General features: G+C 71.0%; 108 protein-coding genes, 1 pseudogene and 2 riboswitches (2 of these 111 cut by a window edge). Of the genes and pseudogenes, 64 read left to right on the forward strand and 45 right to left on the reverse strand.

Annotated elements, in window-relative coordinates:
- Positions 1-370, forward strand: the 3' portion of a protein-coding gene (locus ACWD5F_RS35335; RefSeq protein WP_451260399.1) for a TetR/AcrR family transcriptional regulator. It extends 296 nt beyond the left edge of the window; 370 of the gene's 666 nt are visible here — the last part of the coding sequence; its start codon lies off the left edge, out of view; it ends in the stop codon at positions 368-370.
- 220 nt (positions 371-590) lie between these two features.
- Positions 591-1040 carry a MarR family winged helix-turn-helix transcriptional regulator gene (locus ACWD5F_RS35340; protein ID WP_451260400.1) on the forward strand — a complete coding sequence of 150 codons (450 nt, stop codon included), beginning with the start codon at positions 591-593 and terminating at the stop codon, positions 1038-1040.
- Positions 1041-1062: 22 nt separating this feature from the next.
- Here the strand turns inward: ACWD5F_RS35340 and ACWD5F_RS35345 are convergent, their stop codons facing one another.
- The 3 genes from ACWD5F_RS35345 to ACWD5F_RS35355 form a co-directional block, all read right to left on the reverse strand.
- Positions 1063-1659: a cysteine hydrolase family protein gene (locus ACWD5F_RS35345; RefSeq protein WP_451260401.1), complete on the reverse strand. Its 597-nt coding sequence runs from the start codon at positions 1657-1659 to the stop codon at positions 1063-1065.
- A 58-nt stretch (positions 1660-1717) separates the two neighbouring features.
- Positions 1718-3142, reverse strand: coding sequence for an MFS transporter (locus tag ACWD5F_RS35350; protein ID WP_451260402.1), 1425 nt, complete (start codon positions 3140-3142; stop codon positions 1718-1720).
- Between the two features lie 171 nt (positions 3143-3313).
- Positions 3314-3973, reverse strand: coding sequence for a TetR/AcrR family transcriptional regulator (locus ACWD5F_RS35355; protein WP_451260403.1), 660 nt, complete (start codon positions 3971-3973; stop codon positions 3314-3316).
- 122 nt (positions 3974-4095) lie between these two features.
- On the opposite strand from ACWD5F_RS35355, the gene ACWD5F_RS35360 reads away from it, so the two are divergent.
- The 3 genes from ACWD5F_RS35360 (at position 4096) to ACWD5F_RS35370 (ending at position 8720) form a co-directional block, all read left to right on the forward strand.
- Positions 4096-5151 (forward strand): medium chain dehydrogenase/reductase family protein, encoded by a 1056-nt coding sequence (locus ACWD5F_RS35360; protein ID WP_451260404.1) that lies wholly within the window; start codon positions 4096-4098, stop codon positions 5149-5151.
- Positions 5152-5327: 176 nt separating this feature from the next.
- Complete coding sequence (locus ACWD5F_RS35365) at positions 5328-6368, forward strand: LacI family DNA-binding transcriptional regulator (RefSeq protein ID WP_451260405.1); 1041 nt, start codon at positions 5328-5330, stop codon at positions 6366-6368.
- A gap of 150 nt (positions 6369-6518) precedes the next feature.
- Complete coding sequence (locus ACWD5F_RS35370; RefSeq protein WP_451260406.1) at positions 6519-8720, forward strand: RICIN domain-containing protein; 2202 nt, start codon at positions 6519-6521, stop codon at positions 8718-8720.
- Between the two features lie 84 nt (positions 8721-8804).
- On the opposite strand, the gene ACWD5F_RS35375 is transcribed toward ACWD5F_RS35370, so the two are convergent.
- From ACWD5F_RS35375 to ACWD5F_RS35390, 4 genes are all read right to left on the reverse strand, one after another.
- A complete protein-coding gene (locus ACWD5F_RS35375) occupies positions 8805-11159 on the reverse strand; it encodes a glycoside hydrolase family 3 N-terminal domain-containing protein (RefSeq protein ID WP_451260407.1) in 2355 nt (784 codons plus the stop codon).
- 89 nt (positions 11160-11248) lie between these two features.
- On the reverse strand, positions 11249-12172 hold the full coding sequence (locus ACWD5F_RS35380; protein WP_451260408.1) for a carbohydrate ABC transporter permease: 924 nt from the start codon (positions 12170-12172) through the stop codon (positions 11249-11251).
- Positions 12169-13020, reverse strand: coding sequence for a carbohydrate ABC transporter permease (locus tag ACWD5F_RS35385; protein ID WP_451260679.1), 852 nt, complete (start codon positions 13018-13020; stop codon positions 12169-12171). Before ACWD5F_RS35385 ends, ACWD5F_RS35380 begins: the two co-directional genes overlap by 4 nt.
- 92 nt (positions 13021-13112) lie before the next feature.
- A complete protein-coding gene (locus ACWD5F_RS35390; RefSeq protein ID WP_451260409.1) occupies positions 13113-14348 on the reverse strand; it encodes an extracellular solute-binding protein in 1236 nt (411 codons plus the stop codon).
- Positions 14349-14740: 392 nt separating this feature from the next.
- Between ACWD5F_RS35390 and ACWD5F_RS35395 the strand changes: the two genes are divergently transcribed.
- The 6 genes from ACWD5F_RS35395 (at position 14741) to ACWD5F_RS35420 (ending at position 20172) form a co-directional block, all read left to right on the forward strand.
- Complete coding sequence (locus ACWD5F_RS35395) at positions 14741-16084, forward strand: aminomethyl transferase family protein (RefSeq protein WP_451260410.1); 1344 nt, start codon at positions 14741-14743, stop codon at positions 16082-16084.
- A 29-nt stretch (positions 16085-16113) separates the two neighbouring features.
- Positions 16114-16986, forward strand: a complete 873-nt coding sequence (locus tag ACWD5F_RS35400) for a methylenetetrahydrofolate reductase (RefSeq protein ID WP_451260411.1) — start codon at positions 16114-16116, stop codon at positions 16984-16986.
- Complete coding sequence (gene purU / locus ACWD5F_RS35405) at positions 16983-17888, forward strand: formyltetrahydrofolate deformylase (RefSeq protein ID WP_451260412.1); 906 nt, start codon at positions 16983-16985, stop codon at positions 17886-17888. Before ACWD5F_RS35400 ends, purU begins: the two co-directional genes overlap by 4 nt.
- Positions 17889-17934: 46 nt before the next feature.
- On the forward strand, positions 17935-18861 hold the full coding sequence (locus ACWD5F_RS35410) for a LacI family DNA-binding transcriptional regulator (protein WP_451260413.1): 927 nt from the start codon (positions 17935-17937) through the stop codon (positions 18859-18861).
- A gap of 134 nt (positions 18862-18995) precedes the next feature.
- A riboswitch (cobalamin riboswitch) is annotated at positions 18996-19140 on the forward strand.
- 35 nt (positions 19141-19175) lie between these two features.
- Positions 19176-19397 (forward strand): CbtB domain-containing protein, encoded by a 222-nt coding sequence (locus tag ACWD5F_RS35415; protein WP_401711315.1) that lies wholly within the window; start codon positions 19176-19178, stop codon positions 19395-19397.
- Between the two features lie 22 nt (positions 19398-19419).
- Entirely contained in the window at positions 19420-20172 is a 753-nt protein-coding gene (locus tag ACWD5F_RS35420; RefSeq protein WP_451260414.1) for a CbtA family protein, read from the forward strand.
- 88 nt (positions 20173-20260) lie between these two features.
- Here the strand turns inward: ACWD5F_RS35420 and ACWD5F_RS35425 are convergent, their stop codons facing one another.
- The 3 genes from ACWD5F_RS35425 to helR form a co-directional block, all read right to left on the reverse strand.
- The gene (locus ACWD5F_RS35425) at positions 20261-20869 is read right to left on the reverse strand and encodes a histidine phosphatase family protein (RefSeq protein ID WP_451260415.1); all 609 of its coding nucleotides are present in this window, start codon (positions 20867-20869) and stop codon (positions 20261-20263) included.
- 128 nt (positions 20870-20997) lie between these two features.
- The gene (metE, locus tag ACWD5F_RS35430) at positions 20998-23316 is read right to left on the reverse strand and encodes a 5-methyltetrahydropteroyltriglutamate--homocysteine S-methyltransferase (protein WP_451260416.1); all 2319 of its coding nucleotides are present in this window, start codon (positions 23314-23316) and stop codon (positions 20998-21000) included.
- 172 nt (positions 23317-23488) lie between these two features.
- Positions 23489-23712: riboswitch (cobalamin riboswitch) on the reverse strand.
- A 96-nt stretch (positions 23713-23808) separates the two neighbouring features.
- Positions 23809-25974 carry an RNA polymerase recycling motor ATPase HelR gene (gene helR / locus ACWD5F_RS35435; RefSeq protein WP_451260417.1) on the reverse strand — a complete coding sequence of 722 codons (2166 nt, stop codon included), beginning with the start codon at positions 25972-25974 and terminating at the stop codon, positions 23809-23811.
- A gap of 236 nt (positions 25975-26210) precedes the next feature.
- On the opposite strand from helR, the gene ACWD5F_RS35440 reads away from it, so the two are divergent.
- Entirely contained in the window at positions 26211-27287 is a 1077-nt protein-coding gene (locus ACWD5F_RS35440) for an enoyl-CoA hydratase/isomerase family protein (RefSeq protein WP_451260680.1), read from the forward strand.
- A gap of 51 nt (positions 27288-27338) precedes the next feature.
- On the opposite strand, the gene ACWD5F_RS35445 is transcribed toward ACWD5F_RS35440, so the two are convergent.
- Positions 27339-28001, reverse strand: a complete 663-nt coding sequence (locus tag ACWD5F_RS35445) for a universal stress protein (protein ID WP_451260418.1) — start codon at positions 27999-28001, stop codon at positions 27339-27341.
- Between the two features lie 116 nt (positions 28002-28117).
- Positions 28118-28603 (reverse strand): winged helix-turn-helix transcriptional regulator, encoded by a 486-nt coding sequence (locus ACWD5F_RS35450; RefSeq protein ID WP_451260419.1) that lies wholly within the window; start codon positions 28601-28603, stop codon positions 28118-28120.
- A 92-nt stretch (positions 28604-28695) separates the two neighbouring features.
- On the opposite strand from ACWD5F_RS35450, the gene ACWD5F_RS35455 reads away from it, so the two are divergent.
- Positions 28696-29208 carry a PaaI family thioesterase gene (locus ACWD5F_RS35455; protein ID WP_451260420.1) on the forward strand — a complete coding sequence of 171 codons (513 nt, stop codon included), beginning with the start codon at positions 28696-28698 and terminating at the stop codon, positions 29206-29208.
- 68 nt (positions 29209-29276) lie between these two features.
- Here ACWD5F_RS35455 and ACWD5F_RS35460 read toward each other — a convergent pair whose 3' ends face one another.
- The 3 genes from ACWD5F_RS35460 to ACWD5F_RS35470 form a co-directional block, all read right to left on the reverse strand.
- Positions 29277-29756, reverse strand: a complete 480-nt coding sequence (locus ACWD5F_RS35460) for a VOC family protein (RefSeq protein ID WP_401711299.1) — start codon at positions 29754-29756, stop codon at positions 29277-29279.
- 58 nt (positions 29757-29814) lie between these two features.
- Complete coding sequence (locus ACWD5F_RS35465) at positions 29815-30681, reverse strand: helix-turn-helix domain-containing protein (protein ID WP_451260421.1); 867 nt, start codon at positions 30679-30681, stop codon at positions 29815-29817.
- Positions 30682-30776: 95 nt separating this feature from the next.
- A complete protein-coding gene (locus tag ACWD5F_RS35470) occupies positions 30777-31568 on the reverse strand; it encodes an SAM-dependent methyltransferase (protein WP_451260422.1) in 792 nt (263 codons plus the stop codon).
- A 193-nt stretch (positions 31569-31761) separates the two neighbouring features.
- Here ACWD5F_RS35470 and ACWD5F_RS35475 point away from each other — a divergent pair, with 193 nt between their 5' ends.
- Positions 31762-32400, forward strand: a complete 639-nt coding sequence (locus tag ACWD5F_RS35475; protein ID WP_451260423.1) for a TetR/AcrR family transcriptional regulator — start codon at positions 31762-31764, stop codon at positions 32398-32400.
- Between the two features lie 129 nt (positions 32401-32529).
- Here ACWD5F_RS35475 and ACWD5F_RS35480 read toward each other — a convergent pair whose 3' ends face one another.
- On the reverse strand, positions 32530-33273 hold the full coding sequence (locus ACWD5F_RS35480; protein WP_451260424.1) for an LmeA family phospholipid-binding protein: 744 nt from the start codon (positions 33271-33273) through the stop codon (positions 32530-32532).
- 176 nt (positions 33274-33449) lie between these two features.
- Here ACWD5F_RS35480 and ACWD5F_RS35485 point away from each other — a divergent pair, with 176 nt between their 5' ends.
- From ACWD5F_RS35485 to ACWD5F_RS35495, 3 genes are all read left to right on the forward strand, one after another.
- Positions 33450-35087 (forward strand): MFS transporter, encoded by a 1638-nt coding sequence (locus ACWD5F_RS35485; protein WP_451260425.1) that lies wholly within the window; start codon positions 33450-33452, stop codon positions 35085-35087.
- Positions 35088-35159: 72 nt separating this feature from the next.
- Entirely contained in the window at positions 35160-35723 is a 564-nt protein-coding gene (locus tag ACWD5F_RS35490) for an NUDIX domain-containing protein (protein ID WP_451260426.1), read from the forward strand.
- A gap of 64 nt (positions 35724-35787) precedes the next feature.
- Positions 35788-36579, forward strand: coding sequence for a fructosamine kinase family protein (locus tag ACWD5F_RS35495; protein WP_451260681.1), 792 nt, complete (start codon positions 35788-35790; stop codon positions 36577-36579).
- Positions 36580-36762: 183 nt separating this feature from the next.
- Here the strand turns inward: ACWD5F_RS35495 and ACWD5F_RS35500 are convergent, their stop codons facing one another.
- Entirely contained in the window at positions 36763-38934 is a 2172-nt protein-coding gene (locus ACWD5F_RS35500) for a hypothetical protein (protein WP_451260427.1), read from the reverse strand.
- 163 nt (positions 38935-39097) lie between these two features.
- Between ACWD5F_RS35500 and ACWD5F_RS35505 the strand changes: the two genes are divergently transcribed.
- Both ACWD5F_RS35505 and ACWD5F_RS35510 read left to right on the forward strand, forming a co-directional pair.
- Entirely contained in the window at positions 39098-39973 is an 876-nt protein-coding gene (locus tag ACWD5F_RS35505; protein WP_451260428.1) for an SGNH/GDSL hydrolase family protein, read from the forward strand.
- Positions 39974-40013: 40 nt separating this feature from the next.
- Positions 40014-40592, forward strand: coding sequence for a PadR family transcriptional regulator (locus tag ACWD5F_RS35510; RefSeq protein WP_451260429.1), 579 nt, complete (start codon positions 40014-40016; stop codon positions 40590-40592).
- Here the strand turns inward: ACWD5F_RS35510 and mftR are convergent.
- Positions 40589-41218, reverse strand: a complete 630-nt coding sequence (mftR, locus tag ACWD5F_RS35515; protein ID WP_451260430.1) for a mycofactocin system transcriptional regulator — start codon at positions 41216-41218, stop codon at positions 40589-40591. The genes ACWD5F_RS35510 and mftR overlap by 4 nt on opposite strands.
- A gap of 82 nt (positions 41219-41300) precedes the next feature.
- On the opposite strand from mftR, the gene mftA reads away from it, so the two are divergent.
- The 8 genes from mftA (at position 41301) to ACWD5F_RS35555 (ending at position 48624) form a co-directional block, all read left to right on the forward strand.
- Positions 41301-41435 carry a mycofactocin precursor MftA gene (gene mftA, locus ACWD5F_RS35520; protein WP_451260431.1) on the forward strand — a complete coding sequence of 45 codons (135 nt, stop codon included), beginning with the start codon at positions 41301-41303 and terminating at the stop codon, positions 41433-41435.
- A complete protein-coding gene (gene mftB, locus ACWD5F_RS35525; protein ID WP_451260432.1) occupies positions 41420-41755 on the forward strand; it encodes a mycofactocin biosynthesis chaperone MftB in 336 nt (111 codons plus the stop codon). Before mftA ends, mftB begins: the two co-directional genes overlap by 16 nt.
- Complete coding sequence (gene mftC, locus ACWD5F_RS35530) at positions 41752-43044, forward strand: mycofactocin radical SAM maturase (protein ID WP_451260433.1); 1293 nt, start codon at positions 41752-41754, stop codon at positions 43042-43044. The genes mftB and mftC overlap by 4 nt, the downstream gene beginning before the upstream one ends.
- A 35-nt stretch (positions 43045-43079) precedes the next feature.
- On the forward strand, positions 43080-44264 hold the full coding sequence (mftD, locus tag ACWD5F_RS35535; RefSeq protein ID WP_451260434.1) for a pre-mycofactocin synthase MftD: 1185 nt from the start codon (positions 43080-43082) through the stop codon (positions 44262-44264).
- Positions 44261-44938 (forward strand): mycofactocin biosynthesis peptidyl-dipeptidase MftE, encoded by a 678-nt coding sequence (gene mftE / locus ACWD5F_RS35540; RefSeq protein ID WP_451260435.1) that lies wholly within the window; start codon positions 44261-44263, stop codon positions 44936-44938. Before mftD ends, mftE begins: the two co-directional genes overlap by 4 nt.
- Before the next feature lie 49 nt (positions 44939-44987).
- Positions 44988-45782 carry a mycofactocin-coupled SDR family oxidoreductase gene (locus ACWD5F_RS35545; protein WP_451260436.1) on the forward strand — a complete coding sequence of 265 codons (795 nt, stop codon included), beginning with the start codon at positions 44988-44990 and terminating at the stop codon, positions 45780-45782.
- A gap of 110 nt (positions 45783-45892) precedes the next feature.
- Complete coding sequence (gene mftF, locus ACWD5F_RS35550) at positions 45893-47302, forward strand: mycofactocin biosynthesis glycosyltransferase MftF (protein WP_451260437.1); 1410 nt, start codon at positions 45893-45895, stop codon at positions 47300-47302.
- On the forward strand, positions 47299-48624 hold the full coding sequence (locus tag ACWD5F_RS35555; protein ID WP_451260438.1) for a CoA transferase: 1326 nt from the start codon (positions 47299-47301) through the stop codon (positions 48622-48624). Before mftF ends, ACWD5F_RS35555 begins: the two co-directional genes overlap by 4 nt.
- Here ACWD5F_RS35555 and ACWD5F_RS35560 read toward each other — a convergent pair.
- Together ACWD5F_RS35560 and ACWD5F_RS35565 are read right to left on the reverse strand one after the other, a co-directional pair.
- Positions 48617-50089, reverse strand: coding sequence for an amidohydrolase family protein (locus tag ACWD5F_RS35560; protein WP_451260439.1), 1473 nt, complete (start codon positions 50087-50089; stop codon positions 48617-48619). The genes ACWD5F_RS35555 and ACWD5F_RS35560 overlap by 8 nt on opposite strands.
- Entirely contained in the window at positions 50079-51131 is a 1053-nt protein-coding gene (locus ACWD5F_RS35565) for an enoyl-CoA hydratase/isomerase family protein (protein WP_451260440.1), read from the reverse strand. The genes ACWD5F_RS35560 and ACWD5F_RS35565 overlap by 11 nt, the downstream gene beginning before the upstream one ends.
- Before the next feature lie 92 nt (positions 51132-51223).
- Between ACWD5F_RS35565 and ACWD5F_RS35570 the strand changes: the two genes are divergently transcribed.
- The 4 genes from ACWD5F_RS35570 to ACWD5F_RS35585 all read left to right on the forward strand — a co-directional run bounded on the left by ACWD5F_RS35570 (position 51224) and on the right by ACWD5F_RS35585 (position 55266).
- Positions 51224-52804 carry a methylmalonyl-CoA mutase family protein gene (locus ACWD5F_RS35570; RefSeq protein WP_451260441.1) on the forward strand — a complete coding sequence of 527 codons (1581 nt, stop codon included), beginning with the start codon at positions 51224-51226 and terminating at the stop codon, positions 52802-52804.
- Between the two features lie 70 nt (positions 52805-52874).
- Complete coding sequence (locus tag ACWD5F_RS35575) at positions 52875-53264, forward strand: cobalamin B12-binding domain-containing protein (RefSeq protein WP_401711240.1); 390 nt, start codon at positions 52875-52877, stop codon at positions 53262-53264.
- 14 nt (positions 53265-53278) lie between these two features.
- Positions 53279-54235, forward strand: coding sequence for a TIGR03564 family F420-dependent LLM class oxidoreductase (locus ACWD5F_RS35580; protein WP_451260442.1), 957 nt, complete (start codon positions 53279-53281; stop codon positions 54233-54235).
- Positions 54232-55266, forward strand: a complete 1035-nt coding sequence (locus ACWD5F_RS35585) for a CaiB/BaiF CoA transferase family protein (RefSeq protein ID WP_451260443.1) — start codon at positions 54232-54234, stop codon at positions 55264-55266. Before ACWD5F_RS35580 ends, ACWD5F_RS35585 begins: the two co-directional genes overlap by 4 nt.
- Positions 55267-55287: 21 nt before the next feature.
- Here ACWD5F_RS35585 and ACWD5F_RS35590 read toward each other — a convergent pair whose 3' ends face one another.
- On the reverse strand, positions 55288-56304 hold the full coding sequence (locus ACWD5F_RS35590; protein ID WP_451260444.1) for a 2Fe-2S iron-sulfur cluster-binding protein: 1017 nt from the start codon (positions 56302-56304) through the stop codon (positions 55288-55290).
- Positions 56305-56401: 97 nt separating this feature from the next.
- Here ACWD5F_RS35590 and ACWD5F_RS35595 point away from each other — a divergent pair, with 97 nt between their 5' ends.
- The 4 genes from ACWD5F_RS35595 to ACWD5F_RS35610 are packed head-to-tail and all read left to right on the forward strand — an operon-like array spanning position 56402 to position 60676.
- Positions 56402-57943: a class I adenylate-forming enzyme family protein gene (locus ACWD5F_RS35595; protein ID WP_451260445.1), complete on the forward strand. Its 1542-nt coding sequence runs from the start codon at positions 56402-56404 to the stop codon at positions 57941-57943.
- Positions 57921-58814: an acyl-CoA dehydrogenase family protein gene (locus ACWD5F_RS35600; RefSeq protein ID WP_451260446.1), complete on the forward strand. Its 894-nt coding sequence runs from the start codon at positions 57921-57923 to the stop codon at positions 58812-58814. The genes ACWD5F_RS35595 and ACWD5F_RS35600 overlap by 23 nt, the downstream gene beginning before the upstream one ends.
- The gene (locus tag ACWD5F_RS35605; protein WP_451260447.1) at positions 58801-59889 is read left to right on the forward strand and encodes an acyl-CoA dehydrogenase family protein; all 1089 of its coding nucleotides are present in this window, start codon (positions 58801-58803) and stop codon (positions 59887-59889) included. Before ACWD5F_RS35600 ends, ACWD5F_RS35605 begins: the two co-directional genes overlap by 14 nt.
- A gap of 1 nt (position 59890) precedes the next feature.
- On the forward strand, positions 59891-60676 hold the full coding sequence (locus ACWD5F_RS35610) for an enoyl-CoA hydratase/isomerase family protein (RefSeq protein ID WP_451260448.1): 786 nt from the start codon (positions 59891-59893) through the stop codon (positions 60674-60676).
- Between the two features lie 60 nt (positions 60677-60736).
- On the opposite strand, the gene ACWD5F_RS35615 is transcribed toward ACWD5F_RS35610, so the two are convergent.
- Positions 60737-61504, reverse strand: coding sequence for an SDR family NAD(P)-dependent oxidoreductase (locus tag ACWD5F_RS35615; protein WP_451260449.1), 768 nt, complete (start codon positions 61502-61504; stop codon positions 60737-60739).
- A 100-nt stretch (positions 61505-61604) separates the two neighbouring features.
- On the opposite strand from ACWD5F_RS35615, the gene ACWD5F_RS35620 reads away from it, so the two are divergent.
- Complete coding sequence (locus tag ACWD5F_RS35620; protein ID WP_451260450.1) at positions 61605-62759, forward strand: thiolase family protein; 1155 nt, start codon at positions 61605-61607, stop codon at positions 62757-62759.
- 77 nt (positions 62760-62836) lie between these two features.
- Here ACWD5F_RS35620 and ACWD5F_RS35625 read toward each other — a convergent pair whose 3' ends face one another.
- The 3 genes from ACWD5F_RS35625 to ACWD5F_RS35635 form a co-directional block, all read right to left on the reverse strand.
- On the reverse strand, positions 62837-63868 hold the full coding sequence (locus tag ACWD5F_RS35625; RefSeq protein WP_451260451.1) for an NAD(P)H-dependent amine dehydrogenase family protein: 1032 nt from the start codon (positions 63866-63868) through the stop codon (positions 62837-62839).
- Positions 63865-64704 carry an acyl-CoA thioesterase gene (locus tag ACWD5F_RS35630; protein ID WP_451260452.1) on the reverse strand — a complete coding sequence of 280 codons (840 nt, stop codon included), beginning with the start codon at positions 64702-64704 and terminating at the stop codon, positions 63865-63867. The genes ACWD5F_RS35625 and ACWD5F_RS35630 overlap by 4 nt, the downstream gene beginning before the upstream one ends.
- Positions 64705-64800: 96 nt before the next feature.
- Positions 64801-65472, reverse strand: a complete 672-nt coding sequence (locus tag ACWD5F_RS35635; RefSeq protein ID WP_401711206.1) for a TetR/AcrR family transcriptional regulator — start codon at positions 65470-65472, stop codon at positions 64801-64803.
- Positions 65473-65595: 123 nt separating this feature from the next.
- Here ACWD5F_RS35635 and ACWD5F_RS35640 point away from each other — a divergent pair, with 123 nt between their 5' ends.
- The 3 genes from ACWD5F_RS35640 to ACWD5F_RS35650 are packed head-to-tail and all read left to right on the forward strand — an operon-like array spanning position 65596 to position 68545.
- Positions 65596-66594: an acyl-CoA dehydrogenase family protein gene (locus ACWD5F_RS35640; RefSeq protein ID WP_451260453.1), complete on the forward strand. Its 999-nt coding sequence runs from the start codon at positions 65596-65598 to the stop codon at positions 66592-66594.
- Positions 66578-67753: an acyl-CoA dehydrogenase family protein gene (locus tag ACWD5F_RS35645; protein WP_451260454.1), complete on the forward strand. Its 1176-nt coding sequence runs from the start codon at positions 66578-66580 to the stop codon at positions 67751-67753. The genes ACWD5F_RS35640 and ACWD5F_RS35645 overlap by 17 nt, the downstream gene beginning before the upstream one ends.
- 9 nt (positions 67754-67762) lie before the next feature.
- Positions 67763-68545: an enoyl-CoA hydratase gene (locus tag ACWD5F_RS35650; protein ID WP_451260455.1), complete on the forward strand. Its 783-nt coding sequence runs from the start codon at positions 67763-67765 to the stop codon at positions 68543-68545.
- Between the two features lie 38 nt (positions 68546-68583).
- Here ACWD5F_RS35650 and ACWD5F_RS35655 read toward each other — a convergent pair whose 3' ends face one another.
- Positions 68584-69423 (reverse strand): helix-turn-helix transcriptional regulator, encoded by an 840-nt coding sequence (locus ACWD5F_RS35655; protein WP_451260456.1) that lies wholly within the window; start codon positions 69421-69423, stop codon positions 68584-68586.
- Positions 69424-69526: 103 nt separating this feature from the next.
- On the opposite strand from ACWD5F_RS35655, the gene ACWD5F_RS35660 reads away from it, so the two are divergent.
- A complete protein-coding gene (locus ACWD5F_RS35660) occupies positions 69527-70234 on the forward strand; it encodes an SDR family NAD(P)-dependent oxidoreductase (RefSeq protein ID WP_451260457.1) in 708 nt (235 codons plus the stop codon).
- Positions 70235-70271: 37 nt separating this feature from the next.
- Here the strand turns inward: ACWD5F_RS35660 and ACWD5F_RS35665 are convergent, their stop codons facing one another.
- The 5 genes from ACWD5F_RS35665 to ACWD5F_RS35685 all read right to left on the reverse strand — a co-directional run bounded on the left by ACWD5F_RS35665 (position 70272) and on the right by ACWD5F_RS35685 (position 73776).
- Positions 70272-71057, reverse strand: a complete 786-nt coding sequence (locus ACWD5F_RS35665) for an acyl-CoA dehydrogenase family protein (protein WP_451260458.1) — start codon at positions 71055-71057, stop codon at positions 70272-70274.
- 2 nt (positions 71058-71059) lie between these two features.
- A complete protein-coding gene (locus ACWD5F_RS35670) occupies positions 71060-72163 on the reverse strand; it encodes an acyl-CoA dehydrogenase family protein (RefSeq protein ID WP_451260459.1) in 1104 nt (367 codons plus the stop codon).
- Positions 72160-72633 (reverse strand): nuclear transport factor 2 family protein, encoded by a 474-nt coding sequence (locus ACWD5F_RS35675; protein WP_451260460.1) that lies wholly within the window; start codon positions 72631-72633, stop codon positions 72160-72162. The genes ACWD5F_RS35670 and ACWD5F_RS35675 overlap by 4 nt, the downstream gene beginning before the upstream one ends.
- Positions 72623-73195 (reverse strand): carboxymuconolactone decarboxylase family protein, encoded by a 573-nt coding sequence (locus ACWD5F_RS35680; protein WP_451260461.1) that lies wholly within the window; start codon positions 73193-73195, stop codon positions 72623-72625. Before ACWD5F_RS35680 ends, ACWD5F_RS35675 begins: the two co-directional genes overlap by 11 nt.
- 116 nt (positions 73196-73311) lie before the next feature.
- Positions 73312-73776 (reverse strand): pyridoxamine 5'-phosphate oxidase family protein, encoded by a 465-nt coding sequence (locus ACWD5F_RS35685; RefSeq protein WP_451260462.1) that lies wholly within the window; start codon positions 73774-73776, stop codon positions 73312-73314.
- A gap of 160 nt (positions 73777-73936) precedes the next feature.
- Here ACWD5F_RS35685 and ACWD5F_RS35690 point away from each other — a divergent pair, with 160 nt between their 5' ends.
- The 14 genes from ACWD5F_RS35690 (at position 73937) to ACWD5F_RS35755 (ending at position 88851) form a co-directional block, all read left to right on the forward strand.
- Positions 73937-75391, forward strand: coding sequence for an aldehyde dehydrogenase family protein (locus ACWD5F_RS35690; protein WP_451260463.1), 1455 nt, complete (start codon positions 73937-73939; stop codon positions 75389-75391).
- A gap of 102 nt (positions 75392-75493) precedes the next feature.
- Positions 75494-76882, forward strand: coding sequence for an ABC transporter substrate-binding protein (locus ACWD5F_RS35695; RefSeq protein ID WP_451260464.1), 1389 nt, complete (start codon positions 75494-75496; stop codon positions 76880-76882).
- Positions 76883-76891: 9 nt separating this feature from the next.
- Positions 76892-79003, forward strand: a complete 2112-nt coding sequence (locus ACWD5F_RS35700; RefSeq protein WP_451260465.1) for a branched-chain amino acid ABC transporter permease — start codon at positions 76892-76894, stop codon at positions 79001-79003.
- On the forward strand, positions 78984-79694 hold the full coding sequence (locus ACWD5F_RS35705) for an ABC transporter ATP-binding protein (RefSeq protein ID WP_451260466.1): 711 nt from the start codon (positions 78984-78986) through the stop codon (positions 79692-79694). The genes ACWD5F_RS35700 and ACWD5F_RS35705 overlap by 20 nt, the downstream gene beginning before the upstream one ends.
- Positions 79691-80398: an ABC transporter ATP-binding protein gene (locus tag ACWD5F_RS35710; protein WP_450352849.1), complete on the forward strand. Its 708-nt coding sequence runs from the start codon at positions 79691-79693 to the stop codon at positions 80396-80398. Before ACWD5F_RS35705 ends, ACWD5F_RS35710 begins: the two co-directional genes overlap by 4 nt.
- Entirely contained in the window at positions 80395-80841 is a 447-nt protein-coding gene (locus ACWD5F_RS35715) for a hypothetical protein (protein ID WP_451260467.1), read from the forward strand. Before ACWD5F_RS35710 ends, ACWD5F_RS35715 begins: the two co-directional genes overlap by 4 nt.
- On the forward strand, positions 80807-81124 hold the full coding sequence (locus ACWD5F_RS35720; protein ID WP_451260468.1) for a hypothetical protein: 318 nt from the start codon (positions 80807-80809) through the stop codon (positions 81122-81124). The genes ACWD5F_RS35715 and ACWD5F_RS35720 overlap by 35 nt, the downstream gene beginning before the upstream one ends.
- Before the next feature lie 45 nt (positions 81125-81169).
- Positions 81170-82465: an amidohydrolase family protein gene (locus ACWD5F_RS35725; protein ID WP_451260469.1), complete on the forward strand. Its 1296-nt coding sequence runs from the start codon at positions 81170-81172 to the stop codon at positions 82463-82465.
- Positions 82465-83232 carry an SDR family NAD(P)-dependent oxidoreductase gene (locus ACWD5F_RS35730; protein WP_451260470.1) on the forward strand — a complete coding sequence of 256 codons (768 nt, stop codon included), beginning with the start codon at positions 82465-82467 and terminating at the stop codon, positions 83230-83232. Before ACWD5F_RS35725 ends, ACWD5F_RS35730 begins: the two co-directional genes overlap by 1 nt.
- A complete protein-coding gene (locus ACWD5F_RS35735; RefSeq protein ID WP_451260471.1) occupies positions 83232-84410 on the forward strand; it encodes a CaiB/BaiF CoA transferase family protein in 1179 nt (392 codons plus the stop codon). The genes ACWD5F_RS35730 and ACWD5F_RS35735 overlap by 1 nt, the downstream gene beginning before the upstream one ends.
- The gene (locus ACWD5F_RS35740) at positions 84407-85231 is read left to right on the forward strand and encodes an enoyl-CoA hydratase/isomerase family protein (RefSeq protein ID WP_451260472.1); all 825 of its coding nucleotides are present in this window, start codon (positions 84407-84409) and stop codon (positions 85229-85231) included. Before ACWD5F_RS35735 ends, ACWD5F_RS35740 begins: the two co-directional genes overlap by 4 nt.
- Entirely contained in the window at positions 85216-86349 is a 1134-nt protein-coding gene (locus ACWD5F_RS35745; protein ID WP_451260473.1) for a thiolase family protein, read from the forward strand. Before ACWD5F_RS35740 ends, ACWD5F_RS35745 begins: the two co-directional genes overlap by 16 nt.
- 31 nt (positions 86350-86380) lie before the next feature.
- A complete protein-coding gene (locus ACWD5F_RS35750) occupies positions 86381-87529 on the forward strand; it encodes an acyl-CoA dehydrogenase family protein (protein ID WP_451260474.1) in 1149 nt (382 codons plus the stop codon).
- A 113-nt stretch (positions 87530-87642) separates the two neighbouring features.
- A complete protein-coding gene (locus ACWD5F_RS35755) occupies positions 87643-88851 on the forward strand; it encodes a cysteine desulfurase-like protein (RefSeq protein ID WP_451260475.1) in 1209 nt (402 codons plus the stop codon).
- On the opposite strand, the gene ACWD5F_RS35760 is transcribed toward ACWD5F_RS35755, so the two are convergent.
- Both ACWD5F_RS35760 and ACWD5F_RS35765 read right to left on the reverse strand, forming a co-directional pair.
- Positions 88839-89858, reverse strand: a complete 1020-nt coding sequence (locus ACWD5F_RS35760) for a phosphotransferase family protein (protein WP_451260476.1) — start codon at positions 89856-89858, stop codon at positions 88839-88841. The genes ACWD5F_RS35755 and ACWD5F_RS35760 overlap by 13 nt on opposite strands.
- The gene (locus ACWD5F_RS35765; protein WP_451260477.1) at positions 89855-91156 is read right to left on the reverse strand and encodes an acyl-CoA dehydrogenase family protein; all 1302 of its coding nucleotides are present in this window, start codon (positions 91154-91156) and stop codon (positions 89855-89857) included. The genes ACWD5F_RS35760 and ACWD5F_RS35765 overlap by 4 nt, the downstream gene beginning before the upstream one ends.
- Positions 91157-91259: 103 nt before the next feature.
- On the opposite strand from ACWD5F_RS35765, the gene ACWD5F_RS35770 reads away from it, so the two are divergent.
- Genes ACWD5F_RS35770 through ACWD5F_RS35780 form a run of 3 tightly spaced genes read left to right on the forward strand, consistent with a single transcriptional unit; the run spans position 91260 to position 93207 of the window.
- Positions 91260-91880 (forward strand): TetR/AcrR family transcriptional regulator, encoded by a 621-nt coding sequence (locus ACWD5F_RS35770; protein ID WP_451260478.1) that lies wholly within the window; start codon positions 91260-91262, stop codon positions 91878-91880.
- Positions 91877-92380, forward strand: coding sequence for a VOC family protein (locus tag ACWD5F_RS35775; RefSeq protein WP_451260479.1), 504 nt, complete (start codon positions 91877-91879; stop codon positions 92378-92380). The genes ACWD5F_RS35770 and ACWD5F_RS35775 overlap by 4 nt, the downstream gene beginning before the upstream one ends.
- On the forward strand, positions 92377-93207 hold the full coding sequence (locus ACWD5F_RS35780; RefSeq protein ID WP_451260480.1) for an SDR family oxidoreductase: 831 nt from the start codon (positions 92377-92379) through the stop codon (positions 93205-93207). The genes ACWD5F_RS35775 and ACWD5F_RS35780 overlap by 4 nt, the downstream gene beginning before the upstream one ends.
- An 80-nt stretch (positions 93208-93287) precedes the next feature.
- Here ACWD5F_RS35780 and ACWD5F_RS35785 read toward each other — a convergent pair.
- The 3 genes and pseudogenes from ACWD5F_RS35785 to ACWD5F_RS35795 all read right to left on the reverse strand — a co-directional run.
- Positions 93288-93599 (reverse strand): annotated as a pseudogene (locus ACWD5F_RS35785) (DUF1330 domain-containing protein); the annotation flags it as partial.
- Between the two features lie 11 nt (positions 93600-93610).
- A complete protein-coding gene (locus ACWD5F_RS35790; RefSeq protein ID WP_401711117.1) occupies positions 93611-93799 on the reverse strand; it encodes a ferredoxin in 189 nt (62 codons plus the stop codon).
- Complete coding sequence (locus tag ACWD5F_RS35795) at positions 93796-95139, reverse strand: cytochrome P450 (RefSeq protein ID WP_451260481.1); 1344 nt, start codon at positions 95137-95139, stop codon at positions 93796-93798. The genes ACWD5F_RS35790 and ACWD5F_RS35795 overlap by 4 nt, the downstream gene beginning before the upstream one ends.
- Before the next feature lie 71 nt (positions 95140-95210).
- Between ACWD5F_RS35795 and ACWD5F_RS35800 the strand changes: the two genes are divergently transcribed.
- The 5 genes from ACWD5F_RS35800 (at position 95211) to ACWD5F_RS35820 (ending at position 99565) form a co-directional block, all read left to right on the forward strand.
- The gene (locus ACWD5F_RS35800) at positions 95211-95606 is read left to right on the forward strand and encodes a carboxymuconolactone decarboxylase family protein (protein WP_451260482.1); all 396 of its coding nucleotides are present in this window, start codon (positions 95211-95213) and stop codon (positions 95604-95606) included.
- Positions 95603-96499, forward strand: a complete 897-nt coding sequence (locus ACWD5F_RS35805) for an NAD(P)-dependent oxidoreductase (protein ID WP_451260483.1) — start codon at positions 95603-95605, stop codon at positions 96497-96499. The genes ACWD5F_RS35800 and ACWD5F_RS35805 overlap by 4 nt, the downstream gene beginning before the upstream one ends.
- Before the next feature lie 135 nt (positions 96500-96634).
- Positions 96635-97921: an aromatic ring-hydroxylating oxygenase subunit alpha gene (locus tag ACWD5F_RS35810; RefSeq protein WP_451260484.1), complete on the forward strand. Its 1287-nt coding sequence runs from the start codon at positions 96635-96637 to the stop codon at positions 97919-97921.
- Between the two features lie 17 nt (positions 97922-97938).
- A complete protein-coding gene (locus tag ACWD5F_RS35815) occupies positions 97939-98268 on the forward strand; it encodes a hypothetical protein (protein ID WP_451260485.1) in 330 nt (109 codons plus the stop codon).
- A 37-nt stretch (positions 98269-98305) separates the two neighbouring features.
- The gene (locus tag ACWD5F_RS35820) at positions 98306-99565 is read left to right on the forward strand and encodes an amidohydrolase family protein (protein ID WP_451260486.1); all 1260 of its coding nucleotides are present in this window, start codon (positions 98306-98308) and stop codon (positions 99563-99565) included.
- A gap of 96 nt (positions 99566-99661) precedes the next feature.
- Here the strand turns inward: ACWD5F_RS35820 and ACWD5F_RS35825 are convergent, their stop codons facing one another.
- Entirely contained in the window at positions 99662-100426 is a 765-nt protein-coding gene (locus tag ACWD5F_RS35825; RefSeq protein ID WP_451260487.1) for an SDR family NAD(P)-dependent oxidoreductase, read from the reverse strand.
- Between the two features lie 5 nt (positions 100427-100431).
- Entirely contained in the window at positions 100432-101940 is a 1509-nt protein-coding gene (locus tag ACWD5F_RS35830) for a class I adenylate-forming enzyme family protein (RefSeq protein WP_451260488.1), read from the reverse strand.
- Between the two features lie 103 nt (positions 101941-102043).
- Here ACWD5F_RS35830 and ACWD5F_RS35835 point away from each other — a divergent pair, with 103 nt between their 5' ends.
- Entirely contained in the window at positions 102044-103210 is a 1167-nt protein-coding gene (locus ACWD5F_RS35835) for an acyl-CoA dehydrogenase family protein (protein WP_451260489.1), read from the forward strand.
- 78 nt (positions 103211-103288) lie between these two features.
- Here ACWD5F_RS35835 and ACWD5F_RS35840 read toward each other — a convergent pair whose 3' ends face one another.
- The 7 genes from ACWD5F_RS35840 to ACWD5F_RS35870 form a co-directional block, all read right to left on the reverse strand.
- Positions 103289-104035 (reverse strand): GntR family transcriptional regulator, encoded by a 747-nt coding sequence (locus tag ACWD5F_RS35840; RefSeq protein WP_451260490.1) that lies wholly within the window; start codon positions 104033-104035, stop codon positions 103289-103291.
- Positions 104028-105194, reverse strand: coding sequence for an acyl-CoA dehydrogenase family protein (locus ACWD5F_RS35845; RefSeq protein ID WP_451260491.1), 1167 nt, complete (start codon positions 105192-105194; stop codon positions 104028-104030). Before ACWD5F_RS35845 ends, ACWD5F_RS35840 begins: the two co-directional genes overlap by 8 nt.
- Before the next feature lie 25 nt (positions 105195-105219).
- Complete coding sequence (locus ACWD5F_RS35850) at positions 105220-106404, reverse strand: CaiB/BaiF CoA transferase family protein (RefSeq protein ID WP_451260492.1); 1185 nt, start codon at positions 106402-106404, stop codon at positions 105220-105222.
- Between the two features lie 189 nt (positions 106405-106593).
- Positions 106594-106863, reverse strand: a complete 270-nt coding sequence (locus tag ACWD5F_RS35855; protein WP_451260493.1) for a hypothetical protein — start codon at positions 106861-106863, stop codon at positions 106594-106596.
- A gap of 52 nt (positions 106864-106915) precedes the next feature.
- A complete protein-coding gene (locus ACWD5F_RS35860) occupies positions 106916-108367 on the reverse strand; it encodes a FadD3 family acyl-CoA ligase (protein ID WP_451260494.1) in 1452 nt (483 codons plus the stop codon).
- 14 nt (positions 108368-108381) lie between these two features.
- A complete protein-coding gene (locus ACWD5F_RS35865; RefSeq protein ID WP_401711074.1) occupies positions 108382-109560 on the reverse strand; it encodes an amidohydrolase family protein in 1179 nt (392 codons plus the stop codon).
- Between the two features lie 38 nt (positions 109561-109598).
- Positions 109599-111134 carry an AMP-binding protein gene (locus tag ACWD5F_RS35870; protein ID WP_451260495.1) on the reverse strand — a complete coding sequence of 512 codons (1536 nt, stop codon included), beginning with the start codon at positions 111132-111134 and terminating at the stop codon, positions 109599-109601.
- 104 nt (positions 111135-111238) lie between these two features.
- On the opposite strand from ACWD5F_RS35870, the gene ACWD5F_RS35875 reads away from it, so the two are divergent.
- Positions 111239-111677, forward strand: partial view of an enoyl-CoA hydratase/isomerase family protein gene (locus tag ACWD5F_RS35875; RefSeq protein WP_451260496.1) — the 5' portion only. 281 nt of this gene lie beyond the right edge of the window; the window shows 439 of its 720 coding nt (coding positions 1-439); the start codon lies at positions 111239-111241; its stop codon lies beyond the right edge, outside the window.

A 111677-nucleotide genomic window follows, 5' to 3' on the forward strand; every position in this document is an offset into this window, starting at 1 on the left:
AGGCGTGTACGCGGCCCGCGAGTTGTTGCGCATGGCCGTCACCGAGGTGGCCGATCACGTCGAGCGCTTCGCCGAGGTGTACCGGCACACCCTCGCCGACCCGGCGGACAGCGGGGTGTACGAGGCACTCGTGCGCCACTTCAGCGACTATGCGCTGGCGTTCATGGCCCGGGGCCCCCACCCGGGGCTGCCCGAGGCCAACCGCCAGGTCATCGCGCAGTTCATGGCCCACGGCTTCGCCGGCGCCATCAGGGCGTGGCTCGACGACCCGGCGGTCACCAAGGAGGACCTGGTCGAGGCGTCCGTGGCATGCGCTCCCGCCTGGTGGACGGTCGACGTCGATGCGGAGGACGCGTCCGATCGACCGTAGGGCCGGCGCCAGCGCAAGCGCGGACGCGGATGCGTGATGTGGCCTGCTGTGCAGTCGGACGACTGATGACGCGACGTTCCTGCTCGACGAGGCTGGCTCCTCGACCGGACCGCTTGACGACGCAAATATCTCCTCAAGGCGAGCGGCTGTCTCTGGGGGTGGCAGCCTCCTCGAAGTGGGCGGCAAGGCAGGTGGCCTGCGTACTGGATAAAATCGGCGCATGACCAGTGATCCGAAGCCCGAGGCCGAGGCCGCCGCCGAGCTGATGAAGGCGATGACCCGGCTGCGTGCGCGGTTGCGCACCGAGTCGGCGCCGGACGACATGCAGTGGACCTGGTCGCAACTGACCACGCTGGCCCGCATCGTCGAGGACGGCTCGGTCACGGCCAGCGAACTGGCGCAGGCCGAGCACGTTCGCCGGCAGTCGATGGCCGAGACACTCGCCGCACTGCGTACCGGCGGCCTGATCACCACGGCCAAGGACCCCGGCGACGGCCGCAAGACGCTCATCGAGGCGACCCCCGAGGGACGGGCGCTGATCGCCACGATCCCGGCCGCCCGGGTGAGTTGGCTCGGTGGAGCCATCGAGGCGCACCTGCGGGCGGACGAGCGCGAGACCCTGCTGAAGGCCGCGGCCATCATGAACCGGATCGCGGACAGCGGGAGTTGACGGTCGCGGGGGAACGGTGGGATCACACCGCCTTGGTCAGCGCCCCGAGTTCCTCGGTGTCGATGACGTACGCCTGGTTCGGGAAGACCTTGTCGGTCAGGACGCGGTGGACCTCGGGGTCGGGGTCGCCGGTCGCGTCCTTGAGGACGTAGAGCTGGAAGTCGTCGTCCGCGGCCTGCCGAAGGGTCGTCAACACCACTCCGCCGGTGGACAGTCCGGCCAGGACGAGCGTGTCGATGCCCCGCTCGCGCAGGGTGGCCCGCAGGTCGGGGGTGCCGGCGAAGGCGCTGATACGTATCTTGCGCACGGTGATGTCCTGCTCGCGCACGTCGAACGAGTCGTGCAGCGCGGCCTCGGGGCTGCCGTCGGCGAGGAAGTCGATCTGGGCGACGGCGGTGAAGGACTTGTTGCGCGCCGGGACAAGGGCGAAGTCCTGGTCGGTGAAGGCGACCCGGACATGGGCGACTTGGACGTCGTTCGACCGGGCCCACGACAGGGCCGCGTGGGCGCGGGAGAGGGCCTGCTCCCCGTCGGGGACCGCGGCCAGGATGGCCGGCTGGAAGTCCATGAGGAGCAGGGCGGTACGGGCGGGGTCGAGGTGCGGGGCGACGGTGGTCATTGCCTGAACTGTCCGTTCGTATAGGGGAGTTGGAGGGATCCGGAGATCGGGGGGGGCGTCAGTGGGCGGACCGGCGGTCGGTGGTCCTCAGGTGCCGGTCGAGGACCGTCATGGCGAGGACGACGACGGCGATGCCGACCAGCGCCCAGGAGATGTGCCGGAGGCCGGTGTCGTCGACGTGGGTGCGGAAGGCGGTGCCGGTGATGGCCGCCGACGCGATGGAGCCGATGTAGCCGAAGGTGCGCAGCAGTCCCGACGCGGTGCCTACGCTCCTGGCGGGCGCTTCCTTGTACAGGACCGCCTGGTTGGCCACGGTGCTGGCCCCGGAGGTGAGCCCGAACAGGGCCGTGATCGCGATCACCGCGATCACCGGCGAGCCGCTGTCCAGGAACAGGGTGGCGACGGCTCCCGCGAGCAGGAGCAGCGCCGACGCGATCAGCGGTGCCCGGACACCGGTGCGGCGCGAGGCGACCCGGGCGGAGACCGCCGACAGGGCGCCCATGGGGATGAGAATCAGCCCCGCCTGGTAGGCGGAGAGTCCGCGGGCGGCTTCGAGCCACTGGGTGAGCCCGTAGAGGATCACGTAAGTGCCCAGGAGCGTAAGGCCGTTGCGCAGATAGGTGCGGGTGAGCGCGAGGTTCGAGGCGAGCAGCCGGACGTCCAGGAAGGGGTTGGCGGCGCGCAGTTCCCAGGCGACGAGGGCGGCGGCGATCACGACGGAGACGCCCAGGGCCGGCCAGTCGGGGTCCGGCAGCGAGGACAGGAACACCAGCAACGCGGTGAGCGTCCCGCCGAAGGCCACGATGCCCGGCAGATCGATGCGGGAGGCGAGGGCGCGCGGTGAACGGCCGCGCACGCGGTCGGGGTCCTTCGGGATCCAGACCGCCGCCATCACGAAGGCCGCGACCGCGAAGGGGACGTTGACCCAGAAGGCCGTCTGCCAGCCCAGCCAGCCGACGAGCAGTCCGCCGATCGCGGGGCCGATGGCGAGGGTGGCCGCGCCGGCGATGGCCAGGCCGCCCAGGACACTGCCGGGTGGCTCCTGCAACCCCGTCGCCTGGGCCCGGCGGCGGATCAGCAGCATCGCGGACGGATATCCGGCGGAGGTGCCCGCGCCGATGAGGACGCGGGCCGTGACCAGGACCGACATGTCACGGGCGGCCGCGCCGAGAACGCCTCCCGCGAGGACGAGGAAGATGCCGACGAAGAAGACCCGCCGGGGCCCGAACTCCTCGGCCAGCCGCCCGGCCGCGGGCTGCGCTATCGCGCTCGTCAGATAGAGGCTGGAGATCAGGATCGCCGTGCCGCCGACGGACGTGTGCATCGCGGCCGCGATGGCCACCAGGGCGGGCGCGATCACCGAGCTGTTGATCGGGTTGAGCACGGCGCCCATGTAGAGCGGGGTCACGAACGTCGGCCCGAAGGCCCTCTCCGACGGAGTCCCCTCCTGTCGTACGGAGGGTGCCTTTTCGGTGACTCCCAAGGCGCTGCTCCTCTCTTCCCGCTCGCGCTGTCCGGTGGCAGTCGCGGGAGCGGTCGACAGAATTACGCAGGCTGCCTGACAAACTATAGCAGGCAGCCTGCCTACCTCGTCGGTCGTGACGCAGGGAAGGTGGCGCGATGAAGGGGAGGGGGTGGCGGGGCTCGGTGGTGCTCAGGGCGCGGTCAGTGCCTCCAGTTCGCTCGCGAACAGCAGCTCCGGGTCGAACCCCATCCCGTTGAAATGGCCGGCGAGTTCGAGCGAGAGGAGCCCGTGCAACCGGGTCCAGACGGTCAGCGCCCGGTGCAGCGTCTCGGGCGGGGCCGAGTGGCCCCGGGCCCAGTGCCGGTGGTCCCGCAGGTGCTCGGCGAACGGCGTTCCGGGGTGCTCGGACGCCGGCGGTACGGGGATCTCGGCGCACGCGTCGAGCAGGACCGTCATGATCTCCGCGCTGATCGCAGTGGTGGCGTCGGGGGCGTGGTAGCCCGGGATCGGTGTGCCGTAGAGCAGGAAGTACCGATGCGGGTCCGCCAGGGCCCAACCGCGCATGGCGTGGGCCAGTCCGGTCAGGTCGGCGCCGGAATCGGCGGACGTGTGCAGGGTGTCGGCGAGGCTGCGGTACGCGTCCTTGATCAGCTCGGTGATCAGCTCGTCGCGGTTGGCGAAGTACCGGTAGAGCGCCGGTCCGCTCATCCCCATCCGCTTGGCGATCGCGTTGAGCGACAGGCCGGAGGCGCCCGCCGTGGCGTTCTGCTCCCAGGCGTGGTCCTTGACCTCCGCCCGGATCTGGGCGCGATAGCGCTCGCGCGGGGTCTCCGTCCTCGTGCTCGCCACGGCCGCCTCCGTCCATGCCCCTGAGGGCACCCTGTGCGATTTAGTTAGAGGCTATCACGTTGGCTATTGACTCTTCCTTGCGATCGTTATAGCTTCTAACTCAAGCGACAGGCGCTAGCGACATGGAGGTCATCATGAACACCGAAGGACGCGAAGGACTCGTCGAGGTCGTCCTGCCGGGCAAGGTGGAGCCGGAGGGGCTGGAGATCCGCTCCGGCGGAACCGTCCCTACCGCGGGACCGGGGCAGGTCGTGATCCGCATGCAGGCGACCGGCGTCTCCTTCGCCGAGCAGCAGATGCGCCGCGGCCGGTACTACGACCAGCCCGCCTTCCCCTTCGTCCCCGGCTACGACCTCGTGGGCACGGTGATCGCGGCCGGCGAGGGCGTCGGACCCGAGCTGATCGGCACCCGGGTGGCCGCGCTCCTCAAGGTCGGCGGCTGGGCCAGCCACGTGGTCGTCGACGCGGCGGACACCGTGGAGGTCCCCGCCGGGATCGGCGCGGCGGAGGCCGAGACCGTGGTCCTGAACGGCATCACCGCCTGGCAGATGCTCCACCGCAAGGCACGCGTGCGTGCGGGCCAGACCGTCGTGGTGCTCGGCGCCAACGGCGGCGTCGGCTCCGTCCTGGTCCAACTCGCCCGCGCCGCCGGCGTGAAGGTCATCGGCACCGCGTCCGTACGCCACCACGACGCCCTGCGCGAGCAGGGAGTGGTCCCGGTCGACTACCGCGCCGGTGACGTCGCCGCGCACATCCGCGCCCTCGCCCCCTACGGAGTGGCCGCCGTCTTCGACCACGTCGGCGGCCACGGCATCGTCGACTCCTGGCGTCTGCTCGCCCCCGGCGGCACGCTCGTCTCCTACGGCAGCGCCGCCACCAGGGACGACCAGGGCTCCAAGCAGTGGCCCGTGTTCAAGCTGCTCGGCCGCGTCTGGCTGTGGAACGCGCTGCCCAACGGCCGGCACGCCTACTTCTACAACGTCTGGGCGGGCCGGGCCCTGGGCAGGAACGCGTTCCGGAACCGGCTGCGCGCCGACCTCACCCAGGTCTTCGCGGCCCTGGAGCGCGGCGAGGTCACCGCCCGCATCGCCGCCGAACTCCCGCTCGCCCGCACCGCCGAGGCCATGCGGCTCGCCGAGTCCGGGACCGTCGCCGGCAAGATCGTACTGACCCCGTGACGCCGTCGGTCCCGGTCGCCCCTCTCCCGCACGGGTGCGTGTCCGATGTCTTGCCAGCGCTCGTGGACGCGCTGGATGATCAGGAGCGCTGCCGCAGGAGAGGTCCGCGACCGGACCCCGGGCGCCGTGCCCGCAGCGCATCGACGTCGGCGAGTCGCAGGTGGGGCAGGCATCGGGTGACCACTCAGGGCAAGACACACCTCGATGCCCAGTACGGCCTGCTGACGAGCATCGCCACCGAGGCGGGCGTGTCGCTGAGCACCGTGTCGAAGGTCGTCCACCGGCGCCGTGACGTCGGGGCGGCCACACGGGCCCGGGTCGAGGAGCTGCTCGCGCGGTCCGGATACGTCCGCCCCTGGGAACGGGAGACCGACGGGCCGCGGCAGATCATCGCCGTGTTCCGCGACCTCTCCGGCCCGTACACCCTGGAGGTCGTCCGCGGCATCGTGGACGCGGCCGGCGAACTCGGCATCGACGTGGTGACCGGGACGACCAGCCGGCGCTCCATCTCCCAGTGGCTGGAGGAGTGCGTGGCGCTGGGCGCGGCCGGGCTCATCATCGTGATCTCGATGCTCGCCGACGAGGACCAGCGCCGCATCGTCGACCAGCAACTGCCCGTCGTACTGATCGATCCGCTCAGCGCGCCGTCCGGCGACATCCCCAGCATCGGCGTGACGAACTGGAGCGGCGCCCGCGAGGCCGTCCAGCATCTGCTGGAGCTCGGGCACACCCGCATCGGCATGGTCGCGGGCCGCTCGCACTCCCTGGCCGGCGCGGCCCGCGTGCACGGCTACCGGGCCGCGCTGGAGGAAGCCGGGATCGCCTACGACCCCGGGATCGTCCGCTCCACCGACTTCGACTACGCCGAGGCGCTCGTCGCCGGGCTCCAGATCCTCCGGACCGACGATCCGCCGACGGCCGTGTTCGCGGCGAGCGACGCCCAGGCGCTCGGCGTCCTGGAGGCCGCACGCCAGCAGGGGCTCGCCGTGCCGGCGGACCTGTCGGTCATGTCCTTCGACGACACCCTGGTCGCGGCCATGGCCTCGCCGCCGCTGAGCGCGGTGCGCCAGCCCTTCGAGGAGTTGGGGCACGAGGCGACCCGGGTGCTCATGCAGTTCGCCGAGGGCCGCCCACCCGCGTCGCCGCGCATCGAGTTGGCGACGGAACTGGTGCTGCGCACCTCGACGTCCGCCCCGCGCGCCGTCAATACCGCGTAACTCACCACCTGGCGAAACACTTTCGCAATGCTCCGGTGACATCACCGTCAGGCGTACGAATACTGGCTTCCTGCTCCGCACCCTCATTCCCTTTTCAGCGCTGAGTGGTGCGCGATTCCCCCCGAGTCGCCTCGGGCGAAAGGAATGCCGATGTCCAGAGGATTGACAAGACCGTTGGCGCGCAAGGTGCTCGCCGCCGTGACCGCCGCCGGTATCGGTGTGGCCCTCGCCATCGGCTCGGCGGGAAACGCGACCGCCTATCAGCCGAGCCCGGCGAATCTGTATACGGCGACCAACCCCGCCGCGTGCAACAAGAATCCGTGCGTTCTGTACCCGAAGTCGGCCCAATTGGCGGACGGCCGGATCGTCGCCACCTTCGAGAACAGCCAGACCGCCCCGGTCGGCCAGACACTGCCCATCTACAAGAGCGACGACGACGGCACGACCTGGTCCAAGCTGAGCGACGTCAAGGCCCCGGCCTATCTCTCCGGCGACTCGCAGTACGCGAAGTACACGAGCAACTGGACCAACCCGTATCTCTACGTGCTCCCGCAGAACGTCGGAAACCTCAGCGCCGGCACCCTGCTGCTCGCGAGCATCGTCTCGGGCGACGACTACTACTACCAGGAACAGAAGGCCGCCAACTCCAGCTGGACACCGACCGGCGACGGCGACCGCAAAGACATAGCGCTGGCCCTGTATTCGAGTGTGGATGACGGGGTTAGCTGGAACTTCCAGAACATCATCGCCGCCGGCGGCTGGCAGGGCGGCAGCGCGGGCAGCATCGGCCGGGTCTCGACCGCCAACACCTACGCCCAGGTCGACCCCATCTGGGAACCGCACCTGCTCGCCCACAACGGACAGCTCATCGCCTACTACTCCGACGAGGACGACTACACCGGCTACAACACCACCACCGGCGCCCCGACCCTCGACCCGGCCAACGACACCGCGACCGACTCCGGCGGCCAGGTCCTCCTCCACCGCACCTGGAACGGTTCCGGCTCAACCGCCTGGAGTTCCCCGGTGGTTGACGTCCCCGGCAACACGGTGAGCATGGGCGGCGGCAAGACCGAGATCGGCGGCGGCCGTCCGGGCATGACGACCATCGCCCCGACCACCGACGGCAAGTGGCTGCTGACGTACGAGTACTGGGGCGGCGGTACGAACATCCGCTACCGGATCTCGGACGACCCGACGAAGTTCTTCGCCGCCACCGACGCCGCGATCACCTCGCTGCCCGTGCCCTCGGGCGGGGCCGCCCTCTCCACCGGCGGCAGCCCGGTCCTGCTCCCGATGCCGGACGGACGGATCGTCTACAACGCCTCCGGCAGCGGCGACGTCTGGGTGAACGAGTCCGGGCTGTCCACCGGCACGTGGAAGGAGTACAAGACGTCGATCGCCGCCGGGTACAGCCGCATGCTCCAGTACGTCGACGGCACCGGCCGCGTCCTCGTCCTCCAGGCGTCCTGGAGCGGCAGCAGCGTCGGACCGGTGAAGTACGCCGAGGTCGACCTCGGCCGCTCCGACGGCGCCTACTACCGCCTGGTCAACCGGCTCACCGGCCAGGTCCTCAGCACCGCCTCCGGCAGGACCCAGGACGCGAACCTCACCGGGAACACCCCTGACCTCGTCCTGGCCGCCGACTCCGCGGCCACCACCCAGCGTTGGCACCTGACCGCCAAGGGCGGCAACGTCACCCTGCTCAACAAGGCGGGGGGCCGCTCGGTCGCCATCTGGACCGGCACCGCGACGGCCGGGCAGAAGCTCGCCCAGTGGGTCGACGACGGAGCCACCGACAAGCAGTGGACCCAGGTCGCGTCGTCCACGAGCGGCTACTACAAGCTCCGCTCGGTCCTCAACACCGGCCTCTACATGACCGGTTCGACGTCCGGCGGCTCGGTCACCGTGGCGGCGGCGACGACCGACGGCTCCCAGGACTGGCAGTTGGTCCAGGACCCGCTCCCCACCGCCTCGACCTTCACCCTCAAGGGCGCCAACTCCGGCCGCTGCCTCGACGTCCCGAACGGCGCGACGGGCGTCCAGGTCCAGATCTACGACTGCTCCGGCAACGCCAACCAGACCATCACGCAGACCACGGCCGGTGAACTCCGCGTCAACGGCAACTGCCTGGCCGCGAACGGTGACGGCACCACCGCCGGCACCACGCTCATCCTCTGGGCCTGCAACGGCAGGTCCAGCCAGAAGTGGGCGTTCCGCGTGGACGGCACCATCGTCAACCGCTCCAACGGCCTGGTCATCGACGTCACCAACTGGGGGACGGCCAACGGCTCGAAGGTCGCGCTGTGGACCGGTCTTGGTGCCGCGAACCAGCAGTGGACCCGCAGCTAGCCCGAGAGCGGAAGCGGCGCCACCGACAGAAGCGGCGCCACCGTCGGACACGGTGGCGCCGCTCTTCATGGGTGTCCCTGTCGCCTACTCCCGCTCGACACTCACCGGCACCGCGTGCCGCCGCAGCACCGTCGCGTCCCGCTCCTCGCCGACGAGTCGGACCGTCTCCCGCACCGGCGTGTCCAGACTGGAGGAGCCGACCTGGAGCAGGATCTCGCCGGGCTCGACGATCCGCCGCCCCGCCAGACCGGTGAACGCCAGCCGGTCGGTGTGCACGTGGAAGCGGACCGTCGCCCGCTCACCGGGTTCGAGGGCCACCTTGGCGAAGCCGAGCAGGGACCGCACCGGCCGGGTCACCTGGGCGACCGGGTCGATCGCGTACAGCTGCACGGTCTCGGCACCCGTGACCGCCCCCGTGTTCCACACCCGCGCTCCGACCGTGAACTCGCCGTCCACCGGGACCGGTTCACGGTCCACGCCGAGCCCGTCGATCTCGAAGGTCGTGTACGACAGGCCGTGCCCGAAGGGGAACGCCGGGGTCGGATCGAGGTTGGACAGCCAGCTCTGCCGGTCGCCGAGCGGCGGATGGAGGTAGGTGTAGGGCTGACCCCCGGGCGCGGTCGGGATCTGCACGGGCAGCTTGCCGCTGAAGTTCGCCTTCCCGGACAGGAGCCGGGCCACCGCACGGCCGCCCTCCTCGCCGGGCAGGAAGACCTGCACCATGGCCGCCGCGGCGGACGCGAACCGGCCCACCGCGTAGGGCCGGCCACTGCTGACGACCAGGACGACCGGCCGCCCGGTCGCCAACACCGCCTCGACCAGCTCCTCCTGCACGCCCGGCAGCCGTAGATCCTCCACGTCACAGCCCTCGCCCGAGGTGCCGATCCCGAACATGCCCGCCTTGTCACCGACGACCAGCACGGTGACGTCGGCCCCGGCGGCCGCCTCCACCGCGGCCGCGATCCCGGAACGGTCCGTCTCGCGGATCGGACAGCCCGGCTCGAACTCCCACTCCACAGCGGGCAGTTCGGCCGCCAGGGCATGGCGCAGGGAGACCGCCTCGACACCGTTGCCGAGGTCGTCGCGTTCGGCGAGGACATGGTTGGGGAAGCTGTAGCAGCCGAACATGGTGCGTACGTCGTCGGCGCACGGGCCGATCAGCGCGATGCGGCCGGTGGCCGGGAGGGGCAGGGTCCCGTCGTTCGACAGCAGGACGGCACTCGACTGGGCCACGGCGTGCGCGAGTTGGCGGCTCGTCGGCTTGTCGAGGTCCAGTTCACCCGCGATCAGAGCAGGCGGGCGCGGGTCCCAGTCGGCGTCGAGCAGTCCGAGTTCGGCCTTCTGTCGCAGCACTCGCCGCACTGCCCGGTCGACCGACTCCTCGTCCACCAGGCCCTGTTCCACCGCGCGCACGAGCGCGGTGCCGAAGCCTCGCTGGTCGGGCAGTTCGACGTCCAGCCCGGCGCGCAGGGCGAGCGCGCCGGCGTCCGCCAGATCGGCGGCGACCCGGTGGTCGTTGACCAGGAAGGGCAGGGACCAGTAGTCGGAGACGACGGTTCCCTCGAAACCCCATGCGTCGCGCAGGACTTCGGTCAGCAGCCAGTGGCTCGCGGCCGGCGCCTCGCCGTCGATCTCGGCGTACGAGTTCATCACCGACCGCACGCCCGCGGCGACGAGCCGCTCGAAGGGCGGCAGGACGACGTCGAAGAGTTCACGGCGGCCGATCCCGACGGGCGCGTGGTTGCGGCCGCCCGTCGACGCGGAGTACCCGGCGAAGTGCTTGAGGGTGGCATACACCCCGGCGCCCTGTAGACCCGTGACATACGCCTCGGCCAACTCGCCGACCAGGTACGGGTCTTCGCCGAAGGTCTCCTCGCAGCGGCCCCAGCGGTAGTCGCGGATGACGTCGACGACGGGGGACAGGCCCTGGTGCACGCCCGCCTCGGCCATGTCGGAGCCGATGGCCTCGCCCACCCTGCGGATCAGCGCGGGGTCGAAGGTGGCCGCCATGCCGAGCGAGGTGGGGTAGATGGTGGCGCCGTAGGCGGTGAAGCCGGTCAGGCACTCGTCGTGGGCCATGGCCGGGATGCCGAATCTGCTCTGCGCCACCACCTGCCGCTGGTGCTCGGCCAGCAGGCGGGCGTGCTCCAACGCGGGCCGGGGCAGGGTGCCGTAGGGGCGGGTGAGCTGGCCCAGGCCGTGCCGGGCGGTCTCGTCGAGGTCGCCGACGCGGCCGAAGTGGTTGCTGCCCGGGGCCACTTCGGGACCGTCGGCCTCGATGTCCTCCCAGGTGCTGCTCAACTGTGCGACCTTCTCGGCCGGGGTGAGCCGGGCGAGCAGTGCCTCGACGCGGTCCGCGGTGGGCAGGGCGGGGTCGGTCCAGGGGCGGTCGTCCTCCCGGTGGGGGAGGCCGCTGTGGTCGGGCATGGTGGTCGTCATTCACGACTCCTCGGTGTTGCGCGGGCACGCCGACGGGGCCGGGCGCGGGGCCCGGCCGTCGTGCGGAGCGAACTGCCCGGTGGTGGGGGCTACTTGGAGAAACCGGCGGTGAGACCGGCGACGAGCTGGCGGCGGGCGAGTACGAAGACCACCAGCATCGGCAGGGTGGAGAGCACCACCGCGGCCATCGTGGCCGGGATGTTGATGCCGAACTGCCCCTTGTAGAGCGTCAGCGCCAGCGGAAGCACCGCCTTGTCGCCGCTCTGGGTGAGGATCAGCGGGAAGAGGAACCCGTTCCACACCTGGAGGCCGTCGTACACGGCGACCGTCACCAGCGCCGGGCGGGCCAGCGGCGCCGCCAGCGACCACAGCATCCGCCAGTCGCTCGCCCCGTCCACGACCATCGCCTCGAACAGCGAACGCGGTACGTCCCGCAGGAAGCTCACCATGATCATCACGGTGATCGGCAGCGCGAACGCCACCGAGGGCAGCACGATCGCGAACAGGCTGTCGTACAACTGCAGACGGATGATCAGCAGGTACACGGGGATGATCACCGCCTGCAGCGGGATGGCCAGGCCGAGCAGGAACAGCCGGAAGGTGACACGGGACCAGCGGCTGTCGCCGTGCCGGACGATCGCGAACGAGGCCATCAGCGCGGCGACGACGGTGAGCGCGACCGTGGCCACGGTCACGACGACGCTGTTGAGCAGATAGGTCGTGAAGTCGCCGGCCAGCACGGACCGGTAGTTCGCCAGCGTCGGCTGCCCGGGCGGCGCCAGCGGACTCGCGGAGGTGAAGTCCGTACGGCCGCGCAGGCTGGTCACGACCAGCCAGTAGATCGGTACGACGACCAGCGCGGTCCACAGGAGCGTGGCACCGCCGCTCACCAGGCGACGCACGACGGCGACGGGCGAGCGCGGCCGGGCGGTCACCGGCGGTGGCGCCGCCGGGCGTCGGACGGCGGCGTCGCGGCCGACGCGCGCACGGGTCTTGGTCACGGTGGTGCTCACATGCCCTCCTGCTGACTGTCCATCTTCGTGAAGCCCGACAGGCGGGTGGTGAGCAGCGAGAGCCCCAGACCCGTCACCACCAGAAGCGTGGCGACGGCGCTGGCCCGGCCCATGTCGTGCGCCTGGAAGCCGGTGATGTACATGGCCAGCGGCAGCACCCGGGTGGCGGTGCCGGGGCCGCCCGTGCCGCCGGACAGCACGAAGATCAGGTCGAAGTAGGTCAGGGAGCCGACGAGCATGAGCGTGCTGGAGGTGACGAAGGTGTACTTCAGCTGCGGCAGTGTGATGCGCAGGAAGCGGACCCGGGGCCCGGCCCCGTCGATGGCCGCGGCCTCGTACAGCGAGACGGGGATCTGGCGCAGCCCGGCCTGGTAGAGCAGCGCGTGGAACGGCACGAACTGCCAGGCGATCACGAAGATCACCGTGTACAGGGCGAGGTCGGGCGAGCCGAGGAACGGCTCGGCCAGCCAGTGCAGTCCGGGGGTGGCGCCGATGCCGAAGGTCGGGTCGAGCAGCGCCTGCCAGGTCAGGCCGATCGCCACGGCGGACAGCAGCAACGGCAGGAACCACAGCACGGCGAACAGCGACCGCAGCCGGCCCGGCGGCGCCTGGAAGACACCGAGCGCCAGCGCGACGGGCGTCTGGACCAGCCAGCTGATCACCATCACCTTGACGGTGAGCCACACCGCCTGCCAGGTGGCGCCGTCGGTGAGCACGGCACTCCAGTTGGCTCCGCCGGCCCAGCCGATCGAACCCAGCCCGTCCCAGTCGGCGAGGCTCAGACCCAGCACGCCGACCAGCGGGACGAGACCGAAGAGGCCGAAGATCACCAGTGCCGGGGCGGCCATCAGGGCACCGCTCCAGCGGCGCCCCACCCGGGCCCTGCCCGACCGCGCCCTCTCGGGCGCGACCGGACCGGGCGTACGGACAACGGCTGTCATCACTGCGCCGCCTTGCTCATGTCCTCGCCGAACTGCTCGGGCTTGATCTCCCGCAGGAACGACTTGTCGACGTTGGTCAGCAGCGCGTCGGACTGGTCCGACGGCAGGGCCTGGTCCCAGGACAACTGGAAGCTCGGTGACTTCTGCACCAGGTCGTACACGAACCGCAGCCACTTCTTGTCGGCCGAAGTGGTCGCGGCCAGCTTCGACTCGAGGCCGTTGACCGGCGGCACGCTGCCCGCCGCCAGGTAGGCGTCGACCTGGGAGTCGTCGAGGACGTAGTCCTTGAGGTAGTCGAGCGCCTCCGACTTGTGCTTGCTCGCCGCGTTCAGGGACAGGAAGTTGGAGGGGTTGCCGACGATGCCGGCCGGGTCGCCCTTGCCGTCGGGCACGGTCGGGAACGTGGTGAAGCCGAGGTCGTTCTTCGCGAAGTCCGGCGCGGCCTTGACGAAGTTGGCGTACTCCCAGGTGCCCATCACCTCCATGGCCGCCTTGCCCGAGTAGACGAGCGCGGTGGAGGCCCCCTGGTCGTAGTTGACGGACGAGGCGTTGGCACCGAAGGCACCCGCCTCGGCCAGGTCCTGGAGGTACTGGTTGGCCTTGGTGACCGACGCGTCCTGCCACGCCGAGGCATCACCGCCGGCGATCTTCGAGAACACCCCGGAGCCACCGGTCCGGTCGAGCAGGTACTCCGTGTACATCAGCGTCGGCCACTTGGAGTTGGCCGCGAGGGACATCGGGATGACGTTCTTGGCCTTCAGCTTCTTCACGGCCGCGAGCAGGTCGTCGTACGTCTTCGGGGGCTGGACGCCCGCGTCGGCGAGCACCTTCTTGTTGTAGTAGAGGACCACCGGCGCCAGGCCGTTGGCGGGCACGCCGTAGACCTTGCCGTCGAAGGTGGCGCTCTGCATCACGCTCGGCGTGAACCGGTCCGTCTCGACCTGGGACGCGGACAGGGCGTCGACCTTGCCCGCCTTGACGTAGTCGTTCAGGGCGCCGCCGCCCCAGCTGAAGAAGATGTCCGGTGCCTGGTTCGCGCCGAAGGCCACGCGCAGCTTCTGCTTGTAGTCGTCGTTGGCGAACAGCCGCAGCGTGATCTTCCCGTCCGGGTGCTTCTTGTTGTAGGCGTCGACCGACTCCTTGAGGATCGTCTGGTCGTTGAGCGCCCACATCGTCAGGCCCTTCGAGGACGACGTCGTGGACGGCCCCGACGTCCCGCAGGAGGCGATGGCCACGGCGGCCGACACGGTGGTCAGGGATACGACTATGCGCCGAGCTCTCGATCTCGAAGTCCCGTGCATGCTCTGCCTCTTTCTCTCGCAATGCCATGGGGTGCGCAAGGCAGATACGGAAAGCAGCGCGAAAGGCTTTCGTGCGCACCGCCGCAGCGGCCTGCCTGCTGGACCGGGACACTGACATGCGCGTCACCTCCGGGACAAGGAGGAGAAAAGCCCCGGTTACGAAAGACTTTCGAGGGTGAGCGAAGCGAACGACCATGCTCGGCGCGCCGAGCGCACGCAATGCTTGCGCGTCCGGAGCCACCCGCCCGCAGGGTCGGTCCTGTTAGCTTTCACTAGAACGATTTAGCTGCCCTCACCGGGACGGACAGCGACACGAAGGAGCCGCCATGGCAACCCCCTCCCTCCAGGACGGCATCGACTCGGCCGGCTCGCCGGTCAGGCTGCTGTGGCGACCGGGCGCCGAGCCGTGGACCCCCGAGGTCGTCGCGCGCGAGTACGCGGGCTGGCGGCAGGAGCAGAACGCCTGGCACGAGGGCGTGGCCCTGCTCGACCTCTCGCACCACATGTACGACCTGACGATCGAAGGCCCCGACGCCACCCGGGTGTTGGCCGATCACGGCGTCAACAACTTCGCCAGGTTCGCGATCGGACAGGCCAAGCAGTACGTGCCGGTCACCCGACAAGGCCACATCGTCACCGACGGGATCCTCGCCCGGGAGGCCGAGAACCGGTACCTGCTCAGCGGCATCCCCGCCGCCCAGCACTGGGTGCAGTACCACGCGGAAAAGGGCGGCTACGACGTCGGTTTCGCCACCGACCCCTCCTCCGCCTTCCGGCCCGGCGGGGGTGACCCGAAGCTGTTCCGCTACCAGATCCAGGGGCCGCTGGCCGTGGAGCTGGCCGAGCGGGCCTTCGGCGGCCCACTGCCGGAGACGAAGTTCTTCCACTCCAGCCCGGTCGTCCTCGACGGGCGCCCGCTGCGCGCCCTGCGGCACGGCATGGCGGGCCAGGCCGGCTTCGAGTTCATCGGCCCCTGGGAGCACGCGGCCCACGTGCACGAGAGGTTCCTGAAGGTCGGCGAACCGCTCGGCCTGATCCAGGTCGGCGCCCTCGCGTACACGACCCCCAGCGTCGAGAGCGGCTGGATACCGTCCCCGGTGCCCGCCATCTACACCGACCCCGAACTGCTGGAATACCGCAGGCAACTGCCTTTGTTCGGAATCGAGGGCAAGCGCCCGCTGAACGGCAGTTACTTCTCGGAGGACATCGAGGACTACTACGTGTCGCCGTACGAACTCGGCTACGGCAAGATGATCTCCTTCCGGCACGACTTCGTGGGCCGGGACGCCCTGGAGAAGGCCAAGGACGAGGTGCGGCGCACCAAGGTCACCCTCGTCCTCGACCCCGCCGACGTGCGCGCGGCGATCGGCGAGGGCCAGGACTCCGGGTTCGTGCTCTCGTACGCACGCCACCGGGTGGAGTCCGCCGACGGTCTGGTCGGCGTCACCATGCAGAGCGCGTCGATCGACCCCGTGGGCGCGGTCCTCGCCCAGACCCTGATCGACGCCGAGCACGCCGTGCCCGGCACCGAGGTGAGCGTGGTCTGGGGCGAGCACCCCGGTCCCGGCACCGATCCCGAGGCCGACCTCGGCTTCCCCCGCATCCGTGCCACCGTGCGGCCGTCGCCGTTCGACGAGCACGCGCGCACCCTCTACCGCCGCGACCGCTGACGCGGGCCCAGAGAGCGAGACCCACGACGATGAACCCCGCGAGCACGACAGGAACAGCGGTCGGCACCGCGCTGCTCGAGGACTTCTCCCTGGAGATGACCGGCAAGGACGTCCCCGGACTGGAAGAGGCCCGCGACCGCATCCCCCAGGGCACCCGCATCAACATCACCTTCCTCGGCAACGAGGACCTCCCGATGCGTCTGGACGCGGCCCGGGCGGTCAAGCGGCTCGGCTTCGTCCCCGTACCGCACATATCCGCCCGCCGCCTCGGCTCCCGCGGCGACTTCGAGCGGTTCCTCGCGGGCCTGCGCGCCGACGGCACGTCCGACAACGTGTTCCTCGTCGGCGGCGATCCGGCACACCCCGAGGGCCCCTACGCGGACTCGCTGTCCCTCATCGACACAGGACTGCTGGGGGAGTACGGCGTGCGGCACGTGGGCATCACCGGATACCCCGAGGGCCATCCGTCGATCGACGACCTGACGCTGTGGTCCGCGCTGCGGAACAAGCACGAGGCCCTCGCCGCACACCCCCTGGACGGCGAGATCATCACGCAGTTCGGCTTCGACGTCGACCCGGTGCTCGCCTGGGTGGAGGAGGTCCGCAGCCGAGGCATCGACCTCCCGATCAGGATCGGCGTCCCCGGACCCGCCGGAGCGCGCCGACTCCTGTCCTACGCGGCCCGTTTCGGCGTGGGCACCAGCGCCTCCGTCGTCAAGAAGTACGGGTTCTCCCTGACCAACCTCATGGGCACCGCCGGCCCCGACCGCTTCCTGCGCGACCTCGCCGCGGCCCACGACCCCGCCCGGCACGGCGAGTTGAAGATCCACTTCTATACGTTCGGCGGGATCGCGGCCACCTCCGACTGGGCCGCCCGCTTCCGGAAGGACAGCACGGCATGACCCTCACGCAGGACGCCCCGGCCCGCGCCGGCACGGCGGAAAACCCCGCGCAGCAGGCCTCGTTGATCGTGCAGGGCGCGGACGCCACCGGCATCGTCGCGGCCGTGACGTCGGTCCTCAGCGGGCACGGCGCCAACATCGTCGCCCTCGACCAGTACTCCGACAACCCGCAGGGCGGCGCCTTCTTCCAGCGCACGGTGTTCGGCCTCGACGGCCTCCGGGCCGCGCTGCCCGCCCTGCGGACGGACCTCGACGAACACCTCGTGGAACGGTTCGGTCTGACGTACACGCTGCGCGACCTGTCGGTCCCCAAGCGGGTCGCGATCTTCGCGTCGAAGTCCGACCACTGCCTGCTCGACCTGCTCTGGCGCCATCGGCAGGGCCAACTGCCCCTCACCGTCTCGATGGTGATCTCCAACCACCCCGATGTGGCCGAGGAGGTACGCGCCTTCGGCATCCCGTTCTTCCACGTGCCCTCCCAGGGGCCGGACAAGTCCGCCGCCGAGACGGAACACCTGCGGCTGCTCAAGGGCAACGTCGACTTCGTCGTCCTCGCCCGCTACATGCAGATCCTCAGCGGCGACCTCATCGAACGGCTCGGCGTCCCGATCATCAACATCCACCACTCCTTCCTGCCCGCCTTCATCGGCGCCGGGCCCTACGCCAAGGCCAAGGAACGCGGCGTGAAGCTCGTCGGCGCCACCGCCCACTACGTGACCGAGGACCTCGACGAGGGCCCGATCATCGAGCAGGACGTCGTCCGCGTCACCCACGCCCACACCGCCACGGACCTGACCCGCCGGGGCGCCGACGTGGAACGCGCGGTCCTCTCCCGGGCGGTGCTGTGGCACGCCGAGGACCGGGTCGTCAGGAACGGCAACCACACCATCGTGTTCGCCTAGGCTGAGTGCCGGCGCTTAATCGTTCCAGAGGCGGGAGTGTGCCGGCATGGGCCGTTCCGGCCGGGTGACGCTGAGCGACGTGGCCGAGGCGTCCGGAGTCTCCCGGGCGACCGTGAGCTTCGTACTGAACGACGACCCCCGGCAGACCATCTCCGGGGCGACCAGACAACGGGTCCTGGCCGCCGCGCACAAGTTGGGGTACGTCCCGCACGGCATCGCCCGGGCACTGCGCGAGGGGTCCTCGCGCATCGTCGTCCTCAATGTCGACGAGGGTCTGGAGGGCAACTTCTCCCGGAGCTATGTCCGGGGCCTGGACGAGGAGTTGGCGGCCCACGACCACGTCCTGCTCGTGCGGCACGGGCACACCGCGCCCGAGGCCACGCAGAAGATCCTCGACACCGTCGTGCCGCGGGCCGTGCTGCGACTCGGCGAGGTCTACATGCGCGAGCACGGTCCCATCGAGGAGGACTGGGAGAACGGGTTCGCCGCCAACGCCGCCCTGCAGATCGGCCATCTCGCCGAGCGGGGGCACACCCGGATCACCATGGCCATGCCCGACCACGACTTCCCGCTCACCGAGGCCCGCCTCGGGTTCGCCCGCGAGGCCGCCCGGCGCCTGGGCCTGCCACCCCTGGAGCGCCTCGTCGTCCCCCGCCCGCGAGAAGCCGGCGCGGTCGCCGTCGGGGCGTTCCGCGCGGCCCATCCGGACGTGACCGCCGTGGCCGCCTTCGACGACGACATCGCGCTGCGTACCCTGACCGCCCTGCGCGACCTCGGACTTCGGGTGCCCGAGGAGATGGCCGTGATCGGCTTCGACGAGACCGAGCACGGCTCCCTGACCACGCCCGCGCTCACCACCGTCCACATCGACGCCGAAGCCCTCGGCCGGCTCGCCGCCCGGGCCGCCCTCGGCATCGACTCGGAGGGCCTGACGCCGGTGCGGGGCCGGATCGTGGTCCGCGCCTCGGTGTGACCGGCGCGCGGGACCGCCGGGCGTACGGCGCCCGAACCGGCGTATCCACGCGGTGATTTGACGGCCCAGGCCGATGATCCTCGTCACTCGGCGGGCGAGACCGGCATCACCCCAGGTAGCGCGGTATTGGCCATGTTCGCGACACACGGTACGGTCACTCTGATATCGACGACACCAAAACGGAAGCCGGTGGGAGTCCGGCACGGTCGCGCCACTGTGTGCCACCCCTTTAACGGAGGGGGGCGAGTCAGACCCGTAGCCGTCGTCCTGTGCACCACCGAGATGGGACGCGAACTCCCAGAGGAGGCCCTGCCATGGCGCAGCATGTCGCTCAGCCGACAGCCACCACCCCCGTTCTCCCCGCCAAGCTGCCGATCGGCGCGATCGTCCCCTGGGCGGTCTTCTTCGGCATCCTGATGCTGGTCCTGCTGTACTTCGTCGGCGCCGAACAGGGCGCCACCTCCCTCGTGTCCGGTTCGGACGTCCACGAGTGGGTGCACGACGCCCGTCACCTGCTCGGCTTCCCCTGCCACTGACCCGAGGGAAACCAGCACTCACATGAACTCCGCAACGGTGCGAAACCTTCTTGTGCGGGGCATGCTCGCCGGCCTCGCCGCCGGCGTGCTCGCCCTCGTCGTCGCCTACTTCCTGGGTGAACCGAACGTCGACAAGGCGATCGCCTTCGAGGACGCGCACGCCCACGAGCACGAGATGGAGATCGTCTCCCGCTCCCTGCAGTCCACCGCCGGCCTGGCCACCGGTGTCCTGATCTACGGCGTCGCGTTCGGCGGCATCGCCGCCCTCGGATTCTGCTTCGCGCTCGGCCGCGTCGGCCGGTTCAGCCCGCGCGCGACCGCGCTGCTGCTCTCCGGCTGCGCGCTGCTGGCCGTCTACGTCGTGCCGTTCCTGAAGTACCCGGCCAACCCGCCGGCGGTCGGCGACCCCGACACCATCGGCAAGCGGACCACCCTGTACTTCCTGATGATGGTGCTCAGCGTGCTCCTCGCGGTCGCCGCGACCATCCTCGGCAAGCGGCTCGCACCGAGTCTGGGCACCTGGTACGCGACCGTCGTCGCGCTCGCCGCGTTCGCTGTGGTGATCGGGCTGGCGTACGCGTTCCTGCCGGTCATCAACGAGGTCCCCGCGGACTTCCCGGCCACCGTGCTGTGGCGCTTCAGGCTCTCCGCGCTGGCCATGCAGATCACCCTGTGGGGCGGATTCGGCCTGGCCTTCGGCGAGTTGGCCGAACGGCTGCTGAACCCGAAGCCCGCCCGGGTCCCGGCGCCTACGGCGGTGCCCGCAGCCCACTGACACGACCGACCTGACGAGAGGGCCCCGCGGAACCGTCCGGGGCCCTCTCGCGTTCTTCCGTCAGTCACGCCGGCACCGGGACGCGGCCTCATGAACCGCCGGCCGACGGGACTTGAGCCGCCTCGGCGGTATCCAGCGGCTGTCCGATCCGCACGTTCCAGCGGCCGGCCCGCCCACTGAGCGCGGTGGCGGTCAGCGGCAGCACGTCCAGCCGCCAGAAGGCCGCCGCGGGCGCGCCCAACGCGTGCACCACCACGGCCCGTACGACGTCCGGTTCGACCACGGCGAGCGTACGGCCGTCCGTGGCGAGGGACGCCTCCAGCCACCGTGCCACCCGCGCGCACAACTCCTCGACGGACTCCCCGCCGTGCGGAGCGGACGCCGGGTCCGCCAGCCACCGAGCCACCGCCTCGGGCTCACCGGCGCCGACCTCGGCGAGGGTGAGCCCTCGCCAACGCCCCACGTCCAACCCCGCCAACTCCGCCGCTTCCTCGGACCCGTCGAGGCCCAGCGCGGTCGCCGTCTGACGGCAGCGCGCACTGGGGCCTACGACGACCCGCGCACCCGAGGGCAGGGTTCCGGCCGCGGCACGGGCCCGCGCCTCTCCGCTGGCCTCGATCGAACCCCCGTCGTCGAAGCGCGCCTGGCGCAATGAGGTGCTCATCGCGGGCGAGATGAAGGTGACACGGCTGGTCACGGGCGGCTCCTCCTGATGCGGTTCACGGTGTACGGGTCCGGTGTACGGGTCTCCATTGGACACGGCCCGTACGCGCGCCGACCGGGGAGGGCTCTCCAACTGCCCTCCCCGGTCGACGGATCCCGGCATCAGGCCCCGGACAGTTCCTCACGGACCGTGCGGGCGGCGGCGACCAGGTTCTCCAACGAGGCCCGGGTCTCGGGCCAACCGCGGGTCTTCAGGCCGCAGTCGGGGTTGACCCACAGCCGCTCGACGGGGATGGCCTTGAGCCCGGTGCGGAGCAGGTCGGCGGCCTCCTCCGTGCTCGGGACGCGCGGCGAGTGGATGTCGTACACGCCAGGTCCCGCCTCGCGCGGATAGCCGTGGGCGGCGAGTTCGCGCGCTACCTGCATGTGCGAGCGGGCGGCCTCCAGGCTGATGACGTCCGCGTCGAGATCGTCGATGGCCTGGACGATGTCCCCGAACTCGGCGTAGCACATGTGCGTGTGGATCTGCGTGTCCGGCCGCACCCCGCCCGTGCTGAGCCGGAACGCCTCGGTCGCCCACGCCAGATACGCGGCACGATCGGCGGTGCGCAGCGGGAGCGTCTCGCGCAGCGCGGGCTCGTCTACCTGGATCACCGAAGTTCCGGCCGTCTCAAGGTCGTCGACCTCCTTGCGCAGGGCGAGGGCGACCTGCCGGGCGGTGTCGCCGAGCGGCTGGTCGTCCCGGACGAAGGACCAGGCGAGCATGGTGACAGGGCCGGTGAGCATGCCCTTGACCGGGCGCGAGGTGAGGGACTGGGCGTACGTCGTCCAGCGCACGGTCATCGGCTCGGGGCGGGAGATGTCGCCGGCCAGGATCGGCGGCCGGACGTAACGGGTGCCGTAGGACTGCACCCAGCCGTGCTGCGTGGCCAGATACCCCGTCAGCTGCTCGGCGAAGTACTGGACCATGTCGTTGCGTTCGGCCTCGCCGTGCACCAGGACGTCCAGACCGGTCTTCTCCTGGAAGGAGATCACCTCCTGGATCTCGGCCCTGATGCGCTCCTCGTAGCCGGCCGTGTCGATCCGGCCCGCCCGCAAGTCGGCGCGGGCGGTGCGCAGTTCACCGGTCTGCGGGAAGGAGCCGATCGTGGTGGTCGGCAGCAGCGGCAGCCCGAGGTGGGCACGCTGGGCCGCGGCGCGCTCGGCGTACGGCTGCGAACGGCGGGCGTCGGCGTCCGTGACGGCGGCGGCGCGGGCCCGTACCGCCGGATCGTGTGTGATCGGCGAGCCCGCACGCGAGGCCAGGTTGGCACGGTTGACGGCGAGTTCGGCGGCGATCGTGTCGGTGCCCTGGGCGAGGCCCTTGGCGAGGGTGACGATCTCGGCCGTCTTCTGCTTCGCGAACGCGAGCCAGCGCAGGATCTGCGGCTCGATGTCGCGCTCCCGGGCGGAGTCGAGCGGTACGTGGAGCAGCGAGCAGGAGGCCGACACGTCGACCCGGTCGGCGAGGCCGAGCAGGGTGCCGAGGGTGGAGAGGGACGCCGACAGGTCGTTGCCCCAGATGTTGCGGCCGTTGACCACACCGGCGACCAGTCGCTTGCCGGGCAGCCCGCCCACGGCGGCCAGCGCGTCGAGGTTGGCCGCGGCGGCCTCGGTGAAGTCCAGGGCGAGCCCCTCGACCGGCGCCTTGGCCAGCACCGGCAGCGCGTCGCCGAGCCGGTCGAAGTACGAGGCGACCAGGAGCTTCGGCCGGTCGGTTTGGCCACCGAGGTCACGGTAGGCGCGCGTGGCGGCGTTCAGCTCGGCCGGGGTGCGGTCCTGGACCAGGGCGGGCTCGTCCAGCTGCACCCAGTCGGCGCCCGCCGCCCGCAGGTCGGCGAGGACCTCGGCGTACACCGGCAGCAGTCGGTCGAGCAGGGTGAGCGGGTCGAAGTCGGCCGGTACGCCCGGGGCGGGCTTGGCCAGCAGGAGGTACGTGATCGGGCCGACCAGCACCGGACGGGCGGTCAGCCCGAGGGTCAGCGCCTCCGCCAACTCCGCGACCTGCTTGGTCGAGTCGGCGGCGAAGACCGTGTCCGGGCCCAACTCGGGCACCAGATAGTGGTAGTTGGTGTCGAACCACTTCGTCATCTCCAGCGGCGCCACGTCCTGGGTGCCGCGCGCCATGGCGAAGTACCCGTCCAGGGCGTCCGCTTCGACGGCCGCGCGGTGACGGGCGGGGACGGCGCCGACCATGACGGTGGTGTCGAGGACGTGGTCGTAGTACGAGAAGTCGCCGGTCGGCACCTCGTCGACGCCGGCCTTCGCCAGCTCCCGCCAGTTGGTGCCACGCAGCTCTGCGGCCGTGGCGCGCAGGGCGTCGGCGGTGACGCGGCCCTTCCAGTAGCCCTCGATGGCCTTCTTCAGTTCCCGGTCCGGGCCCTGGCGGGGGTAGCCGTACACGGTGGCCCGCGCTGCCGCGGCTGCGGTCTTGGTGGTCACGGAGATCTCCTTCGCGAGATGGATCCCTGAGATCCCGGCGACGGGACGCGAGCGCGAAGGGTGACGAAACCGGGCGGGCCCGACCCCGTGCGGCAGTGGAACTGCGCGGTCGTCCGCCTGGTATGTACGCCGACCCGCCCACGAGGTCACCGGGATGTCCGCGCACGATTCGGCCGTACGCGGGCAGTTGGCAGGTCTTCGGACTCGCGGGCACGTCCTCCGGTCTCCCGGCGGACTCCTACTGGCCGTCGCTTCCCAAGCCCTCCGTGGGCCCAGTGCGTATGACGGCGGTCGTTCCCGCTAACCGCTGCGGGGCAGTCCCGGATTCCCACCGGGTTCCCTCTTGCGACGCATCCCGCCTGGCGGACGGGGCGAACCAGCTGCACGGGCCAGCCTACGGGGTGGCGCGGCGGACCGAAGCGCCGCGTCCACCGTCCGGAGGGTGATCCGGCCCACCCGGGACCGGATCAGCCCTGGTCGTGGGCGGGGTTGTCAGCTGGTGAGGACGACGAGTTGCTGGGTCGCCCGGGTCATCGCCACATAGTGGTCGACCGCTCCTTCGATGCCCTCGCCGAACTTCTCGGGGTCGACGAGGACGACCAGGTCGAACTCGAGCCCCTTCGACAACTCGGGAGTCAGTGAGCGGACGCGGGACGTCGCCCGGAACGTGGGATCGCCGATGACGCAGGCGATCCCGTCGTCGTGTGCCGCGAGCCAGGTGTCGAGGACCGAGGGCAGATCCGAGGCGGAGCCGTGGACGACGGGGATACCGCTGCTGCGGATGGAGGTCGGCACGTTGGCGTCCGGGAGCGCGGCCCGGATGACCGGCTCGGCCTCCGCCATGACCTCTTCCGGCGTGCGGTAGTTGATGCTCAGCGAGGCCACGTCGATCCGGTTGAGCCCGACGCGTTCGAGCCGTTCCTGCCACGACTCCGTGAACCCGTGCCGGGCCTGGGCGCGGTCGCCGACGATGGTGAAGCTCCGGGACGGACACCGCAGCAGCAGCATCTGCCACTGCGCGTCGGTCAGTTCCTGCGCCTCGTCCACGACGACGTGCGCGAACGGTCCGGCCAGCAGGTCCGGGTCGACGGTGGTCAGTTCGGCCTCGTCGACCAGGCTGACCTGGGCGTCCTCCCCGCGCAGCATCTTCACCAGGCCGATGCCCTCGTCACCGTCGTCGCCCGAGGTGGACACCGCTTCGATCAGGTTGTCGACGACCTGGGTCATGCGCTCGCGCTGCGCGGCGAGGACGGCCTTGTGCCGACGCTCGCGCCGCGCCGCCTCCGGGTCGCCGAGCCGCTGCCGTGCCGCGTCCAGGAAGGGGAGGTCGGACACCGTCCAGGCCTGGGCCTCCGCGCGCTGCAGCTTCTGCACGTCGTCGCGGTCCAGCCAGGGAGCGCACATCCGCAGATAGGCGGGGACCGTCCACAGATCGCCGACCAGGTCGTCCGCTTCGAGCAGCGGCCACGCGCGGTTGAAGGCGGTCAGCAGCGCTCGGTTCTGCAGCAGCGACTTGCGCAGCAGGGTGGTCGGGGCGTCGCCCTCGTGCTTCTCCATCAGGAGGGTGAGCAGCTCCTCCCAGACCTGCTCGCGCGCCTCGTTGTGCGGGGTGCCGGGTTCCGCCGCGTCGAACGCCACGGCCCAGTCGTCGGCGCTCAGCGGGATGTCCGACCAGTGGGTGGTGACCGTCATCCCCTTGGCGGGCGGCTCCTCGTAGAACCTGACGGCCCTCTCGATCGCCTTCACCAGGTCCGCGGACGACTTGAGGGCGGCCACCTCCGGGTCGCTCTCCTCCTTCGCGGCCGCTCCCTCGGCGACGAGGTCCCGCAGGATGCAGGTCTGCACGCCCTCCTCGCCGAGGCTGGGCAGGACGTCGGAGACGTAGTCCAGGTAGGGCCGGTGCGGACCCACGAACAGGACGCCGCCCCTGCGGTGCCCGAGACGGGGGTCGGAGTAGAGGAGGTAGGCGGACCGGTGCAGGGCGACGACGGTCTTGCCCGTACCCGGACCGCCGTCCACGACGAGCGTGCCGCGGGATCCCGCGCGGATGATCGCGTCCTGGTCGGCCTGGATGGTGCCGAGCACGTCCCGCATCCGCGCCGACCGGTTGCTGCCGAGACTGGCGATGAACGCGGACTGGTCGTCGAGAGCGGCATGCCCGGCGAATCCGTCCGCGGTGAACACCTCGTCCCAGTAGTCGCCGATCCGGCCCTCCGTCCAGCGATACCTGCGGCGGCTCGCCAGACCCATCGGGTTGGCGTGGGTGGCGCCGAAGAACGGCTCGGCCGCGGGGGAGCGCCAGTCGAGCAGCAGCCGACGGCCCGTGCTGTCCGTGAGGCCGAGGCGTCCGACGTACACGGGCTCGGAGCCGTCCGCGAGGACCATGTGCCCCAGGCACAGATCCAGGCCGAAGCGGCGCAGGGTGCGCAGGCGGGCGGTCACCTGGTGGACCTCGGTGTCCCGGTCCATGGCCTCCCGGCCGAGGCCGCCGGGTGCCTTGCGCGCGGTGTCGAGGCGCTCGGTCAGCTCCGCGATCGACTCCTCCAGGCACTCCGCGATGGCCACGAAATGCTTCTCGTCGCCGGAGATCAGGGCCGGGTCGGCTTTCGCGGAGAGGCGGTCGGGAAGGTCGAACGCGCTGGTGGTGAGGGGGTTCACGTCGTTGGCTCCGAGGCTCCGAATGCGGGGTGTGGCTGGGCGTCGGCTCGACGGGCCCATGCGGTTCACGCGGCTATGGGCACCTTTTGGCCCAGGTCGGTGATTGTGCGCCACGAAGGGGGCCTTGCCGCAAGGCCCCCCGTGCGCTATAGCTTGTTAGTGGCAGGGAGTGCTGGGACCTCCCTGCCTTTGTGTTGTCCGTCTCCGCGTACGGTGTCCAGAAGATCGTCCGTGACCTGCGGGTCCAGCGGCTTCTGGAAGGAACCAAGGAGACCATGCGCGAATCCGTGCTGTTGACCACCGCCGGCCGGGCCGCCCACATCACCCTCAACCGCCCGAGGGCCATCAACGCCCTGGATCACGCGATGGTCCGCCGCATCGACGAGGCCCTGACCACCTGGGAGTCCGACCCCTCCGTCGAGACCGTCGTCATCACGGGTGCGGGCGAGCGAGGCCTGTGCGCGGGCGGTGACATCCGGGTCGTCCACGACGACGCCCGCGACGGCGACGGTACCGCGTCGGCCGCCTTCTGGCGGGACGAGTACCACCTGAACGCCCGTATCGCGCGTTACCCGAAGCCGTACGTCGCTGTCATGGACGGCATCGTGATGGGCGGCGGGGTCGGTGTCTCAGCACACGGGAGTGTCCGCGTCGTCACCGAGCGCTCACGGGTGGCCATGCCGGAGACGGGCATCGGGTTCGTGCCGGACGTGGGCGGCACGTATCTCCTCTCCCGTGTCCCGGGAGAGCTGGGCACCCACTTGGCCTTGACGGGCGCGCAAGTCGGGGCAGGGGACGCCCTGTTGTGCGGGCTGGCGGATCATTACCTGCCCTCCGACTCACTCCCGGGCTTCGTCGGGGATCTCGCCGACCTGCCCGTCCGTGAAGCGCTGGACCGGCATGTACTTCCGTCCCCGGAAGGGGAGTTGGCGGGTCGCCGGGAGTGGATCGACTCCTGCTACGCCGCCGACACGGTGGAGGAGATCATCGACCGGCTCCTCGCGCACGGCGACCCGGCCGCGAAGGAGACGGCGGAGACCCTGCTCACCAAGTCGCCCACCGCCCTCAAGGTCACCCTCGCCGCCATGCGCCGAGCCCGGCGACTCGACTCCCTGGAGCGGGTGTTGGACCAGGAGTACCGCGTCTCCTGCGCGGCCCTCACCGCCCCCGACCTGGTGGAGGGCATCAGGGCCCAGGTCATCGACAAGGACCGCAACCCGCACTGGTCCCCGGCCACCCTCGCCGAGGTGAGCGACGCCGACGTGGAGCGCTTCTTCGAGGCGCTGGGCGACCGGGAACTGGGGCTGGCCTAGCCGCGTACCGGACGCGTCCCGGGGAGGCACAGGCGGCCTGGACCGCACCGGCTACCGGCGGACCACCGCGACCGGGCACATCGTGTCGCGCAGCAGCGCCCTGATCACGTCCCCCCACTCGCCGCCCGCCCCCACCACGACCAGCGCCGCGTTCGTCGAGTGGTGGAGCATGGCTTCGGCGGGCGGAAACAGGACGACGTCCTCGAGTACGGGAACGTCCGGGTACTTGCTCCGCCAGGGGCGCAACGCGTCGGTCAGGAGCTGGACTTCGTGGTCCTCCCACGTGGCGCGGTCCTGTTCCGGAACGGCGAACGGGAACTCGGCCGCGCTCGGGGGGAGTTGCCAGGCGTGGACGGCATGCAGGCGCGTGCCGCGCAGCCGTGCGCTGTCGAAGGCGAAGTCGATCGCCGCGCTCGCGGGGTCGTGGGCGTCGATCCCGAGGACGACGCCCGACGGGCGGCCGAAGGTCTGGCCGTCGTCCTCCGGTACCAGGACCACCGGAGTGATCGAAGTGCGGACGCTCGCCGGAAGAGGCGATTGCGAGACTGCCCGGGGCATGCCGAGCACGACCAACTTGGCCTCGGCCGGGTCCGGTTGGGGATCGTGCAGCACGCACAGGGGCAGGCCGCGCAGCAGTGCCTCACGGCTGGCCCATTCGACCGCGTCCCGGCTGCCCGTCGATCGGTCGGTACGCGCGACGATCACTTGCTCCATGGCCGTTCGCCTCTCTGGCACAGACTGGCGCACAAGGGGGATGTCGCATCCCCTGTGCACCAGCCTGCCTCGCCTTCCTCCTCGCGGACAGAGGCCGAACGGTCAACGTCCGTGTCTCACTCCGACCCGACCGAGCTCCGATACGGTCGCGCGCCGGACCCCGGCCGCGCGGTCACGTCCCTCGGCGTGAGCGGGACATGCTCGTCGGCGCACTCGACGACGACGCGTACCGGCCCCCCGCAGTCGGTGTGCCGCATGTCCAGGACGGGACCCGCGGGGTCCGGGTCGTAGGTGTCGCCCCACTGGCGCAGGGCGACCAGGACCGGCCAGAGGTCCCAGCCCTTGCGGGTCAGCCGGTACTCGTTGCGGGCCCGGCTGCCCGGCTCCTGATAGGGGACGGTCCGCAGGATCCCGGCTGCGGTGAGCTTGCGCAGCCGGTCGCTGAGGACCGCCTCCGACAACCCCATGTGCCGCCGGAACTCCTCGAACCTGCGGACGCCGATCGCCGCGTCGCGCAGCACGAGCAGCGTCCATTTCTCGCCGACCAGGTCGAGCGTGCGCTGGACGGGACAGTTCTCGGTACTGACGTCGAGCCACTCCATTCCGCCATCGTAGATGCCTGGCTTCGACATTGACAGTCAGCTGACGATCCCGCTAGCTTCGAATGACGAAGTCAGCTGGGAGGCGGCACGACATGGGACGTACACGTACGTACGAGTGGGAGGACCCCGCGATCACGGCGGCGGCGGTCGGGCACGGTTCCGGCCTGGACCTCCTGCGTGCCGTGCAGGAGGGCCGGCTGCCGGCGCCGCCCGTCTCGGCGACGCTGGACTTCACGCTCGACGAGGTGGCCGAGGGCCGGGCCGTGTTCTCGCTGCTGCCGGGGGAGGAGCACTACAATCCCATCGGCAGCGTGCACGGCGGTGTCTACGCCACCCTCCTCGACTCCGCCGCGGGCTGTGCCGTGCAGTCCACGCTCCCCGTCGGCATGGGGTACACCTCGCTGGATCTGACCGTGAAGTTCCTGCGCCGGATCACCGTGGACACGGGCCGGGTGCGGGCCGTCGGCACGATCGTCAACCGGGGGCGCCAGACCGCGCTGGCCGAGGCGACCCTGCTCGATGCCAAGGACCGCCTGCTGGCTCACGCGACCAGCAGCTGCCTGCTGTTCCCGGTGCCGGTCGGGGAGGCCCGCGGCGGGGCGTGACGTGACGGGCTGATTCGGCTGTACGTTCCGGTGCGGCCGTACGTCTCACTTCACCCGCACGTTCCGCTTCAGCGCGGCTCGCCGCGATACGTGCCGAAGTACCAACGGTTGCCCTCGGGGTCGCGTGCGGCGAAGTCGCGGGAGCCGTAGTCGGTGACCTGGAGTTCCGTGGTGATCTCGGCGCCGGCCGCCTTTGCCCGGGCATGGACGGCGTCCGGGTCGGCGGTGACGACGTAGGCGCTGAACGCGCCCGGCGGAGTAGGGCAGTTGGCGGGATCCTGGTCCTCGCGGACCGAACCCAGCATGATGCCGCCGCCCTCGGGCCAGGCGAGTTCGGCGTGCTGGACCAGGTCGCCGTCGCCGTGGACCACGGTCTCCTCGAAGCCGAAGGCGTCGACCAGGAAGCGGATCAGCGCGCGGGCGTCCTGGGCACGCAGACTCGGCCAGACCTGCGGGGCGGGCGGCTGCTTGCCGGAATCGGGGCCGGTCGAAGTGGTGGGCGTGCGTGCGGAGTTGGGCGTGTGTGCGGTATCGGGAGTGCCGGGCATGGTGAGCCGCCTTTCGCTGCGACGCCGTGAGGCGCGGATCCGTGGAACACCCCCAGCGTCACGCGGGCGGATGGTGCCCGGATTGGATGTTTCGGAACTCCTGCGCCAACCAGACGCTCGGCGAGCAGGAGGCCAGCGCCGCGAACTCGCGGTCGAGGTGCGACTGGTCCGCGTACCCGCAGTCGGCGGCCAGCCCCGCGAGGTCGGTGCGGCCGGGGCGGTCGGCCAGTCGGCGTCGGGCCCGGTCGAAGCGGATGACCCGGGCGGCCGCCTTGGGCGTGAGGCCGATCTCGGCGCGGAAGCGGGTGCGCAGATGGCGGTCGCTGTAGCCGGTCTCGGCGGCCAGCTCGTCGACGCGCAGCCGGCCGCCGGTGGACAGGAGCAGCCGCCAGGCGCCGGCGACTGTCGAGGTGCGGGCGAGCGGATCGCTCTCGTGGTGGAACAGTCGACTCAGCAGCCAGCCGTCCACCACACGGAAGCGGGCGGGCCAGTCCGTGGCCTCGCGCAGCCGGTCGTGGGTCTCGCGGACGTCCGCGCCCAGGACCTCGTCGGCGTGGACGTCGATCCCGGTGAGTTCCCCGGAGGGCAGCCCCAGCAGCACCCGGGCGCCCAGGGGGCTGATCCCGATCTGGACGCCGGACTGGCGTCCCGGGATGTCGATGAGCGCGGGCGTCAGATGCAGACCGCCCAGCAGCGTGGCGAAGTCGCCGGGAGCGGCGGCGGGGTCCGGGTGGGCGGCCATGCTCAGCGGGTCGTCGAGGGTGAGGATCAACGTCAGCCAGGGCGAGGGCAGCCCGCGGTGCCGGGTCGGCGGGACCCCGCGCTGGCGGTAGCCCGCGTACCAGCCGACCAGCCCGCGCAGCGCCGGCGACGGAGCCGCCCGTACGGCCTCGTCCAGGACCTCGTCCACGATCTCGGCACCCACGGGGCCATTGTCCCGCGCGGGCCCGCACCGCGCAGGAGCATGTCGGCCCGCTGCCGCTGCCGCTGCCGCTGCGGGCGGCAGCACCTCTAGTGCCGCTACGGCTTGCGGGCGACGCCCCCGAAGTCGTCGACCTCCAGGACCACCGCGTCCGGGGACGTCGGACGCCAGCGGGAGACCGAGACCACACCGGGGTCGAGCAGTTCCAGGCCGTCGAAGAAGCGGGCGAGCTGCTCCGGGCTGCGGTTGACCCGCGGATTGTCGCCCGCCTCGTTCCACTGCTCGATCATGGTGCGCATGCCCTCGGGGTCGAGGACCTCGGTGTCGTCGCACAGCACCAGGAAACTCCCGGACGGCAGCGCCGCGACCAGGCGCCCGACCAGCTCGTACGCGGAGTCGTCGACCACGTGGGCCGTGATCCCCAGCAGCACGAGCGCGACGGGGCGCGTGAAGTCCAGCGTCTTGGCCGCGCCCTGGAGGATGGTCTCCGGATCGTGCAGATCGGCGTCTATGTAGTCCGTCCTGCCCTCGGGCGAGCTGGTGAGCAGCGCCTCGGCGTGGGCCAGCACGATCGGGTCGTTGTCGACGTAGACGATCCGGGTCTCCGGCGCGATCCCCTGCGCCACCTCGTGCGTGTTGTTCGCGGTGGGCAGGCCCGTGCCGACGTCGAGGAACTGGCGGATACCGGCCTCGCGCACGAGGTACTCCACCGTGCGGACGAGGAACGCCCGTTGGGCCCGGGCGATGTCGAGGATCTGCGGGTTCGCCTCGACGATCTGGTCACCGACCTGGCGGTCGATCTCGTAGCAGTCCTTGCCGCCCAGCCAGTAGTTCCATATCCGGGCGGAGTGCGGGACGCCGTTGTTGAAGAGCGCGGTGTCAAGTGGCATGAGAACTCCTGCAGTTGGCCTGTTGCCACCTCATCGTCCACGGCATGATCAGTCAAGCCGGACGGGCACCACCGCGCGCCGCGCGTCCACGGGCGAGCCGCTGAACCATGGCAAAATGTGCAGGTCCCGCAGCCGCCGTCGCAGGGTCACGTCCCTCCCGGCGTGCCCCGCACCGACCCACCGAGGTTCCTCCGTGTCCAAGCCCGCCGCCCGTGAACCACAGCGCCGCAACTCGCGGTCCAACCGGGCGCGCATCCTGGCCACGGCCCGCCAGGAGCTCGGGCGGAATCCGGACATCACCCTGGAGGAACTGGCGCGCGCCTCCGGTGTCGTACGGCGCACGCTGTTCGGTCACTTCCCGGGCCGCGCGGTCCTGCTGGAGGCGCTCGCCGAGGAGGGTTCCGAGGTGCTGCGGGAGGCCCTGGAACGCGGGGCGCGGCCCGCGGAACCGGCCGAGCGGGCGTTCGCGTACTTCATGTTCTCCCTCTGGCCGGTCGGCGACCGCTACCGGATGCTGCTCGGCCTGACCCGGCGCGACCTGGGCCCCGAGCGCGTGACCGAGATCCTCGCGCCCGCCCGGGCCGCGGCCACCGACATCCTGGAGCGCGGGCAGCGCGAGGGCGTGTTCCACACCCGGCTGCCGGCCGCCGCGCTGAGCGCCGGCCTCGAGGCGCTGACGGTGGCACTGCTGGAGTCGGTCAACTCCGGCACGCTGGAGGACGACGGGACCCGGACCGCGATCGCCGCCCTCATCGCGGCGGGTGTTCCCGAGGAGCGGGCGGCCGTCGTGGTCGGGGAGGTCGCGGCGAGCCTGCCGCCGGTGGCGGACTGAACGTGCGGCGATTTCGCCCTCGTATCGCCTGACGAGACCGGCTGACCGGCTGATGAGACTGGCGGACCGGCCGATGGGACCGGCTGACTGGCCGATGGGATCGGCCGATGTCCGGTGCTGCGTTCGTCCTCAGGCGGCCCGGTCCGCGGATCCTTCCGCGGACCCCTCGTCCGAACCCCCGTCCGGACGGAAGGTGACCGACTCGCCCGAGAAGTGGGCGGTGAGGCCCGTGGCCGTCGTGCTGACCGAGCGCAGGTGCAGGCCCTCCGGGATGTTGCGGAGTTGGATCGGCTCCGCGAAGACCCGGTCGAGCAGGGTGCGGCCGATGGCGGGGAGCGTGCCGCCGGTGACCTGGAAGTCGTGGAACGAGATGCGGTTGCCGGAGGCCGCCGAGACAGCCGTGGTGACGTTGACCTTGGAGTCCAGGGGCAGCAGGACCGTCGCGGTGATCCGGCCGGGCTGTGCGGCCTGGCCGATCTCTATGCCGAGCGCGTTCGAGATGTCCTCGTAGGAGAGGTAGGCGGTCGCCTCGGCCTTGCGCGCCCGTGCCTCCTTGTCGTCGTCCGACTTGCTCACCCCGTGCAGGTCGAGGGCGAGTTCGGTCACCGGCAGCGGGCGCTCGGACCCGTCGGCGGGGATGTCGTGCGCCGTGATGTCGACGTGCCGCAGGGTCCCGGAGGCCACCTGGGTCAGCACGGGGACACCGCGCACATGGACCTGGGGCGGCAGAGGCGTGCCCATGCCCTCCTGGAAGGCCTTGGCCGTACGGGACTCGACGCGCGCCGCCACGAACCGGTCGACCGCCACGGGGACGAGGACGAGCGCGAGCAGGGCGGCGAGGGCGATGAGGAACGGTCGGGAGTTGGTCCGCATGGGCCTTCCTTCGGCGAGAGCCTTCGAGGCTGGGGGCGTTCGACATGGGTGGGAGCCCGCAGGGGGTGTCCGAGGCAGGCGAGTGACCTGCGGGTGGTCGCCATATTTGCACATCGGTGAGCAATAAACTAGCCTGCACATCGATGGGCAATTAACTCGTCCCTAGGAGCCCCCCAATGCCCTTCCTCACCGTCACCCCCGTGGAGAAGATGTCCGCGCCCTACCCCCGCCGCTGGTGGGCCCTGATCGTGCTCTGTCTGAGCCTGCTGATCGTGGTCATGGCGAACACGTCACTGATCGTGGCGGCGCCGGACATGAGCCAGGAACTGGGTCTGAGCAGCAGCGACCTGCAGTGGGTCATCGACGGCTACACCGTTCCGTATGCGGCGCTGATGCTCGTCCTGGGCTCGATCGGCGACAAGTACAGCCGTCGCGGCGCGCTCGTCACGGGTCTGCTGGTGTTCGCCGCCGGTTCGGTGATGGGCAGCCTGGTCGACCGGACCGAGCTGGTGATCACCGCCCGCGCGATCATGGGTGTCGGCGCCGCCGTGGTCATGCCGGCCACGTTGTCCCTGCTGGTCGCGATCTTCCCGAAGGGGGAGCGGGCCCGCGCCATCACGGCCTGGACCGCGACCTCCGGTCTGGCCATCGCGGTCGGCCCGCTGGTGGCCGGCTGGCTGCTGCGGGACCACGCCTGGGGCTCGACCTTCCTGATCAACGTCCCCATCGCGCTCGTCGGCGTCGTCGGCGCCCTGGCCCTGGTCCCGCCGTCGAAGGCCGCGCAGATGGGCCGGATCGACTACGTCGGCGGCCTGCTGTCGATCGTCTCGGTGGGCTCCCTGGTCTACGCGACCATCGAGGGCCCGCACTTCGGCTGGGGCGCGGGACCGGTCACCGCGGCCGTGGTCGCCGGCGTCGGTCTGCTCGCCTTCGTGCTGTGGGAGCTGCGCCACCCGCACCCCATGCTGAACGTGCGCATGTTCCGGCTGCGTCCCTTCAGTGGCTCGATGCTCGCGGTGCTGTTCTTCTTCTTCGGCACCTTCGGCGCCATCTACTACGCCACGCAGTTCCTGCAGTTCGTCCTGAACTACGACCCGCTGGAGACCGGCGTACGACTGCTGCCGCTGGCCGGTGCCGTGTTCGTCGGCGCCGCGCTCACCGGGCGGCTGACCCCGAAGCTGGGCATGAAGCCGATGGTGGTGGCCGGCATGGCGATCGGCACCGCCGCCGTCCTCCTGCTGACGCGGATCGACGCGGGCTCGACGTACACCGACTTCCTGGCTCCCGTGATGATGCTGGGCTTCGCGGTCGGCCTGAGCGTCTCCCCGGCCACCGACACGATCATGGGTTCCTTCCCCGAGAACGAGCTGGGCGTCGGCGGCGGTGCCAACGACACCGCGCTGGAACTGGGCGGCTCCCTCGGCATCGCGGTCCTCGGCTCGCTGCTGGGCACGGCCTACCGGGACAAGCTGGGCGACCTGGTCGACGGCCGGCTCCCGGCCGCCGCGCTGGACACCGCCAAGGACTCGGTCGGCGGCGGCCTCGCGGTCGCCGAGCAGGTCGCGAAGAACCCCTCCGCCGGCGGCCCCCAGCAGGCGCAGGCCCTGGTCGACGCCGTCCACGAGTCCTTCGCCCACGGTGTCGCCCAGACCAGCCTGATCGGCGGGATCATCATGGCCGCCGGCACGCTGATCGTCCTCGCGGTGCTGCCCGGATTCCGGATCGGCGGAAAGGGCCGGCCGGAGCAGGAGACCGTCGGTTCGACGGAACCCGTGTCCTCACCGGACGAGGTCCACACGGACTCCGCGCGGTAGGTCCGTCGTGGCCCCGCGGCCCGGGCCGCGGGGCCGACTCGACTGTCAGTGGCGGCCCGTATCCTCCGCCGGATGACTCCCCGCCCCCTCGATCGACGCACCCTGGACGCCGCGCTCTCCGACGTCCGGCAGGCCCTGGCCGTGTACGACGACGCCCTGGACTGGCTGCTCAGCCCCGACTCGGCGCTGAAAGGGCCGTTGGGCGCCGAGGTGTGGGTCTTCGACCCGGCCCTGACCCACGTGTTGCTGGTACGGCACCCGTGGCGGGGCTGGGTCCCGCCCGGCGGCAAGGTGGATCCCGGCGAGACGCCCCGCGAGGCGGCCCGCCGGGAACTCTTCGAGGAGACCGGGGTCCGCGCCGCACTCCTTCCGCCACCCGCGACCGCCACCGTCCGCTCCTACAAGCCGGCCTGGCCCGCCGTCCTGGGCGTGTCGTACCTCGCGGTCGTGGATCGCGGGACGAGGCTGCCCCCCGAGGACGGTCAGCCCGTCGACTGGCTGCCCCTGGACGAGCCGTGGCAGGGCTGGTTCAGCGAGGACCGGACGCGGATGAGACGGTGCGCGAAGCTGATCGGCGACGGTGAGCGCAGTGGCGAGAGGGCGTGGCGTGGTGAGCGGGAAGGGCGCGGTGAGTGACGCCGAGGAGCCCGCGGACGTGGCCGCGCGGCTCACCGGACTCGCGGTGACCGGCGCGCGCCGGATGGCCGGGGCGCTCACCGAAGTCGCCCTGGACGGCGGGCGGTTGGTGGTCGTCAAGCGCGGAGACGGGCCGGGCGAGGTACGGGCCGAGGCCGCGGGCCTGCGCTGGCTGGCCGACGCCGGTACGGTCCGGATCCCGCGTGTGTACGGGGACGACTCGCGCTGGCTGGTGACGGACCGGGTCCCACAGGGCCGTCCCACGGCCGAGGCGGCACTGCGGTTCGGGCGCCAACTGGCCGCCCTGCACGCCTCGGGCGCCCCCGCGTTCGGCGCCCCACCGCCCGGCGGTCCCGTGGCCGCGTACATCGGACTCGCTCCCATGCGCAACGAACCCGGCACCGACTGGCCCCACTGGTACGCCGAGCACCGCGTGCTGCCGTATCTGCGCGACGCGGTGGACGCGGGCACCGTCCGCTCCGCCGAGGCGGCCCTCGTCGAGCGCGTCTGCGAGCGGCTGCCAGAACTCGCGGGACCGGCCGAGCCACCCGCGCGTCTGCACGGCGACCTGTGGAACGGCAACGTGCTGTGGGGAGTCGACGGGCACGTCTGGCTGATCGACCCGGCCGCGCACGGCGGACACCGGGAGACCGACCTCGCGATGCTCGACCTCTTCGGCTGCCCGCACCTCGACCAGGTGCTCGACGGATACGTCGAGGCGGCGCCGCTGGCGGAGGGGTGGCGGGAGCGGGTCGGACTGCACCAGCTCTTCCCGCTGCTCGTGCACGCGGTGCTGTTCGGGCGGGGGTACGCCGAGCAGGCACTGGCGGTGGCGCGGGCGGTTGTCGCCGGGTGAGAACGGCGGGCCCGGGAAGGGCTTATGAGAGGGCTCGGGTGACAACGACGAAGGGGCGCCGCACAGGTGAGATGTGCGGCGCCCCTTGACGTGATGTCGGCGGCGAGGAAAGCGAAGGGACTAGTTTCAGAAGGAGTTGAGAAGGAAGTCCGTTCATGGCCTCGCCTGCGGCAACTCTAACAGTCAGGCCGGGACCAAGTCGCGCAGATTTTCCGGGGTGATGATCACCGAGTCCGGGTGCAGTCCGTCGGGGCGCTCCAGGCCGATGTAGGTGACGGGCGCCGACGGGACCGTCCCGCCGTCCCACACCGTCACCTCCGTCCCGCGAGCGGCCAGCAGATCGGCGATGTACCGGACGTCGATGTGCTCGCGCTCGACGATGCCGCGCAGGAGCGTCGAGATCGTCACGCGGTTGCCCTCGACCCGGTTGCCCGACTGGATGCCCTTCAGATACAGGTGCAGCCACTTGGCCGTCCAACTGCCGTCCCGCGCACGCCGGAACGCCAGCGGCAGCGCGACCCGGCCGGGCCCGCGCAGCTCCGACTTCATCCGTACCGTACGCGCCTCGAACGGCTGCCCCTTCTGCTCGCCCTCGCGCAGCATGAAGCCGAAGAAGGACTCGTCGACCTCCTCGAAGCCCTCGCCCGCGAAGATGTTGACCTGCGGCACGATGAACGTGCTGCGCACGGCGCCGAGCCGCAGGTTGATGAACTCCGAGGCCCCGTCAGGCGCTTCGGTGATGTCACCGGAGTGCTCGCCCTCGACCTGGGTGAGGGAGGTGTACGCCAGCCAGGACACCGTCCGGTACTTGGCGTCCAGCATCACCGCCGACAGGTCGAAGTCCGTCCGCTGCTCGGCCTCCTTCCAGTAGACGAAGAACCGCAGCAGTTCGCCGGCGACCGGGGTGACCGAGCCGCGGGGCAGCACGCCGAGGCCCGCAGCGGTCGCCCGCCCGGACAGCGGGAGCGCCACGGAGAGGACGTCCGGATCGACCAACAGGCGCTCCGGAGCAGGGAGCCGGCGGCCGATCTCCGCGTCGAGCGCGGTGATCAGGCGCTTGCGCTCGGCCGGAAGGACGGGCGGCCGCTGGTCCTCGGCGATCCAGGCACGGCCGAGCCGGTTGACGAAGACGCGTCGCTCGCCGGTGTCCCCGGCCCGGTTGTGGAGGTGCTCGCGCACCGCCAGCACGACCCGGCCGGACACGTCGGTGACGACCTGCTCGGCGGCGGCCACCACGGCCTCGCGCTCCTCCTCGTCGATCGCCGTGCGCAGCAGCCGGTCCAGGGAGCGGAACAGCTTGCCCGGCGCGGACTTGAGCAGCTCGGCCGCGCCGAGGACGTCCTGCATACCGAGCAGTTCCTCGACCCGGCTGTCGAAGGAGCGGGCCTCCTGCTCGCCCCGGGCCACGGCGAACACCTGGGCGGCGTACGGCCATTGGGGGTACTCGTGCGGGTGCAGCCGCTCGCCGAGCCGCTTCCACTGCTCGCGATGGGCGTGTACGTCGGCGAGCTTGGCCGGAGCGGCCGAGACGACCGAGTCCAGCCCGGCGAGCAGCGCGCGCCGGACCGGTCGCGGCACCGTCCGGAACCTGGTGGACTCCTGGAGGGTCACGTCACCGCCGGACAGGGCGCAGGCCAGCCGCAGCACGTCCGTGACGGTGTCCAGGAGCGGCTCCGAACCCGCCGTCAGCCGGGCCTCGTTGACCACGGCACGGTTCTCCCGGACGGGGATCTCCTCCGGCTGCGGGCCGTCCACGCAACGCGCGGCGAGCAGCTTGAGGTCGTCGAGGTCGTCGTCGTTCAGCGGAGTGCTGCTGCCCGCCAGCGCCAGATACAGGGCGGTGACCTCGTCGTCCGCCGTGCCACCCAGGTGCAGGACGGTCAGACGGTCGCCGGCCGCGGCGATCAACTCGTCGTGGTGGCCGAGCATTTCGGCGTACGTGTGCTGGTAGGTGCCGTAGGAGGGGAGCGTGAGCAGGTTCACCACACCGCTCTCCAACTGGGCGAGCGTACGGTCGCGGGACGCGTCGTCCGCCAGCGCCTCGGTGATGCAGCGCATCCAGAAGTCGAAGGTGTCGGGCACGTTGGCCGGGAAGTCGATGAAGTAGGCGTTGTGCGAGACGTGGTCGCCCACCATCTCGCGGACCGTGCGCAGCGTGCGCACGGCGGTGTCGACGACCGTGCCTTCGGAGCGCCCCGACAGGTGTGCCAGCAGGTCGGCCGAGAGCTTGAAGCCCACGGACATCAGGACGGCGTCGAACTGCCGCGCGGCGACGTCCCCTTGACCGGCCGGGCCGGTGGACAGGGGGAGTCGGTGAGCATGCCGGATGACCAGCGGTTCCAGAAGGTGGGGCATTCCGGCATGGTCGCAGAGACGTTCGAACGGGCGCATGTGGTTTTCCGTCGAGTGTTCTGCCATCGGGCAGCGTCCTCTATAGTCAACAACGCGAATAGGTGGTGAATTGGCTATCCGGTCGTCGCGATGCGCTCCGACGACGGCGGAAGGGGGTCTCGTGCCGATGGTGGACGGATATCTGCGGTACGTGGCGCTCGGCGACAGTCAGACCGAGGGGCTCGGCGACGGCGACGACGTACAGGGCCTGCGCGGCTGCGCCGACCGGTTCGCGGAGCTGCTCGTGGCGGGCAATCCCGAGGTGCGGTACGCCAACCTCGCGGTGCGCGGGAGCCTCGCCGGGCAGGTGCGCGCCCAGCAGCTCGCGCCCGCGCTCGCGATGAAACCCGACCTCGCGACCGTCGTCGCCGGTGTCAACGATCTGCTGCGGCCCGGCTTCGACGCCGACGAGGTGGCCGGCCACCTGGAGGCGATGTTCGCCGCGCTCACCGGGCAGGGTGCCCGGGTCGCGACGGTCACCTTCCCCGACATCGCCCGCATCACCCCGCTGGCCCGCCCGCTCGCACCCCGCATCACCGCCCTCAACGACCGCATCCGGACGGCGGCCCACCGCCACGGCGTGGCGCTCGCCGAGACCGGCCTGCACCCGGTGCTGACCGACCCGCGCCTGTGGAGCCCCGACCGGCTGCACGCCAGCCCCCTCGGCCACGCCCGCATCGCCGCGGCGGTCGCCGACGCGCTCGGCCTGCCGGGCAGCGACGACCGGTGGACCCACCCCCTGCCCGCCGACCCGAACACCCCCACCCGCCTGCGAGCCGTCGGCGTCGAGCTGCGCTGGGTCGGCTCCTTCCTGGGCCCCTGGCTCGCGCGCCGGATCCGCGGCCGGTCCTCCGGGGACGGCCGAGTGGCCAAACGCCCCGAACTGCTCCCGGCCGGGCCGCTGGTCGCGGGACGCCTGAGGGAGCCCGGGTCCATGGAGAGATCCGGTCTGATGGATGAGTCCGGATCCATGGAGAGGCCCGGATCCGCGGAGGCGCGATAGCCATCCCCTTGACTAATCAACGCGGTGTTAATTTGGGGCAATGGCTCTGCGCAACGCGGTGATGGCCGCTCTTCTGGAGGGCGAGGCGTCCGGGTACGACCTCGCGAAGGGCTTCGAGGCCTCGGTCGCCAACTTCTGGATGGCCACCCCCCAGCAGCTCTACCGCGAGCTGGAGCGCATGGAGAGCGACGGCCTCGTCTCCGCACGGGTCGTCCAGCAGGAGCGCCGCCCGAACAAGCGCCTGTTCTCCCTCACCGAGGCCGGCCTCGACGTACTCCGCGCATACGTCGCCGAGACCCCGGCCAAGCCCATGGCCATCAGGGACGAACTGATGGTCAAGGTCCAGTGCATCGACATCGGCGACACCGAGGCCGTACGCGCCGGCATCGTCCAGCGCATGGAACGCTCCACCACCAAACTCGCCCGCTACGAACGCCTGCGCGAACGCCTCCTGGACGGACGCGACGAGGACGAGTACCTGGCCAAGACCGACCGCATCGGCCCGTACCTCACCCTCCTCGGCGGCATCGGCCTGGAACAGGGCAACCTCCGGTGGGGGGAGACGGTCCTGCGAAAGCTGGACCAGCGGGCGGCGGCGAGGTCCTCGGAGAACGACTAGCCGCGCCGCTCATGCTGCTGGAACCCCGGCCCCAGTGCCCGCAACGCCTCGTCGAGGAAGGTGGACAGGTCGGAGCCGTCCTGGCGTAGCCACTGTTCGTAGGCGGCGACGGCCGCGCCCAGGCAGGTGTAGGCGATGACCTGGGGGAGGAGGGCGTCCGGGGGCTGGGCGACGCGCGTGGCCGCGAACTCCGCCACTACGGCGCGCCATTCGGCGTAGCGGAGGGTGGAGTGCGCCTGGAGCGCGGGTACTTCGAGGATCAGGCGCATGCGGAGGCGGTGCCAGGGGATCTGGGCCGCGTCCAGGCGGTTGAAGTCGACGATCGCCTCGCGCAGTGCGTCCATCATCGGGGTTTCGGGTGGGAAGCCGGCGAGGGTGGCCCGCAGCCGGCGCAACTCGCCCTCGAAATCGCCCCAGACGACATCGTTCTTGGACTGGTAGTAGCGGAAGAAGGTACGACGGCCGATCCCCGTCGCGCCCGCGATGTCCTCGACCGTCACCGCGTCGAAGCCGCGTGCGGAGAACAGTCGCAACGCGTGCGTCTCCAACTCGGCGCGGGACGTCGACGGGCGGCGCCCGACCCGGGTGGCCCGGTCGGCGGCGGGTGAACTCGACGATTCCGGCACGCGCTCTTCCTTTCGGCACCGGGTGCAATTATCGTCCCGGAATTAGAGAACGGAAGTATTCAGACGAGAGAGGGATCTTCTCATGGCTGATGCGATCCAGAGCCCGGAGCGCGCGGATGAAGCCGTGGCTCCCCGCGAGGAGGAGCCGGAGTCGCTGGTGGAGGAGGAGCTCCTGGTCGAGGAGGTCTCCATCGACGGCATGTGCGGCGTGTACTGAACCGGCCGCTCTCGATGTCGACCCTCCCGTCCTTCGACATGGCCGGAGCCTGGGCCCTGCACCCGCAGGTCGCGGTGCGACCGGAGCCCTTCGGGGCCCTGCTCTACCACTTCGGCACCCGGCGCCTGTCGTTCCTCAAGGACCGCCGACTCCTCGACGCCGTACGGCTGTTGGCCGACCGGCCGAGCGCCACGGCGGCCTGCCGCACCGCCGGCATCCGTGACGAGGAACTGGCGCGCTACCGGGCCGCCCTGGGGACGCTGGCGACGTCCCACATGATCGTGCGGCGCACGAACTCCCCCGAAGGAGAGGCGTCTTGACCTCCCCCGCACCCCCGAGCCCGACCCGTCTGGTCGACCACTTCCAGTACGGCCTCGACGCCCCGATCTGCCTCACCTGGGAACTGACCTACGCCTGCAACCTGTCCTGCGTCCACTGCCTCTCCAGCTCCGGCCGCCGCGACCCACGCGAACTGACCACCGACGAGTGCCGGTCGGTCATCGACGAGCTCGAACGCATGCAGGTCTTCTACGTCAATATCGGCGGCGGCGAGCCCACCGTCCGCCCCGACTTCTGGGAACTCGTCGACTACGCCACCGCCCACAAGGTCGGCGTGAAGTTCTCCACCAACGGCGTCCGCATCACCCCGGACACGGCCCGCCGACTCGCCGCCTCCGACTACGTCGACGTCCAGCTCTCCCTCGACGGCGCCACCGCCGACGTCAACGACGCCGTACGCGGCCCCGGTTCGTACGACACCGCCCTGCGCGCCATGGGCCACCTCCGGGCGGCCGGCTTCCGCGGCTTCAAGATCTCGGTGGTGGCGACCCGGCACAACATCGGCCAACTCGACGCCTTCAAGCACCTCGCCGACGAATACGGTGCCCAGCTCCGCCTCACCCGACTGCGCCCCTCCGGCCGGGGCGCCGACGTCTGGGACGAACTCCATCCGACCGTGCGACAGCAACGGCAGCTCTACGACTGGCTGTTGGAGCACGGCGAAGATGTCCTCACCGGGGACTCCTTCTTCCATCTGGCGGGCTATGGCGAGGCTGCGCTGCCTGGGCTGAGCCTCTGCGGGGCCGGGCGCGTGGTGTGTCTGATCGACCCGGTGGGGGACGTCTACGCCTGCCCGTTCGCCATCCACGACACCTTCAAGGCCGGGAACGTACGGGCCGAGGGCGGCTTCACCCGCGTATGGCGCGAGTCCTCGCTCTTCGCCGACCTGCGGCACCCACAGACCGGCGGCGCGTGCACCAGTTGCTCGGCCTTCGACTCCTGTCGGGGCGGCTGCATGGCGGCGAAGTTCTTCACCGGGCTGCCGCTGGACGGCCCGGACCCGGAGTGCGTGCGGGGGCACGGCGAAACGGGATTGGCGGATCCGGCACGTACGGTTCCCGTCCAGGGGCAGGACCACTCCCACCGACGTAAGCCGGAGGCCAAGCCAGCGGCGGTCTTCGTGACGATCGGGAAGCGCCCCGACGACTCCCGCACTCCTCTCGCCTCCGACACCCTTCCCATCTCCCGCACTCCTCCCGTCTCTCCGTGCGCCGAACACCCCTTGGCCGGGTTTCGGCCCGCCGAAGGCCAGTCCGTCGAACTCCCGTAATCCGTCGCGCGAGCGATAGCGAGAGGCAGCCACTCATGCGCAACCGCTGGTTCGAGACCGTCGCGCACGCCCAGCGGCGGGCGAAGAGACGGCTTCCCAAGTCCGTGTACAGCGCGCTGCTCGCCGGTTCCGAGGCCGGAGTCTCCTACCGGGACAACACCGCCGCCTTCCAGGAGTTGGGCCTCGCGCCGCACGTGGCCGACCTCGCTGTCGAACGCGACACGGCGACGACGGTCATGGGCCAGGAGATCGCGCTGCCTGTGATCATCTCGCCCACCGGAGTCCAAGCCGTGCATCCCGACGGGGAGTTGGCGGTCGCCCGGGCGGCCGCCGCGCGCGGCACGGCGATGGGGCTCAGCTCCTTCGCGAGCAAACCGGTCGAGGAGGTCGTCGCCGCCAACCCGCGCACGTTCTTCCAGATGTACTGGATGGGTTCGAAGGACTCGATGATCCGCACCATGGACCGGGCCCGCACCGCCGGCGCGGCCGGTCTGATCGTCACCCTCGACTGGTCCTTCTCGCACGGCCGCGACTGGGGCAGCCCCTGGATCCCGGAGCGCCTGGACCTCAAGGCGCTCACCAAATTGGCCCCGCAGGGCCTGTCCCGCCCGGGTTGGCTTCTCGACTACGCCCGCTCCGGCAGCCTCCCCGACCTCACCACCCCCAACCTGACGGACGAGAACGGTACTTCCCCCGCCTTCTTCGGCGCGTACGGGCAGTGGATGGGCACCCCGCCGCCCACCTGGGACGACATCCGATGGATGCGGGACGAATGGCAGGGCCCCTTCCTGCTCAAGGGCATCTCGCGGATCGACGACGCCCGCCGGGCCGTCGACATCGGCGTCACCGCCCTCTCGGTCTCCAACCACGGCGGCAACAACCTCGACACCACCCCCGCGCCCATCCGCCTGCTGCCCGGCGTGGCCCAGGCCGTCGGCCACGAGGTCGAGGTACTGCTCGACGGTGGCGTCCGGCGCGGCAGTGACGTAGTGAAGGCACTGGCACTCGGCGCCCGCGCGGTCCTGATCGGCCGCGCCTACCTGTGGGGCCTCGCCGCCGCCGGACAGGCCGGAGTCGAGAACGTGCTCGACATCATGGCCGGCGGCATCGACTCGACCCTGCGCGGACTCGGCCGCTCTTCGATCCACGAACTCGGCCCGGACGACGTGCTGTTGCCCCCGGGCTTCACCCGCACCGCGGGTGCCACGGAGCACCGATGACCGAACTGGCACACCTCAGCTGGACGGACCTGCCGGACCGGCCGCCGGTGCTGGTGCCGCTCGGCTCCATCGAACAGCACGGTCCCCATCTGCCGTTGGACACCGACACCCGGATCGCCGACGCCGTCGCACGCGCGGTGGCGCGGAGACGGGAGGAACGGCGGCCGGGGGAGCGGTGGTTGGTGGCTCCGCCGGTCGTCTATGCGGCCAGCGGCGAGCACCAGGGCTTCCCCGGCACGATGTCCATCGGCAACGAAGCGCTGGGCCTTCTGCTCGTGGAGCTGGTCCGCTCGCTCACGCTCTGGTCCGGCCGCGTCGTGATCGTCAACGCCCACGGTGGGAACGTCGGTTGCCTGACGTCGGTGGTCGCCCGCCTCGCGAAGGAGGGACGGGAGGTGGCCTGGATTCCGTGCTTCCCCGAGCGCGGCGACGCGCATGCCGGCCACACCGAGACCTCCCTGATACTCCATCTCGCCCCCGAACTGGTCGACTTGAAGCGGGTCGAAGTCGGGAACACGGCTCCGCTAAAGGAGTTGATGCCCGCACTCCGAGCCTCCGGCGTCCGCGCGGTATCCCCCTCCGGTGTGCTCGGCGATCCGACGACCGCCACGGCCACCGAGGGTGCGCGGCTCTTCGCCGAACTCCTGGACCGAGCAGAAGAAGCACTTCCATGACCGACGAGAAGGGCTCACCGACGTGACCGAAGAGAAGGGGTGCTCCGACGTGACCGGAGAGAGAAGGGTCGCCCTCGTCACCGGCGCCGCCCGCGGAATCGGCGCGGCCACGGTACGCGCCCTGTGCGCCGAGGGGTACGGCGTGCTCGCGCTGGACAGTTGCGAGGGCGCCGGCGACGACCTGCCGTACGCCCTCGCGAACCGCGAGGACCTGGAGAAACTCGGCGCCGAACACCCCGACCAGGTACTCACCGAAGTCGCCGACGTCCGCGACCGGCACGCCGTCGACGCGGCAGCCGCCAAGGCCGTCGCACACTTCGGCCGCCTCGACGCGGCCGTCACCGCGGCCGCCGTCATCCGGGGCGGACAACCCCTCTGGGAGACCCCGGAAGCCGACCTGCGGACCCTGTGGGAGGTCGACGTCATGGGCGTATGGAACACGGCGGCGGCCTGCATACCGCGCTTCCTCGCCCAACCCGCCCCGAGCGGCTGCCGTTTCGTCGCCATCGCCTCGGCCGCCGGCACCCGCGGCCTGTTCCACCTGGGCGGTTACGGCGCCGCCAAGCACGCCGTCGTCGGCCTGGTGCGCGGCCTCGCCGCCGACCTCGTCAACACCGGCGTGACCGCCGTCGCCGTGTCGCCGGGTTCGACCCGCACCGCCATGTTGGCGGCGGCGACCGGGTTCTACGGGCTCGACGGCGTCGAGGCCTTCGCCGAGTCCCAGCTCCAGGGACGCCTCATCGAGCCGGAGGAGGTCGCCGGACTGGTCGCGTACTGCTGCTCGCCGGGCGGCGGTGTCGCCAACGGAGCGGTGATGAGCGCGGAAGGCGGTTTCCGGGGATGAGCGCGGGGGCGGACTCGCCGGGGAGGAGTGGCGGAGCGAGGCCGTCCTGGGAGAGAGCCGGTTCGTCCTGGGGGAGCGGGGGAGGAGGAGCGGGCCTGCCGTTCGGCGCGGTGCTCCAACTCGGACCCCACGTCAGGCAGTACGACAACGGCCAGGTCCTCGTCGGCGGCACGCCACCCCGGCTCATACGACTCGCGCCCCGCGCGGTGCCTCTACTGACCGGCCGCCGGATCCGGATCGACACGCCCACCGCGGCCCGCCTCGCGAACCGTCTCCTCGCCCTCGGCATGGCCCACCCCGTCGCCGCCGAACTCCCCGTCTTGGAGGGCGCCTTCCTCACCGTTGTCGTCCCGGTCCGCGACCGGCCACGGGAGTTGGACCGCCTGCTGAACGGACTAGGCGGCCGCATACGGGTGATCGTGGTCGATGACGGCTCGCGAGACCCGCTTGCCGTGGCGCGCGTCGCCGCTCGCCATGCCGCCCGCCTCGTGGTCCTCGATACCAACTGCGGCCCGGCGGCGGCTCGTAACGCAGGACTGCGCCAGGTCCGCACGCCGTACGTCGCGTTCACCGACTCCGACATGGTCATCGACCCGGATGCACTGCCCACCCTCCTGCGCCACTTCCACGACCCGGAGTTGGCGATAGTCGCCCCACGTGTCCTCGGCCTGGCCGAAGCGGGCCCCGGCTGGTTGTCCCGGTACGAAGCGGCACGTTCCTCGCTGGACCTGGGCCTCGACCCGGCCCTCGTGCACCCGCGTTCACGCGTGTCGTGGCTCCCCAGCGCCTGTCTGGTCGCCCGGGTCGACGCGCTCGGGGTCGGATTCACGGAAGCCCTGCGGGTCGGGGAGGACGTCGACCTGGTCTGGCGCCTGGCCGCCGAAGGGCGACGGATCCGTTACGACCCGACGGTGACCGTCCGGCATGACCATCGCACCCACCTCGCCAACTGGGCGGCTCGCAAGGCCTATTACGGCTCAGGTGCGCACGCCCTCGCCCAGCGGCACGGTTCGGCGATCGCCCCAGCCACCCTGACCCCTTGGGCCGCGGTGGTGGCGGCCGCCCTGCTTGCGCAACGCCGTTGGTCCGTCCCGGTGGCCGCCGTCGTCGCCGGCACTGTCTGCCGCGGTTACGCCCGAGATGTGACCGCGGGTACCGAACAGCCGCAGCGACTCGCGGCCTCCCTGATCGGGCTGGCCCTGGCAGCGACCGCCGAACAGACGGCGGCCCTGCTGCTGCGCCACTGGTGGCCGCTGACTGCTGCGGGCTGCCTTGTCTCACGCCGAGTTCGCCGAGCCACCGTGTTGGCCGCGATGGCCGACGGACTCCTCGAACACCGGCACCGGGCGCCGGACTTGGACCCGATCCGCTTCCTCGTCGCCCGCCGCCTTGACGACATCGCCTATGGGGCAGGGCTGTGGGCGGGGGCGGTTCGGGGGCGGTCGGTGCGATGTCTGCTTCCCGAAATCCGGCGGCAGGATGCCCGGAGACGGGGCGTTCGGCGGCCGGAGGGACGATGAGCGTACGCCGGTGGTTGCGAGCCGTGGGTGAACCGCCGCTCCCGGCCGCCAAGTTGCCCGACTGCGCCCTTCTCGACTGGGCGGCGTCCGGCGCCATGGCGCTCACGGGTGAGGCGAGTGGCCCGCCCGTGCTGTCGCCGGGGTCGATGTGGTCGCTGCTGGGCGAGGTGAGCGGGGCGTTGGCGTCGCTGAGCGCGGAGACGGGGCGACGGGTTGAGGTCGATCCGGCGCTGCTTCTCACCGGTCGGGCCGGTGTCAGGAAGCTGACCCGGCGAGGCCGTACGTCGGCCGGTGGTGCGACCCGGTTGCTGCGCGCGTCGGACGGCTGGTGCGCGATCACTCTCAGCCGCCCGGACGACCTCGAACTCGTCCCCGCCATCCTGGGCCGTGCTGACGTGACGGACCCTTGGCGGGAACTCAGGACCGCCGTGCGAGCGACGACGGCAGGTGAATTCGCAGCGCATGTGCGGATGTTCGGGGTCCCTGCTGCTTCACTGCCGGACGCACCCTTGGCCGTTGACGCGCCGTGGCGAGTCGTGCGGATCGCTTCGCCTGTCCGGCGTGTACGGCTGGAGGGGGCGCTCGTCGTGGACTTCTCTTCGCTCTGGGCCGGTCCCCTGTGTGCCCACCTGTTGGGCCTGGCCGGAGCCAGGGTCGTCAAGGTGGAGAGCACCAGCCGCCCCGACGGCGCCCGCAGCGGGAGCCCGCGCTTCTACGACTGGTTGCACGCCGGGCACGAGAGTGTAGCCGTCGACTTCGCCACGGCCGAGGGGCGCGCGGTCCTCCTTGGCCTCGTACGCGCGGCCGATGTCGTGATCGAAGCCTCTCGACCGCGTGCACTGGCGCAGTTGGGGTTGGCGCCGGAGCGGCTCGAGCACCGTGCCGGGAAGGTGTGGGTGAGTATCACCGGGTACGGGCGTGGGCGGCCTGAGCGGGTCGCGTTCGGTGACGACGCCGCTGTTGCGGGTGGGTTGGTCGGCTGGACAGGTGGTCGGCAGGGTGGGCCGATTCGGCCGGTGTTCTGTGCGGACGCGGTCGCTGATCCGCTGACGGGGATGGTGGCGGCGTTGGGTGCGCTGGGCTCCTTGGCTTGTGGGGGTGGGCAGTTGATCGATGTGTCGATGAGGGATGTGGCCGCGGTGTTCGCCGGGGTGGAATCCAGTGGGCACGGTCCGCATTCGGTGCGGGGGGACGTCGTGGAGTGTCGGCACCTCAGGCGCAGTCAGGCCGTACTGCCGCCGCGCGTACCCCAACCGACAGGGCGGGCAGCGAAGGTGGGTGCCGATACCGACCGATTCCTCGGCGGGTTGGCTGTCACCTGAGGTCGCCGTACACGACCCGGCCCTCGATGAAGGTGGCTCGCACATGATCGGCATCCGGCGAGCGCAGGGCATCTGCCAGAGGCCGGTCCAGCAGTACGAAGTCGGCAGGGTTCCCTTCGGCGATTCTGCGCGGAGGGCCGCCAGGGTCGTGCAGCGGCGACAGCATGCCGCGCAGCACGGTTGCGGCAGCGACCCGTTCGGCCGGTCCGAGTACCCGGCCCGAGGGTGTCCTCCGTTCGGCGGCGGCCCGCAGACATGCCCATGGATCCGGGTCGCCGTAGGGCGCGTCACTGCTGGGCGCGACCTGGACGCCCGCTCGCAGCAGGCCGGCGTAACGCCACAGGTCAGGGCGGTCCTCGGGGTCGACGCGGGCCCAATAGTCGTCGCCGCGCCGGGCGATGAGCGTCGGCTGGGTCACTACGCGGATACCGCGGGCCGCCAGTTCCTCGGCCGCGGCGAGGTCGGCGACGGCGCAGTGTTCCACGCGGTCGCCGGCCAGTCCGCCGGCCTGGTCCAACGCGGCCAGGGTGAGCGCGAGTGCCGTGCGCGTCACGCAGTGCACGGCGACCGGGCGCCCGTCGGCATGCGCCCGGCGTATCCGCTCGGCGAGGCCGTCGAGGTCGGGGAGCGCGTGGTCGGAGACGACGAGCTTCGCCGGGCCGAGGCTCAGTCGGGGGTGGTCGGGCGGATCGGCGTCGGCCGCCATCAGCAAGGCGTGCTGCGGGAGTTCACCTTGCCGTACGGCGTCGGCGACGACCTTGGCCGCGCCCGCGTCCGGCGTCGCGTCGGCGACATGGGTGACACCGAGGGCGGCCAGCCGCGCGCCCACTGTCCGCAACGACGGAGGCCGCCCGCCGAGCGCGTCCCGCAGCCAGGCGTCGGCTCGCCACAGGCGCCCGGTGAGCCGGCCGGCGCCGTCGCGCTCGATGCCTTCGTGAGCCGCGAGCCGGTCCAGCTGTCCTCGACTCGAGCCTCGCTCCGGCTGTTCTCGCCCCGAGTCCTGATCCAGCCCTGCCAGCCCTGCCAGCCCTGCCAACCGTTCAAGCCCGGCCGAGTTGAGCACCCACAACGCCCCGGACCGATGCTGCACCCGCACCGGCACGCCATCGCTCCACCCGTCCAACACGTCCCGATCCAGGGCCCCGTGGACCACATCGTCGTACCCGACCGCCCGTACCCACCCGTCTTCGCCCACAGCGGCTCGCGCAAACACCGCTGGGAGCTCGCCCCGCGAGACCCCGGTCAGGTCCGACGACGTGTCGCCCGCCGCCATCGCCGCGAGGTGGAGGTGATGATCGGCGAGGCCGGGCAACAGTGCGCCGCCGTCCCCTCGTACGACGAACTCGTCGGCGCGAGGACGGAGTTGGGACCCGATCTCGGCGATCACCCCTCCCCGGAGCCGCACATCCGCCACGCGCCGAAGCGGATACAGCTCCACACCCGCCAGCAGCACGTCACCGCCCATGGCCGTCGACCTCGTCCACCTGCGCCACTTCGTCCACCAGCCCCCACCGCAGCGCGGTATCAGCGTCGATGCGAGCCCCGCTCAGCACCATCCAGGCGGCCCGCCACCGCCCGATCCGGCGCGGCACGCTCACCGTCCCGCCCGCGCCCGGCACAAGGCCCATCCCCAGCTCGGGCAACTGGAAGAACGTCTCGGGCGAGGCCGTCACCCGCCCCGCGAAGGCGGCGAACTCGATGCCCGCGCCGACCGCCGCGCCCTGCGCCCGCACGGTCACCCGGTCCCGCATCCGGTCGATCAACCGCCACGGCGCCCGGTCCAGGCGGACCAGGTACGCGGCCACGAGGTCCCGTGCGGTGCCGAACTCGGCGAGATCGCCTCCGCTACAGAACACCGGCCCGGCACCGGTCAACTCGACCTCCTTGACGGTGTCGTCGAGGAGGGCGATCTCCAGGGCCGCGTACAACTCCTCCCGCATCCGGAAGCTGAACGCGTTCCGTCGCTGCGGTCGGTCGAGCAGTATCGACAGCCTGTCGCCGTCCCGCTCGACACGGATGAGTGGGTGGCCGGTAGTGGGGACCGGGGTCGCTCTCCGATCGGCCAGCCAAGCGCCGAACTCCGTCCCGCCCAGGAGCATCGAGTACACCGCCGCCTCCGCGGCCAGCCCCTGAAGGGTGTCGAGTGAGGGTGTCTGGCGCAGCAACTGCCCCAGCGCCAGGCTCGCTTGCGGATGGCGCGAGACGGCCGAGGTCAGGTCGGCGAAGGCGGTGCGCGGATCCGGCACGGGCACCAACGTCCGATCGGACGCGTCCACTTGCGGATCGGCGGCGAGGGTGAGCGTCAGTGCTTCCAGCAGCGGGCGTAGTCGTTCGGGAGGTCGGCGGGTCGCGATGCCGATCGTGAGGGCCGGGGAGTCGCGGATACGAGCGGCGGCTCGGGCGGGGTCGCCGTCGTCCCAGTCGTCGAGAAGCAGGCGCCGCACCGGAGCCTGCGGGCGCCCGTCGGGGCGGATCATCAACCCCTCGTCGACGTCGACCGGATCCATTCGCCCAGCGTATCCGGATGCTCCGCCGGATGGGATTCGATTCTCCCGTACGGTATTGGCATTCTCTTTTTCTGGAAGTAACGTATCCAGCGATGAATGACTTCGCCCAGACCTCGTCCGGCATCCCGCTGAAGCCGGTCTACGGACCGGCGGACCGGGTCGCCGAGCCGCCCGCGCCGGGCGCGTTCCCCTTCACGCGGGGCAACTACGCCACCGGGTACCGGGGGCGGCTGTGGACGCTCAGGCAGTACTCGGGGTTCGGCACCGCCGAGGAGTCGAACCGTCGCTACCACTACCTGCTGGCCCAGGGCGGCACCGGCCTGTCGGTGGCGCTCGACCTGCCCACGCAGTGCGGTTACGACTCCGACGACCCGGAGGTGAGCGAGGAGGTCGGCCGGGTCGGGGTCGCCGTGGACACGCTCGCGGATGCCGAGGTGCTGTTCGAGGGCATCCCCCTGGACCGGATCAGCACCAGCTTCACGATCAACGGGACCGCGGCGATCCTGCTCGCCTTCTACGTGGCCGCGGCCGAGCGCAGGGGAGTGCCCCGGGCGAAGCTCACCGGGACCATCCAGAACGACATTCTCAAGGAGTACGCCTCGCGCGGCACCTGGATCTGGCCGCCCGAGCCGTCGCTGCGGCTGATCGCCGACACGATCGAGTTCTGCGCGGCCGAGGTGCCGAGGTTCAACGCGATCTCGGTGGCCGGCGCGCACTTCCGCGACGCGGGCGCCAATGCCGTGCAGGAGATGGCGTTCACGCTGGCCGACGGGGTCACGTACTGCGACACGGTGCTGGCCCGTGGACGTATGACGATCGATCAGTTCGCCCCGCAGGTCTCCTTCTTCTTCTACACGCACGGTGATTTCTTCGAGGAGATCGCCAAGTACCGAGCCGGGCGCAGGCGTTGGGCGACCATCGTGCGGGAGCGGTACGGGGCCGGGTCCGACAAGGCGGCGATGTTCCGCTTCGGGTGCGTCGCCGGCGGGGCCTCGCTGTACGCGCCGCAGGCCCGCAACAACACCGTCCGGGTCGCCTACGAGGCGCTCGCCTCCGTACTCGGCGGTGTGCAGTCGATGTTCACGGCGGCCTGGGACGAACCGTTCGCGCTGCCCAGCGAGGAGTCCGCGACGCTCGCCCTGCGCACCCAGCAGATTCTCGCCCACGAGACCGGAGTCGCCCGCGTGGCCGACCCGTTGGGCGGCTCGTACTTCGTCGAGGCGCTCACCGATGCCACCGAGGAACGGATCGTCGAGATCATGGCCGATCTGGAGGCGCACGGCGGGATGGTCCGGGCGATCGAGGACGGTTATCTGCAGGGGCTGATCGCCGACGAGGCCTATCGGGTGCACCGGGACGTCGAGGCGGGCACCCGTCCCGTCGTCGGGGTGAACCGGTACGTCGCCGACGACGAGCCCGCCCCCGACATCGCCACCTACGAACTCGACGCCAAGGGCCGTGAGGTGCAGCTCAAGCGGCTCGCCCGGGTGAAGGCCGAACGTGATCCGGCCGCCGTCCGCGACCGCCTGGCCGCCCTCTCCCGGGCCGCCGAGGGCACCGACAACCTCATGGGCCTGCTGATCGACTGCGCCAATGCCTATTGCACGGTCGGCGAGATGGTGACCGCCCTGAAGGACGTGTGGGGCGAGTTCCAGCAGCCGGTGGTGTTCTGATGGGCGCCCGCGACCTGCCGGTGGTGCTGCTCTCGATGGGCACCCGCTCTCTTCAACCGGCGGTGCTCTGATGGGAGTTCGTATCCTGATCGCCAAGCCCGGTCTCGACGGTCACGACCGGGGCGCCAAGATCGTGGCGCGGGCGCTGCGCGACGCCGGGTTCGAGGTCGTCTTCACCGGCATCCGGCAGCGTGTCGACGACATCGTGGCGACCGCCGTCCAGGAGGACGTGGCGCTGGTCGGCCTGAGCATGCTCTCCGGCGCCCATCTGGCGCTCACCGCCCGGACCGTCGAGGGGCTGAGGGCCGCCGACGCGGACGACATCCGGGTCGTCGTCGGCGGCACGATCCCCCCGGCGGACGTCCCGCGCCTGAAGGCCGTGGGCGCCGTCGCCGTGTTCCCCACCGGAACACCCCTTGACGTCGTGGTGGCGGACGTTCGCGCCCTCACCTCACCCTGAATCTTGGAGGGCACGTGCGGATCGGTGTCATGATCGGCCCCGAGCGGGGGGACTCCGCGCGGAAGGTCTCGCGGATGATCGCGGACGTGCGGTGGGCCGAGTCGGCCGGCATGGACACCGCCTGGGTGCCCCAAGTCCCCTCTGATTTCGACGCGTTGACCGCCGTCGCGCTGATGGGCGCGAGCACCTCCCGCATCGAGTTGGGGACGGCCGTCGTGCCGCTCCAGGCCCAACACCCCGTCGCCCTCGCCCGCCAGGCCCTGTCCGCGCAGGCGGCGGCGGGTGGCCGCCTTGCGCTCGGTGTCGGCCCCTCGCACCACTGGATCATCCAGGACATGCTCGGCCTGCCCTACGAACGTCCGGCCGGCCTCACCCGCGACTACCTCGACGTCCTGGACGCGGCCCGCAACGGCCCGGGCCCGATCGACGTCGAGAACTCCACCTACACCGTGCACAACCCCCTCGACCTCGCCCCCGTCGCCCCGCTGCCCGTCCTGCTCGCCGCCCTCGGTCCGGTCATGCTGCGCCTCGCGGGCGAGCGGGCCGACGGAACCATCCTGTGGATGGCCGACGAACGGGCCGTCGCCGACCACGTCGTACCCCGCATCACCAAATCGGCCGAGGCGGCCGGGCGTTCGGCCCCACGGGTCGTCGCCGGCATTCCCGTCTGCCTCTGCCGCCCCGCCGAGGTCGACGCGGCCCGCGAACGCGCGAACCGCATTCTCGGTGAGGCGGAGATCTCGCCCAACTACCAACGGCTCCTGGACTACGGCGACGCCCGGGACGTCGGCGACCTGTGCGCGGCGGGCGACGAGGCCGCGATCGCCGCGCGCTTCAAGCGGTTCGCGGACGCGGGCGTCACCGACCTGTCCGTACGGCTGCTGCCGATCGGCCAGGGCCGGGACGAACTCGTCGCCTCCAAGCGCCGTACGCGCGAGATGATCGCCTCGCTCGCGGCGGAGTTCCGGTGACCGCGGGACCACTGGCGGGGATCCGTATTCTCGAAGTCGGCCACATCCTCGCGGGCCCGTTCGCCACGATGCTGCTCGCCGACCTCGGCGCCGAGGTCACCAAGATCGAGCCGCCCGGCGGTGATCTCTCCCGGCAGGTCGGCGACGCCTACTTCGCCAGCATCAACCGGAACAAGCGCAGCGTCTGCCTCGACCTCACCACCTCTGAAGGGCGGGCAAGGATAGGGGAGTTGGTCACCGACGCACACGCTCTGCTGGTGAACCTCAAGCCCTCGGTCATACGCCGGCTCGGTCTCACCTATGACGCCCTGCGCCGCTACAACGAGCGGATCGTGTGCGTCGCCGTCACCGGATACGGGCTCGACGCGGGCGACGATCCCGCCTTCGACTACGTCATCCAGGCCGCGACCGGCGTCGCCGCGCTCACCGGCCACCCGGACGGGCCGCCGACCCTGCCCGGATACTCCTCCGTCGACAACTCGGCCGCCCTCACAGCCGCGTTGGGCCTGCTCGCGCAGATCGTCTCCGGGCGCGGCGGACAGGTCGAGGTCGCCCTGCGGGACGTGATGCTCGCCCAGCTCAACTACCGGGCGTCGGCCTACCTCAACGACGGCGTCGAGCCGCGCCGGATGCCCTTCGGCGCGCACTCCTACTATGTGCCGGCCCAGTTGTTCCCCACCGCCGAGGGCTACTTGGCGCTGTTCGTCACGCACGACGGCTTCTGGAAGGCGTTCGCCGGCGAGGCGGGGATCGACGGCTTTCCGACGATGGCCGAGCGCGCGGCCCGGCGGGACGTGGTCCTCGCCGCCGTCACACGGGTCCTGGGTACGGACACGGCACATGGCTGGGAGGCGCGACTGCGGCCCCTCGGCGTACCGGCGGCGGCCGTGCGCACGCTGCCCGAAGCCCTGGACGCCGCACCGGAGATGATCGTCAGGGCCGGGGAGTACCGGCTGGTCGGCAGCCCGGTGCGGGTCGCCGGGTACGAGCCTGCGTATCGGCCGCCGCCCGGGCTGGGCGAGCACGGCTGACTCCCGCCGACCCACTCGTACTCATTCGTAGTGGACAGTGACCGACCCCTCGTCCGGAACGCCCTGGCAGGTGAGGACGTAACCCTCCGCCACCTCGTCCTCGGTGAGCGCGTCGTTCACCCGCATCGTCGCCGTGCCCTGCGTCAACTTGGCCATGCACGTGGCGCAGTTGCCCGCCTCGCAGGAGAAGGGCGGGGTGAGGCCGGCGCGGCGGGCGCTCTGGAGGAGGGTCTCGTTCGGGTGCTTGGGCACGGAGACGCGCTTGTTGCCCAGCAGGATGGTGACGGTGCCGGTGTCTTCGGGTGCGGGTGTCGGTGCCGATGCGGGCGTAAGCGCGGGTGCGGGCGCCGGGCCGGCGCCGAACCGTTCGCTGAACACACGCCCGGGCCCCGGCAGCGCCGACTCCACCAGTTCCATGAACGGCTCGGGACCGCAGACGTACGCGTCCGCGTCGGCGTCCGACCCGACGAACTCCCTTATCCCGTCGGCGTCGAGGAAGCCTCGATCGGCATCGTGGTGCCGTACGACCGTCAACCGGCCGGGGTGGCAGGCGGTCAGTTCCGTCAGCACCGAGTCGAAGATCGCCGACTCCCGGTCGCGGTCGGCGCAGAGCAGGCGGACGCTGCGATCGGTCGTCGCCAACGTGCTCTTGGCCAGGGAGAGGATCGGGGTGATTCCGCTGCCGCCACTGAAGCCGAGCAGCGGGGTGGTGGCCTCGCGGAGGCAGAACAAGCCCCTGGGCTGGGTGAGTTCGACCTCATGGCCCTCGACGACGTGGTCGATCAGCCAGTTCGAGACCTTGCCGCCCGGCACGCGCTTCACCGTCGTCATCAGATCGGAGTCGGTCTCCGGGGCGCTCGACATCGAGTACGAGCGCAGCAGGTCCCTGCCGTCCACCTGGACCCGGAAGACGCAGAACTGCCCCGCCTGATAGGCGAACGGGCCTTCGTGCGGGGCGAGTACGAAGGTCCGTGCGTCGCTGGTCTCGTGGACGACCTTGACGACGGTCGCACGGCGGAACAGGGCGGGGCTCGCCATGGACGCCCTCCTCGGGCTCTGGTATCAAGGTTCTATCGAAGTGAGAATACTATTCTCATCAATCAGATGGGACCCTCTCAACGGGTGGGGACGAGAGATGAGTGAACGGGCCGCGCTGGCCTTCGAGGAGCGGGAGTACGGCCGGGGTGAGCTGACGGCCCTCGCGGACGAGCTGGCCCGGACGTTGGCGGGGCGGGGCGTGCGGGCCGGGGAGCGGGTCGCGCTCATGTCGTCCAACCGGCCCGAGTTCGTGATCGCCGTCCAGGCCGTCTGGCGGCTGGGTGCGGTGGTGGTCCTGCTCAGTCCGGCGTGGAAGCGGGGCGAGGTCGAACACGCCCTGGAGATCACCGAGGCGGCTCATGCCGTGGGCGATCACCCCGTACTCGCGGGCCTCATGCCGATGCTGCACCTGGATGCGCCGATCACGCCGGGGACCTCGACCGCAGGACGGTCCGACACCTCCGTACAGCTCGATCCGGAGTCCGACGCCGTGCTCGTGTTCAGCTCGGGCACCACCGGCATGCCCAAGGCGGTCCGGCACACGCACGGTTCGCTCGCCGCCGCCGTGGGGCACTGGCGGAACGCACTTCAACTGACCGCCGACGACCGCATCCAGGTCGTCACCCCGCCCTCGCACATTCTCGGTCTGCTCAACATCCTCACCGCCCTCGAGGCGGGCGCCTGGTTCCGACTGCACCGCCGGTTCGACCTCGACCGGCTGCTGCACCACATCGAACTCGACCGCATCACCGTCGAGATGGCCGTGGCGCCGATCGCGCTCGCCATCGCGTCCCATCCGAAGCTGGAGCGGTACGACCTGTCGTCGCTGCGCCACATGATGTGGGGCGCGACCCCGGTGACGCCGAGCATCGCCGAGACCGTCACCAGGCGCACCGGGATCGGCTGGGTGCCCGCGTACGGCACGAGCGAACTGCCCGTCATCGCCTGCAATCCGCTGGAAGGAGCCCGCCTGGAGTCGGCGGGGCGACCGGTCCCCGGGGTGAGCGTGCGCGTGACGTCGCTGGAGACCGGGGCGCCGGTCGGCCCGGGGGAGACCGGGGAGATCGAGGTGCGCTCGCGGTCCCTGATGGCCGGGTACCTGCCGGCCGAGGCGACCTCGGACGCCTTCCACAACGGCTGGTACCGGACCGGTGACGTCGGGAGCGTCGACGTGGACGGCTGGCTGTATCTGACCGACCGCTCCAAGGAGATGATCAAGGTGCGGGCGTTCCAGGTGGCTCCCGCCGAGGTCGAGGCCGTGCTGCACGGGCATCCCGCCGTGGCCGACTGCGCGGTGTTCGGTATGCCCGGCGGGGCCGACGGGGAGACGGTCGTGGCCGCCGTGCAGAGGTCGGGGCAGGTGGAGGCCGCCGAACTCATCGAGTTGGTCGGCGACCGGCTGGCTTCCTACAAGCGGCCCAAGCGGGTGGAGTTCGTGAGCGAGATCCCGCGGCTGCCGTCCGGGAAGGTGCTGCGGCGGGTCCTCAAGGAACGGCTTCTCCAGCAAGAGCTACTACGGAAAGAGCCTCTCCAGGAAGGGCCTCTCCAGGAAGGGCCTCTCGAGGACGAGCCTCTCCAGGAAGGGCCGCTGCGGGACCGGCTTTCCGAGGAGCGTGATGGACGTACGTCTGACCGCTGAGCAGCGTCAACTCCGTGAAGTCGCCGCCCGGTTGGCCGCCGATCTCGGTCCCGGTTCGGTTCTCGACCTGGACGACGGTGACCGGATCGCCCGGCTGGAGAAGGCCGTGGCGGCGACGGGCTGGCGGGCGCTGCGCTCCGACGGGGCGACCGGGGTCGAAGTGGCGTTGGTCGTCGAGGAGTTCGGGCGCGGGCTGGTCGACGTACCGCTCCTGGGGCCCGTACTCGCCGACGACCTGATCCGGGACGACTCGTCGGCCACGATCGTCGTGTCCGGCCTGGCGCGGGACGCGCGCGGAATGCACCGGGCCCTCTCCCTGGACGGGAACCGGCTGCTGTTCGCCGAGACCGGCGGACTCGTGCCGGGCACCGACCTGACCAGACGCAACGCCGAACTGCGCGGACCGCTGGAGCCGATCGGAACCGTCTCCGACGAAGTGGCCGACCGCTGGCGGGCGTTGGCGCTGGTCGCCACCTGCGCTGACCTGGTGGGCACGGCTCGCGGTGCCCATGCCCTCGCCCGCGACTACGCGGGGCTCCGTGAGCAGTACGGCCGAACGATCGGTTCCTACCAGGCGGTTGCCCATCTCCTCGCCGAAGGACTTGCCTTGATCGAGGGCTCGGTGAGCGTGCTGCGGCACGCCGCCTGGGCCGTCGACGAACTGCCGCCGCCCGAGGCGATCCGCGCCGCCCGCATCGCCAAGCTCTACTGCGCCCGAGCGGCCCGCACGGTCTGTGAGACCGCCGTTCAGGTGCACGGCGGCATCGGCAACACGTGGGAGTGCCTCGCCCATGTGTATCTGCGCCGGGCGTTGACGTCCGCCGACCTGTTCCCCGTCCGCCTGGAGGAGATCGACCGTGGACTTTCGTGACGCGCCCGAGGAGGCCGCGTTCCGCGAGCGGCTGCGCGCGTGGCTGGCCGAGCGGGCCGGGACGTTCCCGACCGCCGGTGACGCGTACTGGGCACGGCAGGGGGACTGGCACCGGGACCTGTACGCGGCCGGCTTCTTCGGGCTGTCCTGGCCCAAGGCGTACGGCGGCCACGAACTGCCGCCGGTCTACGACGTCATCCTCGACGAGGAACTCGCCCGTGCCGCAGCCCCGGCCCGCCCCAGCCTCGGCTACCTCGTCCAGGGCCTCGGCCGGCACGGCAGCGAGGCGCTGCGCCGGCGCTTCCTGCCCGGCATGATCGACGGCACCGAACGCTGGTGCCAGGGCTTCAGCGAACCCGGCGCCGGCTCGGACCTCGCGTCCCTGACGACGACCGCCACGCGCGATGGCGACACCTATGTCGTCAACGGCCACAAGATCTGGACCAGTTACTCCGACGTGGCGGACTGGTGCCTGCTGCTGGCCCGCACCGACCCGCACGTGCCGCGGCACAAAGGGATCTCGGCGTTCATCATCGCCATGGACCAACCCGGCGTCGAGCAGCGGCCGTTGAAGATGATGAGCGGGGTCACCAAGGAGTTCGGCCAGGTCCTCTTCGACGGCGCGACCGTGCCCGCCGACCAGATGGTGGGTGCGCCCGGCGAGGGGTGGGCGCTGGCCATGACGGTCGTGGGGCATGAGCGGGAGCCGTCGACGCTCGGCTTCTCGGCCCGCTACGGCAAGCTCGTCCGGGAGTTGGTTGACCGCATGCCGGGCGCGCTGCCACCGGAACTGGGCTGGGCCGTCGTGGAGACGGAGATGCTGCGGCTGCACGTACGGCGGCGGTTGTCGGAGCAGCTCGACGGGGTCTCGCACGGGCCCGAGGGCTCGCTCGACAAACTCCTCATGACCTGGGTGGAACAGGCCGTCGGACACGCGGCCCTGACCGTCGGCGGCACCGAGGACCCCGAACTGCTCGGCGCCTACCTCTACAGCCGCGCGCAGAGCGTCATGGGCGGCACGTCGCAGATCCAGAAGAACATCATCGCCGCGCGGATCCTCGGACTGGGAGCCTGACATGACGGACGGTCAGAACATGTACGGCATGCCGGAGGAGATCGACGTCCGCGCGGACGGTTCGCTGCGAATCATCACCCTGAACCGGCCCGACGCCTACAACGCCGTCAACGACCCGCTCCACACCGGCCTGGCCCACCTCTGGCCGCGCCTCGCCGACGACCGGGACGCCCGCGCGGCCGTGCTCACCGGCGCGGGCAAGGCCTTCTCCGCGGGCGGTGACTTCACCTACCTCGACGAGATCAGACGCGACGCCGACCTGCGCTCCCGGACCATCGCGCACGGCCGCGACCTGGTCCTCGGCATGGTCCGCTGCCGTGTCCCCGTCGTCGCCGCCGTCAACGGCCCTGCCGTGGGCCTCGGTTGCAGCCTGGTCGCCCTCAGCGACGTCGTCTACATGGCCGAGTCCGCCTACCTCGCCGACCCGCACGTCCAGGTCGGCCTGGTCGCGGCCGACGGCGGCCCGCTCACCTGGCCGCTGCACACCAGCCTGCTCCTCGCCAAGGAGTACGCCCTCACCGGCGCCCGCATCCCGGCCGAGAAGGCCGTCGCCCTGGGTCTCGCCAACCACGTGGTCACCGACCCCCTAGCCGAGGCCATGGCCTGCGCCAAACGCATCGCCGGACTGCCCCGCCAGGCCGCCGAGAGCACCAAACGCCTCCTCAACATGCACCTGGAACGCGCGGTCCTCGCCACACTCGACTACGCCACCACGGCGGAGGAACTGTCATTCCAGTCCGAGGACTTCAGGGAGAGCATCGAGCGACTGGCGGGCGGTAGAGGGTGACGGTGAGGGTCGGCGTGCCGGTTCACTTCGGAGCCGGCGACTGAGGCCGGACCCGGCTGGTCACTTCGGCGGGAACCTCAACGCCCCGTCCAGGCGGATCACTTCACCGTTGAGGTAGTCGTTCTCGCAGACGTGCTGGACCAGGGCCGCGTATTCGGAGGAGCGGCCCATTCGCCTCGGGTGCGGCACCTGCGGCCCCCAGTAGGCCTCCAGTTGGTCACCCGCCTTGCCGTAGGCCGGGGTGAGGAAGGTGCCGGGGGCGATGGTGACGACCCGGATGCCGAGGGGGGAGAGGTCGCGCGCGGCGACCAGGGTCATGGCGGCGACCCCGCCCTTGGCGGCGGCGTAGGGGAGTTGGCCGATCTGGCCTTCGTACGCGGCGATGGAGGCGGTGTTGACGACGACACCGCGGCCGCCGTCCGCGTCTAGCGGTTCGTGGCGGGCGATCGCGGCGGCGGCCAGGCGCAGCACGTTGAAGACGCCGGTGAGGTAGATGTCGATGGTCTGGCGGAACCCGGCGAGGTCCAGCGGCTCGCCGTCCCGGCCGATCAGGCGTCCGCCGCTCGCGGGGCCGCCGTGCGTGTCGACCGAGATCCGCAGCGGGGCAAGGGAGTTGGCCTGGTCGATCGCGTTGCGTACATCGTCCTCGTCGGTGGCGTCCGCGCGCACGTAGCGGATGCCCAGCTCCTCCTCCAGGGCCTTGCCCTTGTCGTCGGCCAGGTCCGCGACCACCACTTCCGCCCCGGCCGCGCGCAGTCGGCGGACCGTGGCCTCGCCCAGCCCGCCCGCCCCGCCGACCACGAGCGCCGAAGTGCCCTGAACCTGCATCGCGACTCCCCTCTGAGGCATACATGGTTCTAGGATTGCGAGAGTAGCATTCTCATTCCGGATGTGATCCTGGTCCGGCCCCGCCGAGTTGGAGACCTCCATGCCCGAGGCAGTCATCGTGTCCGCCCTGCGCACCCCCATCGGCACCGCGTTCAAGGGGACCCTGCGTGCCACCACGGCGTTCGACCTGGCCCACCACATCGTCGGTGCCGCGGTGGAGGGGCTCGACCCGGACCGCGTCGACGACGTGATCCTCGGCGAGGGTCTCTACGGCGGTGGTGTGCTGGCCCGGCACGCCGCCCTGACCACCGGGCTGACCGCTGTCCCCGGCCAGGCACTGAACCGGCACTGCGCCGCCGGTCTGTCCGCCGTCGCGGGGGCCGCGGCGAGCATCCGCGCCGGCATGGACGAACTCGTCATCGCCGGTGGCGTCAACTCCGCCTCCACCGCGCCGAAGTCCGCCTTCCGGATCGACGGCGAGTGGGTCGAGCCCTGGATGCCGCCCACCCATCCCGACCGCCCGGACGCCCCCAACAACGACATGTCGATCACCATCGGCTGGAACGTCGCCCAACGGGCGGACATCTCCCGCGCCGACATGGACGCCTGGGCGCTGCGCTCGCACCGCAACGCCGTCCGCGCCATCGACGAGGGCCGCTTCGACGCCGAACTCGTCCCCGTCGAGATCGCCGGCGGCACCTTCTCGGTGGACGAACACCCGCGCCGCGACACGTCGTTGGAGAAGCTGGCCGCGCTCAAGCCGCTGCACCCGGAGATCGAGGGCTTCAGCATCACCGCGGGCAACGCCTGCGGCGGCAACGACGGTGCGGCGGCCCTGGTCGTCGCGAGCGACAGCATGGCGGCCGCGGAGGGGCTGCCCGTACTGGCCACCGTCCGTTCCTGGGCGTCCGTCGGCGTCGACCCCGCGGAGACCGGGCTCGCACCGGTCAAGGTGATCCCCAAGGCGCTGGCCCGCGCGGGCCTTTCGGCCGCCGACGTCGACCTGTACGAGATCAACGAGGCCTTCGCCTCCGTGGCCGTCGCCGCCGTCCGCCTCCTCGACCTCGACCCGGACCGGTTGAACGTCAACGGCAGCGGCTGCTCCCTCGGCCACCCCGTCGCCGCCACGGGCGCCCGCATGCTGGTCACGCTCGTGCATGAACTGCGGCGCCGGGGCGGCGGAATCGGGGTCGCGTCGATGTGCGCGGGCGGGGGGATGGGGTCGGCGATGGTGATCGAGGTGGCCGCCCCGTAGAGGGGGTCGAGGAGATGGAGGGGCGTTCGTGTGCTCTGGAACGCCCCGATCCAGCCCGCGCCTCACCCCAAGACCGTTTACCCCAACGTCGCCGTCACCTGAGGAAGATCCAGCGTCGTCCGGATCCCAGGGGCCGCCGCACAGACCAACGGCACCGCGTTCACCGCCCTGTTGGCCGTGTACGACGGCGACACCTCGGCCATGCGGTCGAGCGGCACCGGCAGCCGCAGGCTGACCTCGAGCGGCGCGTCGCCCGCGACGGAGACGTGCCAGCCCGTGTCGCCCACCTCCCAGGCCGGGTCGAGGTCGGTGGTGCAGTACCAGGTGGCGCGGAACCGCAGCAACGGGTGACCGTCGCGCATCCCGGCGACCGTCAGCCGTTGCGCGGCGACCGTCCCCGGCGCCAACTCGCCCGCCGCGATGCGGACTCGGCGCCGGGCGGTCGCCAACTCTCCGCTCGCCTCCAGCGAATCGAGCCGCAACGACAGCGCGTCCGCGATCAGCCGCAGCGACGGACCGAAGCTGGTCCGCGCCCGCGACAACCGCTCCTCGGCGAACTCGGCCGGTGCGACACCGAAGCCCATCACGCCGAACAGCAGCTCGGGGGAGGGGCGTTGGGAGAGATCGGCATACTCGTCGACGGTCAGCGCATCGACGCGGCGCGCTATCGACGTGAGCACCAGCGGTACCGCTTCCGTGATGAACCCGGGGCTGCTGCCCGTGCTGTGGATCGAGGTACCGCCGCGCTCGCACGCGGCCTCGACCCGTTTGCGTTCCTCGGGATCCATGCTCCCCGGATGATGGAACTCGCCGCGCGTGGTCACGACGTTCGCGCCCGACTCCAGCAACCGGCACACCTCGTCGAGGTCGCACTGGAGGGGCATGTACAGCACGCAGTCCGCGCCGAGCCCCACGACGTCCTCGATGTCCCGCGTGGCCGTCACGCCGGTCGAGCCGAGCCCGCACAGTTCCCCGGCGTCCAGCCCTGCCTTCTCCGGTGAGCGGACGTATACCCCGGCCAGGCTCAACCCGGGGTGTTCGACGACGGCACGCAGCGAGCGGGCCCCGATCGTGCCGGTGGCCCACTGGACGACCCGGTACGTCGTCATCGCTCCTCCGACGGCTCCGCCGGCGTGAAACGCAGCAACGCCTCCTGCGCGTAGGACGCGACCAGCGTGCCGTCCTCGGTCAGGACATCGCCCCGGCCGAAGCAGCGGCCGTGCGCGAACACCGGGCTGTGCTGGCGCAACAGCAGCCAGTCCGCGGCGCGGAACGGGCGGTGGAACCAGACCGTGTGCGCGGTGACGGCGGAGGTGAACGCCTTACCGGAGTCGTGCTGGGTCATGCCGGCGAGCGGGCGCAGCGCGGTCCCGATGAGGGTGAGGTCGGTGGCGTACGCCGTGAGGGCGGGCGCCAGTCGGGGCTCGGCCGCAGGGGTGCGCATCCACAGCTCGAACTCGGATGTCTCGGAGAGTGGGGAGTCCAGGTCGGCGGCCGTCCGCGTCTCCCAGGGCAGCAGGTCGAACTCCGTGCGCTGCTCCGGGCCGGGCAGGGTGGGGACGGGGTCGACCGACTGGTGGGCGGGGCCGTCCTCCGGGACGTGCAGCGACACCGACGCGGTGGCGACCACGCCTTTCTGCTGCCGGGCCACGATCGTCAGTGCGGCGAAGGACCCGCCGTCGTGATGGCGGTCCACCTCGTAGCGGACCGGTTCCTCGGGTCGGCCCGCCCGCGCGAAGAGGACGTGCAGCGACTTGACGGCCTTGGTCGGACAGGCGAGCTGGGCGGCCCGGACGAACTGAGCCAGCAGCTGGCCGCCGAACACCCGGTGGTAGCCCAGTAGTTGGTTGCGCCCCTCGTAGACGAGGGGCGCGTCCGAAGCGTGTGCCCGCAGATCGAGGCAGGCGAGCAGGTCGTCCCAGAGTTCACTCAAGGCAAGCGGCATGGCCTTGAGCGTAAGCGATATTTTCGAGTGTGAGAATGGTGTTCTCATGTTTCGACGTCAAGACGGTCGGCGTCCCTTGGTCGAGCTCGGCCGAACTCAGTCGCGCGTGAACCCGTTGGCGACGAAGTCCCAGATCTCCTCCGCGGTGAGCGGGTGGGATCCCTCCTGGCCGCTGGACTGCGCGTTGAACATGACGGTCTGCATGGTCAGCGCGGCCACCCGGCGGGCCTTGAAGCCCTCGCGCAGCAGGTCGGCCTCTTCGAGGGCCGTCATCAGTTCGGTGAACAGCGCGAGCAGCGGCGCGTTCGCGACCCGCATCTCGGCCGGGTGCGAGACCAGCAGGCGCAGCGCGAAGTCCGTGAACAGCGGGCGCTGCTTGCCGGACGGGTCGGGGCGCGAACTCTCGAACAGTTCCTGGACGACGACCCGCACCCGGTCCAACGGGTCGGACTCCTCGGCCGCGATGGTGCGAAGGTGCTCCGCGGACTTGCTCATCGCGTCCTCGAACAGCGCGAGCAGCAACTCGTGCTTCCCGTCGAAGTGCTGATAGAAGCTCCGCAACGACTGGCGGGACCGGTCGACGACCTCCTGCACGGTGAAGTCCGTCGTGCCCTTCTCCGCCATGATCGCCTGCGCCGCGTCGAGGAACCGTTCGACCCTCTGCTCGGCCCGACGTTTCGCCGCCTGGGTGGAGCGCTCGACCGCGCGCTGCTTCCAGGCCGGTTCCTCACTGGGGGTGCTCACGGGCTGGTCCGCCTTCTGTGCCATGGGGAGAACATTACTGCAGTCTATCGACAAGGAGCCTGTGTCCAGGCTGGACACCTCAGGGTGGGTGGGGGAGACTGTTAATTGCCTAGAGAGAGAATCTCATTCTCAATCCCGGAGGGTCGGATGCTGTTTGAGTTCGACGCCGAACAGCGGCTGTGGCGGGACACGGTGCACAAGGCCGTGCTCAAGGAGTGCCCGCCGACGCTGGTGCGTGCCGTCGCCGACGCCGGAGCCGACCCCGGTCCGCTCTGGCAGGTCTACGCCGATCTCGGCTGGACGGAGCTGACCGATCCGGCGGATCTGGTCGAGCTGGCGATCGTCCTGGAGGAGCTGGGCCGGGCCACCGACCCGACGCCGTACCTGGCGACGCTGACCCAATTCGCCCCGCTCGCACCGGGGTTCGGCGCCTCGGGCAGCCCCGGTGCCGCCGTCCACGCCGGAGTCACCTCCCGTCCCGCCGACGGCGGCTGGCTGCTGGAGGGCACCGCACGGCACGTGCTGGACGGCGACCGTGCCGAGCGGTTCGCCGTGGTCACCGAAGCGGGCGTCTTCGTCGTACCCGCGGGTGAGGTGACCGCCGTACGCACCGCCGTCCTCGATCCCGTCCTGCACATCGCCGAGGTCACCTTCCCGGGCGTCCGGGTCACCGAGGCGGACCGCAGCCCCGCCGATCCGGAGGCCGCCCGGCACATCGCGCTCACCGGACTGGCCCTGACCATGGTCGGCGCGTGTGCCCGCGCCCTCGACCTGGTCCTCGACCACGCCCGCACCCGGCACCAGTTCGACGCCCCCATCGGGTCGTTCCAGGCCGTGCAGCACAAGGCTGCCGACATGCACGTGGCGATCGAGCGGGCCCGCGCGCTCGCCTACTACGCGGCACTGACGATCGCCGCCGACGACCCGCGGCGCCGGTCGGCCGCCTCGATGGCCAAGGCGGCGGCGGGGGAGTGCCAGGCGCTGGTGTTCCGCAACGCCGTGCAGCTGTTCGGCGCGATGGGTCACACCTGGGAGAACGACCTGCAGTTCGCGATCAAGCGGGCCAAGGCGGGCGAGTTGATGCTCGGCGGCGCCGCCGCCCACCGGGCGCGGATAGCCGAGGAGTTCCATGCGACTGACCTTTGACCCCGAAGTCGAGGCCTTCCGCGCCGAGTTCGCGGAGTTCCTGGCGGCCAACCTCCCCACGGAGGCGGAGGCCACCGAGCGCTCCCGCTCCACCGGACACGTCCCCGAATGGGCCGCCCGCTGGCAGCGACTGCAGTTCGACGAGGGGTGGCTCCTGCCGGGCAACTCCCCCGAGTTCGGCGGACGCGACGCGAGCGTCATCCAGCAGTACGTCCATCTCGAAGAGCTGTCCCGGCGTCGAATCTGCCACAGCTTCAATCCGCAGGGCGTCGGCATCATCGCCGCCTCGCTGCTCTCCTTCGGCACCCACGAGCAGAAGCACCGATGGGCCGTGCCCATCCTGCGCGCCGAGATCACCGCCGCGCTCGGCATGAGCGAACCGGGTGCCGGGTCGGACCTCGCATCCCTGCGCACCCGGGCCGAGTTGACGGGTGATCACTTCGTGGTCGACGGGCAGAAGGTGTGGACGTCCGGCGCGCACGACGCCGACGTGCTCCTCACCTTCGTCCGCACCGACCCCGACGCCCCCAAGCACAAGGGCATCAGCGTGCTGGTGATCCCCACCGACACACCCGGCGTGACACGCCGCCCCTTCGCCTCCTACACCGGACGCGACGACACGGACTTCAACGAGGTGTTCTTCGAGGACGTCCACGTGCCCGCCGAGAACCTCCTCGGACCGCTCAATCAGGGCTGGCGGGTGGCCAACGGCTCGCTCGGACACGAGCGCACGCTGATGTGGCTGGGCGAGGCCGAGCGCATGGGCGACGTCCTGCGGGACTTCACGCCCACCGACGCGCTGGAGAAGGACTGGTACGCCACCCTCGTCATGGACCTCCAGGCGCTGCGCCTGCTCGGCTCGGCGGCGCTGGCCCGGGCCGCCCGCGGCGAACAGGACGTACCGGCCCTGTCCGTGCTGAAGGTGCTGGGTTCGGAGGCCTCCCAACGCGCCCTGGAACGAGTCCTGGAGGCGAGCGGACCCGACGGTCTCGACCATCCGGCGCCGACCGCGCCGTACCACCACATGAGTTTCGACGACAACTCCGCCAGCTGGTTCCACCGGTACGCCCGCAGCTTCGGCGGCACCATCGCCGGCGGCACGTCCGAGATCCAGCGCACGATCATCGCCGAGCGCGTGCTCGGTCTGCCCCGACGCTGAGGAGCCGCCGTGCACATCCTGTACGAGACCAAGGACCGCATCGCGACCCTCACCCTGAACCGGCCCGAGGTCGCCAACGCCCAGAACGCGGCGCTGCTCGACGAACTCGACACCGCCTGGACGCGGGCCGCCGAGGACGAGGACGTGAAGGTGATCGTGCTGCGCGCCGAGGGCAGACACTTCTCGGCCGGACACGACCTCAAGGACCGCTGGCCGGCCCCGAACGAGATCACCCTGGAGTGGATCTACCGGGCCGAGAACCGCCGGTACCTGGAGTACACGCTGCGCTGGCGCAACGTCCCGAAGCCGTCGATCGCCGCCGTCCAGGGGCGCTGCATCGCGGGCGGGCTGATGCTGTGCTGGCCCTGCGACCTGATCGTGGCCGCCGAGGACGCCCTTTTCTCCGACCCCGTCGTCACGATGGGCATCGGCGGGGTCGAATACCACGGCCACACCTGGGAGTTGGGTCCGCGCAAGGCCAAGGAGATCCTCTTCACGGGCCGGCCCCTGACCGCGGAGGAGGCTGAACGGGTGGGCATGGTCAACAAGGTCGTTCCACGGGACCAGTTGGATGCCGAAGCCCGTGAACTGGCCGAGCAGATCGCCAAGATGCCGTCCTTCGGCCTCCGCCAGGCCAAGCGGGCCGTCAACCAGACCCAGGACGTGCAGGGTTTCTATGCGGCGATCCAGTCGGTCTTCGACGTCCACCAGACCGGTCACGGCAACGCGTTGAGCGTCAGCGGCTATCCGATCCTGGCGAAGCTGGACGAGATGAAGGAGAAGCTCCGCTGAGCCACATGAGTAAAGGGGTGCGCCGCAGCCCGAGTTGACTAGCCCACCAGGCTCTGGGTCCCCAGAACGCCGAGCAGCGCCAGCTTCTCCGCGTCCTCGGTGCCCGGTTCCGCCGTGTAGATCATCAGGTGCAGGTCGTTGCCCGAGACGTTGAGGATGTCGCAGTCGAGGGTGAGGGTGCCCACCTGCGGATGGTCGACGACCTTGCGTGAACCCTCGTTGCGGGCGACGGCACCCGACTCCCACAGTTCGGCGAAGCGGGGACTGTGGGTACGCAACTCCGTGACGAGGCGCTGTAGTTGGGGATCGGCGGGATAGCGGACGGTCGCCGCGCGCAATTCCGAGACGATGGCGGTCTGGAAGTCCGCCAGCTCCCTCGGGGTGTGCCGGACCCGGGAACCGGGGCCGAGGAAGTTGCGCCAGACCCCGTTGCGTTCGAAGCCGCGCCGGCCCGACGGGTCGCCCATCAGCGCCGCGTACATGGGGTTGGCGAGCAGCAGGGTCCAGCCCGCGTCGTAGACGCCGACCGGGGTGGTGACCAGCCGGTCCAGCAGACGCTGGACGCTCGGGGTGATGTACGCGGGAACCGTCTCCGGGCCCGGCGGCACCAGGCCTGCCAGCCGGAACAGGAACGCCCGCTCGTCCCCCGACAGCCGCAGCGCGCGGGCGAACGCCTCGACGACCTGCGCCGACGGGTTGGTCGACCGGCCCTGTTCCAGGCGCGTGATGTAGTCCGCCGAGATGCCCGCCAGCAGCGCCAGCTCCTCGCGCCGCAGCCCGGCCGCGCGTCGATGTCCGCCGGCCGGCAGCCCGGCGGACTCGGGGGAGACCCGGTCGCGCCAGCGGCGCAGTGCCTGCCCCAGTTCCGTCGCCGTCATGTCGTCCAGTGAACACCGTCCGCCGCGCCCGTGCCTGGTACCCGCAGTCCCAGGAAGCAGGTACGTCTGGCTGACCGCGCCGCCGCGCCGCACGCTGGAGGACATGACGACAACACTCATCACCGGAGCGAACAAGGGCCTCGGCTTCGAGGCCGCCCGCCAGCTCATCGCCGCAGGTCACACTGTGTACATCGGCAGCCGCGACGCGACCCGCGGGCGCCGGGCCGCCGAACAGCTGGGCGCGCGGTTCGTCCAGCTCGACGTCACCGACGACACCTCCGTCGAGGCCGCGGCCAAGGCCGTCGAGGCGGACGGCGGGCTCGACGTCCTGATCAACAACGCGGGCATCGAGGGCCGCGGCGAGAACAACGTGATCATCGGCCCGGCCGACGTCACCGCCGACCAGATGCGCACCCTGTTCGAGACGAACGTCTTCGGCGTCGTACGCGTCACGCGCGCGTTCCTGCCGATGCTGCGCCGCTCGGCCGCGCCCGTCGTGGTCAACCTCAGCAGCGGCCTGGCCTCCATCTCGACCCTCGCCGACCCGGAGTCGCCCGCCGCCTTCTACCTCGGCGTCGCCTACCCGTCGTCCAAGGCCGCGGTCAACATGATCACCGTGCAGTACGCGAAGGCGTTCCCGGAGATCCGGATCAACGCAGTGGAGCCCGGCTTCACCAAGACGGACCTCAACGGCAACACGGGGACGCAGACCGTCGAGCAGGGCGCCGAGATCATCGTCCGCATGGCCCAGGTCGGCCCGGACGGACCGACCGGCGGCTACTTCGACGCCAAGGGGCCCCTGCCCTGGTGAGCGGCGGGACACCGCTCAGCCGAGCCGACGGGACACCTCACAGCTGAACCGACCGGGGCGCCGAGCCCTCCGCCCGGAGCACCGCCCCGGCCTCCCGCGTCAGCTCCCGCGCGCTGCCCAGCAACCCGTCCAGGACCAGGGCCCGCCGGACATGCCGGTGCAGCGGGTGCTCGGCGGTGAATCCGATGCCGCCCAGCACCTGCTGACAGTGCCGGGCGGCGGTCAGCGCCGCCTCGCCGGCCGCGGCCTTGGCCAGCAGCGAGCCGAGCGGATCGGCGGCGGCGACGAGGGTCGCCTCGGCGCCCTCCAGCGCGACGAGCGTCTCCGCGAGCCGGTGCCGTACGGCCTGGAAGGACGCGAGGGGTCGGCCGAACTGCACCCGGTCCAGGACATGCGTCCGGGCCAGGCCGAGCATCGCCCGCCCGGTGCCGAGCAACCACCAGCCGACGGCACGGCGGCCCGCGGCGAGTCGCTCCGCCGGGAGGGGGCCCTCCGTACCGGCCGCACCGGGGTCGGCCAGCCGCAACGGCAGTGCCTCGTCGAGCCCCGAGCCGGAAGCCGCACCGTCCCGCGACCACACCACCCACCGACCACCCGCGTACGGCAGCGTCTCCGCACCCACCACGTCGACGAGCACCGACGCATGCGCCCCCGTCTCACCCAGCAGCCGGAACACCCCCGTAATCGCCACCCTGGGGAACTCCGCCAGCAGCTCGTCCCAGCCCAGATCGGCCAGCGCCGCGTCGAGTGCGGGGCCCGGCGTCGTCGTGGTCATCGTCTTGCGGAGTGTCTCGGACAGCAGTTCCACCTCGGCGGGGTCCACGGTCACTCCCTCCCCAGGTCGAGCAGCCGGCGGGCGATGATGTTGCGCTGGATCTCGGCGGTACCGCCGTAGATGGTCGCCGCGCGGGAGTAGAGGTACTCCGAGCGCCACGGCGAGTCGGTCAGCTCCAGCGTGCCCGGCAGCAGGTCCCGTGCCGTGTCGAACAGCCGCTGTTCCGCCGTGGCGAGCAGCACCTTGTCCACGGAGGTCTCCGGGCCGAGCCGCGCGCCCGCCGCCAACCGGCGCTGGGTCGCGTGCGAGCGACAGCGGACGGTGTGGAGGGCGAGATACGCGGCGCCGAGGGCCGCGTCGTCCAGGGTGTCCGTTTCGGTGAGCAGTCGGTCCAGGCGCGTGTAGAGATGGGCTACGCGGTGCCAGAAGCAGGTCGAGCGCTCGTGCGGGAGCAGGTCCATGGCCAGGCGCCAGCCGTCGCCGGGGCGGCCGAGCATCCGGTCGGCGGGCACCACCACGTCGTCGAGGAAGACCTCCGCGAACTCGTCGACGCCGTGCATCGTGCGCAGCGGGCGGACCGTGATGCCCGGGGTGGCCATGTCGACGAAGAAGGCGGTGATGCCGTCGTGGCCGGGTGCGGTGCGCGTGAGCAGGACACAGCGGGCCGCGTACTGCGCCAGGCTCGTCCAGACCTTCTGGCCCGTGACCACCCAGGCGCCGTCCTCGCGGGGTACGGCGCGCGTGGTCAGGGACGCGAGGTCACTGCCGGAGCCCGGTTCGGAGAAGCCCTGGCACCACTGCTCCCGGCCGCCGAGCAGCAACGGCACCATTTCGGCGGCGAGTTCGGGACGGGCGTACGAGATCAGGGTCGGGGTGAGGACCTCGACCATGGAGTAGATGCCGGGCTCGGCGAGGCCGCGCGTGGCCACCTCCTCGCCCAGCACCGCCCGGAACACGGCCGGTCCGCCGAGCCCGCCGACCTCCTCGGGCCAGCCGTACCGCATCCAGCCCGCGTCGAACAGCGCCCGCCGCACCCGCTCCAACTGCGCGACCTGCGCGTCCAGGGAGTGTTCGGGGCCGGGGGACAGGTCGTGTTCGTCGAGCCAAGTCCGCAGCGCGGCGCGGAAGTTCGCGGTGGTCGGGAAGTCGCTCATACGACGGGACGCCGGAAGGCGTGCGGGCGCCCCGAGTCGTGGGCCCCGCTGCGCCGGATGAACGTCATGGCACGCGTCCGCAGCCGCCAGCCCTCCGGCGTCCGTACATAGGTGTCGTTGTAGTAGCCGATCCGCATGTCGTGCGTGGACTGGTCGACGAAGCACAGCGGTTGGGTGCCGGTCGCCGTGTCGCCGTTCAGCTCGACGGCGGGTGTGCCCGTGAGGAACAGGCCCTTGGGCGCGGCGGCGACCAGATCCGGGAAGTCGGCCAGGGGGTAGGTGTCGCCGAAGGCGCTGTAGGTGCCGTCGGGGGTGAAGACCGCGAGGAGTCCGTCCATGTCGCCGCGGGTGATGGTCACCGCGTAGCGGGCGAGGAGCTGCTCGATCCCCACGAGGTCGTCGGTGATGTCCCGCACCTGGTCGCCGGCGGAGTTCCGCGCATGGTCGGCGGTGGCGTGGTCAGTGGTCACGGGCCCTCATTCTCTCCGCACGTTCGCGCGCGTCGTCCTCGGGGCGGATGCCGAAGGTGTTGAAGGCCATGGACATCAGGGCGTACGCCCCCACGGTGAACACCAGGTCCATCCGCTGCTGTTCGTCGAGGTGCTCGGCGAGCCCGGCCCACGTGCCGTCCGACAGGTCGGAGTCGTCCTCCAACTCGTCCACGGCGGTGAGGACCAGGGCGTCCAGCGGCTCGGCCGCCTTGCCCTGCCCGGCCGCCTCGATCTCGGCCTCGGTCAGCCCGGCCTCCTGGGCGAGATGTTGGTGATGGGCCCACTCGTACGCGCAGTTCCGGCGCTTGGCGACACGTAGGACCACCAGCTCGCGCAGGCGCGGCGGCAGCGTCGAGCGCATCAGGACGTAGGTGCTGAACGGCAGGAAGCGCGAGGTCAGTTCGGGGTGGCGGGCCAGGACGGAGAGGGCGTTGCCCGCCCCCTCCGCGTTACGCATGGGGCGGGGGAGCAGGGCGGCCAGCGCCTCGCGCGTCCGCTCGTCCCACTCGTCGTCGGGCAGTGGGGGCAGGCGAGGCGGCATGCGGACTCCCTCGACGTCGGTGTCCTGGTGAGAATCGCGAGAAGCACAACCGGTGAGAATTAGATTCTCGCATCGTGAGTGTCAGGTTTTCATCGGGTGGGCGGTGGCGTCAACCGTCAGGCGCGCAGCTTGCCGAAGTCCCAACTGACGATCTTCTCCGGGCGCAGGCGCAGCCAGCCGTGCCGGCCGTCGTAGCGGAAGTCGCCGCCGCCCGAGTACTTGTCCGCGAAGAGCCGCTCGGGGGAGTCGAGTTCGGGTGTCGGCACACCCTTGCGGGGGACCTCGCCGACGACCTCCGCGCTGCCCAGCAGCTCGACGCCGCGCAGCCGCAGGAAGTCGAAGCCGCCGTCGTCGACCAGCACGCTCACGCGCGGGTCGCGGCCCAGGTCGCTCCAGCGCCGGCTGCGGGTCAGCGAGTTGAGCCACAGGGCCGTGCCGTCCCAGACGAACCACAGGGCGCCGGCGTGCGGATGTCCGCCGGGGCCCACGGTGGCGACGCGGCAGACGGGCTGGGAGCGCAGAAAGGCGTCCCGCTCCTCCTCGGACATGGCGATGGCGGTCCCCCTGCGTTGACCGGGCATGATTCCTCCCCCTCTTGTGTGAATGCCTAATTCTCCTGCGCGACAGGTTGCTTCTCCTCTAGTGAGAAGCTACTTTCCACCGCAGGCAGGGCCGTGACAAGGCAGGACCGCAAGACAGGACCGAGGCAGGACCAGAGACACCCAGAAGAGATGGGGAGCCGTGAGTCTTTTCCATGAGGACCGGCTGTTGATCGACGGGGAACTCGTGCACGCGGGGCGCACCTTCGAGACCGTCGATCCGTCCACCGGGAAGGTGCTGGGGACGGCATCCGACGCGGGGACCGGCCATGTCGAGACGGCCGTCGCGGCCGCGCGCCGCGCGTTCGACACGACCGACTGGATGCGCGACCGCGATCTGCGGCTGCGCTGCCTGCGCCAGCTCTACGACGCGCTGCACGAACACCGCGAGGATCTACGGGAGTTGACCATCGCGGAGGTCGGAGCACCCCGCCAGCTGACCCGCGGGGCACAGCTCGACGAGCCGATCGAGATGGTCAGGTACTACGCCGACCTGCTCGAAGGCTACGCGTTCCAGGAGGAGTTGGGCATCGCCGAGATCCGCGGCGGGCGCCACCGCCGTTGGGTGGAGAAGGAGGCGGCCGGAGCGGTCGCCGCGATCCTGCCGTACAACTTCCCCAACCAGCTCGCCCTCGCCAAGCTCGCCCCCGCTCTGGCCGCGGGCTGCACCGTCGTACTCAAAGGCGCCCCGGACACCCCGTGGACGACCCTCGCGCTCGGCCGGATCATCGCCGAGCGGACCGACATCCCCGCGGGCGTCGTCAACATCCTCACCTCCGCCGGGCCCGAGACCGGCCAACTTCTCACCACGCACCCCGACATCGACATGGTCACCTTCACCGGGTCGACCCCGGTCGGCAAGGCGATCATGGCCGCCGCCGCGGGCACCCTGAAGCGGGTCTTCCTGGAGCTCGGCGGCAAGTCGGCCATGATCGTGCTGGACGACGCCGACCTCGCGAACGCCGCGATCTTCGCCGCGTTCACCATCTGCTCCCACTCCGGACAGGGCTGCGCGCTCACCTCCCGGCTCCTCGTCCCGCGCGACCAGCACGACGAGATGGTCGGCCTGGTCGCCGCCATGCTCGGCAAGGTCAAGTACGGCGACCCCGGTGACCCGGCCACCCACATGGGCCCCCTGATCAGCGAGAAGCAGCGCACCAAGGTGCACGCCATGGTCGAACGCGCCGTCGCCGACGGGGCCCGCCTGGTCACCGGCGGCCGACCGGCCGACCGCGAGGGCTTCTTCTACGAGCCGACGCTGCTCGCGGCCGTCGACCCCCGCGCCGAGATCGCCCAGGAGGAGGTCTTCGGACCGGTGCTCGCCGTCATCCCCTACGAGGACGAGGACGACGCCGTCCGGATCGCCAACGACTCGGTGTACGGGCTGTCCGGCGCGGTGCTCGGCGCCGACGACGAGCGGGCGACCGCCGTGGCCCGGCGGATCCGCAGCGGCACCTTCAGCATCAACGGGGGCAACTACTTCGCCGCCGACGCCCCGTTCGGCGGCTTCAAGCAGTCCGGCATCGGCCGGGAGATGGGTGTGGCGGGCCTGGAGGAGTTCCTGGAGCTCAAGACCTTCGCCGTGGTGGAGCGGTAACGCCCCTCGTCCGCACGGCAGTTCGAGGTCACCGGCGGTTCAGAGAGATCGGCGGTTCGGGGAGATCGGCAGTTCGGGGACACCACCGAGGAGGCACCACCTGTGAGAGTCAAGGCAATCCCCGTCGCGTTCGCGGTGAGCGCGCTGCTCGCCGTGGCCGGGTGCGGCGGCCACGACAGTGCCGGCGACGAGAGCGACAGCGACGCGTCGCCCACCAAGGCCGCCCAGCAGGCGACGACCGGCGACTTCGGCGACCTGAAGAACGTGTGCGGCCCCGGCGACGCGAAGAGCGCGACCGCCCAGGGCGTCACCGCCGACTCCATCGACGTCGGTGTCTTCTCCGACGTCGGCTTCACCAAGAACTCCGAATTCGTCGACACCGCCAAGGTGTTCACGTCCTGGTGCAACGCGGCGGGCGGCATCAACGGCCGCAAGCTGGTCGCCACCACTCGCGACTCCAAGCTGATGGAGGTCCGCCAGCGGATGCTGGAGGCCTGCAAGGCGGACTTCGCACTCGTCGGCGGCGGGTCCGCGCTGGACGCCCTCGGTGTGCAGGACCGGCTGAAGTGTCTGCTGCCCGACTTCCCCGCCCAGGTCAGCCAGATCCAGAACCAGGGCTCCGACCTCCAGCTCAACGAGACCGGCGGCGCCTCCTACGACCGCTACCCCGGCTACTACCAGTGGCTGCTCAAGACCGCCTACCCCGAGTCCGCGGGAGCCGTCGGCACCATCGCGGGCGACGCCTCGGTCAGCAAGGTCATCGACGCCAGGGCCCAGGAGAGCCTCAAGGCCGCCGGCGCGAAGATCACGTACCACGACCTCTACCCGGCGGCCGGGGTCTCCGACTGGACGCCCTACGCGCAGTCCATCAAGAGCAAGGGCGTCAAGGGCCTCGTCTTCCTGGGGGACTTCGCGAGCCTGTCCAAGCTGGAACAGATCCTCACCGGCATGGACTACAAGCTCGACTGGATCGACGCCAACAACAACGCCTACAACTCCGCCTTCCTCCAACTCGCCGGCAAGTCCCTGGACTACCAGAACAACCTCGCCGATCTCAGCGGGGTCCACCCGCTGGAGAAGGCCGCGGACAACCCGGCGACCGAGCAACTCGTCGCCCTCTACAAGCAGTACGCCCCCAAGGCGCAGATCACCCTGCCCGGCACGCGCGGCTTCGCGGCCTGGCTGCTGTTCGCCAAGGCGGCGGCCTCCTGCGGCGACAAGCTGACCCGCACCTGCGTCTACGAGGCGGCCCGCAAGGAGAGTGCGTGGACCGGTGGCGGGCTCCTGGCCCCCGTCGACCTGTCGAAGCCGGACGCGCCACTGACCTGCTTCAACATCGAGAAGGCCACGTCGAAGGGCTGGGAGCCCGCCGACTTCGCGCCCAACGACGGCGCCTACCGCTGCGACGAGCCCGCCTACGAGTTCAAGGGCGACTACGGCAAGCCCCTCACCCTCGCCGACGTCGGCAAGAGCATGAGCGACGTGAAGTGACGTGACCTGATGGAGCAGTTCCTCACCTTCGGGATCGTCGGCCTGAGCACCGCCGCCATCTACGCGGTGATCGGCAGCGGGCTGGTCCTGACCTACGTCACCACCGGCGTGTTCAACTTCGCGCACGGGGCGGCCGGCATGCTGGCGGCGTTCTGCTACTGGCAGTTCACCGTAGGCTGGGGCTGGCCCGTGCCGGTCGCCCTGGTCCTCGTCCTGCTGGTGCTCGCCCCCGGCTTCGGCCTCGCCGTCGAACGCGTCCTGATGCGGCCCGTGCAACGGCTCGGCGAGGCCGAACGGCTGGTGATGACGGTGGCGCTGCTCAGCGGCGCCATCGCCGCCGCCCGCTGGATCTGGGACCCCAACGTCCCGCGCCCGCTCTCCGTGTTCTTCGCCGACCGCGAGCCCTTCCACATCGGTCCGGCGACCGTCACCTGGCACCAGGCACTCACCATGACCGTCGCCGTGCTGGTCGCCGCCGGCCTGTGGTTCGTGCTCAACCGCACCCGCACCGGCGCCGAGATGCGCGCCACCGTCGACGACCGGGCCCTCGTGCAGCTCACCGGCGCCGACCCGGTGAGAGCCAGCCGCGTCGCGTGGATCCTCGGCACCCAACTCGCCGCGATCGGCGGCATCCTGATCGCCCCGACGGTCGCCCTGGACGCCTCCCAGCTCTCCCTGCTGATCGTCAGCGCCTACACCGCGGCCGTCTTCGGCAAGCTGCGCAGCCTGCCGTTCACGTTCGTCGGCGCCGTCGTCGTCGGCTGCCTGGAGAGCTATCTGACCGGCTACCTCCCGCAGAACGACTACCTGCCGGGCCTGCGCCTCGCCGCCCCCGCCCTGCTCCTCTTCCTCGCCCTGCTCTGCTTCCCGCACCCCCGACTGCGCGGCCGCGACCGGCGGTTGGTGCAGGTACCCGCGCCGAGCCCGCGCGGCACCCTCGTCTTCGCCGCCTCGACCGTCCTGTTCGCGGTCGTCCTCGCCTCCGTACTCGACGAGTCCGACCTCGTGACGTACGGGCCGATCTTCTCGCTCGGCATCGTCGCCCTGTCGTACGTACCGCTGGCCGGGTACGCGGGACAGATCTCCCTGTGCCAGCTCAGCATGGCCGGCATCGGCGCGGTCGTCTGGGGCCACCTCGGCGGCCACGGCCAACTGTGGGCGCTGGCCGCCGCGATCGCCGTGTCCGCCGCCGTCGGAGCGCTGATCGCGGTGCCCGCACTGCGGTTCTCGGGCGTCTATCTGGCCCTGGGCACGGCCGCGGTCGCCGTGGTCCTGGACCGGTGGATCTTCACTCTGCCCGCCTTCGACCTCGCCGGAGTGCACATCTCCCTCTTCGACCAGGGCTCGGTGGAGATGGCGGGACCCCAACTCCTCGGCCTACGACTGGACTCGGCGGCCGACCTCATGGTCCTCGCCGCCGTCTGCCTCGGCCTCGCCTCGCTCGCCGTCGCCCGGCTGCGCCGCGGCGGCTTCGGCCGGCGGCTGATCGCCCTGCGCGACAGCGAGGCCGCGTACGCCACGCTCGGCGGCAACCTGCTGGTGACCAAGGTCCTCGTGTTCGCGCTGTCCGCCGGCATCGCGGGACTCGGCGGCGCGCTCTACGGGATGCAGCAACGGTCCATCACCGCCGAGCAGTTCAACCTCGTCGCCGGACTGCCGATCTTCCTGGTCGCCGTCATCGGCGGCCTCGGCGCGGTCGGCAACGGCCTGTTCGCCGGGACCGCCTACATCGGCCCGAACATCCTCATCGGCCTGGCCTCCTGGACGCAGAACATCGTCACCGTGCTGCCCGCCCTGGCCGGCATGGGCCTCGGCCACAACCCAGAGGGCCTGGTCTCCCGCTTCCGCCGCGAGTGGAACCCACTGGGCCGCGACCGGATCGCCCTGTCGACGCTCCTCGCGGTCCTGGCGCTGGGCTGGGTGCTGCGACTGACCGACGTGATCAACGGCTGGACGTTCCTGATCGGTTCGCTGGTCGTGGCCTCGACGCTGCGTGCCTGGGCCGCCGCACGTCAGGCGCCCAAGGCCGAGGCGGACGTACCCGTCGAGTGGTGGGGCGTACGACGTCCCTGGCGCGCGCAGGACGGGGAGGTGCTGACCCGTGGCACTGCTGGAGGTTAGTGGCGTGACCGTCGCCTTCGGCGGCAACCGCGCCCTGGACGGCGTCGGCATGAGCGCCGAGCGCGGCCGGGTCACCGGGCTCATCGGGCCCAACGGGGCGGGAAAGAGCACCCTGTTCGACGTGGTCTCGGGGCTGCGCAGGCCCTCGGCGGGCCGGGTCGTCCTGGGCGGGCGCGACGTGACCCGGCTCGGGCCCGCCCGGCGCTGCCGGCACGGACTGGCCCGCACCTTCCAACGCCTGGAACTCTTCGGCCGGTTGAGCGTCCGGGACAACCTCCTCGTCGCCGCGGAACTCGGCCCCGAACGGCGCCGGGCCGACCGGGTGACCGACGAACTGCTCGACCGGCTGGGCCTGTCGGCCGTCGCCGACACCTGCGCCGACAACCTGCCCACCGGCGTCGCCCGCCTCGTCGAGGTCGGCCGCGCCCTCGCCGTACGCCCCGGTCTGCTGCTCCTGGACGAGCCCGCCGCCGGGCAGGACGGCGAGGAGACCGAGCGGTTCGCGGCCCTGCTGCGCGCGCTCGCCGCGGACGGCACCGCGGTCGTCCTGGTCGAGCACGACATGGGGCTGGTCATGGGCGTGTGCGACGAGGTCTACGTGCTCGACCTCGGCAAGGTCATCGCGGTCGGCCCGCCCGACCTGATCCGCCACGACGAGACCGTGCTGGCCGCCTATCTGGGGGACGTGTGAACGCTCTGCTCGAACTGCGCGGGATGCGCGCCGCCCACGAGGGCATCACCGTCCTGCACGGCGTCGACCTCACCGTCGGCGCCGGACAGGTCGTGGCACTGCTCGGCCCCAACGGCGCCGGCAAGACCACCACCCTGCGCGTCGCCGCCGGCCTGCACCCCGCCCGGTCCGGCCAACTCCTGCTGGGCGGAAGGGAGGTGACCGGCGCCGACCCGCGCGACCTCGCCCGCGCCGGGGTCTGCCTGATCCCCGAGGGACGCGGGGTGTTCCCCAACCTCTCCGTCCGCGACAACCTCCTGATGATGACGTTCACCGGCCGCACCCGCGAACAGATCGAGGAGATCGCCTTCGCCCGCTTCCCCGTCCTCGGACAGCGCGCGCACCAGGCGGCGGGCACCCTCTCCGGCGGCGAACAGCAGATGCTCGCCCTCGCCCGCGGCCTGGCCACCGACCCCGCCGTGCTGCTCCTCGACGAACTCTCCATGGGACTCGCCCCGTTGGTGGTCTCCCGGCTCTACGAGCAGGTCGCCGAGATCGCCCGGCAGGGCGTGGCCGTCCTGGTCGTCGAGCAGTTCGCGTCCGCTGTCCTCGGCATCGCCGACCACGCGGCCGTCCTGGTCCGGGGCCGCATCGAACGCCAGGGCCGCCCCGACGGCGGGCTGCGCGACGAACTGTCCGCCCTCTACCTGGGGAGTTCCGCATGACACCCACCGAGCCACACGCCCAGAACGGCGAGCCACGCGCCCAGGGCGGCACCTCCCGGGCCCAGGACGGCGAATCGCGGGCGGACCGCTTCGTCCGCGAACTCGCCGACCTCAGGATCCCGGACCCGGCCGCCGCCCGGGCCGGCCTCTGGCTGCGCCTCGGCGGCACCCTGATGGCCCTCGGACTGGTGCTGGCCCTCTCCGCCTACCTCCTGTCGCACACCACCCAGAACCCCCTCGACCAGCGCGACGCCCTGGCCCTCGGCCTCGGTGGGATCGCGGCCACCGTCGTGGGCGCCGCGCTGTTCCTGCGCTACTCCCTCACCGGCTTCCTGCGGTTCTGGATGGCCCGCCAGTCCTACGACCTCGCCGTGCTCGCCGACCGCCTGCGTGAAAGGGACCTGAACCATGACCTCACCAGCACCGACGCTGCGCCCAGGTGACCAGCTCGCGAGCACGGTGTGCACCACCCGGGTGGTCGTCGTCCGCGCCCCGGCCGACCACCGGCCGGCCCTGACCTGCGGCGGCGCCCCCATGGTCCCCGCCGCCACCGCACCACCCGGGCCCGCGACCGGCGCCGCACCGGTCACCCTCCTCGGCAAGCGCTACGTCGACGCCGAAGGGTCCCTGGAACTGCTGTGCACCAGCCCCGGCACCGGCGAACTCGCCTGCGACGGCGTCCCCATGACCCTCAAGGCCGCCAAACCCCTCCCCGCCTCCGACTGAACACCCCCCGGGACCTGAACGACCCACGCCTGAAAGGGACTTCGCATGAACAAGGACGACATGATCCTGATCAGCGTCGACGACCACATCATCGAGCCGCCCGACATGTTCGTGAACCACCTGCCCGAGAGGTACCGCGACGACGCCCCCCAACTCGTCCACCGCGACGACGGCACCGACGTATGGACCTTCCGCGGCACCACCATCACCAACTCCGCCCTCAACGCGGTCGCCGGCCGTCCCAAGGAGGAGTACGGCGTCGAACCGCAGGGCCTCGACGAGATCAGGCCCGGCTGCTACGACGTCAACGAGCGCATCAAGGACATGAACGCCGGCGGGATCCTCGCCCAGATGAACTTCCCGTCCTTCCCCGGCTTCTCGGCCCGCCTCTTCGCCACCGAGGACGCCGACTTCTCCCTCGCGCTGGTCCGCGCCTACAACGACTGGCACATCGACGAGTGGTGCGCCGCCTACCCCGGCCGCTTCATTCCCATGGCGCTGCCCGCCATCTGGGACGCCGAACTGTGCGCCGCCGAGGTGCGCCGGGTCGCCGAGAAGGGCTGCCACTCGCTGACCTTCACCGAGAACCCCGCCGTCCTCGGCTACCCGAGCTTCCACCACGAGTACTGGAACCCGCTCTGGCAGGCCCTGTCCGACACCGACACCGTGATGTCGGTGCACATCGGCTCCTCCGGCCGCCTCGCCATCCCGGCCCCCGACTCCCCGCCGGACGTCATGATCACGCTCCAGCCGATGAACATCGTCTCCGCCGCGGCCGACCTCGTCTGGTCCCGCCCGGTCAAGGACTTCCCCGACCTGAAGATCGCCCTGTCGGAGGGCGGCACCGGCTGGATCCCGTACTTCCTGGAACGCCTGGACCGCACCTACGAGATGCACTCCACCTGGACCCTCCAGGACTTCGGCGGCAAGCTGCCCAGCGAGGTCTTCCGCGACCACTTCCTGACCTGCTTCATCACCGACAAGCTCGGGGTGCGGCTGCGCCACGACATCGGCATCGACAACATCTGCTGGGAGGGCGACTACCCGCACAGCGACTCCCTGTGGCCCGACGCGCCCGAACAGCTCCACGACGTGCTCGGCGCGTGCGACGTCCCGGACTCCGACACCGCGAAGATCACCTACGAGAACGCCATGCGCTGGTACTCCTTCGACCCCTTCGCGCACATCCCGCGCGACCAGGCCACCGTCGGCGCCCTGCGCAAGGCGTCCGAGGGCCACGACGTCAGCGTCCGCTCGCGCAGCCACCAACTGGTCGAACCGGCCGAGAAGTTGGAGTCCTTCCGCGCCAAGGCGCGCGCCGCCGCGGCCGCGGGACTGTGATGGCGTACGACAACGGACTGTTCGACCTGACCGGGCGCGCGGCCCTGGTCACCGGGGCGGCGGGCGGCATCGGCGCCGCCGTCGCCCACGCCCTGGCCCGAGCCGGCGCGGCCGTCCTGGTGACCGACCTGGACGGATCGGCCGCGGCGGCCGTCGCCGGGAAGATCACGGCCGCCGGCGGCACGGCCGACGCCGCCGAACTCGACGTACGGGACCGGGGCGCGGCCGAGGCCGCCGTGTCCCGGGCCGCCGCACTCGCCGACGGGACCCTGCACGTCCTGGTGAACAACGCCGGGGTCACCGCGCCGGGCATGTTCGCGGACCTCGACGAGGACGCCTTCCGCCGTCTGCTCGACATCCATGTGCTGGGCACGTTCACCTGCACCCAGGCCGCGCTCCCGTTCCTGCCCACCGACGGCACCGGTCGCATCATCAACGTCACCTCGGCGGCAGGCCTCACCGGCACCCTCGGCCAGGTCAACTACTCGGCCGCCAAGGCCGCGATCATCGGCATGACCAAGTCGCTGGCCCGCGAACTCGCCCGCAGACAGATCAAGGTCAACGCCCTTGCCCCGCTGGCCGCGACCCCCATGACGGAGACCATCCGCACCAACGAGAAGTTCGCGGCGACCATGCTCGCCCGCATCCCGCTCGGCCGCTGGGCGGAACCCGAGGAGGTGGCCGGCGCCTTCGTCTTCCTCGCCTCGGACGCGGCCTCGTTCGTCACCGGCCAGGTGCTGCCGGTCGACGGCGGCCTGGTGATCTGATGGCGCGGACGGATCACCGGGGGCCACTGTCGGGCGTCACGGTCGTGGCACTTGAGCAGGCGGTGTCCGCGCCTCTGTGCACCCGGGCCTTGGCCGACCTCGGCGCCCGGGTGATCAAGGTGGAGAACCCTGCGGGCGGCGACTTCGCCCGTCACTACGACGACGTGGTCAAAGGCCTCGCCGCGCACTTCGTGTGGTGCAACCGCGGTAAGGAGTCAGTCACCCTCGACCTCAAGTCCGAGGCGGGGATGGCGGTGCTGCACCGCCTCCTGGACCGCGCCGACGTCCTCGTCTCCAACCTGACCCCGGGCACCACGGCCAAACTCGGCATCGCACCGGACGACTTGACGACCCGTCACCCCACCCTGATCGCCGTGGAGATCGACGGCTACGGCCCCGGCGGCCCCCTCTCCCACAAACGCGCCTACGACCTCCTCGTCCAGGCCGAGTCCGGCGCCTGCGCCATCACGGGCCGCCCCGGCGAACCCGCCAAACCCGGCCCGCCCCTGGCCGACGCCACCACCGGCCTGTACGCGGCCCTGTCGATCGTCTCCCTGCTGTACGCCCGACGCCCCGGCCCGGTCGCGGTGAGCCTCTTCGACACGATGACCGACATGATGGGCTACGCCCTCACCCACACCCTCCACTCCGGCATCGACCAACAGCCGCGCGGCATGGGCTCACCGGCGGTCGCCCCCTACGGCGCCTACCGGACGGCGGACGGCCACACCGTCGTCCTCGGCACCACCAACGACCGCGAATGGCAGCGCCTGGCGCGGGACTTGATGGACCGACCCGACCTCGCGGAGGACGAGCGACTGCGGACCAATCCCGGCCGCGTCGAACACCGCGACCTGCTCGACGAGGAGATCGGCGCGTGGTGCGCACGCCATGACCTGGCCGATGTCCAACAGCGCGCCGACGACGCCGGCATCGGCAACTCCCGCTACAACACGCCGAGTGAGGTCGTCGCCCACCCGCACCTGAGGGCACGCGACCGCTGGCGCGAGATCGACACACCGGGCGGGCCGGTCCCGGCTCTCCTGCCGCCTCCGGTCATCTCCGGCTACGAGCCGACGATGGGCGCCGTCCCCGCACTCGGCGAACACACGGAGCAGGTCCTCGCCGAACTCGGCCTCAGCGCCCAGGAGATCGCGGAACTGCGGGGTGGCGCGTGACCGACGAGCCCGTACTGCTGTCGGACGACAGCGGCGGCGTACGGACCCTGACCCTGAACCGTCCACATCGCAAGAACGCGATCGACCGCGAACTGTGGGCAGCCCTGCGGGAGTTCCTCGCGACGGCCGCCCGCGACCACGACGTACGGGCTCTCGTCCTCACCGGCGCCGGGGGAGCGTTCTGCTCGGGCGCCGATCTCACGGCCGCGGCCGACGACACCCGGCATCCACTCGACAAGCTGCGCGACCTGACCGAAGTGGCCCTGCTGCTGCACGAGTTGCCCATCCCCACGATCGCCAAGGTGACCGGCGTGGCCGTCGGCGCGGGCTGGAATCTGGCCCTCGGCTGCGATCTGGTCGTGGCCACACCGGAGTCCCGCTTCTCGCAGATCTTCACGCGCCGGGGACTCTCTCCGGACTGCGGCGGCACCTGGCTGCTGCCCAAGCTGGTCGGCCTCCAACAGGCGAAACGGCTCGCGCTGCTCGCCGAGACGATCGACGCGGAGGAAGCGCGTGCTCTCAACCTCGTGACCTGGGTGGTCCCCGCCGAACGGATCGACGGATACGTGAAAGACCTCGCCGACCGGCTCGCGGCCGGACCGCCCGTCGCGCTCGCCCAGACCAAGGCGCTCCTGAACGAGGGCGCCGACCGCACCCTGCGCGAGGCCCTCGCCGGCGAGGCCCGTGCCCAGGTGGCCAACTTCGCGACGGCGGACGTACCGGAGGCCTACGCGGCGTTCGCCGGGCGACGCGAGCCGCGCTTCACCGGCCACTGGAACCGACAGCCCCCCTCGGAGGACCCCGCATGCCCGAAGCAGTGATCGTCGAGGCCGTCCGTACGCCCGTCGGCAAACGCAACGGCGGTCTGTCGGACCAGCACGCGGCCGACCTGTCCGCCGTCGTCCTCACCGCGCTCGCCGAGCGCACCGGGATCGACCCGGCGGTCGTGGACGACGTCGTCTGGGGCTGTGTGTCGCAAGTCGGTGATCAGTCCAGCAACATCGGCCGCTACGCCGTCCTCGCGGCGGGGTGGCCCGAGACGATTCCGGGTACGACGGTGAACCGGGCCTGCGGATCCAGCCAACAGGCCCTCGACTTCGCCGCCCAGGCCGTGATGTCCGGTCAGCAGGACGTCGTCGTGGCGGGCGGGGTCGAGGTGATGAGCCGGGTGCCGCTCGGCTCGGCACGGACCACCGGAACGCCGTACGGGCCGAAGGTGCTCGCCCGCTACCACGGCTTCTCCTTCAACCAGGGGGTCTCCGCGGAGAAGATCGCGCAGAAATGGGGGTTCTCGCGCACGCGGCTCGACGAGTTCGCGACGCTCTCCCATGAGCGAGCCGCCGCGGCTCAGGACGCCGGTGCCTTCGACGCGCAGATCGTGCCCGTCGGGTCGGTGACGGCGGACGAGGGCGTTCGGCGCGGCACCACCGTCCAGCGGCTGGCCGGGCTCAAGCCGGCGTTCCTCGACGACGGTGTGATCCACGCGGGCAACTCCTCGCAGATCTCCGACGGCGCGGCGGCCCTGCTCGTGACGACGCCCGAGAAGGCGCGCGAGCTGGGCCTGACGCCGATCGTCCGCTACCGCGCGGGTGCGGTCGTCGGCGCCGATCCGGTGCTCATGCTGACCGGCCCGATCCCGGCGACCGAACGCGTGCTCGCCAAGGCGGGCGTACGGCTGTCCGAGGTCGGCGTCTTCGAGGTGAACGAGGCCTTCGCGCCCGTACCGCTCGCCTGGCTCGCCGAGACCGGGGCCGATCCCGCGCTGCTCAACCCCCTCGGCGGCGCCATCGCGCTCGGGCATCCGCTCGGCGCGTCCGGCGCGGTCCTGACCACCCGCATGGTCCACCACATGCGCGAACTCGGGATCCGCCACGGACTCCAGACCATGTGCGAGGGCGGCGGCACGGCCAACGCCACGCTTCTCGAACTCACTTCCTGACGGATCTTGACGGACCTTGACGGAGTCTTCGATGCGCCGAGAGATCTTCACCCCTGACCACGACGAATTCCGCAAGCTGGTACGGGAGTTCGTGGCCAAAGAGGTCGTCCCGAACTACTCCGCCTGGGAGCGGGCCGGACGGCTGCCCCGCGAGATCTTCGAACAGCTCGGCTCGCTAGGTCTGTTGGGGATGGCGGTGCCGGAGGAGTACGGCGGTTCCGGCCTCGACGACTACCGCTACAACGTCGTCCTCCAGGAAGAGGCCGCCCGCGCACTGGTCACCCTCGGCACCGTCCGCACCCAACTCGACGTGGTCCTGCCGTACTTCCTCGCCTACGCCGACGAGGCGCAGCGCCGGCGGTGGTTCCCGGGCCTCGCCGACGGACGGCTGCTGACCGCGATCGCCATGACCGAACCGGGCACCGGCTCCGACCTCGCGGGGATCCGCACCACCGCCGTCCGCGACGGGGACACCTACGTCGTCAACGGCGCCAAGACCTTCATCACGGGCGGCCTCCTCGCCGACCTGGTGATCGTGGTCGCCCGCACGTCCACCGACCCCGCCGACCGGCGCGCCGGACTGACCCTGTTGGTCGTCGAGAACGGTATGCCCGGGTTCAGCCGGGGGCGGGTGCTCGACAAGTTGGGCATCAAGGTCCAGGACACCGTCGAGCTGGCCTTCGACGACGTGCGCGTGCCGGTGGCGAACCGGCTGGGGGAGGAGGGCGCGGCCTTCCGCTACCTCGGCCACAACCTCCCGCAAGAGCGCATGACCGTCGCCGTCGGCTCGGTCGCCCAGGCGCGCGCCGCCCTCGACACGACCATCGACTACGTCAAGGAGCGCCAGGTCTTCGGCAAGCCGGTGGCGGCCTTCCAGAACACGAAGTTCGAACTCGCCGCCGTGGCCGCCGAGATCGAGGCCGCGCAGACCATGCTCGACCGGGCGGTGCTCGACCTCGTCGACGGCGTGCTGTCCGGCGCGGACGCGGCCAAGGTCAAGCTGTTCTGCACCGAGATGCAGGCCCGGGCCGTCGACCGCTGCCTCCAGCTGTTCGGCGGCTACGGGTACATGGCGGAGTACCCGATCTCGCGGCTGTACGCCGACGCCCGCATCACCCGAATCTATGCCGGGACCAGCGAGGTCATGAAGGTGATCATCGCCAAGTCGCTCGGTCTGTGAAGTAGCTCGGTCCGTGAAGTCGCGCGGTCTGCGGGCCAAGGTCGACTACGGTCGGATTCAGACGGGCGTGCGGTCCGTCGTCCGCACCCGCACAGAAAGCCGAGGCCGAGGTCATGGCCGTAGACATCGCCGCCCTGCGGGGCCACTTCCCGTCCCTCGACCACGGCCTTGCCTTCTTCGACGGCCCAGGCGGCACCCAGACGCCCCGCCCGGTCGCCGCCGCCATCACGGAAACGCTCACCGGGCCCCTCTCCAACCGGGGTGGCGTGAGCTCGTCCGAGCAGAACGCCGAGCGGGCGGTCACCGAGTTCAGGGCCGCCTACGCCGACTTCCTGAGCGTACCGGCGAACGGCATCGTCCACGGACGCAGCGCCACCCAGCTCACGTACGACTTCTCCCGGCATCTGGCCAAGGACTGGCGCGTCGGCGACGAGATCGTCGTCAGTCGCCTCGACCATGACGCCAACGTCCGGCCGTGGATCCAGGCGGCCGACCACACCGGGGTGACGGTCCGCTGGATCGACATCGACCCCGAGACCACGGAACTGGACCTGGGCTCCCTCGAACGGGTGCTCTCCGACCGGACGCGGCTGGTCGCGGTCACCGCGGCCTCCAACGTCCTGGGCACCAAGCCGCCGCTGCGCACGATCGCCGACCTGGCGCACGGCGTCGGCGCGCTGGTCTACGTGGACGGCGTGCACTACGCGGCGCACAGCCGGGTGGACGTGCCCGCGCTGGGGGCGGACCTGTTCGTGTGCTCGCCGTACAAGTTCCTCGGCCCGCACTGCGGGGTGCTCGCCGCGGCGCCCGAACTGCTGGAGACCGTCCAGCCGGACAAGCTGCTGCCGTCCACGAACACCGTGCCCGAGCGTTTCGAATTCGGCACGCTGCCCTACGAGATGCTGGCCGGCGCCACCGCGGCCGTGGACTTCCTCGCCGGCATCGACCCCGGGGAAGGGGCGTCGCGGAAGGAGTGGCTGACGGCGTCGCTGCGCTCCCTCCACGAACACGAGTCCGTGCTGCGCGCCCGGATCGAGGACGGCCTGCGGTCCCTGGGCACCGCGGTCACCGTGCACTCGAAGGCCGCCGACCGCACCCCGACCCTCCTGATGAGCCTCGAAGGCCGAGACGCGTACGAGGCGCAGGTGCATCTGGCGGCCCTCAAGGTGGTGGCCCCGGCCGGGTCGTTCTACGCCTACGAACCCTTCGCCGCGCTGAAACTGGACAACCCCTCGCTGCGGGTGGGCCTCGCGCCCTACAACGACACGGAGGACGTGGACCGGCTCATCTCCGGTCTGGCGTCCTTCCTTCAGGCGCCGTAGCGGGTGGTCGCCGCCAACTCGGCTGCGCTCTGCATCAGTTGGAGGACCATCGGACCGAAGGCCTGCAACTTCTCGTTGTCGCCGGCCCGTTGGAAGCCCTGCTCCAGGACCACGCCGAGCTTCCACTGGGCGAGGACGTCGTAATAGTCCATGTCGTCGACCTGACGGCCCGAGACCGTGGCGTAGTGCCGGACGAGCTCGGTGCGCGAAGGCATGCCCGTCAGGTCGACGTACAGGGCGGTAGCCGCCTCGGGGGCGCTCGTGTCCTCGGGCCAGCCGCGGAGCATCCAGGCGAGATCGAGCTTGGGGTCGCCGACGGTCCCCATCTCCCAGTCGACGACCGCGGCGAGCCGCGCCGGAGCGCCGTGCCGGAACATCACGTTGGCGAACTGGTAGTCGCCGTGCATCAGGCCGGGGACGTAGTCGATCGGCCTGTGCGCGCGCAGCCAGGCGGCGGCCTCGTCGAAGCCGGGCAGCTCACGGCTCTTGATGCGGTCCAAGTACCGCGTCCAGCGGTCGACTTGGCGTTCGTGGAAGCCGTCGGGGCGGCCCAGGTCGTGCAGTCCCTTCGCCTGCCAGTCCACCTTCGACAGCAGGGCGATCCCCTCGGTGAGCCGGTACGCGAGCCCCGCCCGCGCGGCGAGATCCGTGTCGAAGGGCGCCGCCCAGCCGTGTACCCCCATGGGGGACCAGCCGTCGACGAACTCCATCAGGTAGAAGGTCCGGCCCAGGACGGCCGGGTCCGTGCAGACGGCCATGGCCCCGGTGTGCGGTACGTCCGTGCCGTTCAGCGCCTCGATGATGCGCCACTCCCGCAGGATGCCCTCGTCCCGGGTGGCCGGGGCGGTCACCGGCGGGATGCGCAGGGCGCAGTGGAGTTCGCCGCGGCGGATCTCGTAGATCTCGTTCTGCGCACCGCCGGAGACATGGCGGTGCTCGATCGGCTCGCCCTTGCCGGGCAGCCCGGACTCGTCCAGCCAGCCGGCCAGCCGCTCGACGTCGATCATCGGCCGCCCGCCTCGGAGTCCAGGAACTCGGCGTACTTGGCACGGGCCGCCGCGACCCGCTTCGGGAGATACGCGCTCGGCCACAGATCGTCGCTCGGCTTGTGGTCGCGCAGGACCTGCCGGGCGACCGTCACCTTGTGCACCTCGGTCGGGCCGTCCGCGATGCCGAGCACGCTGGCGCCCAACAGCATCCGGAACAGCGGCATGTCACCGCTGACACCGAGCGCGCCGTGCACCTGGATCGCCCGGTGCGCGATGTCGTGAAGAACGGTGGGCAGTTGCGTCTTGACCATGGCGATGTCCTTGCGGACCTTGCGGTAGTCGTTGTACTCGTCGATCTTCCACGCGGTGTGCAGCACGGCGAGCCGGAACTGGGTGAGCTGCGCGTACGAGTCGGCTATGTGCCCCTGCACGAACTGCTTGTCGGCCAGGACCGTGCCCTGGGTGTGCCGGCTCAGCGCCCGCTCGCACATCATGTCGAAGGCCTTGCCCGCCAGGCCGATCGTCCGCATGGCGTGGTGAATCCGCCCGCCGCCGAGCCGGGTCTGCGATATGACGAAGGCCTGACCCTCGCCGCCGAGCACCGCGTCCACCGGCACCCGTACGTCCTCGTAGTGCACGAGCGCGTGCGAGCCGCGCTCCTGCGGCTCACCGGCCAGGGCGACGTTCCGCTCGATGCGGATGCCCGGGGTCTCGGCCGGCACCAGAAACATCGACATGCTCTTGTACGGGTCACCGGCCGGGTCCGTCACCGCCATGACGATGAAGAAGGCGGCCGTCTTCGCGTTCGAGGAGAAGTACTTCCAGCCGTTGATCACCCACTCGTCGCCCTCGCGGACCGCCCGGGTCGTGAACTCCTTGGGATCGGCACCGGCTTGGGGCTCGGTCATCGAGTAGCAGGAGAAGATCTCGCCGTCGAGGAGCGGACGCAGATAGCGGTCCTTCTGTGCCTCGGTGCCGTAGTGGGCGAGGATCTCGGCGTTGCCCGTGTCCGGGGCCTGGCACCCGAAGACGATCGGGGCCCAGGAGGAGCGGCCCAGGATCTCGTTGAGCAGGCACAGCTTGACCTGCCCGTGGCCCTCACCGCCCAGGTCGGGGCCGAGGTGCGTCGCCCACAGCCCATGGGCCCGGACCTCCTTCTTGAGCGGATCCAGAACGCGGCGGAGGTTCTCGTCGGGCGGGGTGAACTGCAGCCCGTCCCACAGGAGATCGAGGGGTTCGACCTCCTCCCGGACGAACTCGGCCGCCCAGTCGAGCTGTGCCTGGTAGTCCGGGTCTGTTTCGAAGTCCCACGACATTGTGTCTCCTTCCGGCAGATGCCAGAATAGCGTTCTCATGAAAGAGAACACAATTCCCCCGACGCGGAACGGCGTTGCGGGAGACCCCGGGGACACCGGCGATGTGGCCGACCGCATCGCGCGGCGCGCGCTGGCCCGGCGCGGCGCGCACTACGCGAGCGAGGTACGGGCGCTGCTGGACGCCGCGTTGGAGGTCATGCGGCGCTGCGGCACCGCCGCACGGCCCCGCGTCGCCGACATCGTGACGGCGGCCGGACTCTCGAACGAGGCGTTCTACCGGCACTTCCGCTCCAAGGACGCCCTGGTCGCCGCGCTCATGGAGGACGGTGCCGAGCGCCTGTGCGGCTACCTCTCCCACCAGATGGCCAAGGAGCCCTCGCCCGAGGGAAAGGTGCGCCGCTGGGTCGAGGGCGTCCTGTCCCAGGCGACGGACGAGGAGACGGCGGCGACCACGCTGGCGGTCATGTGGAACGCGCAGAGCGTGGGGGAGGGGTTCCTTGCGGGCCCGTCGTCGGTCGACGGTCTGTTGGCGGCTCTGCTCCGCGGCCCGTACACCGAACTCGGCAGCGCCGACCCGGACTTGGACGCGTCCCTCGCCGCCCACGCGACGGTGGGCAGGCTCGCCGACCATCTGTGGCGCCGGGTGGCGCCGACGGACGCCGAGGTCGACCACGTCGTCCGGTTCTGCCTGCGCACGGTCACATCTCAGGGAGGGCACGCGTGAAGAGCAGCGATCAGTTCCACGTCGGGATCGTCGTCGACGACATCGACGCGGCGGCGGCCGAGCTGTCGGCCGTGTTCGGCTACCAGTGGGCCGAGCCGTTGGGCGGGCCCGTGCGGGTGAGCCTGCCGGGTGGCGGTGGCGGTGGCGGTGGCGGTGGCGGCGGTGACGAAGGCGACGACGTCGTCCTCGACCTCATGTCCACGTACTCGATGTCCACGCCCCGGCTGGAGTTGGTGCGCCGCGTGCCCGGCACCCTGTGGGAACCGGTGACCGGGTCCGGGGTCCACCATCTGGGGTACTGGTCCGACGACGTGGCCGCCGACTCCGCCGAACTCGCGCGGCGCGGCCACACCGTGGAGGCGGTCGGCAGACGCCCCGACGGCACGGCGTACTGGGCGTTCCACCACAGCCATAGCGGCCCGCGCATCGAACTCGTGACGCGGGCGCTCCAGCCGGTCCTCGAGCAGTACTGGGCGACGGGGAAGAGGCCGGGCGCATGACCACCGTAGGGATCGTGACCGGCGCCGGACGCGGCATGGGCCTGGAGTGCGCGCGACGCCAACTCGGTGCCGTGGACCGGCTGTTGCTGGTCGATCTGGACGCCGGGACGCTGGCCACGGCTGCCGACGAACTGGCGACCTCGGCGCACGGCACCGTCGTAGAACCGTTCGTCCTCGACATCACCGACCGCGAGGGGCTGGCCCAACTCGCCGCGCGCGCAAGGGAACTCGGCACCCTGCGAGCCGTCGCGCACGCCGCCGGCATCTCGCCCACCATGGCCGACTGGCGCCGCATCCTCACGGTCGACCTCGTCGGCACGGCCCTGCTCGCCGAGGCGTTGCGCCCGCTCGCCACCGAGGGCACGGCGTTGGTGTGCTTCGCCTCGATGGCGGCGCAGTTCGGGGCCGGTGAGCCGCGCCCGGACATCGAGGCCGTGCTCGCCGACCCGCTGGACGAACACTTCCTGGACCGGCTCCGCGAGGCCGTCGGACCGGAGGTCGAGGACACCGGTGTGGCGTACTCCTGGGCCAAGCGCGGCGTCCAGCGCTTCGTGCAGCGCGAGGCGGTAAGGGTCGGTGGGGTCGGGGCGCGGGTCTGCTCGGTGTCGCCCGGGGTCGTGGGCACGCCTCAAGGACGGCAGGAGGCGGCTCAACACCCTTCCATGAAAAGGCTCGTGGACCAGTCGGCGCTCGGTCGCGAGGGCCGGCCCGAGGAACTGGCCGCGGTCGTCGCCTTCTTGCTCTCGGACCAGGCCTCGTTCCTGACCGGCGTGGACATCCTGGTCGACGGAGGCGTGATCGCGGGGCTGGCGTCGGGGCGGTCGTGAGTGCGGCCCTGGTCAGGTGACCGGCTGGTCAATGAGTGGGCCAGCCGGTTGATGAGCCGGCCGGCCACGAGGTCGGTTGCTCAGCCGGCCGTCGGCGGCACGAACCCGGCCACGATGACGGCGTTCGTCGTGGCCGCCGCCTGCCGCAGCGCCCGCGCCTCGGTGTACCCGGCCGACTCGTACCAGGCCCGGGCCGCCTCGACCGAGTCGAACTCCAGGACCACGGTCTGGTCGCCGTACCACTCGCCCTCAAGGGTCTGCGGCTCCGGGTCGGCGGACAGGACCCGCCCACCGCTCTCGGCGAGGGTGGCACCCGCGGCACGGCTGTAGGCGGCCATGCCGGCCGGGTCCTTGATCGCCTCGGTGAAGATGACGTAACCCTTCGGCATGGTTCTCCTCGTTCTCAGCTGACGGTGATGGCGCGCTCCGGGCACATGCCCGCGGCGGAGCGTACCCCGTCCTCGTACTCGGCGGGCACGTCCGGGCTCTCCACCACGGCGTATCCGTCGTCGCTCAGGTCGAACACCTCCGGGCAGATCGTGCAGCACACCCCGTGCCCGCGGCAGCGGTCGTCGTCGACGGTGACCTTCATCGGGTCGCGCTCCACTCCAGTTCGAGGTGGGTCAGGCCACGCAGGATGAAGGTGGGGACGTACGAGTAGCGGCGGGCGTCCGCCGGGCCGTGCGCGCTCTCCGCGATCCTGATGTCGGACGTGCGGTCCAGGAGCCGTTCCAGGGTGACCCGGGCCTCGGCGCGGGCGAGCGGTGCGCCCGGGCAGGTGTGGACGCCGCGGCCGAAGGCGAGATGACGCCGGACGTTGGCCCGGCCGACCTCGAACTCGGCCGGGTCCTCGAACTGGCGCGGATCGCGGTTCGCCGCGCTGTTCAGCACCATCAGCGTGGTGCCGGCCGGGATGTCTACGCCGCCCACCGTCGTCGGCACCTTCGACAGCCGGAAGTCGCCCTTCACCGGGCTCTCCGCGCGCAGCGTCTCCTCGATGAAGTTCGGAATGCGGTCCCGTTCGGCGCGCAACAGCTGCTGGAGTTCCGGGCGTTCGGCGAGCACCTTGAGCGCCGAGCCGAGGAGGCGGACGGTGGTCTCCTGGCCGGCCGCAAAGAGGTTGGTGGCGACCCGGACCACGTCGATGACCTCGGGTACGGACCCGTCCGGGAAGGTCGCGGTGGCGAGGCCCGTGAGCACGTCCTCGCGGGGCTCGCGGCGGCGGTCCTCGATGTACGTCGTGAAACGCCCGTACAGGTACTCCAGCGGGGAGTGGTGCAGCGTGTCGTCGCCGGTGCTGCCGACACCCCCGCCGGCCGGCGGGCGGCGCTGAAGCGTGTCCATGAAGTCCTCGCGGTCCTCCTCGGGCACGCCGAGCAGGTCGGCGATGACGAGGAGGGTGAACGGACCGGCGAACCCGCCGATGAACTCCCCGTGGCCCGGGGCCAGGAACTCCTCCAGCATCCCGTCGGCGAGGTGCCACATCGACGCCTCGTTCTCCTTGAGGCGCTTCGGCGTGATCAGCCGCATCAGCAGCGCGCGGTGGTCCGTGTGCGCCGGCGGATCCAGCGTCGGCAACTGGTCGCTCATCGGCAGCTCGTCGCGGTGCCGCTCGATGAGCTCGCTCACGTCGTCGCCCTCCAGCGGCACCGGGAACCCGGGGAAGGGGCCGGTGACCGAGACGCAGGAGGAGAACGTGTCGGTGTCGTTGTAGATCTGCACCGCCTCGTCGTACCCGGTCACCATCAGCACGTCGTGATGCGGCTCGCGCTGCACCGGGCACCGCCCGCGCAGGGCGTCGAAGTAGGGATAGGGATCGGCGACCTGCGCCTCGTCCCGGAAGAAGTCGATCGCCTCGAAGTCGTCCACGGTCTGCTCCGGCCCCTTCTCCGTCACCACCTCGACGACGAGGGACGGTAGCACAATTCTCACTTAGCTGGAATGCTGCTTGAGGCTTTTGGAGAGTGTCATTCTCGTAATTACTGGCGACACCAGGGAGAGCCATGGACGACACAGAAGAGACGTACGCCCTGCGCGCCGCACGCGACATGCGCCGGAAGATCCTCGGCGATGCCTACGTCGACGCCGCGACCGCCGACCCGGCCCCCGCCGCTGTCGAGTTCCAGGACTACCTCACCGCCACGGCCTGGGGTGTCTGGACCCGAGGCGGCGTTCTCGGCCTCCGTGACCGGAGCCTTCTGGTGCTGGCCATGACCGCCGCGCTCGGCCGCATGGAGGAGTTCCGCGTCCACGTGGACAGCACGCCCCGTACCGGAGTCACCGACGCCGAACTCGACGAACTCCTCTTCCAGATCGCCGCCTACTGCGGAGTCCCGGCGGGGAGCGCGGCCCGCCGGGTTGTACGGGCGGCGCGAGCGGAACGAGGGGAGGGGGAGTGACCCCGGAGACCCCGGAGACCCCGGAGACCCCGGTGAGCGCGGAGCGCGTCGGCTTCGTCGGCCTCGGCAACATGGGCTCCGTCCTGGCCGCCAACCTCGTACACACCGGCCATACGGTCGTCACGCACGACGCCGCTGGACCGGCGCGGTCGCCCGAGGGCGCCGTCCACGTCCCCGCCGTGGCCGAAGTCGCCTGCCGCACAACGGTGTTGGTGCTGAGCCTGCCCGACGGAACGGCTTCCGAGAAGGTCGCCGGGGAGATCGTGCAGGCGCCCGGCCGCCGGGTCCGGTGCGTGGTCGACACCTCGACGGTCGGCGTGGCCGCGTCCCGTGCCGTCGCCGAACTGCTGGCCGGTGACGGCATCGGCTACGTCGACGCCCCCGTGTCCGGCGGTGTGGCCGGGGCGCGGGCGCGCACCCTCACCGTCATGTACGCCGGGGGCGACACCGCATGCGCACAGGCCGAGGGCGTGCTGGCCGGCCTCAGCGACCGCCGCCGTCGGGTCGGTGACCGCCCCGGCATGGCGCAGGCACTCAAGCTCGCCAACAACTTCCTGTCCGCCACGACGCTCGCCGCCACCAGCGAGGCCGTCGCCTTCGGCCTCGCTGCGGGCCTGGACCTGGCCACCATGCTGGACGTGCTGAACGGCTCCAGCGGGCAGAGCGCGGCCACCAGTGACAAGTTCCCGCGCCACGTCCTGACCGGCCGCTATGCCGCGGGATTCGCCAACTCCCTGATGGACAAGGACGTACGGCTCTATCTGCGCGCGGTCGAGGAGCAGGGCGGACCGGTGTCGATCGGCGAGGTGACGGCGGCGGTGTGGCGGAGGTTCGCCGAGGCGGAGCCCGGCGCCGACTTCACCCGGATCTTCCCCTTCGTTGAAGGTTCCTGACCTCAACGGTTCCTGACCTCAACCTGACAGACCGCTGACTTGACGGTCGATCGAGAGCGAGAATAGCATTCTCATTCGGAGAGACTGAGATTATCGTGAGTCCCCTCCGTACAAGCGACTGGAGGACCAGACCCCATGGCGCACTTCAAGAAGCCCGACGAGGGCAGCTGGACCGCACACCTCAAGATCGGTACCGAGCCGGTGTCGTACGAGGACTCCATCTCGCCCGCCCACTACGAGGTGGAGCGCGAGGCCATCTTCAAGCGGACCTGGCTCAACGTCGGGCGGATCGAGCAACTGCCCAAGCGGGGCAGCTACTTCACCAAGGAGCTCGACGCGGCCGGCGCCTCGGTGGTCGTGGTGCGCGGCATGGACGACGAGGTGCGTGCCTTCCACAACGTGTGCCGCCACCGTGGCAACAAGCTCGTGTGGAACGACTTCCCGCGCGAGGAGACCAGTGGGGTCTGCCGCCAGTTCACCTGCAAGTACCACGCCTGGCGCTACGACCTGGAGGGCAAGCTCACCTTCGTCCAGCAGGAGCAGGAGTTCTTCGACCTGGACAAGTCGCGCTACGGGCTCAAGGACGTACAGACCGACGTGTGGGAGGGGTTCGTCTTCGTCAACCTCGACCGGGACAACACCACACCGCTGCGCGAGTACCTGGGCGAGTTCGCCAAGGGCATCGAGGGCTACCCGTTCCACAAGATGACCCAGGCGCACCGCTACCGCGCCGAGATCGGCGCCAACTGGAAGCTGTTCATCGACGCGTTCGCCGAGTTCTACCACGCGCCGATCCTGCACGCCGGGCAGTACATGGCCGACGAGGCCCGCAAGATCCAGAAGTACGGCTACGAGGCGCTGCACTACGACATCGACGGCCCGCACAGCATGGTGTCCTCCTGGGGCGGCATCGCCCCGCCGCACGACCGAAAGATGGTCAAGCCCATCGAAGGCGCCCTGCGCAGCGGCCTGTTCGGCCCCTGGGAAGCGCCGGACATCGGCCTCACCACCGAGCAGCTGCCACCGGCCGTCAACCCGACCCGGGACCCGCGCTGGGGCATGGACTCGTTCGTCTTCTTCCCCAACTTCATGCTGCTGATCTGGCGGCCGAACTGGGTGCTGACCTACCACTACTGGCCGACCGCGTACAACACGCACATCTTCGAGGCCGCCTGCTACTTCGTGCCGCCGGAGAACGCCTTCCAGCGGCTCCAACAGGAGCTGGCCGTCGTGTCGTTCAAGGAGTACGGGCTCCAGGACGGCAACACCCTGGAGGCTACGCAGAGCATGCTCGAGTCGCGTGCCGTGGGGGAGTTTCCGCTCAACGACCAGGAGGTTCTCCTGCGCCATCTGCACGGCACCGCCCGCCAGTACGTTCGCGACTTCCAGCAGCGCACGTCCGGCGCTCCGGCCGCGTCCTGACCCGAGGAGACCGAACCATGGCCACCGTCTTTCCCCCCGAGTTCGCCGCGCTGGAGCCGTACGCCGACTGGGCCGTCCCGACCGAGAAGGCGCGGTACGCCAAGCGGATCGCCAGCACCATGGACGAGCTCGACGCCTTCTACGACACGGCGTTCCCGCTCCTTCAGTCCGGTACGGACTACCTGGAGCGGGTCACCATGGACGACATCTCCGAACCGGACAAGCACCTGCTGTGGCTGTTCTGCGCGCTGATCACCATCGCCTTCCCGGTGGAGGCCTGGCGCCAGCCGAAGGTCCCCGACACGGGCGCGGCGAGCATCGACTCCGTCTTCGAACCGGCGGTGTGAGCGCCATGAAAGCCAACTGCGCGACGGGGACGGTCTGATGGCACGCCCGCGCACCCCGAAGCCCCCCGTCCGGCTGCGCGCCGCCCGCATGCTCGACATCGACAAGGGTGAACTGGTCGAGCCGGGCGACCTGTTGATCGACGGCGAGCGCATCGTGGCGCTCGCGCCCACGTCGGTCCCGTCGGACGCCACGGTCGTCGACCTCGGTGATGTCACCCTGCTGCCCGGGCTGATGGACATGGAGGTCAACCTGCTGCTCGGCGGCCCCGACCACCGCAGCCCGCTCAACCCGGTGCAGGACGACCCCGCCGTACGGACCCTGCGCGCGGTCGCCAACGCGCGCCGCACGCTGCGGGCCGGCTTCACGACCGTACGCAACCTGGGTCTGTTCGTGCAGACCGGGGGACTGCTCCTCGACGTGGCGCTGAAGAAGGCGATCGACCACGGCTGGATCGAGGGACCTCGGGTCGTCCCCGCCGGGCACGCCATCACCCCGACCGGTGGGCATCTCGACCCGACCATGTTCCAGGCGTTCGCGCCGCACATCATGCCCCTCACCGTCGAGGAGGGGATCGCCAACGGTGTCGACGAGGTGCGCAAGGCGGTCCGCTACCAGATCAAGCACGGCGCGCGGGTCATCAAGGTGTGCGCGTCCAACGGCGTCATGTCCCATACCGGACCGGCCGGCGCCCAGCAGTACTCCGACGAGGAACTGCGGGCCATCGCCGACGAGGCACACCGCGCGGGGCTCAAGGTGGCCGCCCACTGCATGGGCGACCGCGCGGTCCGTGCCGCCCTCGACGCGGGCATCGACTGCGTCGAGCACGGGTTCCTCGTCGGCGACGAGACCCTCGACCTGATGATCGAGCGCGGCACGTTCCTGGTCGCGACCACGTACATCGCCGACGGCATGGACGTCTCCAAGGCGGACCCCGAACTCCAGGCCAAGGCCGCCGACGTCTTCCCGCGCGCCAAGGCGACCACCCGTCGTGCCATCGAGCGCGGGGTCCGCGTGGCCTGCGGCACCGACGCGCCCGCCATCCCGCACGGTCGCAACGCCCGCGAACTCGTCGCTCTCGTCGACCGGGGCATGACCCCGCTCGCCGCCCTGCGGGCCGCGACGACGGTGGCCGCCGAACTCGTCGACGCCGACGACCGGGGCCGCCTGGAGCCAGGGCTCCTCGCCGACATCATCGCGGTCCCCGGCGACCCGCTGACGGACATCGGTGTGACGGAGGACGTGCGGTTCGTGATGAAGGGCGGGGAGGTGTACCGGCACGACGACGCCGGCCGCTGATGTGCCGAGGGGGCACGGAGGAGGGCCGCAGCTCCTGTGGGAGCCGCGGCCCTTCTCCGTACGAGGCTTTTGCGCACGGGCAGTTGGAGGGTGAGGTCATACCTTCCGCGTGATGCCCCCGTCCACGCGCACGATCGCCCCGGTCGTGAAGCTCGACGCCGCGCTCGCGAAGTGCAGGGCGAGGGGAGCCACGTCGTCCGGGACGCCGAGGCGGCCCAGCGGGACGAAGGAGGTGTCGAAGTCCTCGGCCGCCCACGCTGTGTGAGCATCCGTCAGAACCGGTCCCGGCAGGATGGCGTTGACGCGGACCTTCGGCGCGTACGCTTCCGCGAGGCCCACCGTGAGGGCGTTGAGGCCGGCTTTGGCGCAGGCGTAAGGGAGTTCGTGGACGCTCGCCAGCAGCGAGCCCGCCGTACCGATGTTGATGACCGAACCGCCGCCGTGATCCGCCATGTGCGTCGCGGCGAGGACCGCCAGCCGGAACGGTCCCTTGAGATTCACGGCGAGCGTCTTGTCGTAGAGCTCCTCGCTCACCGCGTCGAGACTCTCGTACGGCGGTGACATACCCGCGTTGTTGACCAGGACGTCGAGCCGCCCGAACTCCTCCAGCGTCGCGGACACCAGCCGCTCGCAGTCCTCCCACCGCCCGACATGGCAGGCGACGCCCAGGGCCCGGCGTCCGGTCGACGCCCGTATCTCCTCGGCCACCGCCCGGCACGCCTCGACCTTGCGCGAGGCGATGACCACGTCGGCACCGGCCGCCGCCAACGTCCGCACGATGGCCCGGCCGATCCCGCGCGAACCGCCGGTGACGACCGCCACCTTGCCGGTCAGGTCGTGCAGCTCCGTGAAGGACGTCACCCGCGTCAGCCTCCCTGCATCGTCGTCAGCAGCTCGCGCCGCAGCAGCTTTCCCGTCGGTGTGTACGGCAGTTCGGCGCGGAAGACGATCACGTCCGGCGTCTTCGAGCCGCGCAGCCGGCCACGCACCCAGGCGCGCAGCGCCTCCGCGTCGGTGGCCGCACCCTCGTGGACGACCACGAACGCGGCGATCCGCTCGCCCCACTCCTCGTCCGGCACCCCCACGACGGCCGCCTCGCGGACCGCGTCGTGCCGCAGGAGCACGTCCTCCACCTCGGCGGGAGCGATGTTCTCGCCGCCACGGATGATGGTGTCGTCGGCGCGCCCCTCGATGAACAGATAGCCCTCGTCGTCGAAGTGCGCGAGATCGCGGGTGTGGAACCAGCCGTCGCCGTCGAGCGTCGTCGCGGGCCCCTTGTGCTCGCTCGATCCCTTGTACTCGCCGGACACCTGCGGGCCGCGCACCCACAACTGGCCCGCCGCCCCGGGCGGCAGAACGGCCCCCGTCTCGTCCCGGATCCGCGCCTCCACACCCGGCACCATCCGCCCGGCCGAGCGCAACCGGGCCCGCACGGCGGGATCGTCGGAGCCGAGCGCCGCCCGATGGTCGTCCGGACCGAGCAGGGCGATGGTCGAACTGGTCTCGGTGAGGCCGTACGCGTTGGTGAACCCGGTGTCGGGGAACGCCCGCAGCGCGGCCTCCAGGACCGTGTGCGGCATCCGGGCTCCGCCGTACGCCAGTGAGCGCAGCGTCGGTACGTCGGCCGGGCGGCCGCCCAGGTGCTCGACGACACGGGCCAGCATGGTCGGCACCACCATGGCCGAGGTGACGCCCTCGGCGCGCACCAGCGCCAGCCAGGCGGCCGGTTCGAAGGTGCCGAGGTGCACGATGCGCCGCCCGGCGTAGAGGTTGCTGAGCACCGAGCCGACACCCGCCACGTGGTACGGCGGCACGCTCGTCAGCACCGCGTCGCTCGGGGCAGCCGAGCCGAACTCGACCGTCTGGAGGATGTAGCTGGAGAGATGCCGGTGGCGCAGAACAGCCGCCTTGGGCGCGGCCGTTGTCCCGCTCGTGAACAGCAGTACCGCCGGGTCGTCCGGAGACCCTTCCAGCCCCTCGGCGGGATCCGCCGCCCGTCCCTCGGCCAACAGCGCCTCGGGTGTCTGTACCTGAACCCCCTCGAACCCGGCGGCGAACGCCTCGTCCGCTACCACCAGGGGCCGCTCGGTGTGCAGGAGCAGGTCGGTCAACGCCTGTTTCGACAAGCGGTAGTTGACGGGGACGAGCGGTACGCCCGCGAGGGCCGCGGCGAACAGCAGGACGGGAAACGCGGGGCCGTTGACGCCGGCGAACACCAACTCCCGCGCACCGGTGCGATGGACGACCGTCGCGACCCCGGCGGCGGTACGACGGAGCCGGGCGCAGGTCGTCCCGGTCCCAGGACCGCGTGACCCCATCGCCACCCGGTCCGGATCGCCCGCCACGGCCATGTCGAGCAGCATCGCGATGTTCAAGGTGTTGACCCTTCCTTCCGCGTCTCGGCTGCGAACAGTATTCTACCCATGGGGAAATCACATTCTCCACAGCCGTTCCCAGAATCGTTTGCCAGGGGGCTTCGTGGATTTCGAACTGACCCAGCAGCAGGAGGACATCCGCCGGGGCGTCCGCGAGCTGGCGGCCTCCTTCGGGCCGGAGTACTGGGCCGGGCAGGACGAACGGGCGGAGTTCCCCTGGGAGTTCTACAACGCCTTCGCCAAGGCCGGCTGGCTCGGCATCGCCGTCCCAGAGGAGTACGGCGGCGGGGGACTGGGCGTCCTGGAGGCCTCGCTGCTCCTGGAGGAGGTCGCCGCCTCGGGCGCCGGCATGAACGGCTGCTCCACCATGCACCTGACCATCTTCGGGCTCAACGTCCTCGCCCGACACGGCAGCGAGCAACTGCGCCGCGAGGTCCTCCCGCACGCCGCCACCGGCGAACTGCACGTCTGCTTCGGCGTGACCGAACCCGACGCGGGCACCGACACCACCAGCATCTCCACCTTCGCCCGCCGCGACGGCGACCACTACGTCGTCGACGGCCGGAAGATCTGGATCACCAAGGCCGGCGACTCGCAGAAGATGGTTCTCCTGGCCCGTACCACCCCGCGCGAGGCGGTGGACAAGCAGACCAAGGGGATCTCGGTCTTCCTGGTCGACGTCGACCGCACCGCCATGGACATCCGGCCCATTCCCAAGATGGGCCGCAACGCGGTCGCGTCCAACGAGATCTTCATCGACGGCCTGCGGGTCCCGGTGAGCGCCCGGATCGGCGAGGAGGGGGAGGGCTTCCGCTACCTGCTGGACGGCCTCAACCCCGAACGCATCCTGCTCGCCCACGAAGCACTCGGCCTCGGCCGGGCCGCCCTGGACGCGGCCACCCGTTACGCCCGTGAGCGGGTCGTCTTCGGCCGTCCGATCGGCCGCAACCAGGGCATCGCCTTCCCCCTGGCCGAGGCTCTCACCCGCCTCGACGCGGCTCGTCTGATGGCCCGCAACGCCGCCTGGCGCTACGACCGCGGCCTGGACTGCGGACGCGAGGCCAACATGGCCAAGTTCCTCTGCGCGGACGCCGGTTTCCAGGCCGCGGACCGGGCCGTGCAGACGCTGGGCGGGATGGGCTACGCCCGCGAGTACCACGTGGAGCGGTACTTCCGGGAGTCACGACTGCTGCGACTCGCCCCGATCAGCCAGGAGATGGTGCTCAACTACGTGTCCCAGCACGTGCTGGGCCTGCCGAGGTCGTACTGACTCAGCTCCTGAGACGGACAACTCTGCTGGATCGCGCCAGAGACACCGAGTCAGAGACACCGCGTCAGAGACGTCGCGTCAGCGGTCGTTGCGCCGCAGTCGCACGCGGTACGAGTAGTGCTCGGGCAGGAAGTGGCTTATGGCCAGTTCGACGACCTGTCCGGCGGCGGTCTGGTAGACGCGGTCGATGCGCAGGAGCGGTCGGCCCGGTGCGCAGCCCAAGTGTCCGGCGATCTCCGCGGTGGCCTCGGCGATCGTGATGCTCTGCTCGGCCTCCGCGATCGGCTCGGGCAGCCGCTGGTCGAGCAGTCCGATGACGGTGAAGGCGTTCGGCGTGCCAGGCGAGGCCAGTTCCGGCACCGGCTCCAGCAACCGGCCGACGGCGGGCGGCAGCCAGACGGAGGTGTGGCAGAACGCCACGTCGTCGTGGAGCCGCAGGAAGGACAGCTTGTGCACCCGGTCGGCGTTGAGGCCGAGCCGGCCCGCCGCGTCGACGTCGACCCGTGCGTGCAGGGGAGTGACGACGTCCATGCGGGTGTCGATGGACAGTCCCATCAGGTCGTCCACCGAGCCGAACTGGCGCAGATACTGCTCCTCGCGGGGCATCGCGAACGTCCCGCGCCCCGGCACCCGGTGGACCAGCCCCTCGGCGACCAGGTCCTGGAACGCCCGCCGTACGGTCTGCCGGCTCACCTCGTGCCGCTGGGCCAGTTCGGCCTCGGTGGGCAGCCGGACCCCGTCGGGGAAGTCGTGCCGCAGGATCGCCGTCCGCAGCTCGCGCGCGAGTCTGAGATACGTACTCTCCCGCTGCGCCCGCTCAGCCATCGAGCCCGCCTCTCGCCACCAACTGGGCCGCGATCACGTTTCGTTGGATCTCGTTGGTGCCCTCGCCGACGATCATCAACGGCGCGTCCCGGAAGTACCGCTCGACGTCGAACTCGGTCGAGTAGCCGTAACCCCCGTGAATCCGGACCGCGTTGAGCGCGATCTCCATGGCCGTCTCCGACGCGAACAGCTTGGCCATGCCCGCCTCCATGTCCACCCGGCGCCCGGCATCGGCCTCCCGGGCCGCGTGCAGCGTCAGTTGGCGGGCGGCCGTGAGCTTGGTCGCCATGTCGGCGAGGTAGTTGCCGACCGACTGGTGGCGCCAGATCGGCTTGCCGAACGACTCCCGCTCCTGGGCGTAGCGCAGCGAGTCCTCCAGGGCCGCGCGGCCCACGCCCAGCGCACGGGCGGCGACCTGGAGCCGTCCGGTCTCCAGCCCCTTCATCATCTGACCGAAGCCCCGACCCTCGACACCGCCCAACAGGGCGTCCACGGGGGCGTGATAATCCTCGAAGGACAGCTCGCAGCTCTCCACTCCCTTGTAGCCGAGCTTGGGCAGGTCGCGGGAGACGATCAGACCGGGGCCGTGCTCGGCCAGCAGGACGGAGATGCCCTGGTGGCGCGGTTCGGCGGCCGGGTCGGTCTTGCACAGCAGCGCGATCAGGCCGGCGCGGCGGGAGTTGGTGATCCAGGTCTTCGCTCCGTTGACGACGTACTCGTCGCCCTCGCGGCGCGCGACGGTCGTCATCGCCTGGAGGTCGGAGCCGCCGCTCGGCTCGGTGAGCGCCATGGTGGCGCGGACCTCGCCGGTGGCGAGCCGCGGCAGGTGGCGTCGCTTCTGCTCCTCGGTGCCGTACAGGAGCACGAGTTTGGAGACGACGGTGTGGCCGCCCATCGCGCCGGCCAGGCTCATCCAGCCGCGCGCGAGTTCCTCGGTGACGAGCACGAAGCAGGGGGTGGAGACAGGGGTGCCGCCGTACTCCTCCGGAATCGCCAGGCCGTAGACGCCGAGTTCCTTCATCCGCTCGACGAGCTGCTCCGGATAGGTGTCCGCGTGCTCCAACTCCCGCACGACGGGCTTGACTTCCTTGTCCACGAACTCGCGCACGGTGCGCACGATCAGCCGCTCGTCGTCGGACAGGATGTCCAGAACACTCATCGGGGTCCTTCCGGTACGGCGTTGGTCAGACGACACCGTCGGCGCGCAGCGCCTCGATGTCGTCGCGGGTACGGCCGAGGTCGGTGAGGATCGCCTCGGTGTGCTCGCCGACGTCCGGGACGGGATCCATGCGCGCGGGCACCCCGGCGAGGTCGGCGGGCGGCACCAGCGCCTGCACGGTGGCGCCGGGCACGGCCACCTCCCGCCAGCGGTCGCGGCCCGACAGCACCGGGTGGTCCAGGAACGCGGCGATGTCGTTGACCCCGGCACCGGCGATGCCCATCGCCTCAAGGTCCTTGAGGAGTTCCTCGGCGTCGGAGCGGGCGAACCGGTCGGCGACGATCGCGTTGAGTTCCGCGCGATGGGCGACCCGGCCGGAACCGGTGGCGAAACGCGGGTCGTCCGTCAACTCCGGCCGCAGCAGGAACCGTTCGCACAGGATCGCCCACTCGCGTTCGTTCTGGATGGAGAACAGCACCTGCTTGCCGTCGGCGGTCGGGAAGGCGCCGTAGGGGGCGATCGTGGCGTGCTGGGTGCCCAGGCGGGCGGGCTGGGTGCCGCCGTAGCGCGTGTAGTAGGCGGGCTGGCTCACCCACTCGGCGAGCGCCTCGAAGAGGGACACCTCGACGGGGTGCACCCGGCCGGTGGTGGCCCGGGTGTAGAGGGCGGTGAGGACGCCGGTGTAGGCGTACATCCCGGCGGCGATGTCGGCGACGGAGATCCCGACCCGGGCGGTCTCCTCGGGGGTGCCGGTCAGCGAGACCAGGCCGGTCTGGGACTGCACCAGCAGGTCGTACGACTTGCGGTCGGCCCACGGCCCGTCCGTGCCGTAGCCGGAGATCGTGCACGGGATCAGCCGCGGGTACCGCTCGGTGAGGACGTCGACGCCGAGCCCGAGCCGGCCGACGGCGCCCGGCGCGAGGTTCTGCACGAACACGTCGGCGCCGGCGAGGAGTTGGTGCAGGATCTCCCGGCCGCGCGGGTCCTTGACGTTCAGGGTCAGGGACTCCTTGGAGCGGTTGAGCCAGACGAAGTAGCTGGAGTGGCCGTGCACGGTGGTGTCGTAACGCCGTGCGAAGTCCCCCTCACCGGGCCGCTCGATCTTGATCACGCGCGCGCCCAGGTCGGCCAGCTGCCGGGTGGTGTAGGGGGCGGCCACCGCCTGTTCCAGGCTGACCACCGTGATGCCGGACAGGGGGAGCTGCTGCACGGTCGTGCCTCCTGGTCCTGGTACGCCCCGGGCCGCAGGCGGCGGCCTTGTCTCCTCTGCGCAGATTTGTACGGCCAAATACGCGAGGGTGTCAACGTCGGGACGCCTTTGTGCACATCAATGCGGCACCGGAGCCCGTCGCGTGGACGAGGGCGCCCGGTGCCGCGGACGGTGTGCGAGACCGCCGCGTCAGGACTCCCGGCTGGGGTCGCACAGGACCATCACCGCACGCGCGACCAGTTCGCCCGCGCCGCCCAGCTCCTGGCGGTAGCGGTCCGTCATCCCGCGTACGGTCTCCGCGAAGTCCGGGTCGGCGGCGCGGGAGCGGACCGGGGGCGGAAGTTCCTGGGCCATCGCGCGGCGGCGGGCCAGGAGGGCGATGATCTCGTCGTCCAGGCGCTCGATGCCGGCGAGTGGCAACCGTGCCGTCAGGTCGGCCTCGTGGTTCGTCGTCGTCACGGTGGATCTCCGTTCTCCCGCGGGAGCGGCCGTCCGCTCCCGTCCTCGTCCCTCATCGCAATCGGTCCTTCAACACCTTGCCCGTCGCGGTCAGCGGCAACTCCTCACGGAACTCCACGGTCCGTGGCACCTTGAACCCGGCCATGTGCTCCCGGCTCCAGTCGATGAGCTCCTGCTCCGACACCGAGCCGTGCCGGACCACGAACGCCTTGCCCACCTGGCCCATCCGGTCGTCCGGCACGCCGATCACCGCGACCTGCGCCACCGCCGGGTGCTTGAGCAGGAAACCCTCGATCTCGGCCGGGTAGGCGTTGAAGCCGCCGACGATGAACATGTCCTTCTTGCGGCCGACGATCCTCAGGTGCCCCCGCTCGTCCAGGGACCCGAGGTCACCGGTGCGCAGCCAGCCGTGCGGGTCGATCGCCTCGGCCGTCGCGGCCGGGTCGTCGAGGTAGCCGCGCATCACGCTGTACCCGCGCACCAGCACCTCGCCGTCGCCGGCGATCCGGATCTCGACGCCGTCGCAGGGCGTGCCGACGGTCGTGGCGATGTCCTCGAAGGAGTCGCCCGGGCGGGAGGCGGTGACCGTGCCGGCCTCGGACAGCCCGTAGCCCGTCATGATCGACCGGAAGGGCAGCTCCTCACGGACCCTGCGGATGAGTTCCACCGGGATGTCGGCGGCCCCGGTGACCGCCGTACGCAGTGAGGACAGGTCCCGGCCGCCCTTCGACTGCGCCTCCAGGAGAGAGTGGTACAGCGTCGGCGGGCCCGGCAGCATCGTCACCCGCTCCCGCTCCACCAGGTCGAGCACGACGTCCACGTCGAACACCGGAACGGGCAGGATGGTGGCACCGCGGATCAGGGAGGCCACGCAGCCGGCCTTGTAGCCGAAGATGTGGAAGAACGGGTTGACGATCAAGTACCGGTCGCCCTCCCGCAGTTGGGCCAGGTCGCACCACTCGGCGTACAGCCGCAGCGTCTGCGCGTGCGTCATCAGCACACCCTTGGGGCGCCCTGTCGTGCCCGAGGTGAACACGATGTCCGCCACGTCGTCGCCGGCCACCGCGCGCTCGAACGGCGAGCCGCTGGTGAGGAAGTCCGACGTGAGGTCGATCACCGGCACACCCGGCGGTCCGGTGAACTCAAGCCCCAGGAAGCCCTGTTGGACCAGCACGGCCTTGGCGTCGCTGCGTACGACGATGTCGTGCGCCTCCTCGGCCCTGAACCGGGTGTTGACCGGGACCAGCACGCCCCCGGCGGTCAGCAGCCCGAACGCGGCCACGATCCACTCGGCCGAGTTGGGCGCCCAGATCGCGACCCGGTCGCCCTTCCCGACGCCCAGCGAGGCGAACGCGCCCGCCGCCACCCGTACCCGCTCGACGAGTTGGGAGAAGGTGAGACGGAGCGGGCCGTCGACGACCGCTTCGGCGGCACCGAAGCGGTCGCCCGCGCTGAGCACCATCTCGGGGATGCTCTCCCATGTCCCGTGCCGATCGACCGTCATGCGTCGATCGGCTCTCACGCGTCGATCAGCCGGGCGAGGTTGCCGCCCATGATCTTGGCCTGGTCGGCCGGATCCATGCGCTGGAGGGCGTCGATGTAGGAGACCGGGTCCGCGAGGCCCTCCGGGTGCGGGTAGTCCGAGCCGAACAGCACCCGTTCCACCCCGACGATCCCGGAGAGCGCGGCCATGTCCTCCTCCCAGAACGGGCTGATGTGGATGCGCCGCTTGACCTCCTCGACCGGGTCGCCCAGGAAGCCCTTGGGCTGCTTCTTGTAGATGTCGGTGAGCTGGTCGAGCAGCGGTACCAGCCAGGAGGAGCCGTTCTCGATGACCGCGACCTTCAGCTCCGGGAACCGGAACAGCGCCCCGTGGCAGACCCAGGAGGCCACCGCGTCGGTGACCGGCCGCCACTCGCCCAGCATCCGGAACACCTGCGCCTGGAACGGGGTCATCTCCTGCTGCCGGCCCTCCCAGTCGCTCGCGTAGCGGGAGTAGCCGCTGTCGGAGGAGTGCATGGCGACCAGCACCCCGGCCTCCTCCACCCGCTTCCAGAACGGGTCGAACTCCGGCAGCGCGAACGAGCGCGACCCGCCGAACCCGGGCACCGGCGCGGGGCGTACGAGGATGACCCGCGCCCCGCGCTCCAGGCACCACTCCAGCTCCTCGATCGCCTTCTCCACGATCGGCAGGCTGATCACCGGGGTGGTGTAGATCCGGTCCTTGTAGTTGAACTGCCAGGTCTCGTACAGCCATTGGTTGAGTGCGTGCACGACCACATGGATCAGCTCCGGGTCGTCCCGCAACCGTTCCTCGATCAGGCTGGCCAGCGTCGGGAACATCAGCGTCCGCCCGATGCTCAGCTCGTCCATCAGCTCCAGCCGCGGCCCGGGCTCGCGGAACGCGGGGATCGACCGCATCGGCTCGCCGAACAGCTCGCGGTGCGACTTGCCCTCCGGGTTGCCGTTGCGGAAGTAGTCCTCCCAGGCACCCGGCCGGGCGACCACCTCGAAGGTGGGGTTCGGGATGTAGTCGCTGATCCGACCCCGGATCGCGATCTTCGTACGGCCCTTCACCTGCACGTACTGGATCGCACTCGCGTACTGCTTCGGAAGGTGCCTGGTCAGCGCCTCCTCGGTCTCGTACAGGTGGTTGTCCGCGTCGAAGAGCGGATACGGCAGAGCACGCGACGACATGAGACCCTCCTTTGCGAATTGAGAGAATCGTATTCTCTTCACGTGCGTACGGCAATGTCCTGACGGAGCCGGAACTTCTGCACCTTGCCGCTGGCCGTCCGCGGGAACTCCTCGACCTCGTGCAGCTCCTCGGGCCACTTCTGCCGGGCCAGACCGACCTGTTCGAAGTGCGCGCGCATCTCATCGAGGGTGGGTACGGGGTGTCCGGGCAGCATGCGCAGGAAGGCGGCGGCGTGTTCGCCGAGTCGGGCGTCGGGCGCGGCGACGACCGCGGCCTCCGCGACGCCGGGCAGTGCGAGCAGCACGTCCTCCACCTCGACCGCGCTGATGTTCTCGCCGCCCCGGATGATCAGGTCGGACTTGCGGCCGGTGATGGTCAGATAGCCGTCCTCGTCCAGCACGCCGATATCGCCCGTGCGGTACCAGCCCTCGTCGTCGAACACCCGCGCCGTCAGCGCCGGGTCGGTGTAGCCGAGGCAGAGATCCGGACCCCGGCTGAGGATCTCGCCGTCCTCCGCCAGCCTGATCTCCACCCCGGACAGCGCGTCCCCGTCCGTGAACAGCCGCTTGGCCTCGGGGGCCGAGTGCCGGGACGAGGTGATCGAAGGATGCTCGGTGCTGCCGTAGGCCCGGAAGACGTGAATACCGAGGCGGGCCAGGCGTGTGGTGACGGCGACCGGGACCGACGAACCGCCCAGTCCCGCGTACCGCATGAACCGCAGATGCTCGGGGGTGAAGTCGGGGTGGTCGAGGAGGCTGGTGACGTAGTACGGGGCGCCGCCGCCGATGTGGAGGCCGTGGCCGGTCATCAGCCGGAGCGCCCGGCCCGGGTCCCATACGTCGGTGAGGTTGACCGGGGTGCCGTCGAGGACCGGGATCAGGAAGGCGTTGACCATGCCGATGAAGTGGCCGACGGGCGCGGCGGTGAGCTGGTCGCCGCGGTCGGGCGGGTAGCTCGCGGCCAGTTGGCGGGTCTCGTGGCCGAGGGTCTGGTGGCTGTGGACGACGCCCTTGGGGTCACGGGTCGTGCCGGAGGTGAAGGCGATCAGGGCGGGGCCGGTCGGGTCGGCGGGGAGTGTGCCGGTGAGCGGTGCGTCGCTGAGCAGCTCGTCGAAGTCGCGGCCCACCACGCCCACCACGGGCACGTCCGCGCACAGGTCCGGCTGGAACTCCAGATGGCCGAACCGTTCGGCGGTGACGAATACGCGTGGCCGGACCGCGTTGAGGATGTAGCCGACCTCCTTGCGCCCGTAGAAGTGGACGATCGGCACGACGGCCGCCCCGAGCAGGGCCGAGGCCCAGAAGACCGCGGCGGCCTCCATCCAGTTGGGCAGCTGGAAGGCGACGGTGTCACCGGGGCCCACGCCCCGCTCGCGCAGTCCGCCGGCCAGTCTGCGGGCGGTCCGTTCGACGTCCCGGAAGGTGCCGGACCAGGGGCGGACGGCCGAGTGCACCCGGAACGGGACGTCCGGCGCGTCGGCCAGGCCGCGGGCCAGCAGCTCCCCGATCGTGTCCCGGGTCCACCAGCCCTCGGTTTCGTAGCGTTCGACCAACTCGGCGGGGATCTTTCGCATGTGGCTGCTACCTCCGTACGCGGGCGGCTCTTCGAGGTGGCGATCGGCGGCGCATACGCTATTCTCGTATTTGGAGAATGCCAATATCCCTCGGGGGGAATCGCGTGATCGACCTCGAACTGGACGACGGCCTGGCCGTCCTCACGATCGACCGCCCCCATGCCCGCAACGCCATCTCGCTCGCCACGATGGACGAGTTGGACAAGGCGCTCGACGCGGCGGCGGGCGCACTGGCCCTGGTGATCAGGGGAGCGGGGGACAAGGCGTTCGTCTCCGGCGGCGACCTCAAGGAACTGGCCGCCATCCGTACCGAGGAGGACGCGGCGGCGATGGCATGGCGGATGCGGGGCATCTGCGACCGCATCGCCGGCTTCCCCGCGCCCGTGGTCGCCGCGCTCAACGGGCATGCCCTGGGCGGCGGGGCCGAGGTCGCCGTCGCCGCCGACATCCGGGTGGCCGCGGACGACATCAGGATCGGCTTCAACCAGGTGACGCTCGCGATCATGCCGGCGTGGGGCGGCGCCGAACGGCTCGCCGCCCTGG

It is taken from the genome of Streptomyces sp. NPDC002499 (genome assembly GCF_053595415.1).

What these genes read in the sequence shown, in the direction of transcription:
- ACWD5F_RS35340 (WP_451260400.1), top strand. Translation starts at nt 591, where the DNA reads ATGACCAGTGATCCGAAGCCCGAGGCCGAGGCCGCCGCCGAGCTGATG.
- ACWD5F_RS35345 (WP_451260401.1), bottom strand. Translation starts at nt 1,659, where the DNA reads ATGACCACCGTCGCCCCGCACCTCGACCCCGCCCGTACCGCCCTGCTC.
- ACWD5F_RS35360 (WP_451260404.1), top strand. Translation starts at nt 4,096, where the DNA reads ATGGAGGTCATCATGAACACCGAAGGACGCGAAGGACTCGTCGAGGTC.
- ACWD5F_RS35370 (WP_451260406.1), top strand. Translation starts at nt 6,519, where the DNA reads ATGTCCAGAGGATTGACAAGACCGTTGGCGCGCAAGGTGCTCGCCGCC.
- ACWD5F_RS35375 (WP_451260407.1), bottom strand. Translation starts at nt 11,159, where the DNA reads ATGACGACCACCATGCCCGACCACAGCGGCCTCCCCCACCGGGAGGAC.
- ACWD5F_RS35385 (WP_451260679.1), bottom strand. Translation starts at nt 13,020, where the DNA reads ATGGCCGCCCCGGCACTGGTGATCTTCGGCCTCTTCGGTCTCGTCCCG.
- ACWD5F_RS35395 (WP_451260410.1), top strand. Translation starts at nt 14,741, where the DNA reads ATGGCAACCCCCTCCCTCCAGGACGGCATCGACTCGGCCGGCTCGCCG.
- ACWD5F_RS35400 (WP_451260411.1), top strand. Translation starts at nt 16,114, where the DNA reads ATGAACCCCGCGAGCACGACAGGAACAGCGGTCGGCACCGCGCTGCTC.
- purU (WP_451260412.1), top strand. Translation starts at nt 16,983, where the DNA reads ATGACCCTCACGCAGGACGCCCCGGCCCGCGCCGGCACGGCGGAAAAC.
- ACWD5F_RS35410 (WP_451260413.1), top strand. Translation starts at nt 17,935, where the DNA reads ATGGGCCGTTCCGGCCGGGTGACGCTGAGCGACGTGGCCGAGGCGTCC.
- ACWD5F_RS35415 (WP_401711315.1), top strand. Translation starts at nt 19,176, where the DNA reads ATGGCGCAGCATGTCGCTCAGCCGACAGCCACCACCCCCGTTCTCCCC.
- ACWD5F_RS35420 (WP_451260414.1), top strand. Translation starts at nt 19,420, where the DNA reads ATGAACTCCGCAACGGTGCGAAACCTTCTTGTGCGGGGCATGCTCGCC.
- ACWD5F_RS35445 (WP_451260418.1), bottom strand. Translation starts at nt 28,001, where the DNA reads ATGGAGCAAGTGATCGTCGCGCGTACCGACCGATCGACGGGCAGCCGG.
- ACWD5F_RS35450 (WP_451260419.1), bottom strand. Translation starts at nt 28,603, where the DNA reads ATGGAGTGGCTCGACGTCAGTACCGAGAACTGTCCCGTCCAGCGCACG.
- ACWD5F_RS35455 (WP_451260420.1), top strand. Translation starts at nt 28,696, where the DNA reads ATGGGACGTACACGTACGTACGAGTGGGAGGACCCCGCGATCACGGCG.
- ACWD5F_RS35460 (WP_401711299.1), bottom strand. Translation starts at nt 29,756, where the DNA reads ATGCCCGGCACTCCCGATACCGCACACACGCCCAACTCCGCACGCACG.
- ACWD5F_RS35470 (WP_451260422.1), bottom strand. Translation starts at nt 31,568, where the DNA reads ATGCCACTTGACACCGCGCTCTTCAACAACGGCGTCCCGCACTCCGCC.
- ACWD5F_RS35480 (WP_451260424.1), bottom strand. Translation starts at nt 33,273, where the DNA reads ATGCGGACCAACTCCCGACCGTTCCTCATCGCCCTCGCCGCCCTGCTC.
- ACWD5F_RS35485 (WP_451260425.1), top strand. Translation starts at nt 33,450, where the DNA reads ATGCCCTTCCTCACCGTCACCCCCGTGGAGAAGATGTCCGCGCCCTAC.
- ACWD5F_RS35490 (WP_451260426.1), top strand. Translation starts at nt 35,160, where the DNA reads ATGACTCCCCGCCCCCTCGATCGACGCACCCTGGACGCCGCGCTCTCC.
- ACWD5F_RS35495 (WP_451260681.1), top strand. Translation starts at nt 35,788, where the DNA reads ATGGCCGGGGCGCTCACCGAAGTCGCCCTGGACGGCGGGCGGTTGGTG.
- ACWD5F_RS35500 (WP_451260427.1), bottom strand. Translation starts at nt 38,934, where the DNA reads ATGCCCCACCTTCTGGAACCGCTGGTCATCCGGCATGCTCACCGACTC.
- ACWD5F_RS35505 (WP_451260428.1), top strand. Translation starts at nt 39,098, where the DNA reads ATGGTGGACGGATATCTGCGGTACGTGGCGCTCGGCGACAGTCAGACC.
- ACWD5F_RS35510 (WP_451260429.1), top strand. Translation starts at nt 40,014, where the DNA reads ATGGCTCTGCGCAACGCGGTGATGGCCGCTCTTCTGGAGGGCGAGGCG.
- mftA (WP_451260431.1), top strand. Translation starts at nt 41,301, where the DNA reads ATGGCTGATGCGATCCAGAGCCCGGAGCGCGCGGATGAAGCCGTGGCT.
- mftD (WP_451260434.1), top strand. Translation starts at nt 43,080, where the DNA reads ATGCGCAACCGCTGGTTCGAGACCGTCGCGCACGCCCAGCGGCGGGCG.
- mftE (WP_451260435.1), top strand. Translation starts at nt 44,261, where the DNA reads ATGACCGAACTGGCACACCTCAGCTGGACGGACCTGCCGGACCGGCCG.
- ACWD5F_RS35555 (WP_451260438.1), top strand. Translation starts at nt 47,299, where the DNA reads ATGAGCGTACGCCGGTGGTTGCGAGCCGTGGGTGAACCGCCGCTCCCG.
- ACWD5F_RS35560 (WP_451260439.1), bottom strand. Translation starts at nt 50,089, where the DNA reads ATGGGCGGTGACGTGCTGCTGGCGGGTGTGGAGCTGTATCCGCTTCGG.
- ACWD5F_RS35565 (WP_451260440.1), bottom strand. Translation starts at nt 51,131, where the DNA reads ATGGATCCGGTCGACGTCGACGAGGGGTTGATGATCCGCCCCGACGGG.
- ACWD5F_RS35570 (WP_451260441.1), top strand. Translation starts at nt 51,224, where the DNA reads ATGAATGACTTCGCCCAGACCTCGTCCGGCATCCCGCTGAAGCCGGTC.
- ACWD5F_RS35575 (WP_401711240.1), top strand. Translation starts at nt 52,875, where the DNA reads ATGGGAGTTCGTATCCTGATCGCCAAGCCCGGTCTCGACGGTCACGAC.
- ACWD5F_RS35590 (WP_451260444.1), bottom strand. Translation starts at nt 56,304, where the DNA reads ATGGCGAGCCCCGCCCTGTTCCGCCGTGCGACCGTCGTCAAGGTCGTC.
- ACWD5F_RS35595 (WP_451260445.1), top strand. Translation starts at nt 56,402, where the DNA reads ATGAGTGAACGGGCCGCGCTGGCCTTCGAGGAGCGGGAGTACGGCCGG.
- ACWD5F_RS35600 (WP_451260446.1), top strand. Translation starts at nt 57,921, where the DNA reads ATGGACGTACGTCTGACCGCTGAGCAGCGTCAACTCCGTGAAGTCGCC.
- ACWD5F_RS35610 (WP_451260448.1), top strand. Translation starts at nt 59,891, where the DNA reads ATGACGGACGGTCAGAACATGTACGGCATGCCGGAGGAGATCGACGTC.
- ACWD5F_RS35615 (WP_451260449.1), bottom strand. Translation starts at nt 61,504, where the DNA reads ATGCAGGTTCAGGGCACTTCGGCGCTCGTGGTCGGCGGGGCGGGCGGG.
- ACWD5F_RS35620 (WP_451260450.1), top strand. Translation starts at nt 61,605, where the DNA reads ATGCCCGAGGCAGTCATCGTGTCCGCCCTGCGCACCCCCATCGGCACC.
- ACWD5F_RS35625 (WP_451260451.1), bottom strand. Translation starts at nt 63,868, where the DNA reads ATGACGACGTACCGGGTCGTCCAGTGGGCCACCGGCACGATCGGGGCC.
- ACWD5F_RS35630 (WP_451260452.1), bottom strand. Translation starts at nt 64,704, where the DNA reads ATGCCGCTTGCCTTGAGTGAACTCTGGGACGACCTGCTCGCCTGCCTC.
- ACWD5F_RS35635 (WP_401711206.1), bottom strand. Translation starts at nt 65,472, where the DNA reads ATGGCACAGAAGGCGGACCAGCCCGTGAGCACCCCCAGTGAGGAACCG.
- ACWD5F_RS35640 (WP_451260453.1), top strand. Translation starts at nt 65,596, where the DNA reads ATGCTGTTTGAGTTCGACGCCGAACAGCGGCTGTGGCGGGACACGGTG.
- ACWD5F_RS35645 (WP_451260454.1), top strand. Translation starts at nt 66,578, where the DNA reads ATGCGACTGACCTTTGACCCCGAAGTCGAGGCCTTCCGCGCCGAGTTC.
- ACWD5F_RS35655 (WP_451260456.1), bottom strand. Translation starts at nt 69,423, where the DNA reads ATGACGGCGACGGAACTGGGGCAGGCACTGCGCCGCTGGCGCGACCGG.
- ACWD5F_RS35660 (WP_451260457.1), top strand. Translation starts at nt 69,527, where the DNA reads ATGACGACAACACTCATCACCGGAGCGAACAAGGGCCTCGGCTTCGAG.
- ACWD5F_RS35670 (WP_451260459.1), bottom strand. Translation starts at nt 72,163, where the DNA reads ATGAGCGACTTCCCGACCACCGCGAACTTCCGCGCCGCGCTGCGGACT.
- ACWD5F_RS35680 (WP_451260461.1), bottom strand. Translation starts at nt 73,195, where the DNA reads ATGCCGCCTCGCCTGCCCCCACTGCCCGACGACGAGTGGGACGAGCGG.
- ACWD5F_RS35685 (WP_451260462.1), bottom strand. Translation starts at nt 73,776, where the DNA reads ATGCCCGGTCAACGCAGGGGGACCGCCATCGCCATGTCCGAGGAGGAG.
- ACWD5F_RS35700 (WP_451260465.1), top strand. Translation starts at nt 76,892, where the DNA reads ATGGAGCAGTTCCTCACCTTCGGGATCGTCGGCCTGAGCACCGCCGCC.
- ACWD5F_RS35715 (WP_451260467.1), top strand. Translation starts at nt 80,395, where the DNA reads ATGACACCCACCGAGCCACACGCCCAGAACGGCGAGCCACGCGCCCAG.
- ACWD5F_RS35720 (WP_451260468.1), top strand. Translation starts at nt 80,807, where the DNA reads ATGACCTCACCAGCACCGACGCTGCGCCCAGGTGACCAGCTCGCGAGC.
- ACWD5F_RS35725 (WP_451260469.1), top strand. Translation starts at nt 81,170, where the DNA reads ATGAACAAGGACGACATGATCCTGATCAGCGTCGACGACCACATCATC.
- ACWD5F_RS35730 (WP_451260470.1), top strand. Translation starts at nt 82,465, where the DNA reads ATGGCGTACGACAACGGACTGTTCGACCTGACCGGGCGCGCGGCCCTG.
- ACWD5F_RS35735 (WP_451260471.1), top strand. Translation starts at nt 83,232, where the DNA reads ATGGCGCGGACGGATCACCGGGGGCCACTGTCGGGCGTCACGGTCGTG.
- ACWD5F_RS35745 (WP_451260473.1), top strand. Translation starts at nt 85,216, where the DNA reads ATGCCCGAAGCAGTGATCGTCGAGGCCGTCCGTACGCCCGTCGGCAAA.
- ACWD5F_RS35750 (WP_451260474.1), top strand. Translation starts at nt 86,381, where the DNA reads ATGCGCCGAGAGATCTTCACCCCTGACCACGACGAATTCCGCAAGCTG.
- ACWD5F_RS35755 (WP_451260475.1), top strand. Translation starts at nt 87,643, where the DNA reads ATGGCCGTAGACATCGCCGCCCTGCGGGGCCACTTCCCGTCCCTCGAC.
- ACWD5F_RS35760 (WP_451260476.1), bottom strand. Translation starts at nt 89,858, where the DNA reads ATGATCGACGTCGAGCGGCTGGCCGGCTGGCTGGACGAGTCCGGGCTG.
- ACWD5F_RS35765 (WP_451260477.1), bottom strand. Translation starts at nt 91,156, where the DNA reads ATGTCGTGGGACTTCGAAACAGACCCGGACTACCAGGCACAGCTCGAC.
- ACWD5F_RS35780 (WP_451260480.1), top strand. Translation starts at nt 92,377, where the DNA reads ATGACCACCGTAGGGATCGTGACCGGCGCCGGACGCGGCATGGGCCTG.
- ACWD5F_RS35790 (WP_401711117.1), bottom strand. Translation starts at nt 93,799, where the DNA reads ATGAAGGTCACCGTCGACGACGACCGCTGCCGCGGGCACGGGGTGTGC.
- ACWD5F_RS35800 (WP_451260482.1), top strand. Translation starts at nt 95,211, where the DNA reads ATGGACGACACAGAAGAGACGTACGCCCTGCGCGCCGCACGCGACATG.
- ACWD5F_RS35810 (WP_451260484.1), top strand. Translation starts at nt 96,635, where the DNA reads ATGGCGCACTTCAAGAAGCCCGACGAGGGCAGCTGGACCGCACACCTC.
- ACWD5F_RS35815 (WP_451260485.1), top strand. Translation starts at nt 97,939, where the DNA reads ATGGCCACCGTCTTTCCCCCCGAGTTCGCCGCGCTGGAGCCGTACGCC.
- ACWD5F_RS35820 (WP_451260486.1), top strand. Translation starts at nt 98,306, where the DNA reads ATGGCACGCCCGCGCACCCCGAAGCCCCCCGTCCGGCTGCGCGCCGCC.
- ACWD5F_RS35840 (WP_451260490.1), bottom strand. Translation starts at nt 104,035, where the DNA reads ATGGCTGAGCGGGCGCAGCGGGAGAGTACGTATCTCAGACTCGCGCGC.
- ACWD5F_RS35845 (WP_451260491.1), bottom strand. Translation starts at nt 105,194, where the DNA reads ATGAGTGTTCTGGACATCCTGTCCGACGACGAGCGGCTGATCGTGCGC.
- ACWD5F_RS35860 (WP_451260494.1), bottom strand. Translation starts at nt 108,367, where the DNA reads ATGACGGTCGATCGGCACGGGACATGGGAGAGCATCCCCGAGATGGTG.
- ACWD5F_RS35865 (WP_401711074.1), bottom strand. Translation starts at nt 109,560, where the DNA reads ATGTCGTCGCGTGCTCTGCCGTATCCGCTCTTCGACGCGGACAACCAC.
- ACWD5F_RS35870 (WP_451260495.1), bottom strand. Translation starts at nt 111,134, where the DNA reads ATGCGAAAGATCCCCGCCGAGTTGGTCGAACGCTACGAAACCGAGGGC.